General features: G+C 66.5%; 105 protein-coding genes (2 of these 105 cut by a window edge). 62 read left to right on the top strand and 43 right to left on the bottom strand.

Features of this window, described 5'->3' with window-relative positions:
• The 5 genes from ACOGJB_RS05915 to ACOGJB_RS05895 all read left to right on the top strand — a co-directional run.
• Positions 1–41 carry the 3' portion of a hypothetical protein gene (locus ACOGJB_RS05915; RefSeq protein WP_419839887.1) on the top strand. It extends 649 nt beyond the left edge of the window, so only the last 41 of its 690 coding nucleotides appear in the window; the start codon falls outside the window, past its left edge; its stop codon occupies positions 39–41.
• Positions 38–886: a phosphoadenosine phosphosulfate reductase family protein gene (locus ACOGJB_RS05910; RefSeq protein WP_419839886.1), complete on the top strand. Its 849-nt coding sequence runs from the start codon at positions 38–40 to the stop codon at positions 884–886. The genes ACOGJB_RS05915 and ACOGJB_RS05910 overlap by 4 nt, the downstream gene beginning before the upstream one ends.
• On the top strand, positions 883–2,538 hold the full coding sequence (locus ACOGJB_RS05905; RefSeq protein ID WP_419839885.1) for a hypothetical protein: 1,656 nt from the start codon (positions 883–885) through the stop codon (positions 2,536–2,538). Before ACOGJB_RS05910 ends, ACOGJB_RS05905 begins: the two co-directional genes overlap by 4 nt.
• Positions 2,539–3,082: 544 nt before the next feature.
• Complete coding sequence (locus ACOGJB_RS05900; protein ID WP_419839884.1) at positions 3,083–4,489, top strand: DGQHR domain-containing protein; 1,407 nt, start codon at positions 3,083–3,085, stop codon at positions 4,487–4,489.
• A 58-nt stretch (positions 4,490–4,547) separates the two neighbouring features.
• A complete protein-coding gene (locus tag ACOGJB_RS05895; RefSeq protein ID WP_419839883.1) occupies positions 4,548–6,170 on the top strand; it encodes a DEAD/DEAH box helicase in 1,623 nt (540 codons plus the stop codon).
• A 117-nt stretch (positions 6,171–6,287) separates the two neighbouring features.
• Here the strand turns inward: ACOGJB_RS05895 and ACOGJB_RS05890 are convergent, their stop codons facing one another.
• Both ACOGJB_RS05890 and ACOGJB_RS05885 read right to left on the bottom strand, forming a co-directional pair.
• A complete protein-coding gene (locus tag ACOGJB_RS05890) occupies positions 6,288–6,668 on the bottom strand; it encodes a PIN domain-containing protein (protein WP_419839882.1) in 381 nt (126 codons plus the stop codon).
• On the bottom strand, positions 6,665–6,949 hold the full coding sequence (locus tag ACOGJB_RS05885) for a hypothetical protein (protein ID WP_419839881.1): 285 nt from the start codon (positions 6,947–6,949) through the stop codon (positions 6,665–6,667). The genes ACOGJB_RS05890 and ACOGJB_RS05885 overlap by 4 nt, the downstream gene beginning before the upstream one ends.
• Positions 6,950–7,119: 170 nt before the next feature.
• Between ACOGJB_RS05885 and ACOGJB_RS05880 the strand changes: the two genes are divergently transcribed.
• Positions 7,120–8,058, top strand: coding sequence for a phosphorothioated DNA-binding restriction endonuclease (locus ACOGJB_RS05880; RefSeq protein WP_419839880.1), 939 nt, complete (start codon positions 7,120–7,122; stop codon positions 8,056–8,058).
• Positions 8,059–8,218: 160 nt separating this feature from the next.
• On the opposite strand, the gene ACOGJB_RS05875 is transcribed toward ACOGJB_RS05880, so the two are convergent.
• The 3 genes from ACOGJB_RS05875 to ACOGJB_RS05865 all read right to left on the bottom strand — a co-directional run bounded on the left by ACOGJB_RS05875 (position 8,219) and on the right by ACOGJB_RS05865 (position 11,193).
• Complete coding sequence (locus tag ACOGJB_RS05875; protein WP_419839879.1) at positions 8,219–8,788, bottom strand: hypothetical protein; 570 nt, start codon at positions 8,786–8,788, stop codon at positions 8,219–8,221.
• A 208-nt stretch (positions 8,789–8,996) separates the two neighbouring features.
• Entirely contained in the window at positions 8,997–10,301 is a 1,305-nt protein-coding gene (locus ACOGJB_RS05870) for an ATP-binding protein (RefSeq protein WP_419839878.1), read from the bottom strand.
• A gap of 205 nt (positions 10,302–10,506) precedes the next feature.
• Complete coding sequence (locus tag ACOGJB_RS05865) at positions 10,507–11,193, bottom strand: ion transporter (RefSeq protein WP_419839877.1); 687 nt, start codon at positions 11,191–11,193, stop codon at positions 10,507–10,509.
• A gap of 218 nt (positions 11,194–11,411) precedes the next feature.
• On the opposite strand from ACOGJB_RS05865, the gene ACOGJB_RS05860 reads away from it, so the two are divergent.
• The gene (locus tag ACOGJB_RS05860) at positions 11,412–11,771 is read left to right on the top strand and encodes an aspartyl protease family protein (RefSeq protein ID WP_419839876.1); all 360 of its coding nucleotides are present in this window, start codon (positions 11,412–11,414) and stop codon (positions 11,769–11,771) included.
• Here the strand turns inward: ACOGJB_RS05860 and ACOGJB_RS05855 are convergent.
• Both ACOGJB_RS05855 and ACOGJB_RS05850 read right to left on the bottom strand, forming a co-directional pair.
• On the bottom strand, positions 11,752–12,276 hold the full coding sequence (locus ACOGJB_RS05855; RefSeq protein ID WP_419839875.1) for a DUF4143 domain-containing protein: 525 nt from the start codon (positions 12,274–12,276) through the stop codon (positions 11,752–11,754). The genes ACOGJB_RS05860 and ACOGJB_RS05855 overlap by 20 nt on opposite strands.
• Before the next feature lie 137 nt (positions 12,277–12,413).
• Positions 12,414–13,001, bottom strand: a complete 588-nt coding sequence (locus ACOGJB_RS05850; protein WP_419839874.1) for a hypothetical protein — start codon at positions 12,999–13,001, stop codon at positions 12,414–12,416.
• Positions 13,002–13,235: 234 nt separating this feature from the next.
• On the opposite strand from ACOGJB_RS05850, the gene ACOGJB_RS05845 reads away from it, so the two are divergent.
• From ACOGJB_RS05845 to ACOGJB_RS05830, 4 genes are all read left to right on the top strand, one after another.
• Positions 13,236–13,877, top strand: a complete 642-nt coding sequence (locus ACOGJB_RS05845; protein WP_419839873.1) for a nitroreductase family protein — start codon at positions 13,236–13,238, stop codon at positions 13,875–13,877.
• Between the two features lie 261 nt (positions 13,878–14,138).
• Complete coding sequence (locus ACOGJB_RS05840) at positions 14,139–15,653, top strand: AAA family ATPase (protein WP_419839872.1); 1,515 nt, start codon at positions 14,139–14,141, stop codon at positions 15,651–15,653.
• On the top strand, positions 15,650–16,276 hold the full coding sequence (locus ACOGJB_RS05835) for a hypothetical protein (RefSeq protein ID WP_419839871.1): 627 nt from the start codon (positions 15,650–15,652) through the stop codon (positions 16,274–16,276). Before ACOGJB_RS05840 ends, ACOGJB_RS05835 begins: the two co-directional genes overlap by 4 nt.
• Positions 16,277–16,332: 56 nt before the next feature.
• Complete coding sequence (locus ACOGJB_RS05830) at positions 16,333–17,139, top strand: 2-keto-4-pentenoate hydratase (protein ID WP_419839870.1); 807 nt, start codon at positions 16,333–16,335, stop codon at positions 17,137–17,139.
• A gap of 47 nt (positions 17,140–17,186) precedes the next feature.
• Here the strand turns inward: ACOGJB_RS05830 and ACOGJB_RS05825 are convergent, their stop codons facing one another.
• The 3 genes from ACOGJB_RS05825 to ACOGJB_RS05815 form a co-directional block, all read right to left on the bottom strand.
• On the bottom strand, positions 17,187–17,573 hold the full coding sequence (locus tag ACOGJB_RS05825) for a RidA family protein (RefSeq protein ID WP_419839869.1): 387 nt from the start codon (positions 17,571–17,573) through the stop codon (positions 17,187–17,189).
• 107 nt (positions 17,574–17,680) lie between these two features.
• Positions 17,681–17,968 (bottom strand): DUF1330 domain-containing protein, encoded by a 288-nt coding sequence (locus tag ACOGJB_RS05820; RefSeq protein ID WP_419839868.1) that lies wholly within the window; start codon positions 17,966–17,968, stop codon positions 17,681–17,683.
• Positions 17,969–18,027: 59 nt separating this feature from the next.
• On the bottom strand, positions 18,028–18,951 hold the full coding sequence (locus tag ACOGJB_RS05815) for a TauD/TfdA dioxygenase family protein (protein WP_419839867.1): 924 nt from the start codon (positions 18,949–18,951) through the stop codon (positions 18,028–18,030).
• Between the two features lie 308 nt (positions 18,952–19,259).
• Here ACOGJB_RS05815 and ACOGJB_RS05810 point away from each other — a divergent pair, with 308 nt between their 5' ends.
• Positions 19,260–20,846, top strand: a complete 1,587-nt coding sequence (locus ACOGJB_RS05810) for an MFS transporter (protein WP_419839866.1) — start codon at positions 19,260–19,262, stop codon at positions 20,844–20,846.
• 30 nt (positions 20,847–20,876) lie between these two features.
• Here ACOGJB_RS05810 and ACOGJB_RS05805 read toward each other — a convergent pair whose 3' ends face one another.
• The 5 genes from ACOGJB_RS05805 to ACOGJB_RS05785 form a co-directional block, all read right to left on the bottom strand.
• Entirely contained in the window at positions 20,877–21,299 is a 423-nt protein-coding gene (locus ACOGJB_RS05805) for a DUF3237 domain-containing protein (RefSeq protein ID WP_419839865.1), read from the bottom strand.
• Positions 21,300–21,431: 132 nt separating this feature from the next.
• A complete protein-coding gene (locus tag ACOGJB_RS05800; protein WP_419839864.1) occupies positions 21,432–22,220 on the bottom strand; it encodes a maleylpyruvate isomerase family mycothiol-dependent enzyme in 789 nt (262 codons plus the stop codon).
• Between the two features lie 56 nt (positions 22,221–22,276).
• Entirely contained in the window at positions 22,277–23,188 is a 912-nt protein-coding gene (locus ACOGJB_RS05795) for an LLM class F420-dependent oxidoreductase (protein ID WP_419839863.1), read from the bottom strand.
• A gap of 31 nt (positions 23,189–23,219) precedes the next feature.
• A complete protein-coding gene (locus ACOGJB_RS05790; RefSeq protein ID WP_419839862.1) occupies positions 23,220–23,669 on the bottom strand; it encodes an acyl dehydratase in 450 nt (149 codons plus the stop codon).
• Positions 23,666–24,157, bottom strand: coding sequence for an FAS1-like dehydratase domain-containing protein (locus ACOGJB_RS05785; RefSeq protein ID WP_419839861.1), 492 nt, complete (start codon positions 24,155–24,157; stop codon positions 23,666–23,668). The genes ACOGJB_RS05790 and ACOGJB_RS05785 overlap by 4 nt, the downstream gene beginning before the upstream one ends.
• Positions 24,158–24,480: 323 nt before the next feature.
• On the opposite strand from ACOGJB_RS05785, the gene msrA reads away from it, so the two are divergent.
• Positions 24,481–25,065, top strand: coding sequence for a peptide-methionine (S)-S-oxide reductase MsrA (gene msrA / locus ACOGJB_RS05780; protein ID WP_419840688.1), 585 nt, complete (start codon positions 24,481–24,483; stop codon positions 25,063–25,065).
• On the opposite strand, the gene ACOGJB_RS05775 is transcribed toward msrA, so the two are convergent.
• On the bottom strand, positions 25,066–26,085 hold the full coding sequence (locus tag ACOGJB_RS05775; RefSeq protein WP_419839860.1) for an LLM class F420-dependent oxidoreductase: 1,020 nt from the start codon (positions 26,083–26,085) through the stop codon (positions 25,066–25,068).
• 292 nt (positions 26,086–26,377) lie between these two features.
• On the opposite strand from ACOGJB_RS05775, the gene ACOGJB_RS05770 reads away from it, so the two are divergent.
• Positions 26,378–26,602 (top strand): hypothetical protein, encoded by a 225-nt coding sequence (locus ACOGJB_RS05770; protein ID WP_419839859.1) that lies wholly within the window; start codon positions 26,378–26,380, stop codon positions 26,600–26,602.
• 71 nt (positions 26,603–26,673) lie between these two features.
• Here ACOGJB_RS05770 and ACOGJB_RS05765 read toward each other — a convergent pair whose 3' ends face one another.
• From ACOGJB_RS05765 to ACOGJB_RS05720, 10 genes are all read right to left on the bottom strand, one after another.
• Positions 26,674–27,312: a phosphatase PAP2 family protein gene (locus tag ACOGJB_RS05765; protein WP_419839858.1), complete on the bottom strand. Its 639-nt coding sequence runs from the start codon at positions 27,310–27,312 to the stop codon at positions 26,674–26,676.
• The gene (locus tag ACOGJB_RS05760; protein ID WP_419839857.1) at positions 27,312–27,755 is read right to left on the bottom strand and encodes a LysM peptidoglycan-binding domain-containing protein; all 444 of its coding nucleotides are present in this window, start codon (positions 27,753–27,755) and stop codon (positions 27,312–27,314) included. Before ACOGJB_RS05760 ends, ACOGJB_RS05765 begins: the two co-directional genes overlap by 1 nt.
• Complete coding sequence (locus ACOGJB_RS05755) at positions 27,752–28,054, bottom strand: LysM peptidoglycan-binding domain-containing protein (protein WP_419839856.1); 303 nt, start codon at positions 28,052–28,054, stop codon at positions 27,752–27,754. Before ACOGJB_RS05755 ends, ACOGJB_RS05760 begins: the two co-directional genes overlap by 4 nt.
• A gap of 90 nt (positions 28,055–28,144) precedes the next feature.
• Positions 28,145–29,110 (bottom strand): type I methionyl aminopeptidase, encoded by a 966-nt coding sequence (gene map / locus ACOGJB_RS05750; RefSeq protein WP_419839855.1) that lies wholly within the window; start codon positions 29,108–29,110, stop codon positions 28,145–28,147.
• A gap of 121 nt (positions 29,111–29,231) precedes the next feature.
• A complete protein-coding gene (locus ACOGJB_RS05745; protein ID WP_419839854.1) occupies positions 29,232–30,470 on the bottom strand; it encodes a CaiB/BaiF CoA transferase family protein in 1,239 nt (412 codons plus the stop codon).
• A 29-nt stretch (positions 30,471–30,499) separates the two neighbouring features.
• Entirely contained in the window at positions 30,500–31,297 is a 798-nt protein-coding gene (locus ACOGJB_RS05740) for an enoyl-CoA hydratase/isomerase family protein (protein WP_419839853.1), read from the bottom strand.
• Between the two features lie 85 nt (positions 31,298–31,382).
• Positions 31,383–31,868 carry an HIT family protein gene (locus ACOGJB_RS05735; protein WP_419839852.1) on the bottom strand — a complete coding sequence of 162 codons (486 nt, stop codon included), beginning with the start codon at positions 31,866–31,868 and terminating at the stop codon, positions 31,383–31,385.
• An 18-nt stretch (positions 31,869–31,886) separates the two neighbouring features.
• Positions 31,887–32,834 (bottom strand): type I pantothenate kinase, encoded by a 948-nt coding sequence (gene coaA, locus ACOGJB_RS05730; protein WP_419839851.1) that lies wholly within the window; start codon positions 32,832–32,834, stop codon positions 31,887–31,889.
• A 16-nt stretch (positions 32,835–32,850) separates the two neighbouring features.
• The gene (locus tag ACOGJB_RS05725; protein ID WP_419839850.1) at positions 32,851–34,128 is read right to left on the bottom strand and encodes a geranylgeranyl reductase family protein; all 1,278 of its coding nucleotides are present in this window, start codon (positions 34,126–34,128) and stop codon (positions 32,851–32,853) included.
• Between the two features lie 4 nt (positions 34,129–34,132).
• Complete coding sequence (locus tag ACOGJB_RS05720; protein WP_419839849.1) at positions 34,133–36,313, bottom strand: VanW family protein; 2,181 nt, start codon at positions 36,311–36,313, stop codon at positions 34,133–34,135.
• 144 nt (positions 36,314–36,457) lie between these two features.
• Here ACOGJB_RS05720 and ACOGJB_RS05715 point away from each other — a divergent pair, with 144 nt between their 5' ends.
• On the top strand, positions 36,458–37,375 hold the full coding sequence (locus ACOGJB_RS05715; protein WP_419839848.1) for an SDR family oxidoreductase: 918 nt from the start codon (positions 36,458–36,460) through the stop codon (positions 37,373–37,375).
• A 184-nt stretch (positions 37,376–37,559) separates the two neighbouring features.
• Entirely contained in the window at positions 37,560–38,441 is an 882-nt protein-coding gene (locus tag ACOGJB_RS05710; RefSeq protein ID WP_419839847.1) for a MaoC/PaaZ C-terminal domain-containing protein, read from the top strand.
• 117 nt (positions 38,442–38,558) lie between these two features.
• Here the strand turns inward: ACOGJB_RS05710 and nucS are convergent, their stop codons facing one another.
• Both nucS and ACOGJB_RS05700 read right to left on the bottom strand, forming a co-directional pair.
• Entirely contained in the window at positions 38,559–39,218 is a 660-nt protein-coding gene (gene nucS / locus ACOGJB_RS05705) for an endonuclease NucS (RefSeq protein WP_419839846.1), read from the bottom strand.
• Between the two features lie 3 nt (positions 39,219–39,221).
• Positions 39,222–40,241: an MBL fold metallo-hydrolase gene (locus tag ACOGJB_RS05700; protein WP_419839845.1), complete on the bottom strand. Its 1,020-nt coding sequence runs from the start codon at positions 40,239–40,241 to the stop codon at positions 39,222–39,224.
• Between the two features lie 136 nt (positions 40,242–40,377).
• On the opposite strand from ACOGJB_RS05700, the gene ACOGJB_RS05695 reads away from it, so the two are divergent.
• The gene (locus ACOGJB_RS05695; protein WP_419839844.1) at positions 40,378–42,177 is read left to right on the top strand and encodes a PEP-utilizing enzyme; all 1,800 of its coding nucleotides are present in this window, start codon (positions 40,378–40,380) and stop codon (positions 42,175–42,177) included.
• 33 nt (positions 42,178–42,210) lie between these two features.
• Here the strand turns inward: ACOGJB_RS05695 and ACOGJB_RS05690 are convergent, their stop codons facing one another.
• Together ACOGJB_RS05690 and ACOGJB_RS05685 are read right to left on the bottom strand one after the other, a co-directional pair.
• Positions 42,211–43,032 (bottom strand): enoyl-CoA hydratase-related protein, encoded by an 822-nt coding sequence (locus ACOGJB_RS05690; RefSeq protein ID WP_419839843.1) that lies wholly within the window; start codon positions 43,030–43,032, stop codon positions 42,211–42,213.
• A 20-nt stretch (positions 43,033–43,052) separates the two neighbouring features.
• Positions 43,053–43,817: a 3'(2'),5'-bisphosphate nucleotidase CysQ gene (locus tag ACOGJB_RS05685; RefSeq protein ID WP_419839842.1), complete on the bottom strand. Its 765-nt coding sequence runs from the start codon at positions 43,815–43,817 to the stop codon at positions 43,053–43,055.
• 240 nt (positions 43,818–44,057) lie between these two features.
• Here ACOGJB_RS05685 and ACOGJB_RS05680 point away from each other — a divergent pair, with 240 nt between their 5' ends.
• The 4 genes from ACOGJB_RS05680 to ACOGJB_RS05665 all read left to right on the top strand — a co-directional run bounded on the left by ACOGJB_RS05680 (position 44,058) and on the right by ACOGJB_RS05665 (position 49,707).
• On the top strand, positions 44,058–45,215 hold the full coding sequence (locus tag ACOGJB_RS05680; protein ID WP_419839841.1) for an amino acid ABC transporter substrate-binding protein: 1,158 nt from the start codon (positions 44,058–44,060) through the stop codon (positions 45,213–45,215).
• Between the two features lie 195 nt (positions 45,216–45,410).
• Positions 45,411–46,955, top strand: a complete 1,545-nt coding sequence (locus ACOGJB_RS05675) for an ABC transporter permease subunit (RefSeq protein WP_419839840.1) — start codon at positions 45,411–45,413, stop codon at positions 46,953–46,955.
• 1 nt (position 46,956) lies between these two features.
• On the top strand, positions 46,957–48,906 hold the full coding sequence (locus ACOGJB_RS05670) for an amino acid ABC transporter permease (protein WP_419839839.1): 1,950 nt from the start codon (positions 46,957–46,959) through the stop codon (positions 48,904–48,906).
• Between the two features lie 78 nt (positions 48,907–48,984).
• On the top strand, positions 48,985–49,707 hold the full coding sequence (locus ACOGJB_RS05665) for an amino acid ABC transporter ATP-binding protein (RefSeq protein ID WP_419840687.1): 723 nt from the start codon (positions 48,985–48,987) through the stop codon (positions 49,705–49,707).
• A gap of 139 nt (positions 49,708–49,846) precedes the next feature.
• Here the strand turns inward: ACOGJB_RS05665 and ACOGJB_RS05660 are convergent, their stop codons facing one another.
• Entirely contained in the window at positions 49,847–50,125 is a 279-nt protein-coding gene (locus tag ACOGJB_RS05660; RefSeq protein ID WP_419839838.1) for a hypothetical protein, read from the bottom strand.
• A gap of 225 nt (positions 50,126–50,350) precedes the next feature.
• On the opposite strand from ACOGJB_RS05660, the gene ACOGJB_RS05655 reads away from it, so the two are divergent.
• The 3 genes from ACOGJB_RS05655 to ACOGJB_RS05645 all read left to right on the top strand — a co-directional run bounded on the left by ACOGJB_RS05655 (position 50,351) and on the right by ACOGJB_RS05645 (position 53,646).
• Complete coding sequence (locus ACOGJB_RS05655; RefSeq protein ID WP_419839837.1) at positions 50,351–51,019, top strand: HAD-IA family hydrolase; 669 nt, start codon at positions 50,351–50,353, stop codon at positions 51,017–51,019.
• Positions 51,020–51,154: 135 nt separating this feature from the next.
• Positions 51,155–52,849, top strand: coding sequence for an energy-dependent translational throttle protein EttA (gene ettA / locus ACOGJB_RS05650; protein WP_419839836.1), 1,695 nt, complete (start codon positions 51,155–51,157; stop codon positions 52,847–52,849).
• Between the two features lie 23 nt (positions 52,850–52,872).
• On the top strand, positions 52,873–53,646 hold the full coding sequence (locus ACOGJB_RS05645) for an exodeoxyribonuclease III (RefSeq protein WP_419839835.1): 774 nt from the start codon (positions 52,873–52,875) through the stop codon (positions 53,644–53,646).
• A 23-nt stretch (positions 53,647–53,669) separates the two neighbouring features.
• Here the strand turns inward: ACOGJB_RS05645 and ACOGJB_RS05640 are convergent, their stop codons facing one another.
• A complete protein-coding gene (locus ACOGJB_RS05640) occupies positions 53,670–55,580 on the bottom strand; it encodes an ATP-dependent helicase (protein ID WP_419839834.1) in 1,911 nt (636 codons plus the stop codon).
• A 156-nt stretch (positions 55,581–55,736) separates the two neighbouring features.
• On the opposite strand from ACOGJB_RS05640, the gene ACOGJB_RS05635 reads away from it, so the two are divergent.
• Positions 55,737–56,495 carry a helical backbone metal receptor gene (locus ACOGJB_RS05635; protein ID WP_419839833.1) on the top strand — a complete coding sequence of 253 codons (759 nt, stop codon included), beginning with the start codon at positions 55,737–55,739 and terminating at the stop codon, positions 56,493–56,495.
• A 138-nt stretch (positions 56,496–56,633) separates the two neighbouring features.
• Here ACOGJB_RS05635 and ACOGJB_RS05630 read toward each other — a convergent pair whose 3' ends face one another.
• Complete coding sequence (locus ACOGJB_RS05630) at positions 56,634–57,701, bottom strand: IS110 family transposase (protein ID WP_419839832.1); 1,068 nt, start codon at positions 57,699–57,701, stop codon at positions 56,634–56,636.
• 808 nt (positions 57,702–58,509) lie between these two features.
• Positions 58,510–60,045, bottom strand: a complete 1,536-nt coding sequence (locus ACOGJB_RS05625) for an IS1182 family transposase (RefSeq protein ID WP_419839222.1) — start codon at positions 60,043–60,045, stop codon at positions 58,510–58,512.
• A gap of 303 nt (positions 60,046–60,348) precedes the next feature.
• Between ACOGJB_RS05625 and ACOGJB_RS05620 the strand changes: the two genes are divergently transcribed.
• A complete protein-coding gene (locus ACOGJB_RS05620; RefSeq protein WP_419839831.1) occupies positions 60,349–61,986 on the top strand; it encodes a beta-propeller domain-containing protein in 1,638 nt (545 codons plus the stop codon).
• A gap of 70 nt (positions 61,987–62,056) precedes the next feature.
• On the opposite strand, the gene ACOGJB_RS05615 is transcribed toward ACOGJB_RS05620, so the two are convergent.
• Both ACOGJB_RS05615 and ACOGJB_RS05610 read right to left on the bottom strand, forming a co-directional pair.
• On the bottom strand, positions 62,057–62,494 hold the full coding sequence (locus ACOGJB_RS05615) for a transposase (protein ID WP_419839830.1): 438 nt from the start codon (positions 62,492–62,494) through the stop codon (positions 62,057–62,059).
• 51 nt (positions 62,495–62,545) lie between these two features.
• Entirely contained in the window at positions 62,546–63,142 is a 597-nt protein-coding gene (locus ACOGJB_RS05610) for an IS110 family transposase (protein ID WP_419839829.1), read from the bottom strand.
• 285 nt (positions 63,143–63,427) lie between these two features.
• On the opposite strand from ACOGJB_RS05610, the gene ACOGJB_RS05605 reads away from it, so the two are divergent.
• The 7 genes from ACOGJB_RS05605 (at position 63,428) to ACOGJB_RS05575 (ending at position 75,047) form a co-directional block, all read left to right on the top strand.
• Entirely contained in the window at positions 63,428–64,195 is a 768-nt protein-coding gene (locus ACOGJB_RS05605) for a hypothetical protein (protein WP_419839828.1), read from the top strand.
• 161 nt (positions 64,196–64,356) lie between these two features.
• Positions 64,357–65,400, top strand: coding sequence for a hypothetical protein (locus tag ACOGJB_RS05600; protein WP_419839827.1), 1,044 nt, complete (start codon positions 64,357–64,359; stop codon positions 65,398–65,400).
• Positions 65,401–65,574: 174 nt separating this feature from the next.
• Positions 65,575–66,618 carry a hypothetical protein gene (locus ACOGJB_RS05595; RefSeq protein ID WP_419839826.1) on the top strand — a complete coding sequence of 348 codons (1,044 nt, stop codon included), beginning with the start codon at positions 65,575–65,577 and terminating at the stop codon, positions 66,616–66,618.
• A 220-nt stretch (positions 66,619–66,838) separates the two neighbouring features.
• A complete protein-coding gene (locus ACOGJB_RS05590) occupies positions 66,839–72,979 on the top strand; it encodes a leucine-rich repeat domain-containing protein (RefSeq protein ID WP_419839825.1) in 6,141 nt (2,046 codons plus the stop codon).
• A gap of 2 nt (positions 72,980–72,981) precedes the next feature.
• Positions 72,982–74,133, top strand: coding sequence for a CaiB/BaiF CoA transferase family protein (locus tag ACOGJB_RS05585; RefSeq protein ID WP_419839824.1), 1,152 nt, complete (start codon positions 72,982–72,984; stop codon positions 74,131–74,133).
• The gene (locus ACOGJB_RS05580) at positions 74,120–74,617 is read left to right on the top strand and encodes a hypothetical protein (RefSeq protein ID WP_419839823.1); all 498 of its coding nucleotides are present in this window, start codon (positions 74,120–74,122) and stop codon (positions 74,615–74,617) included. The genes ACOGJB_RS05585 and ACOGJB_RS05580 overlap by 14 nt, the downstream gene beginning before the upstream one ends.
• A gap of 58 nt (positions 74,618–74,675) precedes the next feature.
• Positions 74,676–75,047 carry a hypothetical protein gene (locus ACOGJB_RS05575; RefSeq protein ID WP_419839822.1) on the top strand — a complete coding sequence of 124 codons (372 nt, stop codon included), beginning with the start codon at positions 74,676–74,678 and terminating at the stop codon, positions 75,045–75,047.
• 78 nt (positions 75,048–75,125) lie between these two features.
• Here the strand turns inward: ACOGJB_RS05575 and ACOGJB_RS05570 are convergent, their stop codons facing one another.
• Together ACOGJB_RS05570 and ACOGJB_RS05565 are read right to left on the bottom strand one after the other, a co-directional pair.
• A complete protein-coding gene (locus ACOGJB_RS05570; protein ID WP_419839821.1) occupies positions 75,126–76,913 on the bottom strand; it encodes a phosphoenolpyruvate carboxykinase (GTP) in 1,788 nt (595 codons plus the stop codon).
• An 88-nt stretch (positions 76,914–77,001) separates the two neighbouring features.
• Positions 77,002–77,247 carry a hypothetical protein gene (locus ACOGJB_RS05565; RefSeq protein WP_419839820.1) on the bottom strand — a complete coding sequence of 82 codons (246 nt, stop codon included), beginning with the start codon at positions 77,245–77,247 and terminating at the stop codon, positions 77,002–77,004.
• Between the two features lie 175 nt (positions 77,248–77,422).
• Between ACOGJB_RS05565 and ACOGJB_RS05560 the strand changes: the two genes are divergently transcribed.
• Both ACOGJB_RS05560 and recG read left to right on the top strand, forming a co-directional pair.
• Positions 77,423–79,318: a DAK2 domain-containing protein gene (locus ACOGJB_RS05560; RefSeq protein WP_419839819.1), complete on the top strand. Its 1,896-nt coding sequence runs from the start codon at positions 77,423–77,425 to the stop codon at positions 79,316–79,318.
• On the top strand, positions 79,315–81,585 hold the full coding sequence (gene recG / locus ACOGJB_RS05555; RefSeq protein WP_419839818.1) for an ATP-dependent DNA helicase RecG: 2,271 nt from the start codon (positions 79,315–79,317) through the stop codon (positions 81,583–81,585). Before ACOGJB_RS05560 ends, recG begins: the two co-directional genes overlap by 4 nt.
• Positions 81,586–81,770: 185 nt before the next feature.
• Here recG and ACOGJB_RS05550 read toward each other — a convergent pair whose 3' ends face one another.
• The 3 genes from ACOGJB_RS05550 to ACOGJB_RS05540 form a co-directional block, all read right to left on the bottom strand.
• The gene (locus ACOGJB_RS05550) at positions 81,771–85,190 is read right to left on the bottom strand and encodes a helicase-related protein (protein ID WP_419839817.1); all 3,420 of its coding nucleotides are present in this window, start codon (positions 85,188–85,190) and stop codon (positions 81,771–81,773) included.
• Positions 85,183–85,935: a hypothetical protein gene (locus ACOGJB_RS05545; RefSeq protein WP_419839816.1), complete on the bottom strand. Its 753-nt coding sequence runs from the start codon at positions 85,933–85,935 to the stop codon at positions 85,183–85,185. The genes ACOGJB_RS05550 and ACOGJB_RS05545 overlap by 8 nt, the downstream gene beginning before the upstream one ends.
• A gap of 582 nt (positions 85,936–86,517) precedes the next feature.
• A complete protein-coding gene (locus tag ACOGJB_RS05540; RefSeq protein ID WP_419839815.1) occupies positions 86,518–89,799 on the bottom strand; it encodes an Eco57I restriction-modification methylase domain-containing protein in 3,282 nt (1,093 codons plus the stop codon).
• Between the two features lie 134 nt (positions 89,800–89,933).
• On the opposite strand from ACOGJB_RS05540, the gene ACOGJB_RS05535 reads away from it, so the two are divergent.
• The 3 genes from ACOGJB_RS05535 (at position 89,934) to ACOGJB_RS05525 (ending at position 93,404) form a co-directional block, all read left to right on the top strand.
• Positions 89,934–90,737, top strand: a complete 804-nt coding sequence (locus tag ACOGJB_RS05535; RefSeq protein ID WP_419839814.1) for a hypothetical protein — start codon at positions 89,934–89,936, stop codon at positions 90,735–90,737.
• A complete protein-coding gene (locus ACOGJB_RS05530) occupies positions 90,734–91,444 on the top strand; it encodes a nucleotidyl transferase AbiEii/AbiGii toxin family protein (RefSeq protein WP_419839813.1) in 711 nt (236 codons plus the stop codon). The genes ACOGJB_RS05535 and ACOGJB_RS05530 overlap by 4 nt, the downstream gene beginning before the upstream one ends.
• A gap of 256 nt (positions 91,445–91,700) precedes the next feature.
• Positions 91,701–93,404 (top strand): HNH endonuclease, encoded by a 1,704-nt coding sequence (locus ACOGJB_RS05525; protein WP_419839812.1) that lies wholly within the window; start codon positions 91,701–91,703, stop codon positions 93,402–93,404.
• Positions 93,405–93,646: 242 nt separating this feature from the next.
• On the opposite strand, the gene rsmD is transcribed toward ACOGJB_RS05525, so the two are convergent.
• Positions 93,647–94,171, bottom strand: coding sequence for a 16S rRNA (guanine(966)-N(2))-methyltransferase RsmD (gene rsmD / locus ACOGJB_RS05520; protein ID WP_419839811.1), 525 nt, complete (start codon positions 94,169–94,171; stop codon positions 93,647–93,649).
• An 89-nt stretch (positions 94,172–94,260) separates the two neighbouring features.
• On the bottom strand, positions 94,261–94,386 hold the full coding sequence (locus tag ACOGJB_RS05515) for a hypothetical protein (protein ID WP_419839810.1): 126 nt from the start codon (positions 94,384–94,386) through the stop codon (positions 94,261–94,263).
• A gap of 27 nt (positions 94,387–94,413) precedes the next feature.
• Between ACOGJB_RS05515 and ACOGJB_RS05510 the strand changes: the two genes are divergently transcribed.
• The 24 genes from ACOGJB_RS05510 to tsf form a co-directional block, all read left to right on the top strand.
• On the top strand, positions 94,414–94,617 hold the full coding sequence (locus ACOGJB_RS05510) for a hypothetical protein (RefSeq protein ID WP_419839809.1): 204 nt from the start codon (positions 94,414–94,416) through the stop codon (positions 94,615–94,617).
• 94 nt (positions 94,618–94,711) lie between these two features.
• Positions 94,712–95,197, top strand: a complete 486-nt coding sequence (gene coaD / locus ACOGJB_RS05505) for a pantetheine-phosphate adenylyltransferase (protein WP_419839808.1) — start codon at positions 94,712–94,714, stop codon at positions 95,195–95,197.
• Complete coding sequence (locus ACOGJB_RS05500; protein WP_419839807.1) at positions 95,194–95,961, top strand: hypothetical protein; 768 nt, start codon at positions 95,194–95,196, stop codon at positions 95,959–95,961. Before coaD ends, ACOGJB_RS05500 begins: the two co-directional genes overlap by 4 nt.
• 134 nt (positions 95,962–96,095) lie before the next feature.
• Complete coding sequence (locus ACOGJB_RS05495) at positions 96,096–96,518, top strand: YceD family protein (RefSeq protein WP_419839806.1); 423 nt, start codon at positions 96,096–96,098, stop codon at positions 96,516–96,518.
• 46 nt (positions 96,519–96,564) lie between these two features.
• Positions 96,565–96,786: a 50S ribosomal protein L32 gene (rpmF, locus tag ACOGJB_RS05490; RefSeq protein ID WP_419839805.1), complete on the top strand. Its 222-nt coding sequence runs from the start codon at positions 96,565–96,567 to the stop codon at positions 96,784–96,786.
• Positions 96,787–96,808: 22 nt separating this feature from the next.
• Positions 96,809–97,831, top strand: coding sequence for a phosphate acyltransferase PlsX (plsX, locus tag ACOGJB_RS05485; RefSeq protein WP_419839804.1), 1,023 nt, complete (start codon positions 96,809–96,811; stop codon positions 97,829–97,831).
• A 77-nt stretch (positions 97,832–97,908) separates the two neighbouring features.
• On the top strand, positions 97,909–98,199 hold the full coding sequence (locus ACOGJB_RS05480; RefSeq protein WP_419839803.1) for an acyl carrier protein: 291 nt from the start codon (positions 97,909–97,911) through the stop codon (positions 98,197–98,199).
• A gap of 1 nt (position 98,200) precedes the next feature.
• Positions 98,201–99,097, top strand: a complete 897-nt coding sequence (rnc, locus tag ACOGJB_RS05475; RefSeq protein WP_419839802.1) for a ribonuclease III — start codon at positions 98,201–98,203, stop codon at positions 99,095–99,097.
• A complete protein-coding gene (locus tag ACOGJB_RS05470) occupies positions 99,090–99,920 on the top strand; it encodes a DNA-formamidopyrimidine glycosylase family protein (RefSeq protein ID WP_419839801.1) in 831 nt (276 codons plus the stop codon). Before rnc ends, ACOGJB_RS05470 begins: the two co-directional genes overlap by 8 nt.
• Before the next feature lie 27 nt (positions 99,921–99,947).
• Positions 99,948–103,274: a chromosome segregation SMC family protein gene (locus tag ACOGJB_RS05465; RefSeq protein ID WP_419839800.1), complete on the top strand. Its 3,327-nt coding sequence runs from the start codon at positions 99,948–99,950 to the stop codon at positions 103,272–103,274.
• Between the two features lie 11 nt (positions 103,275–103,285).
• The gene (ftsY, locus tag ACOGJB_RS05460; RefSeq protein WP_419839799.1) at positions 103,286–104,500 is read left to right on the top strand and encodes a signal recognition particle-docking protein FtsY; all 1,215 of its coding nucleotides are present in this window, start codon (positions 103,286–103,288) and stop codon (positions 104,498–104,500) included.
• A gap of 3 nt (positions 104,501–104,503) precedes the next feature.
• Entirely contained in the window at positions 104,504–105,982 is a 1,479-nt protein-coding gene (gene ffh, locus ACOGJB_RS05455) for a signal recognition particle protein (RefSeq protein ID WP_419839798.1), read from the top strand.
• Between the two features lie 363 nt (positions 105,983–106,345).
• The gene (gene rpsP / locus ACOGJB_RS05450) at positions 106,346–106,807 is read left to right on the top strand and encodes a 30S ribosomal protein S16 (protein WP_419839797.1); all 462 of its coding nucleotides are present in this window, start codon (positions 106,346–106,348) and stop codon (positions 106,805–106,807) included.
• The gene (locus ACOGJB_RS05445; RefSeq protein WP_419839796.1) at positions 106,804–107,076 is read left to right on the top strand and encodes a KH domain-containing protein; all 273 of its coding nucleotides are present in this window, start codon (positions 106,804–106,806) and stop codon (positions 107,074–107,076) included. Before rpsP ends, ACOGJB_RS05445 begins: the two co-directional genes overlap by 4 nt.
• On the top strand, positions 107,042–107,563 hold the full coding sequence (rimM, locus tag ACOGJB_RS05440; protein WP_419839795.1) for a ribosome maturation factor RimM: 522 nt from the start codon (positions 107,042–107,044) through the stop codon (positions 107,561–107,563). Before ACOGJB_RS05445 ends, rimM begins: the two co-directional genes overlap by 35 nt.
• Before the next feature lie 37 nt (positions 107,564–107,600).
• Positions 107,601–108,350 carry a tRNA (guanosine(37)-N1)-methyltransferase TrmD gene (gene trmD / locus ACOGJB_RS05435; RefSeq protein WP_419840686.1) on the top strand — a complete coding sequence of 250 codons (750 nt, stop codon included), beginning with the start codon at positions 107,601–107,603 and terminating at the stop codon, positions 108,348–108,350.
• Between the two features lie 213 nt (positions 108,351–108,563).
• Positions 108,564–108,908 carry a 50S ribosomal protein L19 gene (gene rplS / locus ACOGJB_RS05430; protein WP_419839794.1) on the top strand — a complete coding sequence of 115 codons (345 nt, stop codon included), beginning with the start codon at positions 108,564–108,566 and terminating at the stop codon, positions 108,906–108,908.
• 38 nt (positions 108,909–108,946) lie between these two features.
• Complete coding sequence (locus ACOGJB_RS05425; RefSeq protein ID WP_419839793.1) at positions 108,947–109,291, top strand: YraN family protein; 345 nt, start codon at positions 108,947–108,949, stop codon at positions 109,289–109,291.
• 565 nt (positions 109,292–109,856) lie between these two features.
• Positions 109,857–111,380: a YifB family Mg chelatase-like AAA ATPase gene (locus ACOGJB_RS05420; RefSeq protein ID WP_419839792.1), complete on the top strand. Its 1,524-nt coding sequence runs from the start codon at positions 109,857–109,859 to the stop codon at positions 111,378–111,380.
• A gap of 36 nt (positions 111,381–111,416) precedes the next feature.
• A complete protein-coding gene (dprA, locus tag ACOGJB_RS05415; RefSeq protein ID WP_419839791.1) occupies positions 111,417–112,577 on the top strand; it encodes a DNA-processing protein DprA in 1,161 nt (386 codons plus the stop codon).
• Positions 112,578–112,640: 63 nt separating this feature from the next.
• Positions 112,641–113,543, top strand: coding sequence for a tyrosine recombinase XerC (locus ACOGJB_RS05410; protein ID WP_419839790.1), 903 nt, complete (start codon positions 112,641–112,643; stop codon positions 113,541–113,543).
• A gap of 29 nt (positions 113,544–113,572) precedes the next feature.
• Positions 113,573–114,106: a murein hydrolase activator EnvC family protein gene (locus ACOGJB_RS05405; protein WP_419839789.1), complete on the top strand. Its 534-nt coding sequence runs from the start codon at positions 113,573–113,575 to the stop codon at positions 114,104–114,106.
• Entirely contained in the window at positions 114,103–115,281 is a 1,179-nt protein-coding gene (rpsB, locus tag ACOGJB_RS05400) for a 30S ribosomal protein S2 (RefSeq protein ID WP_419839788.1), read from the top strand. The genes ACOGJB_RS05405 and rpsB overlap by 4 nt, the downstream gene beginning before the upstream one ends.
• A 1-nt stretch (position 115,282) precedes the next feature.
• Positions 115,283–115,343, top strand: partial view of a translation elongation factor Ts gene (tsf, locus tag ACOGJB_RS05395; RefSeq protein ID WP_419839787.1) — the 5' portion only. The gene runs 746 nt beyond the window's last position; 61 of the gene's 807 nt are visible here — the first part of the coding sequence; the start codon lies at positions 115,283–115,285; its stop codon lies off the right edge, out of view.

The raw sequence follows: 115,343 nt of genomic DNA, 5'->3' as shown, positions 1-115,343 counted from the left end.
CCGACCCGCCGTCGGCCAAGATCGCAGAGGGCGTGCTGTGACCGCGCCGGTTCGCCACATCTGCGGTATTTCCGGTGGCAAGGATTCGAGCGCACTGGCGCTCTATCTGCGCGAGCGGGTGCCGGAGATGGAGTACTTCTTTTGCGACACGGGCGCCGAGCTTCCCGAGACCTACGAATTCTTGACACGCCTCGAAGTCATCCTGGGCAAGCCGATCATCCGTCTGAACTCAGAGCGGGGGTTCGACCACTGGTTCGAGGTATTCCGCGGGGCGCTGCCGTCACCGCAGATGCGCTGGTGCACCAAGGTGATGAAGATCAAGCCGATCGAAGCGTGGATCGGCGATGAGCCCGCAATCTCCTACGTAGCCATCCGAGCAGACGAAGCGAACCGCAAGGGCTACATCTCAACGAAGCCGAACATTGAGAGCCGTTTCCCATTCGTCGACGACGGTATCGATCACGACGGCGTCATGCAGATCCTCGACGATGCCGGCATCGGCCTGCCCGCCTACTACGAATGGCGGACGCGCTCAGGTTGCTACTTCTGCTTCTACCAGCGAAAGGCCGAGTGGATCGGCCTCGCCGACCGCCATCCCGAACTCTTCGAGAGAGCCATCGCCATTGAACAGAAAATGTTGCTCGACGCTGGCGTCGACGGCAATGCCGACTTCGGCGATCGAGCCATGGCAGGCCGCCAATACACATGGAGCGGAGGCGAAACGCTCGTCCAGCTCCGCTCCCGCCGTACCGAGATCCTCGATCGCCACGCAGCCGCTCTAGCCCGCGCCAAGACTGCCCGACGCAATATCCCGCTGATCGAAGTCCTCGCAGACGCATTCGACGAAGAAGACTCAGACGAGCAATGCACGGTGTGCGCGCTGTGAGCAGTGGTCGGTCCCGGTACAGCAACGGTGACGCAGTTGGGAGGCGGGTAGAGCCGGCCAGCTCAACGCCACTGTCGGCACTTCGTCAGGACAACGACTCGGAAATTGCCGACATCATTCGCGATGCAACCAGCGCAGTAAGGCAGCTCATCGCCGAAGCCAATGACGTCGATGTAATCGTGCTCAAGAACCGCATCGCCGCTGCAGAGCCGGCAACCTTGGCCGAAATCGGCCGTTGGGTTCGTCGGACCGGAGAACGGGTCCGCGGCATCGAATCGAAACTGCGGTCACGGATCGACGAAGCGCTCGGGCCATTTCTTGGCCAAGTTATTTCGCCTCTGACGGACTGGTTGGGCGATTTCGCGGATGATGAACGCCTCCGAGGCGCCATCGCTGCGCTCACGGGAGGGGCTGACGACCTCGCGGGCCGCATCATCTCGCGACGACTCATGGTGGAACTCGGCTACCAAGATAATGGCGGAATCTGGACGAGTCGCAGAGCCGTTGCCGCAGCACGTCAACTTGCGGCGCTGGCGAGAGAGTTCAGCGATGATTTCGGATGCGTTGCCGAGGAACGACTGCGCCGCTCGGAGTTGGGCCAACGCTGGAGTGACGACTGGGCAGAGATGCTGTCGGTCGCCGGACTGACGAGGGTGTGTGGCGTGCTGGTCCTCGCGTCGACTCGCCGGGCACAGGTCGCGGCCGCACTGATGTCGATTGGCCGACCGGCGACGAAGGCGGAGATCGAGGATCGGCTGCGACCGGAGATCGAAGGGCCAATGTTTCGGGTGGATGCCGTGCTCGCGGGGATGGGGGGTGTAGTTCGGGCTTCCAAGACCACCTGGGGCTTCGACGATTGGGTTGACGACGTATACGAGGGGATCCCAGCCGAGATTCGCCAACGCATCAACGAGGACGGCGGTTCCACCAGGCTAAGCCGTTTGCTCGACGAGATCCCGCGGTTGTTCGGAGTCAAAGAGGCCAGCGTTCGGGCTTACGTGGAGACACCGGCCTTCGTCGTCGAGCATGAATGGGTCCGGGAGGCCACACACGCCCCCACTGTGCAGGGCGTCATCGATGACATCGCCGACGCTGTCACGGCCGCGGGCGAACCCGTGTGGACGTTCGCGGTAGAGGACAGATTCCTACACGGCTACAGCCTCACGAACGTTCCGCCTGAGGTATCGGTCGCGCTCGGCGCAGGCTTCGGACGGAAGGCGTCGGCTGCGGTCAAGTCGCCAGCGGGATGCCCTGCCGTGTCGGTGATTTGGCGCAAGACATCGATTCACGGACCCGAGATTGGCCGAATCGCGGCGGCGCTGAGGGGTCTGGGAGCGAGGGCAGGGACGAGCGTCGGGCTCGTGGTACACGGCTCAGCTGAAGTTTCCTTCCTCGGCCCGGAGCAATTCAAGCATCGAACTCGAGCAGCTCAAATCTCGGTTGCCGCGGGAGACGTTGAATTCACAGCGTCAGGTCAACGTTTCAGCGGAGTTCGAACAGCACGGCGGTTGCAGGCGCATGTTGCCGCGCCTGCGAAGCGGGATTCAACCCACCTCGAGGTGGCACCTGCCCCGAATCAATCAGTTGGGGCACACGCGATGGCTCGGCCTCATGAGCGTTCGCTACCTCCGCATAACGACGGAAGCCGGTGAGGGCATGCCTCTCGATGGTTGGTCCCTCGAACCGGCTGATTGGCGCCAATTGGCCGAGGTGCTTCGGGGCGCACAATGGAGGCGCAAGCCACTCAACAGCCTGTATCGGGACAGCATCCCGACTCGCCCGGGGGTCTACTTGCTGCTGACAGAACGAGAGCGTCTCGCGAGGAACTATCAGATTCCCGCAGACTTGGTCAATGCCATCTACGCGGGTCGTTCCGACAACCTGCGGCGCCGCTTTCTGCAGCATGCGAATCCGGAGTCACCGAACCCCCTGATCGTCCGTTGCCATACGATATTCGGCTATTTGAACTTCGCATTCACAGTGGTACCAGATGCTCACTCTGATGATTCTGCGACGTGGCTTCGTGATGCCGAGTCGGAGTTAGTTCGGGTGCTGTCGCCGCCCGCGAATCGCAGCATGCCGCGAGGGCGGCCCCTCATCGCTCGACTTGGCGAGCCTCAACGTGTGTGAGTGCTATTGGGTTCAGCCTCATGGCGAAGCCACAATCAGACCTAAACTAATCTAGGAGTAGGTGAAGTGACTCAGATATATCCGGCTATTCGGGCAAAGATGGGAAGCTGGGAATACTACATGGTGCGGATGTCCATGCGCGAGCTTGCCGAGAACGTCAAGTTCGCCGAAGAAATCCACGGACCCACCGAACTTTCGGCGGCAATCCAACGTCAACTCAAGCGTTCACGTTCCCATGGTGAGATCGCAAGCTATCTCGCAAAGCACAAGGACAGGTTCTTCAACTCGCTTGTCGTCGCCGCGTTTGACGGTGAACCTCAGTGGTATCCGGTCAGCATCGAAGATATTCCGGAGTTCCGGATCTTGCGTGGCGATCGGCGTTTGACAGAGGCGTTCGGGGTGCTGACGTTCGATGGCGGACAACAGTACTATGCCCTTGATGGTCAGCACCGGCTCGCAGCAATCCGTTCGCTTGTGGACGGCGAGAGTGATTGGTCGGCGCCACAGGGATTCCGTGACGAAGAGGCCTCGGTTGTCATTGTGACTCCTCGATACCACGAAGATCTTCAAGAGTTTATGGTCCGTTACCGTCGGCTCTTTGGACATCTCAATCGCTATGCGAAGAATATGTCCGAGTTTGAGAACATTGTAATGGACGAGGATGACTCATTGGCGATCATCACACGTCGCCTTGTAACAGAACATCCGTTCTTTCGCGCTGGAAGTGACCAGTTCACCTCTGATCGAATCAAAATGGAACCTGGAAAGAACGTACGACCAGGATCGAGCCACTGGACGAGTCTGGAGATGCTGTATCGACTCAATATTGAATGGTTGTATACACCGGATCGCCGTAATCTTGGCTGGGGCGCACACGGCGATAAATTCGGCGACTACAAGCGTTTTCGGCCAGACGACGACGAGATCGAAGCACTTGGTGCAGAATTGACGATTTGTTGGGATGGCTTGATAACCGCTTTGCCGGTCTTGTCTGAAGACCCGGCGCGCATGCGCGATCACGGGGCCGACCTTGAGGGCGACACGCGTGACAACGTTCTGTTTTGGCCGATCGTTCAGCTGCTCGTAGTGGGATTGGCGCGGGACATGCTGAACGAGGCGATTGCACGACAGCAGACATCAGGTGTGGCTGCGGAACTAGATGCCGTGGCGGCTGAGGATGCGCTCCGGCCGCTCGACCGGATCAATTGGGAGGCTCACTCAGCGCCGTGGAGGCACCTGCTCCTAGTTCGCGCCGAAGACGGGGCTTGGCGCATTACCAACGAAGACCGCAAGGCTCGCCTGCGGGTAGCCGAGCGGATCCTGCGATGGCAACTTGGGCTGGACCAGCATGCCGAAGACGACATTTCCGGCAGCACCGGGCTGCGCGCCGCGTGGGAGATGATGCTTCCGCTTGACGCCGGCGAGGAGGTCGAGTCGCTGTGGACAGAGATCGAGGCCGGGCTCCTCGTGTAGGAACGCCCGTGCCAGTCACTACCGAACGATGCTGTGAGCAGCCTGTTCCTGCAGGGATATGAGCGCGCTACGTCATGTTCCGGCCATGAAGCGCGCCTATGTGCGCCCGTGGCCAGATTCGGATGTCGTGCTCGCGCAACTAGAGCATCGGGGCGAATGGGGATTCCTCAATATTTGCTACGAGCAGCACACCGAGATTGCTGTTCCATCGGGCGATCGGCGACTCGTAGCGGCCGTTCTTGAGCTCATTGCGAATGACGCTGCAGTTGCCCGAAAGGTTCGCGGTTTGCGCGAGGGAACCTTGGAATGGACATTCAATTGCGCTCCGGGGCATGAGCGTGACTACGACCGCGCATTGCGGCGCGTAGTGCCATTGTTGTTACCGCGCAGAGTTCAAGACTCCCTGTATCCGTTCCAACGAAGCGGTACCGGTTTTCTTCTGCAACGCAACCGCGCCGTGCTTGCCGACGATATGGGCCTTGGCAAGACGGTACAGGTGATCGCCGCCATCCGGAGGCTGTACCGCGCTCGAAGATTGAGAACGTGTCTCGTGGCGGCGCCGCGAACACTGATCGCAAATTGGGATGCTGAGTTTCACCGATGGGCGCCCGAACTGACGGTCCTTGGGCTTGACCGGCTCGGCGGCGGTTTCGCGGACAGTGACTGGCACCGTGCCGCAGCCCGAGCACACGCAGTGCTCGCCAGCTACGAAGACGTACGCGATCTCTGGCGACACTTGGCGCGTCAACCTCCCAGTTTGATCGTGGCCGACGAAGCGCACCGACTACGCAAATCGGACTCTCAGTTGAGTCAGGCCATGCGCCGACTCGTCACTCCCCGCCTGTGGATGCTGACCGGCACGCCCGTTGAGCGGGACGCAGCTGACCTGGCCTGCCTGTTGTCGCTGTTGGAGCCTCGTCTGTATTCGATCGACGATGACCGGCTCGGACTAGAAACGATGCGTGCTCGCGCTCGTCCCTACTTGCTGCGACGCACGAAGGAATCTGTGCTTCCCGAGCTGCCGACTGCTGTCGAGCACACAGTCGAGTGCGAGATGCTCCCGGCGCAGCGCGCTGCTTACAACGAGGCGATTCGGAGCCTGTCGTCGAGCGGCCCGGGCGACTTCCTGGCATTGTTCGGCCGACTGAGAACCATCTGTGATTGGGAGCCGGTATCCGGCGACAGCGCGAAGCTGGATCGTGCGAGCGGTCTGGTGCAGGCCGCAGCTGCTCGCGGGCGCAAGACCGTGGTGTTCTCCTTCACCATCGATCCGCTGCGGCAGCTCAGCGAGCGACTGCGGCGTTCTGGAATCGGTTGCCAACTCCTGATTGGTGAGCAATCGCTGGCGGTGCGTGAACGCGCGATCGCGAAGTTCAAGAGCGATCCTGAGTGTTTCGCGCTCGCTGCCTCGATGCGCGTCGGTAGCGAAGGACTGACGCTGACCGAGGCGACTCAGGTCGTTTTCATCAACCGGTGGTGGAACCCGTCGGCCAATGCGCAAGCTGTTGATCGTGTCGTACGGATCGGGCAAACGCAGCCAGTGGACGTCCACTACCTCACTTGTGCCAACACCGTGGAGGATCGGCTTCAGCCGATGCTGGATCGCAAGTCGCTAACGTTCGACGAGCTGATCGACAGGCTGCGCCACGACCGGCAGTTGGTTGCCGATTTGCTTCACTGACGCGGCTGCGTTGGCTTGCTGCGGGACTCGTCATTTTCGTCGGGACGTCGCCTCCCAGAGCCCAGTGTGTCCTTGGGCACCCGGGCACACTCGATCTGGGTGACCGACTGGGGTACCTCAGGACCACTGCTTTGCGCGTGGTTCTGCTTCGCCGAGGTGCGCTGTGAGGCGGGTGAAGTCGTCGAGATCAGAGGTGATGATGGTGTCGTCCAGACGCATCGCGCATGCGACCAGGTGAGCGTCGACCACGTCGGACGCCCCCGAGCGGCGCAGCAGCGTTCCGACCAGCGAGACCTGCGCTGCGGTGAACGGGCGTACGTCCAGCCCAGCCACGAGCCGAGACAAGCGGGCTTGGCGCGAACCGTCCCGCCACACCTGAGCGACCGCCGGGGCTGTCGTGCGCAGCGTCTCGCCCGCATGACGTGCGGCCTCGATGAAACCCTTGGCAGCAGGCTCGTCTCGATCAATGGCGACGAGAATGCCGGCGTCGAATATCACCTTCGGCTGAAGTGGCGCTCACGCATCGCAGCCACGTCATCCGGATCGGGTGGTCCCGACTCAGCTGACCACTCTTCCATGAATGCGTCCAGGGCGCGGCGGCGACGGTGATCCTCGGCCAGCATCGCGATGGCCTGCTTGATCGCTGCCGACCTGCCGCCGAACTCGGGCGCAATCTCGTCGAGCAGCGTCCGATCAGCGACGTCGAGGCGCACTGTGGCTGTCGCAGCCGTCGTTTCGTCGGCACCCTCGGTCTCCATGTCTTCAACGATAGCCGCCATGATCGCTCCTGTTCCTGTCACTCTGCATGATGATTTGAAACTAGATGAAACATCACGATATATAAAGTTGTCGATTCTGCGCCGGGAGTCGACCTGCGGCGGCGCAGTCGTAGCTCAGGGAGCGAGGGACTCATCTGAGAGAGCTTCCGCAGAGTTCTACGATGGCCTGCGTGGGGCCGCAGGATGATCGCACGGAGAACTCAGAGGACTGGTTGGCACGTGTGGCCGACATCAGGCAATGGACGCAGCGAGGCAAGCGAGCTCCGCACAAGCCGCTCTTGCTGTTGCATGCCATCGCCCAGCTGCACAACGACCGCGTCTCGCGGTTGGTCTATGAACAGGTTGGGCCGAAGCTGCGCGCTTGGCTCGACGATTTCGGTCCTCAGCGTGCAATCCAGCATCCCGAGCAGCCGTTCTGGCGATTGCAGAACGATGCCGGCTTGTGGTCTGTGAGTCACACGGTGCCGATCCGGCCGGACCAGCTCAGCGACGGGGCACTCCGCAAGGCGCAGGCCGTCGGTTCCCTCTCGCCGCAATTCGCCTCGGCGTTGCTTGACGACCCTGCGCTGATGCTCACGGTGGCGCGGTCGCTGCTGCTGTCCAACTGGCCCGAGAGCCTGCACACCAGCATCTGCGAGAGCGTCGGCTTGGATCTCGACGGGATAGAGGCATCGCTTGCCCGACAGCGGACCCGCGAACTCCCGATCCCTGAACGTCGCCGGGACCCCGAATTCCGGATCAAGGTGCTACGGGCCTACGAGTATCGATGTGCCATGTGCGGCTTTGATGGCCGACTCGACAGCACCACCGTCGGCCTCGAAGCCGCACACATCCAATGGTGGGCCGTGAACGGCCCCGATGTCATCCCCAACGGATTGTGCCTGTGCGCCATGCATCACCAGCTCTTCGACCGCGGAGTGCTGGGCTTGACCAGCGACCGAGAGGTCATGGTTTCTGCTCAGTTTGTGGGCCGAGACCGCGCAGCCGAAGAAATGGTGTGGTCGCTGAGCGGCAAGGAGCTGCTGCGGCCCCGAGACCATCTGGACGCCGTAGCCGAGCCGCATCGGCGCTGGCACGAAGATCAGGTATTCCGTAGCCCGGCCCGCTGATAGCGCGGAGACTCCCAAGCGGGCCGGCGTTGGCTGATCTGCGACGAGGTCGATTGGGCCTGCTGCCGTGTCGCTGAGCTGCTGGGGCATGGGTCTGGCGAATACGCCTCACGCCCACAGGCTGCAGCCGAGGGCGTCGGCGATGCGGCCGGCGACCCCGCTATTGGGCCGGTGGGCCGAGTTGCAACGCGGATTCGATACTGGTGAGTTGCTCAGTGTGACGTTGCGAATCGGTCTCGAGGCGGGCAAGGCGGTCTGTGTGATCCAGCAAGGTTGCATTCACTTCGGCGCGAAAATCCTGGATCTCGGTGCCAAGGCGTGTATCGACTCCATTGATTTCAGCGCTCAGTCGTGCTTCGACCCCATCGATCTCCATGCGAAGGCGTGTTTCGATCCCGTCGATCTCGGCGCTCAGTCGTGCTTCGAGACCGCCCATCTCGGTTCGTAGGCCAGTCTCGCTCCCGCTGACTTCGGTACGCAGTGCGGTGATGTCGGCGCGCAGCGCTGTGTAGCCCGCTGCGGCCACGGCGATGAGACCCGCGAGAATGGTGGTTGCCAGCGCGGTCAGCAGCGTAGAACGCCACGGGCGGTTCTGGGCCGCGACCGCCTGCGCTACGAGCTGGGTGAGACTGTCGGCATCGAGTGCAGCGGCGCCCGGCACTTTCGGATCTGCCGACAGTTCGGACTCGGCACCTACAGCCTCCGGATCCATGCCGGTCACCATAGCCATGGCGGCTCCTTCGGTTGAGCGGTCGCAGCACCGGGTATAGCTGAGAGGCCTCGTCAATCCGCAGTGGTTTTCGAGCTCGCCTGCGGACGTCTGTGACCGCGGACCCGAGCGTTCGGCTTCGCAGTAGCCGAATTGCAGGACACCGACGTTGAAACGTCGCAAGACTGTTCTCCGCGGAACTCGTGCATCCGCTGTCTCGAGGCTCGGGTCATCGGGACCACAACGCGCTGATGGGCAGCGCGACGATGCGGTCGGCGAGCCGGTAGCTGATATCACCGGTGTACAGCACTATCCCCAGGGCGAACTCGGCGCCGATGGTGTCGCGCATCCACGCAAGGTTTCGATAGTGCCGAGAGTTGACTGAGCGGCCGGCCTTCACCTCGAAGCCGAACACGCGGCCATCCGCAGCTTCGGCAATCACGTCGATCTCGCGCCGGCCGTCGGTGCTGCGAAAGTGGCTCAAGGCAACGGGTTCGTCAGAGAACGACGACTGCTTCGCCAGTTCGTTGACTACGAAGGTCTCCAGCAGCGGCCCGCGCATCCGCTCAGCAGGATCGAGAAGTTCCTCCGAGCCGAGCGACAGCAATGACGCTGCAAGACCGGTATCGGCCAAGTAGATCTTGGGACGGCGCCGAGCGCGGGTCACGGCACTGGCGGCCCATCCGGGCAGCGTGCGCACCAGGTAGAGCATCCTCAGGTGGGCGAGGTAGTCGGCGGTGGTGTCCCTGCTTCCGAAGCCGAGATCGCGGCGCAGGTCTTCGACGACGAGTTCAGATGCCGTGCGCGCCGCCGCTGCTTCGAGCAGACGTGGCAGGTCGTCGATCTTGCGCGCACCGGTCAGTTCTCGCACATCGCGAGCGACGACCGCCCGTATGTAGTCATCGAACCATATGGAGCGCAGGCGTTCCGACATGTCGGTGAGCGCCGGGTAGCCGCCTCGGGCCACCCGTACTGCGTACTCGCGGGGTGTGTGGTCTGCGATCTGTCGGCCAGCGAGGATGCGGTCTTCGAGTCGCGTGCTCTCGACCGCGCCACCGGTGCGACCACGATGAGCGTTGCCCGAGAGAAGCTCCGCCAAGAGCCCGTCGGTGCGCTCGCGTTCAGTCTCGCTGAGCGGGCCGAGATCGACGAAAGAGGCCCGTCCGGCAAGCGATTCGCTCAGATGCGGAACTGTCAGGAAATTCGCAGACCCGGTGAGCAGAAAGGCGCCCGGCGCGGGGTCGGCGTCGACAGCGATTTTGATCTCACGGACCAACGCGTCGCCCCCACGTTGCACCTCGTCGATGATGACCGGGCGACTGCGGATCTCGATGAACGAGCGTGGGTCTTCGACGCTCGCATTTCGTTGCGCCTGATCATCGAGGCTGACGTAGCTGCCGTCATCGCCGAACAGACGTGCCAGCGTGGTCTTGCCGGTCTGCCGGGCACCGTGCAGAACGACCACCCGGAAAGCGGCAAGTCGTTCGCGCACCGTGCGCTCAATCTGGCGTGGAACGAGGGGATGCTCTGCCATGGGTGTCTCGCCTACGGTCGGCATGCGGACGAACCGGTGACATGTTAGCGCTTCTATCGGTCATTTCTTGCATTCGTTATTGGTTGTTTCTCGCGGTTCATACTGGGCGAAGTGCTCGCTCCCGACCGCCTCGGCTACACCGACCTGAGCACCCCTATGAGGTGAGGGTTCAATCGTTGTTTGCCGGCTCTGGTAGTCCCGGCCGTCATGGGGTCTGCGAGTCGTGCTTGTACAGCGCGGAGGCGAGCAGGCCTGATGGCACGGCAACTACGCCGAGGCCGATCAGCACGATGAAGATGCTGAGCAGTTTGCCGCCGAAGCTGGCCGGCTGGTAGCCCTCGGCGCCGGCGGTCAGCGACAGCACCGCCCAGTAGAAGCTGTCGAAGATGCTGGTGTACAGCGTTTCGGGCTGATCGTGTTCGAGTTCGTAGATGCCCACCGATGCGATGAACATCAGGATTCCCGAGGCCGACAGGTAGACCAGCAGCTCGTCGGCGATGTCGCGGAACGCTGCACGGAACCGGTCGATGGCCTCGCTGCCGCGCACCAGCTTGAGCACGCGGAACACGCGCAGCAGGCGCAACAGGCGCAGCGACGTGCCGGCCGGGACATTCGCGAAGCCGCCGAGCACTGCCAGCAAGTCCACGATGCCGTAGAAGGAGAAGACATACCGCCACGCCGACGGTGCGAGCACGATGCGCATCACGTACTCGACGCCGAACAGCACCCAGATGACGAGTTCCAGCGTCCACAGCCACCCCGGCAGACCGCCATCGGCCGCGGCGTAGTGCGTGTCGGCCACCAGGGTAGCCATCGACAGCACGATGGCTGCCGTGATGAACACGTTGACCCGGCGGCCGAGCCGGGTATCCAAATCGAAGATCTGACGCACGCATCGCTCCTCTCGCTGAGCTGCTGGGGCGTGAGTCTGGCGGCGTGCATCACGTCCGCAGCGTGCAGATGGGAGCGTTGCATTTGTCGACGTGACCATGACCACATGTCCAGCCGTCGAGCGCGGACGGGGCGGCAATAATGGAGGCAGGGATGCAGGGAGGGCGAAGTAGGTTCGGCGGGTCTGCCGCCGTAGGCAGCCGCAACTGCGGAGACATCATGGGTTTCACCTACACCGACGTCACGGTCTGCAGCCCCGCCGAGCCTGAGCGCTCTTGGGAGGGATGTTTTCTTGTAGACACCGGGTCCACCGACACGCTGGTGCCGCGAGACCGTCTGGAGGACCTGGGCTTGCGGCCCTACGGAAGCGCTACCTACGAACTCGCCGACGGCAGCAGCCAGATCGCCGAGTTCACCGGCGCGCGGCTCGAGTTCATGGACTCGGATGCCTTCGTGCGGGTGGTATTCGGACCGCCGGGCTGCGAGCCGCTGCTGGGCGTGCTGGCGCTTGAGTCGGCCCGTTTCGAGGTGGATCCCGTCAGCCAAGAGATCAGACGCGTCAAGCGGCTTCGCCTCTGAGCAGTCCGGTACTTCGTCGCTGCATCTGCAGACTGCACGTCGCTGCCCCGAGTGCCGCCGACGGTAGAACTGGCTTCTTGCCCGAATTTGACGGACGCTCCCTTATCAAGCGGCGAGCGCGAGGGGCCTGGTTTGGGGTCTGTTCGTCGCGCCATATTCGGCGGGTGACGCGGCCGGCCTTCACCTCGAAGCCGAACACGCGGCCGTCCGCAGTTTCGGCAATCACGTCGATCTCGCGCCGGCCGTCGGTGCTGCGAAAGTGGCTCAAGGCAACGGGTTCGTCAGAGAACGACGACTGCTTCGCCAGTTCGTTGACTACGAAGGTCTCCAGCAGCGGCCCGCGCATCCGCTCAGCAGGATCGAGAAGTTCCTCCGAGCCGAGCGACAGCAATGACGCTGCAAGACCGGTATCGGCCAGGTAGATCTTGGGACGGCGCCGAGCGCGGGTCTTCGATGCTCGCATTTCGTTGCGCCTGATCATCGAGGCTGACGAAGCTGCCGTCATGGGGTCTGCGAGTCGTGCTTGTACAGCGCGGAGGCAGCAGGCCTGGTGGCACGGCGACGACGCCGAGGCCGATCATCACGATGAAGATGCTGAGCAGCTTGCCGCCGAAGCTGGCGGCGATGCGGCCAGCGACCTCGCTATTGGGCCGGTTGGCCGAGTTGCAACGCGGATTCGATAGCGGCGAGTTGCTCAGTGTGACGTTGCGAGTCGGTCTCGAGGCGGGCCAAGCGGTCTGTGTGATGTTGCGAGTCGGTCTCGAGGCGGGCCAAGCGGTCTGTGTGATGTTGCGAGTCGGTCTCGAGGCGGGCAAGGCGGTCTGTGTGATCCAGCAGGGTTGCGTTCACTTCTGCGCGGAATTCCTGGATCTCGGTGCGAAGGCGTGTTTCGAGCCCGTCGATCTCAGCGCTCAGTCCTGCGTCGACATCGCCGATCTCGGCTCGCAGGCCAGCCTCGACGCCGCTGAGTTCGGCACGCATTGCGGTGATGTCGGCGCGCAGCGCTGTGTAGCCCGCTGCGGCCACGGCGATGAGGCCCGCGAGAATGGTGGTCGCCAACGCGGTCAGCAGCGCAGAACGCCACGGGCGGTTCTGGGCCGCGACCGCCTGCGCTACGAGCTTGGCGAGAAGATCGGCATCGACTGCTGCGGCGGCGGGTGTCGCTGCAGCCAGCGGCTGCTCGGCCTCGACATCCCCAGCCTCGGGATCCATGCCGGTCACCATAGCCATGGCGGCTCCTTCGGTTGAGCGGTCACAGCCCCGGGTAGAGCTGAGAGGCCTCGTCAATCCGCAATGGTTTTCGGGCCGGCCTGCGGGCGTCTGTGAGCGCCGATCCAAGCGGACGGACCGACGGCCGGTCGGTGGTTACTGTGGCCTCGTTGCCGGGTTCGCCCCGGCACTCGGACGCAGTTCACGCGCACGGACGAGCCTGCGGCGAACGACCCAAAGTGAGCGAGGGAATCCATGGAACTTGGCGAGGCAGCACTGACGTCGATGACGACGAGGTACTTCACGACCGACCCCGTGTCGGACGAGACGCTAGAGCAGGCGTTCGACTATGCGCGTCACGCACCCCAGGGCGGCAACCGCCAGCCGGTGCGCTTCATCGTCGTGCGTGACGGCGAGAAGAAGCGGCAGCTGCAGGAGTGGTACCTGGAGCCGTGGAAGGCCTACCTGGGCATGGCCCGCAGCGGCGACATCGAGATCGTCGGAGAGAAGGCGAAGCGTCTGCTCGACAGCGCTGACTACTTCGCCGAGCATTTCGCCGAGGTGCCGGTGATCGTGGTCGCGTGTGGCTACATCGACGGCGTCCATCCCACCGACACCGAGCTTGGACGCCTCAGCGTCGTGGGCGGCGGCTCGATCTACCCGGCCGTGCAGAACTTCCTGCTCGGCTGCCGCGAAGCCGGCCTCGGCACCGCGCTCACCACGCTGCTGTGCATGTACGAACCGCAGGTCGCGGAGATGCTGGACATCCCCGAGGGCGTGGCCACTGCGGCCCACATCGCCGTCGGCTACCGGTCCACGCCGTTCCCGCGCAAGCTCGACCGGCTGCCGCTGTCGGAGATCGTCTTCGACGAAGCCTGGGGCAACTCGACCTATTAGCCGCCTGCGCGCACTCCTGATGCCTTCGCCGCGGGACCAGAGCATCCCGGCGACCGTGTTCCTTGCTCGGCGCTGTGGTGCCGACGGCGTCCCTTCGAGGACATCGTGCGTTGGCAGACCGCCCACCTCGCCGCGTACGCCGCCTGCGCCGCAGTGATGTCGTGGCCTTCCCGCCGATCTTCGGCTTCGCGTGAGCCACATTGGCTTGCTTTCGAAACCGCTCAATCATCCGCCTAGCATGCTTGAGATGCGGATTGACCGATGCTGCTTGCCGAGTCGCATTCAGCGACGCAGTGCTCTGCGGCGCTGCGCGGAACGGCGAGACGCGCGGAAATGTTGACTCGTCTCGAGGTTGACGGCTTCAAGAATCTGCTCGACCTCAATGTCGAGTTCGGGCCATTCACCTGCATTGCCGGGGAGAATGGCGTTGGCAAGTCGAACGTATTCGACGCAATCGAGTTCCTTAGTCTGCTGTCGTCGAATCCGCTAATGGAAGCCGCCCACATGGTTCGCTCAGCAGGCGAGCGCGGGTCTGGCGACCCTCTTGACTTGTTCTGGCGGGGATCCGTACAAGAGCAGCGGCGGATGCGATTCGCCGCAGAGATGATCATTCCTGCCGAAGTACACGACGATTTCGGAAGGGAAGCTCGCGCCTCAATCACTTTCATCCGCTACGAAGTCGAAGTTGGCTACGAACGGCCAACTGGGCGGGACAAATCCGGCGGCCTCGTGTTGCTCCGCGAAGCGATGACTCCGATCAGAATCGGCCAAGCACATCGGCATCTCCGCTTCCCTCATTCGAAGAAGAACTTTCGGGACTCGGTGGTCTTCGGCCGCCGAGCAGCCGCGTTCATCTCCACTGAGGATCGTGATGGCGAGGCGGTGATCGAGATTCACCAGGACGGCGGCAGCCGCGGGCGTCCGAAGCCGGCGTTGGCGGCACATGCGCCTGCGACGGTCCTCAGCACTATCACCGGTGCCGACAATCCGACCATGCTTGCAGCCCGGCGCGAGATGCAGAGCTGGCGGCGCCTCGCCCTTGAACCGACGGCGTTGCGAGCAGCCGACCGCTACTCGGACCGTCGACGGCTCACTGCGGCAGGCAGGCACCTTCCTGGAACCCTGCATCGGGTTGCGAACCGCCATTGTCAAAATGCAGCAGACAATTCCGCAAGCGGCGAGGCCTACGCCCGCATTGCTGTGCGACTCGGTGCGCTCTCGGGCGTTGGGGCACGCCACGTGCGGGTAGACGAGAATGACACAAACGAGCTGTTCACTCTGATGGTGACCGAGCTCAATGGCATCGAGCTGCCAGCTCAGGCACTCTCTGAAGGAACGCTCAGATTCCTTGCGCTGGCTGTTCTCGAATCCGATCCCGACGAACGCGGCCTCATTTGCATGGAAGAACCGGAAAACGGTATCCACCCAGGCAACGTTTCTGAAATGGTGGATTTGCTGAGGGACCTGGCCGTCGATCCGGATCTACCGGTAGCTGACGACAACCCGGCCCGGCAGGTGATCGTCAATACGCATTCACCGGCGCTTGTTCAGCACATTGACCCCGACGAGCTTCTGGTCGCCATGTCGAGCGTTCGCGGCGAAGCAGGCGGCATGCCTGAGCGCGTCCTCCGGCTGGTGCCATTTGCAAATAGTTGGCGGGAGAAGCATTCCGAGTCCGGTGTCGCGACGCATCTGGACCTCTTGCCGTTCCTGACGATCGCCAGGGGTGCCCAGATCTCGCTCGACGATTACGGGCTCGAAACGCAGACCGCGTGATCCGACGCGCCATTCTGTTCACCGACGGCGTGTCAGATCGACCGCTAGCCGCGCACCTCGAGGCGATGTGTGTCGAGCGCGGTGTGCGTGTCCACGTGACCGCTCCCGAGTTCGAGCGCTTGCCAGACCCGCCGGGCCGGCGCATCAGCGACCGACTCGAGTTCTTGCTGCGAGGGGAACAATCACCGGATTTGCTGTTTGTTCATCGTGACGCTGAGAAGCTGAGTGTGGAGCATCGGCTGAATGAGATCGATGCGGCCGTACAGCAAGTGCTTGCGGGCCTTCCAACCGTGCCGGTCATCCCGGTACGCATGACCGAAGCTTGGCTGCTCGCCGACCAGCAGCTGATCCGTCGGGTAGCAGGCCGTCCCAACTCGACGGATGACCTTGAGATCCCTGGACTGCATCGACTTGAGAGCCTTCCGGACCCAAAGGGGGTACTGCAAAAGGCATTGGCCATCGCCTCCGGTACCAGCGGCTGTCACCGAAAGCAATTCGATAGGCGATTCAGTTCGCACCGCCGGCTGCTCGTAGAGCGGCTTGACCGATCAGGCCCGGTCAGCCATCTTCCGCGGTGGCAGGCGCTGGAGTCTGATCTCGGTCGCGTCCTAGGTGCCCTGTAGCTTGCGCACTGGCTGGCGATGAGGCGCGCCGGAGCGTCGGGGACGGGGAGCACGACATGGCGATGACCGACGAGCAGCGGCAACAAGCGGCTGCGGCACTGCTGCATGCCGAGAACACCCGCGAGTGGATCGACCCGATCACCGACACCTACCCGGGTGCCGACAACGAGGACGCCTACGCCATCGGCCAGTACGTCACCGACGCCAAGGTGGCGGCCGGTCGGATCGTCAAGGGCTACAAGGTCGGCCTCACCTCCAAGGCCATGCGCTCTACGTCGGGCGCCACCGAGCCCGACTACGGGACGCTGTTCGACAACTGGTTCCTCGACGAGGGCTCCATCGTGCCGGCGTCGATCCTGAACGTCCCGCTGGTGGAGATCGAGATCGTCTTCGTGCTGAAATCGGAACTAGGCGGCCCCGACACCAACGCCATCGACGTGATGCGGGCCACCGACTTTATCCTGCCCGGCATCGAGGTGGTGGACCGGCGCTACAACCGGCGCAGCACCCAGGCCGGGGTGGCCGACAGCATCGCCGACGCGGCATCGTGCGGGTTCATCATCGTGGGCGGCCGCCCCACCAAGCTCACCGACATCGACATCCGCCACATCGGCGGTGCGCTGTACCTCAACGGCGACCTAGAAGAGTCCGGCACCGCCGCAGCCGTCATGGGCAACCCGCTCAACTCGGTGGCCTGGCTAGCCCGCAAGCTCGACGAGTTCGGCGTCACCATGTCAGCGGGCCACGCGATCCTGTCGGGCTCATTCATACGCGCCCGCACGATTCGCCCCGGCGACGCCATCGTCGCCGACTTCGGCCCCCTCGGCCAGATCAGCTTCGGGGTCGGAGACGCCGAAGGTTGACACAGCGGCGTCGGGCTGTCCGAAGAGGGCGACTGAAGCTCGGCAGCTCAGTCTTCGACGTAGGCCTCGAAGGTGCAGGAGATCTGCACCGGCCCGCCGCCTTCCACCTTCATGTTGTGGCGCGACGGCCGCGACTCAGGGTCGGGGAAACGCTCCAGCCATGGCCCGTTCAGCGCTGGGCGTGACGCCGCAGGGTCGGTGACGTAAAACGTCATCTTGGCCATGTCGTCCCACGTGGCGCCGGCGCCCTCGAGCATCTGGCCGACGTGGGTGAACAGATTCTCGATCTGCTCCCCGAGCGAGTCGGGCACGTCGCGCGAGCCCGGATTCGTCGGCGGCGTGATGCTGGACACCACCAGCGGACCGATGCGCGTCGCAGCGGGAATCGGGTTCGCGTGCTGGAAGCTCTCGATCTCAATCGACTTGCGTGCCATGACGAGTTCTCCTCCGCGGCTGATGTTCAGCCCGCTGGTCGGGTCGTGCCCGCAAACCTACGCGAGGACGCGCACGGCACCGTCGAGTTCATCCATCAGCGAGTGGGCTAGGTGCCCTCGACCGCAACCATCTGGAATTCGGCGGCACCGGCTCGAACGTCACGAGCGTGGCGGTACTTCTCGGAGTCGTAGAACGCCCTTGCTGAGTCCATGTCGGGGAACTCCAGCACCACGAGGCGCCGGTTCTCCTCGGGACCTTCGAGGGTCTCCGACTCGCCGCCCCGCACGATGAACTTCCCGCCGCTCTCGGCGACGGCAGCCGGCGACAGCGCTTTGTACTTCTCGTACTGGTCTGGGTCGGTGACGTTGACCCGCGTGATCACATATGCAGCCACGGTGTTCCTTTCGGTGCAGGTACTGAGCCCGCTCGCCGACGACTTCGGTGCGCCGGCTGCTAGGAGACCGAATTCAGGATGGCTTCGCGTCCGTGCTTGAAGCCTGCTGACTCGGGGGTGTGATTGAGCGCCAGCTCGGACTCGACTTCGCCGGCGATGCGGGAGTGCCACATCTTGCGCGGCTGGGACATGTCGAACGGCACGCCTTGGTGCATGAGTCGGCGGTTGTCCCAGATCACGGCCTCGCCCGCAGTCCACGCGTGCTGGTAGATCCGCGGCGGCTGGCAGGCCTCGCGATTGAGCCGATCCAGCAGCGCCACCGACTCGTCGGGGTCCATGCCGACGATGTCGTGCGCGTGCCGGCCGATCAGCAGGTTGGGCCGGCCGGTGTCGGGGTGATACTTCACCAGCGGCCGGACCGAGATGTCCATGTCGTGGTAGCCGTACATGCCGTAGGTGCCGTCATCCTTCTTCTTCGGCAGCAGGCCCGCCCGACCCTGGCTGTAGTAGAGCGAGTGGTGCGCCTCCAGCGTGTGCACCAGCTCACGGTCTTCGTCGGAGAGCACCTCGTATGCAGCCCGCATGTCGGCCCACCCGGTGTCGGCACCGTCTTTGGGCACCAGCTCGGCGGTGAACACTGCGCCTTTGGCCTGCAGCGGCATGTAGGTGCTGTCGTGATGCCAGCCCCAGTTGCCCTTCAGCGACTTCACCAGATCGTCGGCGGGTTCGTAGTGGACCTTGCCGTCCTTGCCGACATTCGAGATGGCCGCGGCGTGGAACTCCAGGTCGCCGAAACGCAGGGCGAACGCGTCCTGCTCGTCGTTGGTCAAGAACTGACCCGAGAAGATCAGCAGCGCGTACTCCAGCCACACTTCGTGCAGGGCCTCGAAGGTGGCGTCGTCGATGGAACGGAGCTCGATGTCGTGCACCCACGCACCGAACGTGCGATCGAGCGGTTCGATATTCAGCGTGACAGCCGTCATGGCCGGATCGTAGCACCGCGCCCGAATTAGCTTCAGGGTGCCGCTTCTGCTGCTAGAAACCCGACGACGGCACACGGCCCACGGCAGCGCATCTGCAATCTGGCGAGCGCGCGGCGCGCAGGCAAGACTCACCCGGGGCCAAGCGCCCCCAAGCACGACAAGGAGCTGCGCAATGGTCGATGTCGGCTCGGCTCCGCGGAATGCGCGCTCGTCGGCCCCGGCGGGCGATGACTGAGGACCCGCCGTCAACGACTCGCAACGCGCCCCAGGTCTTCCGACTCCGGTTCGCTGACGGTGCGCCGCGGGCGATGCCGATGGACGGGGGCCGCCGTGCAGGCGACACTGTCGCGCCGCGCGTCGAGCACATTGCGCCAGTTCGCACGATGCCGACCGCGTCTCGTCCGCAGTTGCTGAGGCCGACCGCGACACCCACTGCGGCGCCGACCCAGATTCCGGCCTCGGCACCGCCCGCGACCCCGGCCCCGACTCCGACACAACACCCAGGGCAGCGAGGCCCTGCTGATGAACGCGTCTCGAGCCGGGCCCGCTTGGCGCTCGCCACCGGGTCGCTGGCATTCGTGCTCGGCACGGTCAACGTCACGGTGACGAACGTTGCATTCCCCGACATCGTGCGGGCGTTCCCCGGCGTGTCAGGGGCGGTGACGGGCTGGATCGTGAGCGGCTACGCGCTCGCGTTCTCCTCCACGATCATCATCGGCGGTCGGCTCGCGGATCGCTACGGCCGACTGGTGGTGTTCCGCCTCGGCGTGCTCGGCCTCTTCGCGTCATCGATCGCCGCAGGGCTGGCACCTGGCATCGAGCTGCTCCTCATAGCCCGCGTCGTGCAGGGGCTGTGCGGGGCGCTGACCGTGCCGTCCTCGCTCGCGCTCGTGCTGCCGCAGTTCCCCGCGGCGCGCCAAGCGAGCGTCATCGGCGTTTGGGCCTCCGCGGGGATGGCGGCGTCGGGCATCGCGCCCGGCATGGCCGCCGGCATCCTCGAGATCGCCAGCTGGCGCTGGGTGTACCTGACGATTGCTCCTATAGCGGCGCTCGCATTCCTCGGTTCGATCTGGTTCCTGCAGGAGACAGCCAAGCCGGATCGCAGCAGGCCCCTCGACTTGCTCGGCGTCGCCATGGGGACTGCTGCGGTGTTCTTCGTCGTGCTGGCAACCCTGCAGGGGCGATTCTGGGGATGGGGAACGATCGGAACGCTCTCGTGCTTCATCGGTGCCGCGGTGCTGCTGCCGCTGTTCCTGTGGCGCTCCGCCGGTCACGACGAGCCGCTCTTCGATCCGCGACTCTTTCGGGTTCGCAGCTTCGCCGTGGCCAACATGGCGGTGTCGTTGGCAATGATCGGCGCTTTCACGAGTTGGTTCCTGTGGCCGCAATATCTGGTAGGGGTCTGGGACTACAGCCTGTGGGCCGTCGGTCTGGCGTTCACCCCGGCCCCGATCATCTCGGCGGTCATGGCGGTGCTCGGCGGCCGCTGGGCCGACAAGCACGGGTTTCGGGGGATGATGGCCCTCGCATCGGCTGTCGCAACGGTCGGCCATCTGTGGCTGCTGTTCTTCTTGGACGAGAACGTGCGCTTCTGGTTTGCGTTCTTTCCTGCGACCGTGTTCTTCGGCCTGGGCATGGGCCTGCTCGCCAGCCACCTGAACTCCGCGGCACTCGTGGACATCAAGCCGGACGCGCTCGCGACTGCGAACGGGGTGCATCAGTCGCTGCGCTACAGCGTCGGTGGCATCGGTGTCGCTGTCGCCATCGCGGTGCTGGGCGGCGCCCACGAGGTGCATCTCTACAACTGGCTGTGGCTGCTGCTCGGCGGCCTGCAAGCGCTGTGCATTCCGCTGATGGGGCTCGCCTATCCCCGCAAGCGCCCAACCACTGCCTGACCGGCGCGGTCGCACTTGTGGCGGTGCCCGCTACAGCAGCTCGTAGACCTCGTAAGCGAGCTTGCCGTCGTCGAGCGAGCCGACGCCGACTGCCTGCACCTTGTTGAGCCAGGCGTAAGGGCCCTCCATCGACGTCTGGAATGTCGGAGCCGACCGGGGCGTGCCGTCGTCGAGGATCTTTCCCTGATACTCCATCAGGATGTCGACCTCGTCGTCGGTGCGGATCGAGATGCGCACGTCGAGGCTCATCGTGCCGTCGGCCGAGCGGTACAGCCAGTCGCCTGACGGGCCCAAAATGGTGCCGTTGATGCGCTCGCCGGTGACCGTGCCGCTGTCGACCGAGGCGACCATCCGGGTACCAGCGGGCCCGCCGCGGATGCGGGTCGCATTCGATAGGTCGGCCTCAATGTCCATTCTGAACAGGTGTCGTACTGGCAGGGATGTCTCTGACATCTGGGTGCTCCTTGTTTATGGGGATTGGGGCTTATGGGGATGGGGGCTTATGGGGATGGGGGCTTGGCGAGATTCTGGTTGCGGGGAACGAGTCGGCGGGCCAGCAGCGGCCGCCGCCACTCGCGCCGGGAGCTACATGGTGAAACGCAGATTGCGTGCGGCGTGGGCGCCGAGTTCGGCATCGCCCGACCACGTGACCAGGCCCGCCGCAATAGGCACCTCAGGGTCGATCCGCCCGCAGGTGAGATCCATGAACGCCATCGAGTCGCAGTGCAGCGTGACGGTCGGGTTCTCCACGTGGTCGACCTCACGGGCCCGGCCCTCCACTTGGACGTAGATGTCGCGCTCCACAGCGCCGGTGATGTCGAAGCGCATGGAGGCGCCATCGGGAAGCCCCACCTTCTTGCCGGCGATGTAGCCGACCGACAGGTGCACCTCGTTCAGGGCCATCTCGGCGGCGGGACCGCCGTTGTCGGTCGGCATCCCCAGCGGGGTGCGGCAGTCACGCTCGTGCATCCAATGGTCGAATTCCCGGATCGCCATGAAGCGGCCGTAGGTTCCGGGCCCGACCGGGGTGATCGACCCGCGGTCGAAGACCTCGTCGTCGAGTGCCTCGAGTTGTGCAGCGCGCCCATCCCACACTTCGGCGGCAAACGCTGTCAGCTCCGCTCCGCTCATGGCCGTCGCTGCAGAGACGTAGCCGGCGATATCGCCGAACGGAGGCGGCGTCTCGACCGACTCAGGCAGCCAGCCCGACAGGGCCTGCTCCACGGACACCTGATGGGCGAGCACGCCGTGGACGGTCCAATCCGGGCAGTGCGACTGCACCTGCCACTGATCGCCTTCCAGCGAGCCGTAGAACTCCTTGCAGCTTGCCCAGCAGGCCTTGAGGTTGTCGATGATGAGTTGCGGCTGACTCATGGTGTTGGTCCCGTCGTTTGTCGTGCTTGTGGTGATCGAGAGAGGTGCTTCAGTGCTCAGGCGGTCTCGGCCCGGATGCGTTCGATGATCTCGCCCAGCCGGTCAATCATGGCCTCGACCGAGCGGGCACCGGCCTGGAAGATGGCGGTCACGTTCACGGAGGCCCAGTCGAAGCCGAGCGCATTGAGCACGGCGGCGCGCTCGCCGATCGCGTCCAGGTCCTTGTAGAAGCCCTTGTCGGCGTCGGTACGTGGCGGCGGGGCCAGCATCAGCTGCATGCCGATCGACGCCGGATCTCGGCCGAAGTCCTCCTCGGCTCGTCGGCGGATCTCCGTCATGCACTCGAGCGCCCGCTCATCGCTGACGCCTGACGCCATCCACCCGTCGCCCTTCTGGGCGGTGCGGCGCAGTGCAGCAGGGCTGTCGCCGCCGATCCACAAGGGAATCGCGGCACCCTGCGGCGACACGGGCTCCATGCCCATGTCGTGGCTGTTGTAGTGCTCGCCGGCGTAGGAGATCCGGCCGCCTGCCCAGTAGGCCCGCATGAGGTCGATGGCCTCGTCCATGCGCTTGCCGCGGGTGTGGAAGTCCTCTTCGAGCGCGTCGTACTCCGAGTCCTGCCAGCCCACGCCGATGCCGAGGCGCACACGGCCGTTCGACAGTGTGTCCAGCGTCGAGATCTGCTTGGCCACCAGCACCGGTTGTCGCTGCGGCAGCACCAGCACTTCCGTCGACAGCGACACTCGCTCGGTCACTGCCGCCACGTTTGCCAGCAGCATCAGCGCTTCGAGGATCGGCATGTTGGCGGGGTAGATGGTGAAGCGGCCCTCGCCGGGGTGGCCCATCACGACATGGTCGAATGCGGCAATCTCGTCGTAGCCCAAGTCCTCGATGGCCTTCGCCAGGTCGAGCACTCGCTGGGGTCCTTCCCGGAACGCAATGGACGGGAAGTCGACGGCGATCTTCATGCGCTGCTCTCCTCCATCTCGGTCCCGGTGACTACTCGGGACTCAAGGGCAGGCGGACCCTAGCTGTCGCCGGCATGAGCAGTCTCCCGTCGGAGGTGTGCTCAGCGATCTCGAGTTCGACGATCCCCGTCTCGGCATCCACCGACGTCACGGTGCCTGAGAACACGAGCTCTTCGCCGGTCAGACCGCTGGCGCGGTTTTGCCAGGTGACGCCCAGCAAGCGGGCGGCAGGGCCCGCCCAGTCGGTGACGAATTGCGTCAGCCACGCGCCCTGCAGCGGACCGTGCACGACGATGTCTTCGTGCCCCTCGAAGCGGGCGTACTCACGGTTGTAGTGAATGCGATGCGGGTTGTGGCTGGCCGCGCTGTACAAGAAGAGCTGTGCCTCGTCGGGGAATTTATGCATCGTGGGCAGTTCCTGCCCGGCCTCGAGGGTCGCCAGGTTCGGTGCCGCGGCGGTCACGTCAGTGGAGGTGCTCATCGTGCAATGCCGATCATGCGGGAACGGGCGACTTCGTCGCCGAATTGATTGACGAACGTCGTCTCGCGCACTTGCCGGACGAAGGGCCCCTTGCGGCCCTCCTTCTGGTCGACCGCGGCTAGCCGGACGGTAGCGGTGATCTCGTCGCCGACGCAGACCGGTTCGAGGAAGTCCCATTCCTCGCCGCCGAACATCACCCGGTCGACCAACAGCGGTATCCGGGTGCCTTCGCGGTACAGACCGTCGGTGCGCAGCTCGGACGCCGTTCTTGGCTGCACCACAGCGTGGGTGACGTAGGTGGGCGGCGCCACCAGCGTCCGGTACCCGGCCGCCTGGGCGGCGACCTCGTCGAAATAGATCGGGTTCTCGTCGCCGACTGCATAGGCGTAGCGCTGTGCTTCGCGCCGGTCGACGACCACGGTGACCGGCCCCGACAGCACCTCGCCGACGCGTTCCAACGTCTCGGCTGGGATCAGCGACTCGCTCATGTGCGCGACATTAGAGGCTGAGCCGGTAGGCGCAGCCGTGGCCCGAGCGGCCCGTGAGCCCAATCGCATCAGAGCTGGGAACAAGAGCGGGAGACACCTGGCGGCGCGACGGAGGGTCCACCTGCAGAAGCGTTCTGTGAGGAGGCAGTGCGCTCAGGCGCAGGAGTCGGTGCTGCCGCAGCGCGCTCCGCCTCCCCGCGCCGCCCGGTCGCCCCGTCGCCAGTAGCGTTTCCCTCAGAGCAGGAGGAAGAGCCGTGGCGTTGTGGTCGAGGAAGCTGGAGGTGCCCGACGCCGAGGGCGCGCTGCCCGGACGAAGCCAGGCGATGCCCGTGGCCCCGGCGCACGCCGTGCTCGGAACGCCGATGACGCCGCCGTTCCCCGATGGCTTCAAGCACATCGTGGTCGGGATGGGCTGCTTCTGGGGTGCCGAGCGCATCTTCTGGCAGTTGCCCGGCGTGTACACCACCGCCGTGGGCTACGCCGGCGGGATCACCCCCAATCCCAGCTATGAGGAAGTGTGCTCCGGCATGACCGGTCACACCGAGGCCGTGCTCGCCGTGTTCGACCCGGCGCAGACCAGCCTCGAGGTGCTGCTGAAGGCGTTCTGGGAGGGCCACGACCCAACCCAAGGCATGCGGCAGGGCAACGACATCGGCACGCAATACCGATCGGGCATCTACGCAGCCGACAAGGCCGAGCTGGAGTTCGTCATCTCGTCTCGGGACATGTTCCAAGCGGTGCTCGACGGCGCCGGGCTCGGGGGCATCACCACCGAGATCTGTCTGGCCGGCCCGTTCTTCTATGCCGAGGACTACCACCAGCAGTACCTGCACAAGATCCCGTGGGGCTACTGCGGACTCGGCAGCACCGGCCAGACCTGCCCGGTGGGTGTCGTCACCGCCGACTGACTAGCTGAACGAGCTGGCGAACGCAGCCATCGTCTCACCGGTCACGGCGCGCCGGTCCTCGCCCCACGGCAGCGGCATCAGCACCGGGTACTCCACGCCTGCGTCCACATACGCCTGCGTGAACTCGACGATTTCGGCTGGCGTGCCGATGAAGTCAATTGCCTGGATCATCTCGTTCGAGATCGCAGCGATCGCGCCCTCGCGATCGCGCTCGGATTGGCGGGCGCGGGCTTCGTCCACCTCGTCGCCGAAGCCCGCCGCACGGAAGGCGTTGGCGTAGCCGTCGGCCAGCGCGTAGTTCAGCAAGTCGCGCTGGGCCGACCGTGCCGAGCGCTCCAAGTCGCCCGCGGCGGCATGGACGTAGCAGATGATCTGCGCCTCGCCGCCCTTGCGAACCTCGGCGACGACACTCGGCACGTGGGAGGCGGGCAGGTAGTTGAGCAGCACGCCGTCGGCCACCTCTCCCGCCAGCCGCAGCATCTGCGGATTGAGCGCCGCCAGCACGATCTTCGGGCGCCGCTCGCCCAGCCGCATGGCCAAGCGGAACCGGCGAACCTGCCAGAAGTCGCCCTCGAACGTCACCGATTCGCCGCTCAGGCACTCACGCAGCAGCGCCACGTATTCGCGCATCATCGCGATGGGGCGATCCGGCGGCTGCTCGCCGTGCTGGCGCAGGATGCCTGGCGCCGACACACCGAGTCCCACCAGCACATCACGGTCGGCCTTCAGCGATTGCAACGTGGAAGCCGTCATGGCGACCAGCGTGGGTGCACGCAGCTGGATCGGAATGATGCCGGTCGCCAGATCGATGCCAGGCGCCGCGTGGGCGACTGCACCCAGCAGCGAGAACGCATCCGTCCCCGTCGCCTCGACCGTCCAGATCGACGAGTATCCCTGCGCCTCAGCGGAGCGGGCGATGTCGGTGACAGCAGCGGGGCCCAGCACTCCCAAGCTGCCGACGGTCACACCGTACGGCTGGGCTCGGGCCCCCTTGGTCTTGGTCGAACCAGTCGTGCTCATGGCGGCGCACCGTACCCGCCGACCGCGCGGTCCGCCGAAGCCCCTGCGGCCGAATGCGGGCGGCCCGTGAGGCTGAGCCGCGGGCCCAAGCGGCCCGTGAGCGCCGAGTCGATGGAAATTGGGAACGAGAGCGCGAGACAACTGCTGCGACAGCCGGAGGGCTCGCCTGTCCGTGCGGCCTCTTGTGACGTTTTGGGAAACTGACGGTGACGGGCGCTAGGTGCGAGATAGGGTGAGGTTCACAGCCAGCAACGCCGTCTGCGCAGACGGCGGGAGCGGGGAGGGCACAGAGATGACCGAGACAACGGAACCGACTCGGACCGCTGAGCCCCGGATCATCTCCGACGCTCTCGAAGTCATCGACAGCGCGCTGGGCGACTTTTTCAGCCGCGAGCTCCTCTCCTCGGTCGAGGTCACCGATGTGCTCCTCGACGTGCGGACGCTGCTGCGCCGCGGCGACGACGCTGCCGATCTGGCAGCGGGCACTAAGGCCGATCAGGACGTCGCCCGGGCCTGAGCGGCAGTCACAGCAGATTGCCCCGCAAGCCGGCCCCGTACCTGATTTATTTTGCGGGCGCCGACGCCCGCTCAGCGCCGCATGAGCCGGGCGGCAACGCGCCCGATGATCTCGCCGATAACCGCTCCAGCAATGACGTCGCTCGCATGGTGCAGGCGCACATGGATGCGTGAGGTGGACACGATGACGGCTGCCAGCCGGTAGAGCAGACCGAGACGGGACCGCTGCGACAGCACGACCGAAGCGCAGAACGCAGCCGACGCATGCCCTGAAGGGAAGCTGGAGCTGATGGGCTGGCGCAACCGGTGTCGAGTCGGGTTGTCAGCCGCGGTGGCAGGCCTGCTGCGGGCGAAGAGCCGCTTGATGCCTTGGTTGACGACCAGCGATTCGAGCGCCATGAGTGCGCTGAACCGAAACGCATCGGAGGCTTCCCGACGCGGCCCCAAAGCGCGAATGGCGCCCAGCACATGCCACAGCTGGCTGAACTCCCCGATATCGGAGGCGCCGTACATGACGCGGTCGACCAGCTTGCGACCCCGCAAGCCCTCCCACCACCGGTCTACAGCATTGTCGAAGCGGGCGATCTGCCGTGCCGCTGAGCTGAGGACATCGGGCGGCGCCCCGTTGCCCGGCGCATCGAGCGCTTGCCCGTTCACCACCGCATCATGGTCGAACGGCGTGGCCGCGTCCGGCCCCGACGGCGCCGACATCACCCCGGTCCTGGAAGGGTGATCGGCGCAGCAGTGGTGGTCGGCAGGAGCGGCGGGAGAATGGGGTCGGTGGCAGGCGCAATGGTGAGCGCCGGACCTGCGCTCGGATCGGGTGGCGGCGGGATCAGCAGGATCTGGCCGACGAAGATCTTGGTGGGGTCGGCAATGTTGTTCACCCGCACGAGATCGTTCAGGTGAATGCCGTGATCGTCGGCGATCTTGATCAGAAATTCGCCCGGCTTCACGGTGTACTCCGTCAGTACTGGCGGCTCAGTGGTGGTCGACGGCACCACTGGTGCGGGAACGGTCGTGGCCGCGCTTTCGGTGCGGGATTCGCCCGGCAGCAGGGAGCACCCAGGTGCCAAGGCGACCGCGGCAAGCGCGATCGCCGCCGTCATGACACCCCAGCGCCTCGAGCAGTAGAAGTCACCGGCCGCTGTCACTGCGAACTGTTTGCGCCGACCACAGTCGCCGGAATGACGAGCTGCTCTCCAATGAGGATCACCGTGTCTACTTTGCCGTTCTCTTCCATGATCGCCTGCACGGATACGCCGTATTGGTTGGCGATCTTGCCGAGCGTGTCGTTCTCCTGAACCGTGTAGAACCGAGGCTCAGGAAGGGGCGGGGCCATGGTCGTCGTCGTGAGCGGCGGGTGCAGTGTCGTCAGTACGGGGAGCGTCGTCGGGATCGGTTCGGCGTCTGGCTCGGAGCCGCAGGCTCCCCCGAGCGTCGCTGCTGCCATCAGCAACGCTGCGATCCTTGCGGCGAACGCGGGGGTGGATGACTTGGGGACGCACGCAGCACTCGCCGCAGTACGCACTCGAGGCATGGCTCAACGGGCCTGAACGGCCGCAGTATTTAGCTGCCGGGGCCAGTTGTCGGGGCTGAGCCTGTTGGCCGTATCTGCCGACAGGAAAGGCTGCGGCTCGTCGGGGGTCACGGTGAGCAGTTCGGCACCGTCGTCGGTGACCACCACGGTGTGCTCGAACTGCGCGGTTCGACTGCGGTCGGCGGTCATTGCGGTCCAGCCGTCAGGCCAGAGCTGAGCACGAGGTGTGCCCGCCGTGATCATCGGCTCCACCGTGAAGGTCATGCCCTTCACCAGCTCGGTACGCGCAGCGGGGTCGAAGTAGTGCGGGATGTTTGGCAGCCGGTGGAAGATCTGCCCGATGCCATGGCCGACGAACTCGCGCACGACGCCGTAACCCTCCGCTTCGGCCCGAGCCTGGATAGCACGGCCGATGTCGCACACCTGAGCTCCCGGCCGGACCGCCGCGATGCCGTGATACATCGACTCGCGGGTGACTGCGACGAGCCGCCGGGAGGTCTCGTCCACATCGCCCACCAGGAATGTCTCGGAGTGGTCACCGTGCACGCCGCCGACGTAGATCGTCACATCGCAATTCACGATGTCGCCGTCGCGCAGCTGCCGGTCGTCTGGGATGCCGTGGCAGATGATCTCGTTGGCCGAGGTGCACAGCGATTTCGGGAATCCGTTGTAGTTGAGCGGGCTCGGGTAGCCGCCCTCGGCGATGCACGTCTCGTGGCAGACCTCGTCGAGATGATCGCTGGTCACGCCCGGTGCGATTTCCGCTGCCACAGCACTCAGCACTCGCCGCGCGGCTGAACCCGCCAGCCGCATCGCCTCGATGGTGGTGCTGTCCGACGGCGCCACGCCGCTCGGGGCCGTGCCGGACTTGCCGCTGATCGCGTAGGGCGGCAATGCAATATGCGGGGGAACAGCTCGGCGGGGCGAGATCATGCCAGCGACCACCGGCTCGAAGCCAGGAGGCCTCATGCGCGCTGCTGGCACCCGACGCTTGCGCCTGCCCATTGTGGTCACGCTACCCGTGGGTCACAGGCGCCCCGTCGTCGAGCGTTGAGAGCCGCGGATCCTGCCTCCGCTCCAGCGGGTGCGATCAGTCGCCGAGTTCGCCGAGCACCTCATCATTGTGCTCGCCGAGCTTGGGAGCACGGCGGTAGATGCCGGGCGGTGTGGCGCTCATGCGGATGGGCGGCGCGATCTGCACAATCGGCCGGCCCACCGGCTGCTCCACCGCCACCAGCATGTCGCGGGCCGCAACATGGGGATCGGTGAACAGGTCGCGGGGGTGATTCACCGGGCCGCACGGCACTTTGCCGCCGACTGCCTCGAGCACCTCGGCGTTGGTGTGCGATGCAGCCCATTCTGTGATGGCGCTGATGATCATGTCACGGTGATGAAACCTCGCACGAAGCGTCCGGGTCTCGTCTGCAGTGGCCCACTCCGGCCGACCGATGGCAACTGCCAGCTCTCGCCAGTGGTTGTCGGTGGGCGCACCGATGGCAACTGCCCCATCGGACGTATCAAAGATGTCGAACGGCACGATGTACTGGTTCTTGTTGCCGCTGGGCGGGGTGTCGGGCTGGCCCATCACGCTGTAGCGGGTGACCCCGACTTCGCTCAAGGCCATCACAGCGTCGACCATCGACACGTCCACGAATTGGCCCTCGCCCGTTCGCTGCGCGTGAAACAGCGCCGCCAGCACGCCCATGGCGCCGATCGTGCCCGGGTAGGTGTCGCCGATGTAGGGGCCGACGACGTGACGGTCGGCAGGGCCGCTCCCAGTGGCCGAGACCATGCCGGACATGGCCTGGGCGACCACGTCGTAGGCGGGCCAGTCCACGTAGGGGCTCTCGCCCGAACGCGGGTCGCCGAAGCCGCGGATGGCGCCATAGACGAGCCTCGGGTTGCGCTCATGGAGCACCTCCCAGCCCACTCCGAGCGCGTCCATGACCCCTGCGCGCATGTTCTCGACGAGTGCGTCCGCAGTTTCGACGAGCTGCAGGAATTGCTCACGCTGGTCGTCGTCGGTGAGATCGAGTTTGATGCCCCGCTTGTTGCGGTTGTAGTTGGCGAACCCGGCGCCGAAGTTGCGCTCGGTGTCCTCCCGAGTGAACGGCGCCATCTTGCGGGCCAGCTCGCCCCGCGGCGGCTCAACCTTGATGACATCAGCGCCCAAGTCGGCCAGCATCATCGTCGACCACGGCCCCGCCAACGCATGGGTGCAGTCGATGATGCGAACGCCTTGCAGCGGCCCCGAGTTCTGGGCGGCCATCGGGGCTACACGCTCGTGTGCGGTCAGGTGCGCCTCATCGGGCGGATCCAGCATTGCCATGTCGTCGTCTCTCTGATTCGGCGCTGAGCTCAGGCGAAGTTCGGACGGCGCTTCTCGACGATGGCGGCGTGACCCTCCCGCACATCAGCACCGGTGAAGCCCAGCATCTCCAAGGCAGCAGAGGTGTCGAAGATCGGCCCTGCCATCCGCATCCAGTTGTTGAGGCTGTACTTCGTCCAGCGGATCGCACTCTGGCTGCCCTTGGCGAGCTTGCGAGCGACGGCGAAGGCCTCATCGATCACGGCGTCATCATCGACCACCTTGCTGACCAGACCCATGTCGTCGGCCTCGGCACCGGTGATCGTGTCGCAGGTGAGCAGGTAGTACTTCGATTTCGCCATGCCGCACAGGATCGGCCACACGATCGCGGCATGGTCGCCGGCGGCGACGCCGAGCTTGGTGTGCCCGTCCACGATGCGTGCGTTTCGTCCAGCGATGGAGATGTCCGCCATGAGTGCGGCCGCCAATCCGGCCCCGACCGCCACACCTTCGATCGCCGACACGATGATCTTGGAGCAGTTGATCATGTTGTAGACGATGTCGCGGGCCTCGCGAAGGGCCCGCTGGCGCGTCTCGAAGTCGTCCATGATCTCTTGGATCATGTCCAGGTCGCCGCCGGCGGAAAACGTGCCGTTGGCCCCCCGGATCACCGCTACCCGGGTGTCAGGATCGTCGTCGACCGCCCGCCACACATCAGCGAGCGCCAAGTGCTTCGGCGCGTCGACCGAGTTCAGCCGGCCCGGCGTGTCGATCACGATCTCGAGCACGCCGTCGTCGTCAGGACCCGTGATCGCAAGCGCGGAGAATGGGGCGTAGCGGTCGTTCATGGCGCTTGAAGCTAGTTCTTTGGGGCGGCAGTCGCCCGGGTCTGCGACCAGTTGTGAAGCGGCCCCGTAGCAGTGATGCGCTGCGTTAGTTGCGTGGGGTGGCAGCCGCCCGGGCCTGCGGGTCCGCTGCACTGAGCAACCGGTATGCCGATTCGATCTCGCCGGCGGGCGCAAAGATCCGTTCCCACGGGTGCAGCAGCCGGTCCCGTCCGTAGCGCGGAATCACGTGGACATGGAAGTGAAACTGCGTCTGGTCCGCGGCCGCACCATTGTTGTTGAGCAGGTTCACTCCTGCGGGCTGCAGCCGATCGCGCACCAGGCCAGCCACCCGCCGCGCTGCTTGCATCACGTGTGCCGCATCGTCGTCAGTGAGGTCCCAGACGTCGGTCACATGCCGGCGCGGAATGACGAGGCTGTGACCAACAGTCATCGGCAAGCGGTCCATGAAGGCCACGGCGTGCTCATCTTCATAGAAGCGCAATGCTGCAATATCGCCTGCGACGATCGAACAGAACGTGCAGCCCGGCATCCGGTCCGCAGCCGGCGCGTCATCGTCAGAAGGGTTCAGCACGAGTCGAGAAACCGGGGCTTAGTGGTACCGGAGCTCGACGTGGTCGACGACGTGATCGTGGCCTTTCGCGAGCACGAGGTCGGCTCGAGCCCGTGTCGGAAGGATGTTCTCCTGCAGGTTCACAAGGTTGATCGAGCGCCAGATCGTACGAGCGACGGCGTCCGCAGCGGACGCGGGAAGATCGGCGAACTGGGCGAAGTAGGCGGACTGCTCCCGGAACACCGTCTTGCGCAGCTGCTGGAAGCGTTCGACGTACCACCTTTCGAGGTCTTTGGCCTCGGCGTCGACATAAATGGTGAAGTCGAAGAAATCCGACACGAACGGCGTGCTCGACGGAGGCCCGGTCTGCAGCACGTTCAGTCCCTCGACGATGAGGATGTCCGGCTGGTTGATGAGCTGGACTTCGTCGGTCACGTCGTACAGGCTGTGCGAGTAGACGGGCGCAGCGACATCGGGCTCGCCGCTCGAAATCCGTTGGAGGAAATCGCGCAAGTCGCCGCGTCGGTACGACTCCGGGAATCCCTTGCGTCCGAGAATGCCGCGCGCGGTGAGCTCGGCGTTCGGCAACAGGAATCCGTCCGTCGTGACCAAGTCCACCTCGGGATGATCAGGCCAGGACGCGAGCACGGCTCGCAGGATGCGTGCCGTCGTGCTCTTGCCTGCGGAGACGCTCCCGCCGATGCCGATCAGATAGGGCCGCGGCGGCAGCACCCTGCCGAAGAAGCCCTCGGTGGTGGCCCGCAGCTGGCGTTTAGCTGCGACACGCAGGTTCAACAGGCGTGAGAGCGGCAGGTAGATGTCGCGCACCATGTCGAGCGTCACTGGCTCGACGAGGCCCGCCAGCGTCTCGAGTTCGGCTTCTGTCAATGACAGCGGTGTGGCGTCTCGCAGCTTCGCCCACTGCTCGCGGGTGAACCTGCAATGCCGGTCATCGATGCCCAGATCGAGCGTTCTGTCGAACGTCATGGGGTCCGTCACCCGCCTAGCTTGGCGAACGCATGGCCTCGACCGCAACTGGTCCCGACCCTGGGTCGTATGCACCCCGTGCTGTCGTGATGCCCCGGTGCCAACGACGGGGCGTCGCGAGGGCCGCTCGCGGGTAGTCCTCGAACATCCAGCGTGCAAACTGCCGGCGTGTCCAACCGGACCAGTCGACCGCTGCGAGCGAGAGCTCGGCCAGACGTTCGTGGGCCAGGACGCGGCTGAGGCCTCGCGCCAGCCGGTGGTCCAGGGTGAACTCGGCCCGGGCCTCGCGTACATAGCGAGCAGTCACGCTGTGAGGCGGGCCGCCACGCGCGATCGCGGCCGCTGCCATGCGTCCCATCTGCAGGGCCTGGCCGATTCCTTCGCCGGTCAGCGGGTCGGCGGCCGCCGCCGCATCGCCGCACAGCAGCGTGCGCCCGCGCGCGAGTTCCAATTCCTCCAACCGCGCCGGTATCGGCCAGGCGCGAGTTGATCCGTCGGGTACGTGGTGCCCGAGCACGCCGGCGATGTGAGGGCGCTCGGTAAGGCTCGCCCAGACAGCTGCGATCCCGCTTCCCGACAGAGTGCCCGTGTCGTGGGGACCGCCGTCGCTGGAGCGTCGGGGCACGCCGAAGCCGACATTGACGTGCCCGTCGCCCAGCGGGAACGACCAAGCGTATCCCGGCAGCAGGTCAGGCTCGAACCACACCCACATGTCGCGAGCTGCAGCGCCGTGGGCCCGGAGGTAGCCGCGGAATGCATGCCAGTCGCCCCGGTAGCGATGGGGACCGATGCCGAGCGCCTTGCGAACAGTGGAATAGACACCGTCGGCGGCCACGACGAATCTGGCACGCACCACGCTGCCGTCGCTGAGCCGGACCCCGGCCGTGCTCGCTGACGCTCCCGGATCATCGAAGCCTTCGAAGGCGACGCCAAGGCGAACGTCGGCCTGAGCACGCACCGCAAGGTCGACAAGACCTGCATCGAGTTCGGCTCGCCGGCAGACGCTTGCGAACTGCCCGCATCCCATCGGCAGCGGCAGGCGCATGACACGCCCGCGAGGCGTGCGAACCCACGCAGCGGCCACACCCATCCACGAGCTCATCTGTTCGGGCAGCAGGCCCAGCGAGTCGAGCTCGCGCAGCGCGAGCGCAGTGAGGCCGTCGCCGCAGCACTTGTCACGCCCTGACGCCGCGCGGTCCACGAGCATGACCTCGAGCCCTGCACGCCGGGCCCACACGGCGGTGGATGCGCCTGCGGGTCCGGCGCCCACGATCAGGACATCAACGCCAGTCATCGACTCAGGACGCGCCCGGTTCGACGGTCTCGGTGACTTCGTCGGCATCGTCGGGCTGTTCGGGCTGTTCGGGCTCGTCCTCGGATTCTGCTGGGTCGCCCTCGCCGTCCTGGTCGGGCTCGCTCTCAGATTCTGTGGGCTCGCCCTCGTCGCCCTCGTCGGGCCCGCCCTCGCCCTCGCCGTCGCCGTCGTCGCCGGTCTCGTCGCCGGGGACCAACGTGGCGAGGTCGACGCCGAGGCAGGGATCATCCGGATAGCGCGGCAGTTCTGATTCGCGTTCGCCGGGCTGTTCAACGCATTCGAGCGGTGGGCATTCCACGACCGACCCGTCTGCGCGCTCGCTGCCGTCGTCGACCAAGTCTTGTTCAGCCTCTTCGGCGGCGCCTCCTGCGTCCTCGGCCGCCTCGCCGTCGGGCGCAGACCCGTTGCTTCGCGAGTCCGAGGTCGCCAGCAGGGGATCCACGCACTGTCTCGGCACCGAACGCGTGCCGTCGCAGTCCCGCCCCTCCTCGGGGCGGTACCGAGCATGGAACGTGTCTGTGTCCGCGGTGCCGTCGGAGAACACTCGTGTTCGCTCCGTGCGGACTCGTCGACAGAATTCCCGCATTTCCTCTTCGGGCTCACCGATGGTGACCTCGACGTTGCGGGTGGAGTACAGCTCGACGGTGATGGAAGTGTCGGTGTATGTCGGCCAGATGAGCAAGCCGTATGGCGTCGGATTGGCGAACCTGAGATCGGGCTTGGGATAGGAGATAGTGGGGTCGAGCCCGAACGGGTAGCGGCTGAGGTACAGCGAGTGCGTCTGGTACTCCTCGATAGTCATTCCCGCCCGGATCAGGGCATTGAAGATTGTGGTGGCGAATTGCGACACCCCGCCGCCGATGTCGTCGACGACCACGCCCTTCTCGATGAAGCCGCCTTCCACGAAGCCCTTCGCCTCAGTCCGTCTGCCGACGTGCCCGTTCAGCGAGAGGCTCTGGCCGGACTCGACGATTGCGCCCCGCATGAGGTCGGCGAAGCGTTGGATGTTCTCGACGCGGCCCTGGCAGCACGCGTGCTTTGTCGTGAACGTGGCGACGAGCTCGACGATGCCCAGCGATTCCAGATACGCCTGCTCCTCCCGGCTTACTGCAGGGCGCGACGGCAGCGCGAGCGGGCCTTCGACGCGCGCCAGCAGTGCTTCGGAGATCAACGCGCCCACATCGTCGGCGCAGCATGTGACGCTGCCGTCGCTCGCCACCACCGTCGGCACACCACTGAAGACGGCCATGGCGGCAGTGGTGAGAGGCGCCGAGGCTGCGGCAAACACCTCGTCGAGGTACGGCCCGATCTGCGCGTCGTCGAACTTGATCAGGGGAGGTGTCGCGTTCGCGTCGAGGTGGAGCCAGCCGGCGATTGTCTCGATGGTGAGTTCGTGGGTCGCATCCCCGTACGCGACGATGAGGCTGCGCCCATAGTTCTGGTGCGCCGTATTGACGGCCTCCTGCATTTCCGGCGTGTAGGCCAGCGGCTCGCTCTCGGTCAGCTCTGCGGCGATCTCGATACGCGTGAAGGAGCGCGCGATGCCAGCAAGCACCTGGTCCACGATGGCATCTGCGTCGACAACTTGACCGGGACCGCCGAGATCGACAGCGAGCGTGCCATTGACGACGACAACGGATGGGGGAGTCGCGGTCACGCCGAGGTCGGTGGCGTTGGCCAGCGTGGCGTGGGCCCTCGACCGGTCGACGCGGTAGCGGCGTTCGGTGAACTGAGGGTCAGTGGACCACGCAACCCACGACTCTTCGGCTCCGTCGGCGACTTCGGTGCCGCCTGTCCGCAGTTCCCGCACTGCGTTGTAGGTGGCGTCGCCTTCCAGCGCAATGCCAAGGTCGGCAACCGTGATCTGCACCTCGCCGGTATCGGTGCGCACCACCACAGGCGTGCTCGCCAGTTCAGTTGCGAGTGCGGCAATTCGCAGATGGACCGTGTCGGGGCTGACCTCGGTCGGCGCTCCGGGCGCCGCCGTGGGAACGACGGCCGCGGCGCTCGTCGTTGTGGGTGCGGCAGATGTTGGGGGCGCCGTCTCGGGAGGAGCATCTGCGGGGTCTCGCAGCGCCAGTACGGCCGTTCCAAGGATCGACGCAACCAGGATTGCGGCCGCAGTGATGATCGACCAGCGAGGGGCCCACGTCGGCCAGTGCACGAGGGTTGATCGTACGGGTCACTCGCGGCCTGCGGGCGGCGCGGCAGGCGTGCGATACTCCGGGCCGTCGGCACCGCCTTGCAGGCTGCGCGAGGGTGCCGCTTCGTTCCGGCAGCGGTATCAAGGGAAAGGACTCACCACACCATGAGCAAGCTGTGCGAAGGTCGGATTGTCATCGTGACCGGAGGTGCCCGGGGCATCGGGCGTGAACACTGCCTGATGCTGGCCGAGCACGGGGCGAAGGTGGTCTGCAACGATTTGGGCGGTGCCCGCGACGGCACCGGCGCCGACCTGGGTCCCGCCGATGAAGTCGTCAGCGAGATCCAGGCGCTAGGCGGCGAAGCGGTTGCCAACGGCGACGACGTCTCGGACTGGGAGGGCGCCCAGCGGCTGGTGAATCAGGCCATCGAGACCTTCGGCGATCTGCACGGTGTTGTGAACAACGCCGGCATCCTGCGTGACCGGATGCTCGTGAACATGACCGAAGCCGAGTGGGATGCGGTGATCAAGGTTCACCTCAAGGGCACGTTTGCGCCCGCTCGCTGGGCCAGCTCGTACTGGCGGGAGAAGGCGAAGGCAGGCGAGCAGGTCAACGCGTCGATCGTGAACACGACCTCGGTCTCGGGCATCTACGGCAATCCGGGACAGACCAACTACGGCGCAGCCAAGATGGGCATTGCAGCCTTCACGATCATCGCTGCGCGTGAATTGGCGCGCTATGGCGTTCGGGTCAACGCAGTTGCACCTGGTGCACTCACGCGCATGACCGAGGACTTGGGCATGGGCGAGGCCTCCGAGGAAGACCAAGCCATGATGCACCCGCGGTACATCGCACCGATCGTGACGTGGCTGTGCTCAGCGGAGGCGGCCGGCGTCTCGGGTCGAGTCTTCGAGGCCTCCGGCCGGATGCTGGCGATCGCCGAAGGATGGGAGCGGGGCCCGACCATCGATGCCATCGACGACCCGACCAAGATCGGCGACGCGGCCCGGCAGCTGGTGCGCGACGCTCGGCTCAACAGCGGCATGAACGGCGCACCCGCCGATGGCGGGGTGGCGGACTGAGCCACTTGGTTCCGCTGGCGCAACAGCCTGAGAGGGCGCGCGGATAGGTGAACCTTCCGGTCGTCACACCAGCTGGTTCTCCGCTCTTGTTCGCTGTCGCTCACGGGCCGCTCGGGCCACGGCTTCGCTTATCAGCTCAGCCTCTGAGAAACTGACGTCAATATCTCTGGAAAGGACATCGAAAATGGGACTCAATCCGGATGCGGTCGGTGCCACGGGCACGCCGACGAAGCGGTCGTGGACATTCCGCGACTCGTTGCTGTATGCCGTCGGCATCGGTGCCGGCGCGGAGGATCCCTTCGGATCCGAGCTGGAGTTCACCACCCATAACTCCAAGGACATCACCCACCAGGCGTTCCCGACCCAGGGCGTCGTCATCGGATTTGGCGCCGGCGGCGCCATGGCCAACGCCGGTGATCTGGACTGGGGCAAGCTGCTTCACGGCAGTCAGGGGATCACCGTCCATAAGCCGATTCCCACCGAGGGTTCCGTCGAGATCACCGACCGCATCGCTGGAATGTGGGACAAGGGTGAGGGCCGGAACGCCATCATTGACACCGAGGCATCAGCAGTCGATCCGGACAGCGGCGATGTCATCTTCGAGCTGCGCAGCTCGGTCGTGATCCGCGGTTCAGGCGGATTCGGCGGCGAGGCGGGCAGCACGACTCCGCTGGTGAGCGCGCCCGACCGCGATCCTGACTACGAGATCTCGTACCGGACCCGTTCCGATCAAGCGCTCACGTACCGGCTCAGCGGCGACTACAACCCGTTGCACAGCGATCCGTGGTTCGCCACCGAGCTCGCAGGCTTCCCCAAGCCGATTCTGCACGGTCTGTGCACCTATGGCTTCACCGGCCGGGCGCTGCTGCACACCTTGTGCGAGGGTGATCCATCGCGATTCCGGTCGATGGATTCGCGTTTCTCCGCACCGGTGTTTCCTGGCGACGAGCTGACCATCGGGGTGTGGGACGACGGCGAAGGCCGCGCGATCTACCGCACGGTCGCCCAGAAGGGCACCGACGAACAGCGCGTCGTCATTGACAACGGTTTGTGCACCTACGCCTGAGAACAGATGCCCAAGCTGTGGAGGCGGCGGGAGACTCTGCGACGTTGCGACCGGCCGGATCGCGGGAGCAGAGGGTTCCGCCGCCTCCACAGCGGGCGCGCGTATCGGCGTGACCGCTCAGAACAGCTTCAGAGCGTCGCTGGTGATGCCGCGTAGCTCGTCGTAGTCGAGCACGACGCAGCGGATGCCCCGATCGGCCGCAAGAACCCGCGCTTGGGGCTTGATCTCCTGTGCAGCGAAGACGCCGTTGACAGGCGCCAAGCGAGCATCCCGGTTCAGGTATTCGAGATAGCGGCACAGCTGCTCGACCCCGTCGATCTCGCCGCGCCGCTTGATCTCCACCGCCAGCGTCGCGCCGTCGCGGTCCCGGCACAGCAGGTCCACCGGACCGATGCCGGTCGGGTACTCGCGCCGTACCAGCATCGCGCCCTCGGCCAGCGTCTCGGGATGGGCGGCCACCAGTTCCTGCAGGTGGGCTTCCACCCCGTCGCGCTCGAGGCCGGGATCGATGCCCATGTCATGCGCAGTGTCGCTGAGCACCTCGGCGAGACGGATCTCGAGACGCTCCCCCTTGTCGTTCGTAACGCGCCACATTTCGGGCTCGCACACGAGCCGGTTGGGCGCGTTCATCCAGTTCAGCGGCTTGTATGCGCCCCCGTCGGCATGGATGGCCACGCAGCCGTCGGCTTTCACCATGATCAACCGAACTGCTTCAGGCAGGTGCGCGTCGAGCCGGCCCGAGTAGTCGACGGTGCAGCGAGCGATGACCAGCCGCACTATCTATGCGGCCGCGGTCAGCTCGTAGACCGACGTGAGCTTGGGCTCGCCCCCATCGCGGCCTTCAGCGTCGAGCACACGCGCCCGACCGGTCTCGGTGAGATGCAGCATGTGCGCGTAGACCGAGCTCGCAGCGGGATACCACAGCCGCTTGTCGTAGGCCTCGTACATCTTCGGCACGAAGTCCGCGATGCGGCACGGCCCCGCCCGGAGGTGCTCGATGATCTGGCGCTCGCGTTCGCTGCGGTGGGCGATGAACGAGCGCACGTATGCCGTCGGCTCAGTGATGGGCGGGCCATGAGTCGGCCAGTAGCGCTCGTGGTCGAACTCCAGCAGCTTCGCCAGCGAATCGAGATAGTCCTGCATCGAGCCGTCCGGCGGTCCGACGACGCTCGTCGCCCAGCCCATCACGTGGTCGCCCGAGAAGAGTGCATTCTCCTGCGCCAGCTCGTAGCAGAGGTGGTTCGAGCAGTGGCCGGGGGTGTGCACTGCGCGCAGCGTCCAGTCGCCACCGGCGACGATGTCGCCGTCGACCAGCGCGACATCGGGGACGAATTCGGTGTCGGCGCCTTCCCGTTTCAGCTCCTCGGGCAGCTCGTCGAATTCGGCCTGATACTTCTCCTGTTCTTCGGCGCTGATGTAGCCGGAGAAGTCGACGCGATCGTCAGGATCGAGTTTCCAGGCGCTGGCATGGGGCCCGTAGCCGTAGCTCAGTGCGCCCGTTGCCGCGACGAGATCGCCCGTCAGGGGCGAGTGATCGCTGTGGGTGTGCGTCACCAGGGCGGCGCTCACCGTTTCGCCCGGCTCGAGCGCCGCGAGGACATCGTCGAGGTGGCTCGCGAGCGGCGGGCCGGCGTCGATCACCGCTACCTCGCCGCGCCCGACGATGTAGGTACCGGTGCCTCGATAGGTGAACGGCGTCGGGTTCTTGCAGATGACCCGACGGATCATCGGTGACACCTGGTCAGCGACGCCATAGTCGAACTCGCCCAGATCCCGGTAGTGCTCAATGGTCACCGGCATCAGCCGCCTCCCCGTTGGTCGCAACGCGTGCGTGACGGTCTAGCATCACATCACGGCCTGGTCGGGTAGCCGCCATGAGGGGGAGGCGGCTGCCCGACCCGCTGTGCTTAGGGGTTCGGCACCGTCGGGAGGGAACATGGCGGATCTGACAGATCGAAGCGGCGGCTACTTCGTGGGCACGAAGCCCTCTGGGCGCTACCCCATCTGGACTCGCGCCAACGTGGGCGAGGTCTTCCCTGATCCGGTGAGGATGAGCACCTTCGACTTCGCAATCCAGAACGACGACGGCATACGCATGTCCGAGCTGGGGTTCCGCGATGCCTACGTGGAGATGGGCGCGTTCGACTACGACGAGTTCGATCCGGACGACTGCGTGTTCTTGGGCGTCTTCGGCGGCTACACCTACCTCAACGCCGCGGTAGGGCGCGTGTTCGGCGCCCGCGCACCTGGCATCGACGTGGACACGGTCGATCGGACCTTCTTCGGCGAGCAACCGGGCATCCCGCCGTACGAACCGCATCCCGATGACGCCAGCGCCGAGGCGTCCCAGCGCATCGGCGAGACCTTCCTGATGCTGTTCACGGCACCGGCGCTGCCCGAAGTGCTTGCCGACGAGGCCAATATCGCCGAGTTGCGCGCGCAGCGACCCGACTTCGCCCAGATGGGCGACCACGAGATCATCGATTGGATGAGCGACTTCCTCGAATCGGGCTACGGCGACGGTGCCGGATTCCGGCTGCTGTTCGCGCGCCACCTGAAGGTGTCGTTTCTGGCGGCGGTGCCTCTCGGCGCGATCGAGCAGGTCTGCGACGCGATGGGCAGGCCCGAAGACACGCTCAAGCTGGTAGCCGGGTACGGAGACGTTGCTTCGGCCGCGCCATCGGATGCCATGTGGGCGTTGGGACGGCAGGTTGCGGCGTCGAGTGCATTGGGTGCGTTGTTCGACGCCGGACCGGCGGGCCTGGCCGACCGCTTGACTGCGGACGGCACCGAGGACCCGTCCGGAGAGATCGCGGCGTTCAACGAGGCATTCGACTCGTTCGTCTATGAGTTTGGCTCGCGAGGACCGAACGAGTGGGAGATGAGCTGCCCGACCTGGGAGACCGACCCCGACCTCGCTTTGGCGGCCATCGACCGCATGCGACTGGCGCCCGCTGACGCCGAGCCCGCGCTGCGGCGCTCTGCGCTGACCGCGCAGCGTGAGGCGCTGGCTGCAGAGATCTCCGCAGCGCTGGAGGCCGATCCCGAGACGCAGATGCAGTTCAACCTCGCGCTCGGGGCAGCGGCTGTGTATCTGCCGGGGCGTGAGCGCACCAAGACGAACTGCGTGCGTTACGTGAACGAGTGCCGCATCGCTTCACGGGTGCTGGGCCGGCGACTTGTCGAGCGGGGGCAATTCAACTCGGTGACCGAGTTCGGCATGCTGCGGCTGTCTGAGGTTCACGAGATGCTCGATGATCCGACCGGCTGGGCAGAGGTCATCGCCGAGCGTCAGGCGAAGTGGGACGACGCCGTGTCGCGCCAGGAACCGTTCGTCATCGTCGGCGACCCGCCGCCGATGGCTGAGTGGCCCAGACGGGGTGCTGCCCAATTGCCGCTGCTCTCGGCGGGGGAGAGGCTCGCCGGCCTGCCCGGTTGTCCCGGGGTGGCGCGTGGGCGTGCCCGTGTGGTGCTCGACAGCAGTGACCCGACGGCGCTGGCGCCCGGCGATGTGCTCGTCGCACCGCTGACCGATCCGTCGTGGACACCGTTGTTCGTCAGTGCGGGCGCCGTGGTCGTGGACGTCGGCGCGGCACTCAGTCACTCCGTCATCGTCAGCCGCGAACTGGGTCTGCCTTGCGTCATCTCCGCGACCGGCGCGACGGGACGCATTCCCGATGGTGCGCTCATCGAAGTGAACGGCGACACCGGCACGATCACTGTGCTGGAGGTGTGACGCGAGGCGTCACTGTGGTGGAGGTGTCTCCCGTCAGCGGGCAGGCCACTGCGGCAGGCGGCGCTCGGTGAGCGCGCGTACGCCCTCGCGATAGTCAGGGCTGGGGATCATCTCGTCGAGCAGCCTGTCCGACTCTGCCACTGCAGTCCCGACGTCTCGATGCTGGTCCAGGTAGATCTGCCGTTTCGTCGTGGCGAGCGAGCTGGGCGCGACCCGCGCCGCCATGTCGTACGCGTATGCGTACACGTGGTCCATGAGCTCGGACGCCTCCACGATCTCGTTGAACAAGCCCCAGCCTTCGGTTTCCGACGCCAGGATCTTGCGGCTCGACAGCAGCAGATCATTCGATCGTGTGATGCCGACGAGGCGAGGCAGCACCCACGACAGGCCGAACTCGGCGGGCAGACCCAAGGGTCCGTGCGCTGTTGTGAGCTTGGCGTCGGCTGCAGCGAAACGCAGGTCGCAATAGCAGGCGAGCACGAGTCCGGCACCTGCCGCCGCGCCGTTCACAGCGGCGACGGTCACCGTCTCCATCGCCATCATGAACGCGAAGTTCTGATCGAATTCGGGTGCAACGCCATAGCCCGGCATCGCCAGGTCGGGGGCCGTGCCGGGGTCGTAGCCACCCTTGTCCTCGTGGCCTTCCAGCGCCTGCGTGTCGGCACCGACGCAGAAGTCGCGTCCCTCGCCGGTGACAACGACCACGCGTACTTGCGGGTCTCGCTCGGCCTGTTCCAGCACCCAACGCATTTCGGTGTGCATCCGGCCCGTCCAGGCGTTGCGTCGATGCGGGCGCGAGAGCGTCAGCGTCGCAACTGGCCCCTCCACGGAGTACTTCGTCGCCTTCAGTTCCATGTGTCCCTCCCCGGCCGGCCTCAGCCGCCCTCGATCACCCTTCGCAGTGCTGCCAGGGAATCTTCGGCGAATTCGGGCCGGCAGATCAGCACATCGGGAAGCCATGGGTCGGCAAAGTTGTACTCCAGCTCTGAGCCGTCGCATCGGCTGGCATGCAGTCCTGCAGCCCGCGCCACAGCGACAGGCGCACAGTTGTCCCACTCGAATTGGCCTCCTGAATGGGCGTAGATATCCGCCATTCCCAGCACCACGGCCATGGCCTTGGCGCCTGCAGAGCCGAGCGTCATCAGCTCTGCATCGAGGGCCTCGGCGATGATGACGGCGGCCGCAGGCGGGCGCGATCTGCTGACGACGAGGCGGGGCTGCCCGTTGTGCGGCTCGGGCAGCGAGGGTTCTGGGTCGGTGCAAAGTGTCTGGCCTACCGCCGGCAGCGCAACAGCCCCAGCGGTCGGCACGCCGTCCTCGACGAGGGCGATATGCACCGCCCAGTCCGAGCGGCCAGGTTCGGAATACTCGCGTGTTCCATCCAGGGGGTCCACGATCCAGACCCGGTCCGCAGACAGCCGGGCGAGGTCGTCCCGCCCTTCCTCGGAAAGAATGGCGTCATCGGGCCGCGCCTCGGCCAGCAGTTTCACGATGTGCCGGTGGGCTTCCAGATCGCCCGCGTCGCGGACCTCCCATGTGCCTGCCCCTGAACTGAAGAGCCGATCGCGGACTTCCACCAGCAATGCCCCCGTCTCGGTGGCCACGCTCGCGGCGAGGGCGTGGTCGTCGGGCTGGGCCATCGGCCAAGTGTGCCGCGTCGATGCACTCTCTCCACAGCGGGCGCCGACCGCATCGATCCACGCAATGCGCCCGCCCGATGCCTGAGTGACAACCGTGTGACGATCTCCGATTCGGACCCGCCAGAGGTCAAAGGGGAGGGCGAGACAGCTAGCCTTCGAGCTGCAAGACGTGACGGGGCGTCTCGTTCATTTCGCCCCTCGCGTCGATGTCTCAAACATTCGACAGGAGGAATGTTCTCCATGAAGAAACCAACTGCGCTGTTGTCGCGACGATCTGCGCTGCGCCTCGGGGGCGTGCTGGCGGCTTTGGCGCTGCTGGGTGCCGCCTGCGGAAGCGACTCCGACGACGAGGTGGCTGACGAACCCGCTGCCACGACCGAAGCGGCGGCAGCCACCGATGCCACACAAGTCGAACTGGTGCAGAGCGAGGACGATCTGCTCGACACAGTCATCGCCCGCGGCGAGCTGAAGTGCGGCGTGTCCGGTGCAGCGGTGGCGTTTTCCGAGACGCAGCCCGACGGCTCGCAGACCGGCTTCGATGCCGACTTCTGCCGTGTCGTCGCAGCCGCCATCTTCGGCGACGCCGAAGCTGTGGAGTTCACGCCGCTGACTGCCGCGGAGCGGTTCACTGCCGTGCAGACCGGGGCTATCGACGTGCTGATGCGCAACACCACGTGGACCCAGGGCCGTGACACCGAAGTCGGCATGGACTTCGGGCCCACCACCTACTACGACGGACAGCAGCTGATGGCTCGCGCAAGCGACGGCTTCACCGGCGCTTCGACGGTCGCCGACATCGGCGGCGCGGTGGTGTGCACGAATGCTGGCACCACGACCGAGCAGAACATCGCCGACGCAGCCGACGCTGCAGGCGTGGCGATCCAGCTGAACACCTTCGAAGACTTCGACATCGTCACCACCAACTTCGTCGAAGGCGCGTGCGACATCGTGACGACCGACGGATCGGCCCTCGTAGGCCGCAAGGCCAACCAGCAGCCCGACGATCAGGAATGGGTGATCTTCCCGCCCACGCCGATCTCCAAGGAGCCGCTCGGCCCGACCTACGGCCAGAACCAGTCGCGCTTCGCCGACGTGGTCAACTGGGCCGTCTACGCCACGATCCTTGCTGACGAGAAGGGCATCACCTCCCAGAACATCGACTCGAGGATGGGCGACGGCTCGCTCGATGCTGAGGCGGTCCGCCTGCTGGGCGGCGAAGGCGAGCTGCAAACGGCCATGGGACTGTCGGCCGACGCCTTCTACAGCGTCATCAGCCAGGTTGGGAACTACGACGAGATCTACTCCCGTCACCTGAACCCGGTCGGCCTGAGCCGCGCCGGGTCCGCCAACGCAGGCTGGCTCGACGGCGGTCTGATCTACGCGCCGCCGGCTCGCTGAGCCAGCAACGGTGAGGGGGCATCGCCCCGCAGCCACAGCTGAACGCACGGCCCCCGATCCGGCAGGATCGGGGGCCGTTGCGCGCCCGGGCCGCCTCCGACGCCGGGCCGTGTGACGTGCCGCTGCAAGACTGCGAGGGGCACAGCAGCCGTTGAGCCGCAGCGCGGTGCTGCGCATGGCATACGGTGGCGGGCAGTGAGCGATGAGCAGGCGATGGGGGACAGCGCACCGCTGAGCAATCTGAGCGCGCGCCCGCCGTTCTACCGGGACGCCACGGTGGTCAAGTGGCTCTCGCAGGTGGTGGGTCTCGTCTTGGTGCTGCTGGGCCTGTTCTTCCTGGCCTCCCAGGCGCAGAACAATCTTGCCGAGCGGGACATCGCCACCGGCTACGACTTCTTGGGCACCGCGCTCGGCAGCGACCTCGGCTCGGGCATCGACACCAACCCGGCCACCAGCGGACGAGCCCTGTGGGCAGGCATGGTCAACACCATCCGCCTGGCGATCGCCGGCATCGCGCTGGCGACGATCCTGGGGGTGCTGGTCGGGGTCGGGCGGCTGTCTCGCAACTGGATCGTGAGCCGCACCAGCAGCATCTTCGTGGAGACGCTGCGCAACATCCCGCTGCTCGTTCAGATCATCCTGATCTTCGTCGTGATCGCGAGCCTGCCTCGGGTCACGATCGACCAAGGACCGATTCACGGCTGGCTCCACGTGTCCAACAAGGGCGTGTCGATCCCTCGCGTGACGATCGGCGACGGCTTCTATCAGTGGATCATCTTCGTGATCGTCGGAGCGGCGCTGGGCTGGTCGGTGCTGCGCCGCCAAGAACGCCGCCACGACCTGACGGGCCAGCAGACCTATCCGTGGCTGAGCTTCACCGCCGTGGTGGCAGTGTTCGGTGCGGTGGGCTGGTTCGCGCATCCTGCGCTGGGGTGGGTGGGCGCCATCTTCGACGCACTCGCCTCGGGCATCGACGCGCTGAGCCCGGGCATCGTGCAGGCGGTCATCTCGCTGTTGGCAGTTGTCGCGGCGGTGCAGTGGATCAGGCGATTCCTCGCCGGCCATCGCACGCCGGCGGGGCTGACCAAGCTCGTCGACGACGACTGGTTCCGCATCATCTTCGCCGGAGCAGGCGCGCTGCTGGTGATCGCGTTCGTGACGCTGGTCTGGCCCGGGCTGGCGAGCTGGGTCGTCAACTCCGGACGCGACTTTTTCGAGGTGATCGCCGACAAGTTCGGCGACGGCCGCACCGGGAGCCCGATCACCGCCTTCCGGCCCGACATCGAGCAGCTCGGCAACTTCCCGAACTACGGCCCGGCGGGCCTGAACCTGATACAGGCGCTGGCGGCGGTGTACTTCGGCGTGGTGCTCTACACGGCGGCGTTCATCGCCGAGGTGGTGCGCGGCGGCATCCTCGCCGTGCCGAAGGGCCAGAGCGAGGCTGCGGGGGCGCTGGGCCTGCGGCGTACCACCATGCTGCGGCGGGTGATCCTGCCCCAAGCGTTCCGGGTGATCCTGCCGCCGCTGGGCAACCAATACCTCAACTTGACCAAGAACACCTCGCTGGCCATCGCCATCGGCTACAGCGATGTGGTCCAGGTGGGACAGACGGTCTACAACCAGACGGGCAAGACGCTCGAGGTGGTCTCCATCTGGATGCTGTTCTACTTGGCCTGCTCGCTGACGATCTCGGTGGTCGTCAACTTCTTCAACGTCCGCATGCGGATCGTGGAGCGCTGATATGGAACAGGGCGACGGCGTGCCGGCTGGGGGGGACCTGTCCGTGGTAGGTGACAGGTCCGTCGTCACGCCTGCAGCAGCCCGTCCCGTCGTCGAGGCGTATCGCTCGCCGGGAGAGTGGATCCGCAAGAACCTCTTCCCCAACCCGTTCAACTCGTTCCTGACCGTCGCCTTCGGCCTGTTTGCGCTGTTCGCTGTGCGGGGGCTGCTGAACTTCGTGTTCAGCGAGGAGCGGGGCTGGGATGCCGTCCGCACGAACCTGCGGCTGATCTTCACCCACGCCTATCCCGAAGAGCAGTACGTGCGGGTGTGGGTGTGCGTCGGCGTGGTGGTGACGCTGGCGGGCCTGTCCTTGGGCGTGTTCGCGGGCCGCGGCGACGGCGTCGAGCTGCGGAGGATCTCCAACGCGCTGACGACTGCGGCCGCCGCCATCGCCGTGGGTGTCGTGCTGCGCGAGCCATCGGTGCTGGTCGGCGCCGACGGCGCGGTCGTGCGCGACGGCGACGACGTGGTCCGGCAGTCGTTCGCCGAGGCGATGGCGGACCGCTGGGCCTGGTGGCTCGCAGCCGCGATCCTCATCGCTGCGGCGCAGGTCATGCGTCGCATGCCGAAACGGCACGACGGATCGCCGCCCACGGTGCAGGCGATCAACTTCGCCGTCGCCGCGCTGGCCGTTCCCGTCCTGTCGGCGTGGATCTATCCATGGGGTCACTACGCCTTCGCCGAGGGGGAGTTCATCGCCGAGCCCGGCCGCACCGTGGCCATGTCCACCAAGCTGCCGTGGACTGTCATGTGGATGCTGACGGTCGCCGCGCTGCTGTTGGGCCGTTGGGTGCGCTCGCACCTCAGCGAGCGGGCGCTGTCGAGCGTGCGCATCACAGTGACCTTGGCCTGGCTGATGGTGCCGTTCGTCCTGTACTGGGTGGTGCTGCGCGACCCCGACCTCGACTGGGCGCGGGTGGGCTCGGTGGACCTGCCGCTGGCGCTGGCATTCGGCATCGCCGGCGGGGCGGTGCTGTGGTGGCTCACCTCCGAAGGCATCGGCGAGCTCGGCCGCATCGCCGGAATCGCTCTGCTTGGGCTCGCGGGGTTCAACTGGCTCGCGGCCTTCATGGGCTGGTACCCGATGCTGCAAAAAGTGCGCATCAGCTTCCTCCTGCTGGCAGTGGTGGCGCTGCTGGCGCACAACTTCTCCGGGGAGAGCCAGAAGCGGCGACGCCTCGTCGCGGCGTGGCTGGCGATCACCGCCGTGTTCCACTACTTCGCCACCATCATGAACACGCCGTCGACGGTGGAGACGCCGACCGAAGCGCTGATCGGCGGGTTCGCCGTCACGCTGGTGGTGGCGGTGTTCACCCTCATGCTCTCGTTCCCGCTGGGGGTGCTGCTGGCGCTGGCCCGCACTTCGCGGCTGCCGATCTTCCGGGTCATGGCGACCTCGTACATCGAGGTGGTGCGGGGCGTCCCCCTCATCACCATCCTCATCTTCTTCGTGGTGATCCTGCCGCTGTTCCTGCCGTCGAACATGGAGATCAGCCTGTTCGCCTCCGCCACGCTGGGCTACACGCTGTTCTCGGCGGCCTATCTGGCCGAGAACGTGCGCGGTGGCTTGCAGTCGATTCGCCGAGGGCAGTACGAGGCGTCCGACGCGGTCGGCTTGAGCACGGTGCAGCGAACGACCTTCATCGTCTTGCCCCAGTCGCTGCGGGCGTCGATTCCGCCGCTGGTGGGCCAGGTGATCGCCACGTTCAAGGAAACCTCGCTTCTGGCCATCATCGGCGTGTTCGACATCTTGCGCATGGCCAACAGCGTCATTCCGGCCCAGACGCAATTCCTGGGCATCAAGCGAGAGGGCCTGCTGTTCGTCTCGCTCGTCTATTGGGTGTTCGCATACACGCTGTCGAAGTGGAGCCAGCGGCTCGAGCGACGGCTCGGCGTGGGCGAACGGTAAGCACGACAAGGAGAGCACGACGTGAGCATCAGCGACGCCACCGTCGCAGTGTCCGAGGAGTTGGCGGCCAGAGACGACATGATCGTGTGCCGCGGTGTCGACAAGTGGTTCGGCGACTTCCAGGCCCTCAGCGGCATCAGCGCGACCATCAAGGAGCAGGAGATCGTCGTGGTGCTCGGACCCTCGGGCTCGGGCAAGAGCACGTGGATTCGCTGCATCAACCGGCTCGAAGCCCACCAGAGCGGACAGATCATCGTGGACGGCATCGAGCTGACCAACGATGTGCGCAACATCGAGAAGATCCGCTCCGAGGTGGGCATGGTCTTCCAGCAGTTCAATCTGTTCCCGCACCTGACGGTGATGGACAACATCACGCTGGCGCCCATCTGGGTGCGCCGAAAGTCGCGGCCCGAGGCCGAGGAGCAGGCCTCGGCGCTGCTCGAGCGTGTGGGCATTCCCGAGCAGGCGCAGAAGTTCCCCGGTCAGCTGTCAGGCGGGCAGCAGCAGCGCGTGGCGATTGCTCGGGCGCTGGCGATGGAGCCCCGGGTGATGCTGTTCGACGAGCCCACCTCGGCGCTCGACCCCGAGATGATCAAGGAAGTGCTCGACGTGATGGAGGGTCTGGCGCGCTCGGGCATGACCATGATGGTGGTGACCCACGAGATGGGCTTCGCACGCGAGGTGGCCGACCGCATCATCTTCATGGAGGACGGCGAGATCGTGGAAGTCGGCACCCCGCATCACTTCTTCACCGAGCCCGCCGAAGAGCGCACCAAGCTGTTCTTGAGCCAGGTGCTGTAGCGCTGTTCTTGAGCCAGGTGCTGTAGCCGACGACCGAAGCAGCGCGCCCGCTGCGCAGACGGCGGGGCCCGCTGGTCCAGCTTGTCGCAAGGTCGCTGAGTCTGCTGCCTCCACAGCTACCGCATCTGTGCCAATCGGCTCAGTCCTTGGGCTCGCCGTACGGGGTGCCGGCTTCCGTATAGCACTCCGGGTGGTAGTGCTCGACGCGATCCCAGCGGTTCTTCACGTACACATTGCAGATGATCTGTTCGGCGCGGATGCGCGCCCGGAACTTGATGAGTTCGTCGCAGACGGCGCAATAGGCCGAGTTGCCGGCATCGACCGTCCGGCACACCGCCCTGCTCTTCCACCTCTTGTCGGTGGATGCCGGGGCGTGCGCTGAGGTCGCGGATGACGAGGCCGAGGTGTCCGTAGCCATGGCGGGACTTTAGCGAACGCTCGCGCGCTTGCGGTGGATATTCGCGCGTTGCGTATGATTCTTACTACGAAACGCGCGATTTTGAGGGACTTCGACCGCGCGATTCGCGCGAAATCGTGATGTCCCGTCATGGCGTCTGCTGTGCGGCGGTGAGAACGGCTACATAGTCGGCGCGATTCGCGCGGGTCGTGATGATCGGCTGTACCTCAGCTAGCGTGCCGGGCCGTGCCTGAGAGTTCACCTGCGTCGGCGGTCGTCGACGCCGTGCTGTTCGACTTCGGCGGCGTCATCACCGAGAGCCCGTTTGAGTCCTTCAACCGCTACGAAGACCGCATCGGCGCGCCGCGCGACACCATCCGGCAGATCAACGCCACCAACCCCGACACCAACGCATGGGCACGGCTGGAGCGCAGCGAGGTCAATGTCGGCACCTTCACTGAGCTCTTCGAAGCAGAGGCCGCTGACCGGGGATTCGAAATGTCCGGCTCAGCGGTGCTGGCGTGCCTGAGCGGCGGGTTGCGTCCGCAGATGGTCCGTGCGCTGGAGATTCTCGCGGCCCGCTTGCCGGTCGGCTGCATCACGAACAACGTGAGAACCGGTCACGGTGCGGGCATGGCACGGGATGCGAACAGCGCCGCCGCGATCGCCGAGGTGATGCAGCTGTTCGGCGTGGTGATCGAGTCGTCCGTTGTGGGCCTGCGCAAGCCCGATCCGCGAATCTACGAGCTGGCCTGTGCACAGCTCGGCATTGACCCGACCCGCACGGCCTATCTCGATGACCTCGGCATCAACTGCAAGCCCGCGGCAGCAATGGGCATGACGGCCATCAAAGTGACCGATCCGGGCGAGGCCCTGCGCGAGCTGGAAGCACTCGTCGGCTTTGAGCTGCGGTGATCGGCAGTCCGCAAGAGGCTGAGCCGAATGGCGAAGCCGTGGCCCGAGCGGCCCGTGAGCGGAGCTCACAAGAGCGGGAAACATCAGGTGACGCAATGGAACAATTCGCCCATCTGACCATTCTCTAGGGGACTGATGGCATCGGAGTTCATCTGCACGCTGCACAAGCTCGGGCGCTTCTACCCGCCCGATCGGGAGGTTCTGCGCGACGTCACCCTGGCGTTCCTGCCGGGAGCGAAGATCGGCGTGATCGGCCACAACGGCTCGGGCAAATCCACCCTGCTGAGGATCATGGCCGGCCTCGACGACGGTTACACCGGCGAAGCGCGCGTGACGCCGGACGCAACAGTCGGGCTGCTGCCCCAAGAACCCGAGCTCGACCCGGCGCTCGACGTCGAAGGCAACGTGATGGCGGGCGTTGCCGAGACCGCCGCTTTGCTCACGGCATATGAGCAGTTGATGGCCCGCTGGGCCGACCCCGACGCCGACTTCGACGCGCTGGGCACACGCCAAGCAGAGTTGGAGGACCGGATCGCGGCAGCCAACGCCTGGGATCTGGACCGCCACGTCGCCATCGCCATGGATGCGCTGCGGCTGCCGCCGCCCGATGCCGACGTGACGACGCTGTCGGGCGGGGAGCGACGTCGCGTGGCGCTGTGCCGCCTGCTGCTGTCACATCCGGATCTGCTGCTGCTCGACGAGCCGACCAACCACCTCGATGCGGAATCGGTGGCGTGGCTGGAGCGCTTCCTGGCCGACTACTCCGGGACAGTGGTGGCCATCACCCACGACCGGTACTTCCTGGACAATGTGGCGGGCTGGATTCTCGAGATCGACCACGGTCGTACCCATCCCTTCGAAGGCAACTACAGCGCATGGCTCGAGCATCGCAACGACCGCCTCCTCTCCGAGCAGCGCCAGTCAGACGTTCGAGCCCGCACGCTGGCCCGCGAGCTGGAGTGGGTGCGCATGTCGCCACGGGCACGACAGGCGAAGAGCAAGGCACGCGTCAGCGCGTATGAGGAACTGCTGGCGGAGCATCGCAGGGCCGCTGTCGAGCAGCATCGAGCCGGCGCGCTGCAGATCACCATCCCGATGTCGCGGCGCTTGGGTTCTCAGGTCATCGAGGCCGATGGACTCGTCAAGGCCTACGGCGACACGCTGCTGTTCGACGATCTCTCGTTCCGCCTGCCGCCGGGCGGGATCGTCGGAGTGATCGGTGCGAACGGCGCCGGCAAGACGACGCTGTTCCGGCTGCTGGCCGGCGACGAGCAGCCCGATGCGGGCAGCATCACGATCGGCGAGACCGTCGACATCGCATATGTCGATCAGTCGCGCGCGGTGCTGGACGACGGCCGCACCGTCTATGAAGAGATCACGAGCGGGCACGACACGCTGCGCATCACGGGCCTCGACGGCGCACGTGAAATCAACGGCAGAGCGTTCGTCGCATCATTCAACTTCACCGGCTCGGATCAGCAAAAGCGTGTCGGAGATCTTGCGGGCGGCGAGCGCAACCGGGTGCACCTCGCCCGGACGCTCACCTCGGGATGCAACGTGCTGTTGCTCGACGAGCCCACCAATGATCTCGACGTGGACACGTTGCGCTCGCTCGAAGCCGCGTTGGAGTCCTTCGGGGGCTGTGCCGTGGTCATCAGCCACGACCGCTGGTTCCTGGACCGGATCGCCACCCATGTGCTGGCCTTCGAGGGCAACAGCGCGGTGCGGTGGTTCGAAGGCAACTTCACCGAGTACGAGGCCTTCCGCAAGCGCGAGATGGGCGTTGACGACGCCCCTGCTCGCATCACGTACAGGCCGCTCGCACGCTGAGTTCGGCAGTTAGCGTCGTACCGGTGCGGATCGCCACGTGGAACGTCAACAGTCTCAATGCCCGGCTGGAACGAGTCGACGAGTGGTTGGACTATGCCGAGCCCGATGTGCTGCTGCTGCAGGAAACCAAGATGGCCGACGAGCAATTCCCCCATGTCCACTTCGAGGCCCGGGGATACGACTCGGTACATCACGGCGAGGGGCGCTGGAACGGGGTGGCCATCGTGTCGAGCGTGGGCATCGACAACCCGGTCGCTGGATTCGCCGACGGCCGCGAGCCCGATCCCGATGCGCGAATCATCTCAGCGTGCTGTGGGGGCGTCACCTTGAGTTCGGTGTACGTGCCCAACGGCCGAGCCGTCGACCACGAGCACTACCGCTACAAGCTGGACTGGCTGGGGCGCCTGCGGGCTCACCTCGAGGCCACCTGCGACCCTTCCGAGCCGGTGCTGGTGGGCGGCGACTTCAACGTGTGCCCTGACGACCGCGATGTGTGGGACCCCGAGAACCCTGAGCCGCGCACGCACGTCACCGAGCCTGAGCGCGATGCCATCGCTCATGTCTGCGACTGGGGCGTGGCGGACATCTTCCGCGAGCACTACGACGCAGCGGGTCTGTACAGCTGGTGGGACTATCGGGACGGCGCGTTCTACAAGCGCCACGGCCTGCGCATCGACCTGCTGCTGGGCACCGAGCCGGTGGCGGCAGCAACGGAGTTCTGCCTCATCGACCGCAACGCTCGCAAGGGCACCAAGCCCTCAGATCACACCCCGGTATTCGCCGATCTCGCGCTCTGAGCTGCCGCGGCGGCAAGGCTCGACTATCGGCGCTGCCGAACGGCGTCGAGGGCGGCGCGGGCGGCGGCAACGTGCGACGCCGCGTTGTCGGGCGACAGCGGCGGCGGCTCGGCGGTGGCCGCGGCGATGAGCGCCAGCCAAGGTGACGGGTCGCGGGTCTCGCCCGTCGCGCCGCGCCCGGCACGGCGCCGCGCCCAGGTGAAATGCAGCAGGTGGGTAGCTCGCGACACGGCCACGTAGAACAGCCGTCGTTCCTCAGGGTCATCGCGGCGCAAGGGCACGAGTCCGTCTTCGACGCCGGCAATCACCACATGACGCCACTGCAGACCCTTGGCGGCGTGAAAGGTTGCGAGGGCAACGGCGCCATCACGCGGGTCGAAATGGGCGCCCGAATGGTCGCTGTCGATCACCTCGGCAGTGAGCTCGCGGTCGGTGGCCGACAGCAGTCCCAGCCAAGTTGCGAAGCCCTCTCCCGTGGGGCCGCTGTGGGCGAATCGGCGCCCGGACGCACGAGACATCTCCGCGAGGTAGGCGTCGGCGAGGTCGAGCACACGCGCGTGCACCGGTTCGAGCCGGTCTTCGGGAGCAGCGTCCATCGCGTCGGCGCGCAGATCGTCGACCGCCGTGGACAGGCTCGTGCTCGCCGTGCGAAGTCGCTCCAGCAGCGACCGTACGGCGGGAAGCTGCAAGAACGGGCTCCGCTGCCCGCTGACCCGGGCAGGAATGCCGCGAGACTCCAGCGCCGCAGCGATGTCGCCGAGTTGTGCGTTGGTGCGGGCGAGCACGCCGAACGAATCCCAGCGGACGCGGCCGATGTGACGGTCCGCGATCCACTGGGCGATGCCAGCGGCCTCAGCGGAGGCGTCGTCGAACGCTGTCACCGTCGGCACCGGACCCGTCTCGTGCGGGCGTGCTGGGGTTTGGGCCGCGCCGCTGACCGCTGAGGCGTCAGCATTTTCGTCGGGTGCGATGACTGCCTGCGCTGCGGCGACCAGCGACGGGTGGCTGCGGTAGTTGAGCGCGAGCCGGATCACGGCTGCACCCTCGAAGTGTCGGTCGAACTCGGCGGTGTAGCGGCTGTCGGCGCCGTTCCACCCGTAGATCGCCTGGTCGATGTCTCCGACGGCGCAGATGTCAGCGGTCCCGTTGTGCACAGCGGCCGGGCCGCCGATCCATTCGAGCAGCAGTTCCCATTGCAACCGGTTGAGGTCTTGGAATTCGTCGACGAAGAAGTGCCGGTGGAGCCAGCGCCGTGCTGCAGCGAAGTGCTCATCTGAGCGCATCAGGCGCGTGCATTCGGCGAGCAGGTCGTCGAAGTCGAGCAGCCGGCGCCGCGACTTGACGCGTTCGAAGTGCCCGAAGAGCTCCGCAGATGCTTGCCCGGCAGCCGGCCCGAGCCGACGCAGCGCCGGCCCTTCCCGATACTCGGCCACCGACAGGTCAGCGGCCTTTGCCCAGTCGATCTCGCGCAGCGCCGTGGCGACGGTGATCGGCGGCCTCGGGCTGAACGTGCGCTGGAGGTGCTCTGACAGCTCGCTGCTGAGCGCAGCCCGGTTCGGCAGGATCTTCCGCTCGGCCCGGCCGTGGTCGATGTCGTATTGGCGCACCTGCGCGAGTGCAATGGAGTGGAATGTGCCCACCGGCCCCATGTCGTCGACGTCGAGCTGCTGCAGCCGAGCACGGAGTTCCCTCGCAGCCCGGCGGGTGAAGGTCACGGCCATGGCGCGCCGTGCTTGCATCGACTCGGTGGCGGCTCGCCAGGCGATCCGGTGCGTGAGCACGCGGGTCTTGCCGCTTCCCGGCCCGGCTACCACCAGCAGCGCCGCGGCGCCAGAACGCACCGCTGCACGCTGGGCGGCATCGAGGCCGTCGTCGGGCGGTAGCGCCTCGCCCGGGCCCGCCACCGAGGCCGCACTGTCGCCTGAGCTATGCATCGGAGGCATCGTTCATTGCGGCGAACCTAGACCTCAGTCACTGCGCGGATCGCACGCGCGGCCAGCCGCGATAGGCGAGGCATGTGCGGCTGGTCTATGCGATTCGCACGCGCAAGCCGCTCCCACGCGTCGCTGCTATGCCCTTCGTGGTCGATCGTGAGCGTCAATACGCTGCGAGTGGTGCGCATCGTCAGTCTCGTTCCGAGCGTCACTGAGACACTGGCGGCCTGGGGTGCCGACCCGGTCGCCTGCACCCGCTACTGCGAGCGGCCCGATCTGGAACACATCGGCGGCACCAAGAACCCCGATGTCGATGCCATCGCTGAGATGCAGCCTGATCTGGTTGTGGCAGACCGCGAGGAGAACCGCAAGGAAGACTACGACGCGCTGGTCGCTGCCGGCATCGAGGTCGAAGCGCTGCACATAGCGTCGCTGCGAGATGTCGAGCCTGAGTTGAGCCGCCTGGCAGCACGTATCGGCGTCTCGTGGACTGCCGAACCGCTCCCGCCTCGGCGTGACGCGTTTCGGCTCGCGTCGGGCGGCGCCCTGCGGGCATTCGTCCCGATCTGGCGCCGGCCGTACATGACGATCGGCGCGCAGACCTACGGCGCCTCGCTGCTGGCGTGGTGCGGAGTCGACGTGGCGTTCTCCGACCGGGGCGCCTATCCGACACTCGACGCCGATGATCTGTCGCCGGAGCGTTTCGACATCGTGCTTGCGCCGACAGAGCCCTATCGGTGGCGCCAGCGTCACCTCGACGAGCTGTCGGAGCTCGCGCCGACTCATGTCATCGACGGCCAGGATCTGTTCTGGTGGGGCACACGCACGCCCGCCGCAATCGCACGGGTGGCAGCGGCAACCACGCGGGCGCTGTGCCAGCTAAACGCTCCGCCGGCCCCGCTTCTGTGTCCGTAGATCCCATGCTCGCTCCAATCCTTGGAGCCTGCGCGAAACAGTTAAGATGTGGGCAGGGAGCGGTGCGAGACAATGTAGCGATGCCGGTGAGCGGGCGATGTGGGCGGATTGATTCGCACTGGGACGTTCCTATAGATGTCAAGTGCGGGTTTTGAGGGTGGCGAGGTCGGCTCGAAGGGTGCGGTAGATCTCTCGTGCGACGAATCGTTTGAGGCAGCGGATGGCTTCTTTTTTGGTTTTGCCTTCGCTCACGCGGCGGTTGAGGTAGCTGCGGGTTCGTTCGCAGTAGCGGAGCCGGACGATGACGATCATGTGCAGTGCCCGGTTGGCGTCGCGGTTGCCGGCGAAGTTGAGCCGGTGACGGCTGGTGCGTCCGCTCGAGGCAGGGACCGGCGCGACGCCGCACAGGTGAGCGAACGACGCTTCGGAGCTGAGCCGGTCGATGTTCTGGCCGGCGGCGACGAGCAGCGTGGCGGTGTGGTGGGTGCCGCATCCCAGACGCGACAGGGTCGTGGGCGCTGCTGCGGCGACGAGCCGGTCGAGTTCGTCTTCGAGCTCGTCGGCTTCGGCGCCGAGCTGGGCGATGCGGCGCCCCAGGCTGGCAAGCGCTGTCTTGGCTGCTTGGGCGGGGTCGGCGAGCAGGCCGGGGTGGGGCCGCAGCCGTGCGCACACAGCAGCCTTGCCCCCGAGGGTGCGGCGGCAGTCGAGCTGGGCGCGCAAATCGGCGGGGGCGGTGACGAGCAGGCCGCCGAGCTGGCACAGCGCAGCAGAGCGGGCCTTGACTGCGCTGTTGCGGGCGACGCTGAGCTGACGGATCGCCTCGACGACCCCGGTGGTGTCGGTCGCGGCTGCGGCCGCTTCGCCCGAGAGCACCTTGCGGGCAGCGGCCTCGGCGTCGATGGCGTCGTTCTTGCCGCGGCGGGCGCGAAGATGGCGATGGGGCTGGTCGGCCTCGATGACCGCGCAGCCCTGCTCGCTCAGCGACCGGGCCAGGGCCGCTCCGCAGGACCCGGTGGACTCCACGCCGACCGCGGCGATCGGCCCGAACGACGCGAGCCATCGTCGAGTCGAGCAATAGCCGGCAGCAGTCGCGGGGAACGACTCGGTGCCCAGCATCCGACCCAACGGGTCGAGCGCTGCGGCGACGTGGAAGTCGGTGCGGCAGCCGATCCCGCCGATCACCGCCCGTGGCGGTTCTGGCATCATGTTGTCCTTCATCTCGGAGCGGCTCGCGTGCCGGGACGGGACGGACATAACAGTGATGAGGCATCAGCCAGCACACGTTCCTATGAGGTCACGTCGCTCGTTGCGGACCGGCCGCAGCTGACAAGTCCAAGAAGCGAGCCGCCGACGCCGACGAGTCCCACCCAAGGCACCCACAACACGGGGCCAGTTCGACAGCAGGTCAGACGCCGACGGCCCGCTCCCCGCCCACATCTTCACTGTCTGATGGAGGCTCTGATCCTTGGGAAGGATGGAGCTATGGCAAACAATGGGAGGTATCCCGCTGAGCTGCGTGAGCGGGCGGTGAGGATGGTGCACAGAGTGCTAGCCGGAACATTTCTTCGGTTCGCCGGGAATGCGCTGTGACTACGGTCATCGGCCATGGCGCACAACCAGGCCGACACGCTCTCTGCGGGCAGTAGGCTTAGCGCTGCGGGTGATGTGAGGCGTCGCGTCGATTCGGCACGATGGAAGAGTCAGGCCGACTGACGTGGCGGACCGAGTGATGGAGCCGGTGATCCGGTCGGGTTGTGTGCAGCGGCGGCGACTTGTCCGTGTGGCCGTGTTGATATTCGTTGCGTTGTTGACGATGGCGTGCAGCAGCGATGCCTCATCGGATGCCGGTCTAGAACAGAACGGCGATCTGTCAGGCTCCGTTTACGATCCCACTGTTGATGGCGAACCGGCTGCTCCTAGGAGCTTGGTCGGTTATTGGGGTTTGCGGCGTGTGGGGCAGGGTTGAGGTGTGAGGTCGGGTTGGGGTGGCGGGCTGGGTGCGGACGCGGGTGTGTCACCCGATGATGCCGAGGCGGCCGATGCGGTCGAGGTTGATGGCGGCGGTTCGCCATTCGAGCCAGTGGCCGGCTTTGGCGAGGCCGCGCCACGGCAGGCGTTTGGTGCGGGCTTTGAGGTGGGCGATTTTTCGTTCGGCTTGGGAGCGCTGTCGGTATCTGGCGAGGAATTCGGGTTCGCGGCGTTGGGCTCTGGCGGGGGCGAGGAGCTCTTCGTGGGGGTTGATCTGCACGATGCGGCCGCCGGTGCGTGTGGTGCATCGAGTCTTGAGCGCGCACGCGTTGCAGTCGGCTGCGCTGAAGCGGGCCTGGCGGCGCTTTTGGCCCCGCGGCGGCGGGATCGCGACGGCGACGCCGGCGGGGCAGGTGATCGTCGCTGTTTCGGTGTCGATGCCGAAGTCGGCTTTGGTGAACATGTCGGGGTCTTTGCGGGCCGATATCGGCGGGGCGGGAGCGACCAGGTCGATGCCGCGGCCCGCCGTCGTGTGACGCGTGGGTCCCGACCCGTAGTGGGTGTCGGCGATGATCTCCGCGACCGGGACCGGGTCGGCGTCGATGAGGTCCTCGACCACTGCGGCGTCATGGACGGTCGCGAGCGTCGCTTTCGCCGAGGTGATCAGGTCGGAGTCCGCGTCGGCTGCTATGTGCAGCTTGTAGCCGTCGTAGCGGTCGCTGCGGGAGCGGTGCCCGTGGCGGGCGTCGGGATCGACGGTCGAGATCACCCGATCGGTCGCGGTGCCTTGGCGTATCCGCGCCACCGCCGCGCCGTCGGCGCCGTCGGCGATCTCGACGTCCTGGCCGGCGACGACGCGCAGCAGCTCCGCCGCCGCGGCCACATCGGCGTCGTCGAAGCGGGAACAGAACCCCACGACAGCGTCGGCGTCGCAGAACAGCTCCGCCACCAAAGCCGCCCGGGCTGCGGGGTCGGACCAGTTGATCTGCGGCTTGGCCGCCTCCCCGTAGTCGTCACGCGCCAGCATCGCGGCCAGCTCGCCAGCCGCTTCGGCGTCGATCCCCGACACAGCGTCAACACAGCGGCGGGTCTGAGAACGGATCAGCGTGACAGTGTCCTGAGTCAGCACGCTGTCCTCGATGCCGGTGGAGTCCACGCTGCGGCGATGGCCGATCACCCCGGCGCGCTTGGCTGCGATCTTGACCCGATCCCCCAAGAAGCTCTCCATCCCCGCGCGCACCAGCCGCGCCCGGAACTCCACCAGCACCACATGAGGGATCCCGCGATGATCCAGCGGCAGCCCCAACGCCGCTTTCCACGACATGTCGAACCGCGACCGCCGCTCGGCCTCACGATCGGACACCCCATAGAACAACTGGCACAACAACAACGACGCCACCACCGACGGCGGATGCGACGGACGGCCCCGACCAGACACATACAGCGCATCGAAATCGGCATCGCAGAACAGCTCGCCGCGAGCCCGCCCCAGCGTCGCCAAGAACCCCTCCGATTCCAGCAGACCGCCCACCATCACATCCACATCGAAGAACGAACCCTGATCGTCAGCCGAACCGCGCACCCCTGCATTGTCCCGCGCGCCCCCACACCGAACGCGGAAATCCACCGACTTTCCGACCACCCTCCTAGGCGATCTTTCACTCGACGGGAGCCGGGTTCGGTCATCGACTCGGCAGGTCTGACTCGGTTCGAGTCCTGTCAGGACATGGAGGCATATCTCCAGCAGGAGACCGCCGCGACGGTCACTGCGTTCGGGTATGGGGCCGACGTTGACTATGGCCAGTTCGGCGATGCGACTCACAGAACCAGGAAGTCGACGTATCGGAGCGGTAGTCGGCCTAATTGGATCAATCCGTTTTGGTATGTGCCCGATCAGGTTGTATTCACATCGATCACCGGCGGCGATCGGATGGTAATCGTCTATGGCGACAGTATCCGTGTGGTGGACGTCTCGGGTCGGTCCCCGGTTATTGTCGCAAAGCTGCGTCTTGAGATCGGCTATCCCGAGGCGATCCTGCAGGACCTGCTTCTTCTTGACGACCGTCTGCTGTTGATATTCCAGGGAGGTGCGACCAGCCTTCCCTTGGACACCGCAGCTCCTGACATCGACCGATTCGCCGGCAGCGTGAACCGGGAGGACTTGAGATGGACCACTGTGATCGCGGAGATCGGCCTCGGCGATCCTGAACCGAGAGCCACTCGCTATCTGCGTCTTCGGGGACAATTCGTGGATACCGAGATCAGCGAGGACGGGAAGCTGCGTCTTGTCACCGGTTATGAGCAGCGGAGACTGCCCGGGGAGACTCATCCCGGCGACAACTACGGGATGTCCGCGCAGGAATCGCTGCAGCACAATCGGGAACTCGCTGCGGCGACGCCGCTGGAGAGCTGGATGCCCGAGTACCGGCTTACCGACGGCGACGGCGCAGTGGTCGCGTCGGGAATGCTGGGCGATTGCTCTCGCGCGTACCGTCTGGGGGAGTTCGCTGGACCCGGGGTGCTGAGCATCGTCATGCTCGACATGGCTGATGCCGGCATGGAGCCGCCGAGCGATGTGGTGTCGGTGATGGCGTCCGCGGCGAGCGTGACCTCCTCGCCCGGCAGTGTGTTCGTGACCACGAGCCCGTACCGCTACGAGCTTGGGGCAACAGACGTGCGCAAGGTCCAGACGGACGACCCACATGGGGACGTCCACCGCTACGAGTTCTCAGAGCACGGCTCGCCGCAGTACTCGGCGTCGGTCGGGATCGCCGGATGGGTGGGCGGAGCGCGCGGTGCGCGGGTCGTCGGCGACACTCTCAGGCTGCCCTATTTCTGGTTCGACCATCCCGACGACTCGCACGACGGCAACGAAGGACTCCTCGTCTTCGACATCGCCGACGGCGACCTGAAGCTCAAGCAACGAGGCGAGGTGCTCGCCGGCTCCAGCGCACTCACCTCTGTGGCCCACACATCGAAAGCCGCCGTCTGGACCGAACTGCGTGGCGCAGGCGAAGACGACCACGCGCACGTGGTCGACGTGTCCAACCCGTCAGGAGAAGTGAACGTCAGCAAGATCATTGCGATCCCTAGTGCTTGGGATGGCTTCACAGAGATCGGCGACGACCTGCTGCTCTATGTCGGGGACAAATCCGGTCCCGCCGTCGAAGTCCACAAGCGCACCGTGCTCCTGCTCGACGTCTCGAACCCCGCCAGTCCCCGAATCGCAGGCCAAGCAGCGGACGGTTTCGCAATCGGCCACCACTGGTCAGCGCACCCGACCGACGAAGGCGCCGTCACGGTCGTGCCCCTCGAACCTTGCGATCGCGACAATTGCACCGTCGCCGTCATCACCGCCACTGCTGACGGACTAGCGCAACGAGGCACCGTCGCGCACCGCAATTTCGTCATCACCAGCGAACTCGTCGGAGACATCCTCTACACGATCACCCCCACGGACATGATCGCCACCGACCTCACGACGATGGAAGAGACAGGCCGTCTGACGTGGCGGACCGAGTGACGCAGCCGGTGACCCGGCCGGGCGTTCGGCACCGCTGTCGGTCAGCCGGGGCCTGTCGGACGCTCCCTTGTCAAGCGGCGAGCGCGAAGGGTTGCTTTCGGGCGGTTTCGTCGCGCCACGTTCGGCGGATGACGCGGTTGGCGAGTTGGCGTTTGTGGGCTCGTCTGGCTTCGCGTCGGGTTTTGCCTTCGCCGGCTTTTCTGGCGAGGTAGGCGACGGCTTCGGGCTGGGTGCGCTGCTGGGTGACCGACGCGATGTGCAGGACAGAGTTGATGTGCCGGTTGCCTGTGAAGTCGAGCCGGTGCTTGACGGGATCACCGGCGCCTTTGCCCGATGACAGGGCGACGACGCCGGTGCCGCACCAGCGTGCGAATTTCGATTCGCGGTCGAATCGGGTGGGGTCGCCGACCTCGCACAGCAGGATGGCTGCGGCGATGGGGCCGATGCCTGGCTCGTCGCGCAGGTTGGTGCCGTGACGGTCGAGCAGCTCGTCGATGAGACGCTCCAATCGGCGGATCTCGCTGCGCGCAGCGCGGTCTTGGTCGATGAAGTTCTGGAGTCATTCGAGCCGGTGCCAGCCGGCTGGGGTCGTGGCAGTGTCGGGGTCGATGTGCTCGAGGCGGCGCAGCCGACTCTCGATCTTGCCGGTCGCGGTGAGCTGGTCGCGCACCTCGGTGGGCAGCTTGGAGATCTGGTCGCCGACGTGGTGAAGCATCAAAGTGCGAGCAGCCACAAGGGTTCTGCGATGCTCGAGCACCGCCTCGATCTCGGCGACGAGCGGGTCGTAGGCCTCCAGAGCCTGCACCGGGCCCAGGGTGGGCTCGGCCAGCAGTGCCCTCGCTGAGGCGACCGCGTCGACGGCGTCGGTCTTGTCCAGCTGCCGCGAGCGGCGCTGCGCCGCCGAACGCGACGCAGGGACCTCTCGGGCGTCGAACCTGGCTGCGGCGAGCGCGACCGCGACGTGCGCGCCCCACTTGGCTGATCCCTCGACGCCGACCTGACGGACACTGTGAGCGTCGAGCAGGTCGATCGCGGCGCCGTAGCCGGCGGCGGTGTTGTCGAAGGTGTCGTGAGTGATCTCGACGCCGTGGGCGTCGACGATTCCCACGGTGAAGGTGTCCTGGTGGGGGTCGATTCCCCCGACTGCAGATGTCATGCTGTGCTCCTGCTGGAAGTGAAACTCCGGTGGGTCCGGGATCGGCAGGGGCGCTTCGTCACAACCGAGTCGCCACAGTCGGGCTCCCTACTGGACAGGAGCGCTCCTGCCGGCCCCACGCTCCACGCGACAGGTCAGACAACAGGCACAAGGCCAAAAAATTTTGTGGAGTCATCGCCGAGCGCCGGACCGGCTGTGTTGCGTCTGACTTCGCGCGACAGGTTCTGAGTTTTTTCAAGCAGCATCGGGCAGGGTTGGCGGTCTCAGCGTGTTCATGAGGAATGGATGCTCGATTCTCGCAATGTCGATTACTTGAGGTATTTCGACTCGGATCCGTTCATCGTCGCCGTCAAGTATCTTGGCGGCGCGTTTATCCCGGAGTCCTCGCCGAGTTCGTACATGGTGCTGGTGGAGGCGGACGAGTACCGATGCCATCGCGAGGTCCGCACCCGCATCTCTCCTCTTGAGAGCAGGTGGGACACGCTTGAGGCTTTGTACCGGAGGCCTGAGGTGGTCGAGTCGCCCGGTTTCGCGTGGTTCCCGTGGCACGAGGACGCACCGGAGTGCCCGCTGTGGGTGTCGCTGGCGCCGGACCGTTCGCGATGGGGGGTGCTGACCTATGCTCAGGTGGCACGCGCCCGGGGGCTGCAGGCGCAGTTCGTGGGCCGGCCGCCTGATGAGTGGCCGCCGCTGCCCGAGGCGCCGGGGATGTGCCCGTCACCGCGATGGGAGCATCTCGGCAGATTCCCAGGGGTGCCTCACGATCTAGGCGATCTGACGGTGTACCGGCATCGCGGGGGCTGTCTGATCGCCGAGCGAGGACCGGCCGTTGCGGGGTTCCGTCCCGGGGTTGACGGGCCGTGGGACGTTTATGACTACGAGTCGGACCCGTGGGCGATCTGGGCCTGCGCCACATCCAGCACCACGAGTCCCAGCAGTGATCTTGCGAGCGTCTGGTGCGACAGCGATCTTGCCCACAACGCGCGCATCGCTGAGCTTCACGCAGCTCATTCGCCCGACACCCACCGCATCGATCCCACAGCAAACCGGTAGCAGACGCCAGCGGGCATCGGTGAAGCGCAGCGAGGGGTGCGAGGCGTCTGTCGGCGGCGGGCGGAGCCACTTCTGGGCGGGGTTGCCGGTGCGGCCGCCGACGATGCATCGATTCGATGTGGTAGGCGATGTGGTTGATGCGGTGGCGTACGTGGGTTCCGATGACGGCTGCGGTTGTCGTGGCGGTGGTGTTGGCGTTTGGGTGCAGCGATGAGGGTGCGGACGATGTGGTGGGCGGCTTGTCGGGTCATAATCTTTGGGGTCCGCCGAGCGATGCTGAGGTTGCGGCGGCTCGCGAGCTGCAGTTGGCCTATGTGGGCGGCAGCACTGATGTGTTTCCGCCGATCGATCCTGACGCGCCGTGCCCGAACGGGGTGCCCGACGGCGAGTCGCTGGCGGTGGTGTTCCGGGTTCGGCGGGGCTGTTTGTGGTCCCAGCGCGCCCATGAGGAATGGTTGCTCACTTCTCGCAGTATCGATCACGGGAAGTATTTTGATTCGGACCCGTTCATCGTCGCCGTCAAGTACGTCGAGGAAACTTTCGAGCAGTTCATGCCGACTTGGTACATGGTGCTGGTGGAGACGGACGAGTACCGGTGCCATCGCGAGATCCCCAGCTACATCGAGGTTCTCGTAAGCAGGTGGGACATGCTCGAGATTTTGTACCGGAATCCCGCAGTCGTGGAGTCGCCCGGGTTTGCGCGGTACCCGTGGCACGAGGACGCACCGGAGTGCCCGCTGTGGGTGTCGCTGGCGCCGGGCTATTTCCAATGGGGGCTGCCCACGCGTGTTCAGGCAGCAGACGCCCGGGAGCTGCAGGCGCAGTTCGTGGGCCGGCCGCCTGGTGAGTGGCCGCCGCTGCCCGAGGCTCCGGGGGTGTGCCCGTTACCGCAGTGGTGGGAATTCCAACCCAGCACTGGAATGAGGTTCGACCTCGGTGAATTGACGGTGTTCAGGCATCGCGGGGGCTGTCTGATTGCCGAGCGAGGACCGGCCGTTGTGCGGTTCCGTCCCGGGGTTGATGGGCCGTGGGACGTTTATGACTACGAGTCGGACCCGTGGGCGATCTGGGCCTGTACCAGGTCCAGCAGTGATCTTGCGAGCGTCGGGTGCGACAGCGGTCTTGCCCACAACGCGCACATCGCTGAGCTTCACGCAGCTCATTCGCCCGACACCCACCGCATCGATCCCACAGCAAACCGGTAGCAGACGCCAACGGACATCTGAGAAGTGCTGCGAGGGGTGCGAGGCATCTGTCGGCGGCGGGCGGAGCCACTTCTGGGCGGGGTTGCCGGGGCGAACTGCCGGTGCAGCTGCCGACGATGCGTCGATTCGATGTGGTAGGTGATGTGGTTGATGCGGTGGCAGGTGTGGGTTCCGATGACGGCTGCGGTTGTCGTGGCGGTCGTGTTGGCGGTTGGGTGCAGCGCTGAGGGTGCGGATGATGTGGTGGGCGGCTCGTCGGGTCATGAGTTGTGGGGTCCGCCGAGCGAGGCTGAGGTTGCGGCGGCTCGGGAGCTGCAGTTGGCCTATGTAGGCGGGGCCGGTGTGTTTCCGCCGATCGATCCTGATGCTCCGTGCCCAAAGGGGGTGCCCGACGGCGAGTCGTGGGTGGTGGTGTTCCGGGTTCGGCGGGGCTGTTTGTGGTCTCAGCGTGCCCATGAGGACTGGATGCTCGACTCGGCCACTGTCGAATATTGGAGGTACTTCGACTCGGATCCGTTCATCGTCGCCATCAAATATCTTGGCAGAGGTTCTATTCCGGAGTCCCGGCTGAGTTCGTACAAGGTGCTGGCGGAGACGGACGAGTACCGGTGCCAGAGCGAGGTCCCCGACGTCAGCCCTCCTCTCGAGAGCAGGTGGGACAGGCTTGAGGCTTTGTATCGCGCTGCGAGAGTCGTTGAGGTGCCCGGCTTCGCGCGGTTCCCGTGGCACCAGGACGCACCCGAGTGCCCGCTGTGGGTGTCGTCGGCGCCGGGCCATTTACGATGGGGGCCGCCCACTCATGCCCAGGCGGCACGCGCCCGGGAGATGCAGGCGCAGTTCGTGGGCAAACCGCCCGATGAGTGGCCGCCGCTGCCCGACGCGCCGGAGACGTGCCCCCCACCGCGATGGAAGCAAGTCGCGCGCAGCCCAGGGGTGTATCACGATTTCGGCGATCTGACGGTGTTCAGGCATCGCGGGGGCTGTCTGATTGCCGAGCGAGGACCGGCCGTCGGGGGGTTCCGCCCCGGGGTTGACGGGCCGTGGGACGTCTATGACTACGAGTCGGACCCGTGGGCGATCTGGGCCTGCACCAGGTCCAGCAGCGATGCGGCGAGCGTCGGGTGCGACAGCGATCTTGCCCACAACGCGCACATCGCTGAGCTTCACGCAGCTCATTCGCCCGACACCCACCGCATCGATCCCACAGCAAACCGGTAGCAGACGCCAGCGGACATGGGAGAAGTGCTGCGACGAGCGCCAATCATCAGTCCGCGGCGGGCCGAGCCACTCCCGGGCGGGGTTGTCGAGGCAATACAAGTCAGATCGGTGTGCCACACATATCCGACACTCAATCCATAGGAATGTGACATGAATTCGCTAGGTTCTGACGGCCGAGGCGCCGCCGGCAGCTCGACGCGGCCTCGCGAGGAGGCCTGTCGTGTTCAGGAATCGGTGCCTGCGGGCGTTGGCGTGTGTCGTCGCGTTGGTGGCGTTGCTGCCCGCACCCGCAGCAGCGGTGGATCCGCCGATCGACGGTCTGCCGAGTACTGAAGTCTCGGCTCCTGCCGACTCCGCGGGGGCTTCCACCGGTCAGGCCGCATTGCAGCCGACTGGCGGCAATGCCGTTCCGGCTCAGCGGACCATCGAACCGTTGCCCACGCTGGCGGCGGTGACAAACCTCGAAGGCGAGTGGCGCGCACCCGGTGTCGTGTCCGTCGACTGGAGTGACGTGCCCGACGCTGACGGCTATGAGATCACCGTGCTGGCGAGCGGCGAGTGGCTGCTGCTCGACCCCCGAAGCGATATCGCCGGTGTGGTGATCGAGTTTGACGGTTCGTCTGCCCAGGTCGCCGGGCTGCCAACGGACGCCTCGTCTCATTGGCTCGCCGTGAGGGCGCGCAACGCTCAGGGCTTGGCGCCGTGGTCCCACAGCGTCGAGGTCGACGTTCCGGCGTCGACCGCATCGGGCGCGAGCGAGCTGGCGAGCTTCGACCCGTTCACCACGCCGACGCGTTCGGGGATCGATCTCGAGAGGCTGCGCGAAGGCGCAGCGACCATCACACCTGAGGAGGCGGACTGCGACTCGGTGCCCGCGCTCGATGTCGCAGGCGTCACCGTCGTGGACCCTCCGGCGGATCTCGGCGACTCCGACGCCGCGCCGACGGTCCTTGAGGTGGTGCGCATCGCCGGTGCCTGTTTGGTGGTGGAATACGTCGAGCTGGACGGGCGCACTGCTGCGCAGGTGCGCGAATTGCTCGCGGGCGATGACAGTGTCTTCGCTGCGGGAGTTCCGCCGCGGGACGTGCGCGTAGCTCACGACGACGGCGCGCACGCACCCCACACCGGCGGTCATCACAACGACGGTGCGGGGGAGCAGTGGCATCTGCCGCAGCCGGAGATGGATCGCTTGTGGGCCGGCTGGAAGGATGAGAACCCGGTCACGGTCGCGGTCCTCGACACTGGCGTCGACGAGGATCACCCCGACCTCGAGGATCAGATTGTCACTGGCGGTCTCGACGCCTGCCATCGGGAAGGCTCAACTTCCCACGGCACGCTCATGGCGGGCATCATCGCCGCCAAACTCGACCGCGGCACTACCCCGGATACCTATGTTGCCGGAGTCGCGCCCGACGCGAAGCTCTTGCCGATTCACGTGGCGCCCCCGATGGGTACGCCTACGGCAGAAGGCTGCACCTCTCTCGGGCCCTACACGGCCGCCGTCGCCACAGCGGTAAACAGCGGCGCACGTGTCATCAACTTGTCTCTCAGCGTGGACATCGGGATAGATGGCGACAATACCCAGAACGTAGGTGGCGTTGAGATCAGTTCCAAAGTCACCGACGACACGTTCGAGCTTGCATCGCGTGCAGCGGCGATGCTCGGGGTGGTGGTTGTCACAAGTGCCGGCAATTGCGGTGATCCCAGATTTGTGAGCAACAAAGAAACCGGAGAGCTCGTCCCCCACTACCAGGAACGCGGGAATTGCACCGAACTCAACGAGGACAAAGCGCCAGCGGTGTACAGCTTGCAGGGCGATGTGATTACGGTTGCCGCTATCGATGAGAGCGGCGAGCGGGCTGCGTTCAGCACAGTGAGCGATTCGGTCGACATCGCAGCGCCTGGCACCCACACAGATGACGAGAATGGCATATTGACGACAGCGAAGTGCGTCTCACCTACGGAGTGCGGCACTGGTTACGCCGATGGCACCTCGCCGGCGGCGGCGTATGTCTCGGGTGTGGTGGCTCACATGTTGAACCGTCATCCGGGGGCGACGGTGGGCCAGGTCCGAGCGGCGTTGGAGCATTCCGCGATCGAGCCTCGTGTTCCGGACCCGACTTCGTTGCCGGTTCCATTTCGGACGCCGCGTGGCCGTGACGGCGATTTCAGCATCGTTCCTCAGCCGACGCGGGAGTTCGGACGCGGGATCGTGGATCCTGCGGGGGCGGTGACGCAGTTGGGCCGTTTGCTGTTGGGGGGTGTGACGCCGAAGGGTCCGCATGGCGGGTTCGTGCAGGTGTCGGCGGGCAGCGGACATTCGTGCGGGTTGCGGGCGAGCGGGCAGGTCTTGTGCTGGGGTGACAGCGATGTGGTCGCCGAGACGCCGGTGTTCGCGTTCACGTCGCTGTCGTCGCCGCCGACGGCCGGTTACGTGTGCGGTGTCCGCATCGACGGGGCGGTGCAGTGCTGGGGCGATGTTCCGGCGGTGCTGGCGACTGCGGTTGCAGGTTCCGATATGGCCGATGCGCCCGACGGCAGGTTCACCGAGGTCGCTGTCGGAGACGCGCATGTCTGCGGATTGCGGCCTGCGGGGGGTGTGGTGTGCTGGGGCGACAGCTCGAATGACCGAACCGCGGTGCCGTTCGACAGGTTCGGCAGCGAAGCTGATGACCGTGCGACGGCGATCGTTGCCGGTGCTGCGCACACGTGCGCCATCACCGATTCGTCCGATTTGGTGTGCTGGGGTGATGACTCCGAGGGCCAGTTGCCGCCGTCCACATTGCCGTGGGCAGTGAGGGAGGTTGCAGCCGGTGCCTCGCACACGTGCGTCGTCAATGTGAATTCGAAAGTCTCGTGCTGGGGAGACAACGATCACGGTCAGCGGGGAGCTCCCGGCGGCCAGTTGGAGGGCATCTCCGCGGGCGCGGATCACACCTGCGCACGCGACGCCGAAACCGATTCTGCCGTGTGCTGGGGGCTCAACTCGCTGGGTCAAAGCGATGCACCAGCCGGGCGTGTTGCCCACGTGTCGGCCGGTGGGCGCCATACATGCGCGCTGGACCCGTTCGCGAGCTTGACCTGCTGGGGCGACAACCAATTTGGGCAGTCGAATCCGGCGGTGCTGGCGTCGCTGACGCTGACGGACACCGACAGCGGGCTTGATCTGCTGGCCGGCGATTTCGATTCGGGGACGTTCGAGTACACGGTGGATGCGGTCGCGGACGCGGTGAGAGTGGGCTGGACGCTCAGCGATGGAGCGCGGCTGGGACTGGTGGTGAAGGCGTTCGATGCCGACGGCGACGAGGTGGCGGAGGGCGGTTCGGTGCGGCTCACGCCGGGCGCGGTGCTGAGGATTCGGGTGTCGTCGCTGTGGGGTTTCGGCCCCGAGCGGGTGTACAAGGTGACGGCGGAGGATCCGCCGCGTCTGTTGTCGTTGAGTATGCGCAATGTGATCGGCGGGTTCGACTGCCCGGGTGCGGGCTGCAGGCGGCTATATCTGAATCCGGAGTTCGATCCTGACTTCTTGTGGTACCGGACGTCCGTGCGGCCCTATGTGAGCCTGTTGACGGTGGAGTTCACCGCTGCGGGCGGCACCGTGACGGTGATGCCTGCTGATGCTGATACCGCTGTAGAAGGCCATCAGGTGGCGTTGACCTCCACTACCGGGTTTGCCTCGGTGGATGCAGGCAACTTCCATACATGCGGGCTGCGCAGCGGCGGGTCGCTGCGCTGCTGGGGCGCTAGCTACCCGACAGTGACGGACGTGCCCTCGGGGCGGTACTCGCAGGTCTCAACGGGTTGGGGTCATGCGTGCGCCGTCACGACGGGTGGAAGCGTGCGCTGCTGGGGTGACGACGAATTTGGTCAGTCTCAGCCGCCGTCGGGACGATTCTCTTCGGTGTCGGCAGGCTGGGGCCATACGTGCGGCCTGAAGACCGACAAGACCGTGGCGTGCTGGGGCTACAACTTCAGCGGCCAGTCGCGGCCGCCGGACGGCATGTTCTCGGCGGTTGCTGCTGGGGGCAATCACTCGTGCGGGATTCTCACCAGCGGGTCGCTGCGCTGCTGGGGGCTGAACAGCAGCCGTCAGGCGAGCCCGCCGGGCGGAACGTTCATGTCGGTGTCGGCAGGCTGGCGGCACACCTGCGCTGTCAAGGATGATGCGACCGTGGCGTGCTGGGGCAACAACGGTTCGGGCCAGACAGCCGCGCCGGCGGGCTCGTTCGCGGCGGTGTCGGCAGGGCAGAACCATTCGTGCGGGCTGAAGACCGATAAGACCGTGGCGTGCTGGGGCGCGAACGACAGTGGTCAAGCGCGCGTTCCCGCGGGTGCGTTCGTGTCGGTGTCCGCGGGGCAGCACCATTCGTGCTCGCTGAACGCCGCTGGCACAGTGGTCTGCCGAGGTTCGACCAGCGCCGCGCGGGCGGCACTGGACCATCGCTTGGTGATCACGGTGTCGAGCAGCGTCGAACCGGCCCGCACAACGGTGTACACGGTGCTGATTGACCGCGTCTTCTTTGTGCTCTCACCTGAGGCACAGGGGGGCGCCGACGCGGTTGACGCGGCTCGCAACGCCATCATCGAAGCTGCGGACCCGTCAGCGAAGACCCGCGCTGCTCCTGCGAGCGACAGCGCTGCAGCGTGCACTCCGACCGTGATCCGGTTTGCCGACGCCGAACTGCGCTCGGGCGTGGAGGCCGCTTTGGGAAAGAACGCGGGCGAGCCGATCAGCCCCTCTGAGCTGGCCGGCCTGACCGAGCTGCGGCTGCCGCGCAACGGCGACAATGCGGACGCGCCGGCGATTGTCGACCTGTCGGGCCTAGGAGGGGCGACCGGATTGCGGGTGCTGGATCTGGCCGGGCACAGCGTCTCCGATGTGTCCGCCTTGTCGTGTCTCGGGCGCCTGGAGACGCTGGTGCTGTCAGCCAACCCGATAGCGGACACAGCGCCCTTGTCGGCGCTGACGACGCTGACGACCCTGTGGCTCGACCGCACCGGCATTGATGATCTGTCCGACCTCGCGTCGCTCACCGGCCTGCGGCGCCTGTTTCTGTACGGCAACAGCATCGACGACATCTCAGACATCTCGGCTCTGAGCTCGCTGACCGATCTGTACCTGGACCACAACGCCATCGACGACATCGCAGCCGTGTCAAGCCTGACCGGCCTCGCACGGCTCGGGCTCGGCGGCAACGACATCACCAGCCTCGACGCCGTGCGGGCGCTGCACGGGCTCGAGCATCTCTACGCATACGACAACGAACTCACCGACATCGGCGTTGTGTCGGGACTGTCGGGTCTGGACTCGCTGTGGGCGTCAGGCAACACGCTCACTGAGGTGTCCGCTGTCGGGAAGCTGGTCGGCCTGGACTACGCGGATGTGCGCCGGAACCGCATCAGCGACATATCGCCGCTCGACGCGCTCACCGGGGTGGTGCATGCGGTGCCTCAGCAGGACGGCGTGGTGGCATTCGCCGACGGGGTGCTGGCCGCGGTCGTGCGAGCCGCGCTGGGCCAGGCCAGCGACGAGACGGTCACCGAGGCGCAGCTGGGCAAGCTGAAGACGCTGAGCCATTTCGGCAGCGACTCAGCAGGCCGCATTCGCGACCTGAGCGGCCTCGAGCACGCTGTGTCGCTGACCGAGCTGAAACTGCGCGACCATCGTGTCCGCGACGTCTCGCCGCTCGCGGGCCTGAGATCGCTGGTAGCGCTCGACCTGCAGCAGAACGGCTTCACCGACCTCGCGCAGCTCGCGTCGCTCACACGCCTGAAACTGCTGGGCCTGATCGGCAACGGCATCGCCAGCCTCGACGCGTTGCCGGTGATGGCGGGGCTGGAGAAGCTGTACTTGGACATCAACCGGATCAGCGACGTGTCGAGGCTCGCGGGCTTCACCGGCCTGGACCGGCTCGGTCTTGCCTCGAATGGCATCTCGGACATCGCGCCTCTCGCGCATCTCACTCGCGTGGACACGCTGACACTCTCAGACAACCCCCTCATGGACATCGACGCGTTGGCCGGTCTGACCGACCTGGCATATCTGGAAATGAACTGGACCGGCGTCGCCGACCTCACGCCGCTGGAGAGCCTGAGCAATCTGGTGGTGCTGGACGCCGCTGGCAACGGCATCACGAGCATCGATGCGCTGCGCGGACATGCCGCGCTGGTAGGCCTCTATCTTGACGACAACCAGATCAGCGACATCGCACCGCTGGCCGGCTTGGGACATCTGCGCACGCTGTACATCGCCCGCAACCGCATCACCGACTTCACCTCCCTCGACACCCACGAACAACTCACCGTCCACGGACACGACCAGCAAGCCCCTCCACCGGGAACGCAACCAGACAAGGAATGAGCATGAGCACAGGACCGCTGGCAGGAGTACGAGTGATCGAGTTGCAGGGGATCGGCCCGGGGCCCTTCTGCGGGATGATGCTCTCCGACATGGGTGCGGAAGTCATCCGCGTCGATCGCTCGGCCAGAGTGCGAGATCACGATGCTGACAACCCGCCCATCGATGTGCTGGCGCGCGGCCGTGCCTCGATCGGGCTCGATCTGAAGAACCCTGACGGCGTCGAGGCGTTGCTGCGCCTCGTGGAGCATTCCGACGCTCTCATCGAAGGCTTCCGCCCCGGCGTGATGGAACGGCTCGGCATCGGGCCTGACGAGTGCCTGGCTCGCAACCCGCGGCTGGTGTACGGCCGGATGACTGGCTGGGGCCAAGAGGGCCCGTACCACCTCGGTGCCGGACACGACATCAACTACATCGCGCTCGCCGGGGCTCTCGACCCGATCGGCCGCAAGGGAGAGCCGCCGATCGCGCCGCTGAACCTGGTGGGCGACTTCGGCGGGGGCGGCATGCTGCTGGCGTTCGGCGTGGCGTGCGCTCTGTTCGAGTCCCAGCGATCGGGCCAGGGCCAGGTCGTCGACGCGGCAATGGTCGATGGCGCTGCGACGCTCATGGCCATGTTCCACTCGATGCGGGCACTGGGGGTCTGGAACGACGAGCGCGGCACGAACATGCTTGACACGGGCAGCCACTTCTACGACGTGTACGAGTGCGCCGACGGCAACTACATCTCGATCGGATCGATCGAACCCCAGTTCTATGCCGAGCTGCTGCGCCTGACCGGTCTCGAGGCAGACCCCGAGTTCGCCAAGCAGAATTCGCGCAGCGGCTGGCCCGAGCTCAAGGAACGGATCGCGGCGGTCTTCAAGTCGAAGACCCGTGACGAGTGGTGCGAGATCATGGACGCCACCGATGTGTGCTTTGCCCCGGTGCTGACCTTGGCAGAAGCCCCGCAGCACCCGCACAACGTCCACCGTGACGTGTTCTGCGAAGTGGCCGGAGTGGTCCAGCCGAGCCCGTCGCCGCGCTTCAGTCGCACCGTTCAAACGGTGCAAGGACCCCCGGCGCATCCCGGCCAGCACACCGACGAAGTGCTGGCGATCGCCGGTTACGACACAGACGACATCGCGAAGTTGCGCGACACCGGTGCCGTTGCCTGAGACCCCCGACGGCGCACCCGGCGAGGCGGGCGCCGGCGAGCCCGGGCATCGGGAGCCGACCAGCGCGCCGCTGGGCCTCGACCGCAAGCTGGTGCCGCTGTACACCGAGGCAGCGGCAGTTGCCGAGATCTCGCCGGCCAGTGCCTGCGCCTTGGCGCGGCTGCTGCTGCGCAACCTCATTCGAGCCCAAGGGCTGCGCGGCCGTCACCTGGTACGCGACATCAGTGAGTTGGTGTCCGCCGGCGCACCGGTCGGTCTGCTGCGGGCGCTCGACGTCATCAAGCTCAGCGACGTCGAGGCGCGGCGCCCCGGCGAGCTCAATCTCGCCAATGGCCACGGCGACGCACAGAACCTGCTGATGTTCATCCACCTCTTCACGCAGCACATGTCGCTGCCACCCACGCCGCCGCAGCAGACAGAGCCGCATGCCTCGTTGCCACCGCAGCAGCCGAACGACGCTGCTGGTCCCGCGTCCTCCCGGTGAGCACTCAGCCGATTGTGCCGCAGCGGCGCAGCGCTCCCCGGGCACTGCCGCTTCCGCAGTGAGCACCGACGTCTGGGCGGCGTTGCACACTGTTGTGGGCTGGGTGCTGGTGCTGTCGAACGGGGTCGCGGGACTGTGGGCGCTCGGGGCGATCCGCTGGGGGGCGCTTCGACATCGCAGCCTGTGGTGGCTTCTGGGAGCTGCGTGGGTCCTCGTGTTCGTTCAGCTCACGGCGGGCGTCATCCTCATGCGAGTCGCCGCCGTCGATGCCCCTGCTTTCCACGTGTTCTACGGAGCGTGCTGCGCGGTCGCGGTCTTCTTCGTCTACGCGTACCGCCAGCAACTGGCGCACCGGCGCTACGAACTGTTCGGCCTCGGCGCGCTGTTCATCATGGGACTTGCCATCCGGGCCATGTTCCTCGGCGGCTGACCGTCTCTCGGGCCGAACGCATGAGCGGTGGGGTACAGGGTTCTTGCCGCGCCGACAGCGGGCGCGCTGCGCAGCCCTTCAGAGGCCGAGTCGCGCCTCGAGGAGGTCGAGCTGGTGGCGCATCTGGGGCGGCAGGCGTTCGCCCAGGTTCCGGTAGTGCGCTTCGATCATGTCGATCTCGGCTCGCCAATCGTCCTCGTCGACCCCGAGCAATGTCTCGAGCTCCGTGGGGGTCAGGTCGAGGCCGCGGGTGTCGAGCGCCTCGGGCGGGGGTACCAGGCCGATCGCGGTCGGCACGGCCTCACCGTGGCCGGCAACGCGTTCCAGCACCCACTTGAGCACGCGCGAGTTGTCGCCGAAACCCGGCCAGATGAACTTGCCATCGGCGTCCTTGCGGAACCAGTTCACGTAGTAGAGCTTCGGCAGCTGGGTTCCCGGCCGTGCGCCGATGTCCAGCCAGTGACCGAAGTAGTCGCCGAAGTTGTATCCGCAGAACGGCAGCATGGCGAAGGGATCCCGTCGCACTTCACCGATAGTCCCCGCCGCAGCTGCGGTCTTCTCTGACGACATCTGGGATCCCAGGAACACGCCGTGCTCCCAGTCGAACGCTTCGGCCACGAGCGGAACCGTGGTCGCTCGCCGGCCGCCGAACAGGATTGCCGAGATCGGCACGCCCGCAGGATCCTCCCACTCGGGCGCGATGGTCGGGCATTGCTGCGCGGGGGCCGTGAAGCGAGCGTTGGGGTGCGCTGCGGGGGTACCGGCGTCGGGCGTCCAATGATCGCCGCGCCAATCGATGAGACCTTCCGGCGGTTCTGGGGTCAGTCCTTCCCACCAGACATCGCCCTCGGGGGTCTGGGCCACATTGGTGAACACGCAATTGCCCCAGACCGTCGCCAACGCACTCGGGTTGGTGGCGTCGCCTGTGCCCGGTGCGACGCCGAAGATGCCGGCCTCGGGGTTGATGGCGTGCAGCCGCCCGTCATCGCCGAATTTCATCCAGGCAATGTCATCGCCGATGGTCTCGATCTTCCAGCCCGGAAGCGTGGGGATCATCATGGCCATGTTCGTCTTGCCGCAGGCGGAGGGGAACGCAGCGGCCACATAGACCGTCTCGCCTTCAGGGGGCGTCACGCCCACGATGAGCATGTGCTCGGCGAGCCAGCCTTGGTCCCGAGCCATGGTCGATGCGATCCGCAGGGCGAAGCACTTCTTGCCGAGCAGCGCGTTGCCGCCGTAACCGGATCCGTACGACCAGATCTCACGAGTCTCGGGGAAGTGGACGATGTATTTGCGGTCGGCGTCACACGGCCACGGCACATCGGCCTGGCCCGATTCCAGTGGCGCGCCGAGCGAGTGAACGCATGGCACAAACGGACCGTCGCCGAGCACGTCGAGCGCGGCCTGGCCCATGCGGGTCATGATCCTCATGGAGGCCGCCACGTAGGGCGAGTCGGTGAGCTGGACCCCGATGTGAGCGATGTGCGAGCCGAGCGGGCCCATGGAGAACGGCACTACGTACATCGTCCGCCCGCGCATCGAGCCGTCGAACAGCTTCAGCAGTTCGTCGCGCATGTCGTCGGGGGCCCGCCAGTTGTTGTTGGGGCCGGCGTCGAGCTCGTCGGTGGTGCAGATGAACGTGCGATCCTCGACGCGAGCGACATCGCCCGGATCGGAGCGTGCGAGGTAGCTGTTGGGACGGGTATCGGGGTCAAGCGGGATGAGCGTGCCGGTGTTCACCATCTGGCCGCAGAACTGCTCGTACTCCGCCTCAGAGCCGTCGCACCAGTGGACTGCATCGGGCCGCAGCACGCCGGCCCAATGATCGACCCAATCGATCAGCTGGCGGTTGGTAGTCGCAGGCAAGATGTCCTCCGGGTCCGAGTCTTGCGCTTTCGCGCAATGTGAGACTGGTAACTCGCTCTTCGGCCGGTGCGTCCGCCCCGGCCTCAGATCACGCTGTCTCCCCCCGGGCGGTGATCCAATCAGGTGTCCCCAGATCCACCTCCGAGCCCAGACGCAGCCGTGTGGCGAGCCCCCGTTCGTCCAAGTCGTAGATCACTCGCTGGCCTTGACGCACCATCCGGAAGATGGATCCCTCCAGGGCGTTCGGGGCCAGTTCGTGCTCGGCGCGCGTGACGTCATCGGCGACGATTCCGACTCCCGATGCCGGGTCGTACGACTTGATGACGCCTTGCACATGCGCCTCCAGTGGCTGGGATTCTGCGAGGCCGCCAGAACGGCCTGCGCAATCGAGGGAACGCTACCAACCGGCTACCGCGGGCGCGTTGTAGCTTCGGGGCCGAGAGGCGAAGCCGTGGCCCGAGCGGCCCGTGAGCGACAGCGAACAAGAGCGGGAAGCAAGAGGTGAGACGATGAACGGCTTGTCGGCCCATGCGTCCTCTGGCAGCGACAGCGATCTCCGATCGGCCACCGGACCGGGGAACGCTCTGGATTCTGACGCACTGGCCGAGGCGATGCGGGCGTACTGCACGGCGCTGCAGCAGCACCGCGTCACGATCGACCGGCTCAACGTCTACCCGGTGCCCGACGGCGACACCGGCACCAACATGGCCATGACGCTCGCGGCGGTCACTGAGGAATTGCTGCGTACGGGCACAGGCAGGGCGGAGATCTGCAGCGCCATTTCTCACGGCGCACTCATGGGCGCGCGCGGAAACAGCGGCGTCATCGTGAGTCAGTTGCTGCGAGGGCTCGCCTCCACCCTGACCCCGTCCGACGACCAATCCGACGGTGAGCCGCCGATTGACGCAGCAATGTTGGCCAAGGGCTTGGTCGCTGCGAGTGAGGCTGCTGACAGTGCCGTCATGAGACCCGTCGAGGGGACGATTCTGAGTGTGGCGCGTGCTTCGGCTCACGCCGCGCAGCGCACGCTGGAGGCTCTCGAGAGCGGGGACACCGACGACGGCCACGGGATGGCAACCGTGCTGGAGAACGCCAAGCGAGCCGGTCAGGCGGCGCTGGAGGCCACACCACAACAGCTGCCGGTGCTGGCCGACGCCGGGGTGGTGGATGCCGGCGCCGCGGGGTACCTGCTGCTGCTCGACGCGTTGCTGAGCGTCACCGACGGGCGCCCGCTGCCCGACGAGGTGGAGCTGCCCGCTGAGGTGGCAGCGGTGATCGCTCACGGGAATGCGGGCGCGAGCTTGCGAGCCAGTGGCACCGACGCAGTGGCGTCCCAGCGCGAGGAGCTGCATCGCCATCTTGACCCCAGTGAGAGTGGACACGAGATCGGCGACCCCTCCGGCACCCGCTATGAGGTGATGTTCCTGCTCGCCGCACCCGACGAGAACATCGATCACTTCAAGGTCGCCTGGGATTCCCTTGGCGACTCGATCGTGATGGTGGGCGGCGACGGGCTGTGGAACTGCCACATCCACACCGACGACATCGGCCCCGTCATCGAAGCGGGCATCGATGCAGGACGGCCGCATCGCATCCAGATCACGGACCTGCACGAACAGGTTGCAGGTCTCGGAGGCCACGGTGCGCATGGGGCGCGTGCGGGCGATGGTGCGCACGGTGCGCATGCGGGTGATGGCACGCAGGTCGCGAACAGCGCTCACCGCACTTCGACGACGGACCGAACGCAGGTCGACTGCGCTGTCGTGGCGGTGTCGCCGGCGGCTGGGCTCGACGAACTCTTCGCAGCGCTGGGCGCCACCGAGATCGTGACTGGGGGCCAGACGATGAACCCCTCGACGGCTGAGCTCCTCGCGGCAGTCGAAGCGGCGCCTTCGGGGCATGTCGTCGTGCTGCCGAACAACTCCAACATCGTCCCGGTCGCACGCCAGATCGACGAGCACACCGCCAAGCATGTGGAGGTCGTGGCCACGACCTCGGTGCCGGCGGGGCTTGCTGCCCTCATCGGCTATGACCCCGGTGCCAACGTTGCTGACAACGCTGCATCGATGCTTGATGCAGCAACCGCCGTCGCCGCGGGCGAGGTGACCCAAGCCGTGCGCGACGTGAAGTCTCCGATCGGCCACGTCACGGCCGGCCAATGGATAGGCCTCGACGACTCGGGAATCGCGGCGACCGGCGAGACAGCCGGCGCAGCCGCAATCGGGCTGCTGGCGCACATGCTGCAGCCCACCCATGAGATCCTCACGCTGATCGAGGGAGCGGGCACCGAGCCTGCCCAGACCGACGACATCGCCTCGTGGCTGTCCCAGCACTGGCCTGGTGTCGAAGTGGAGCGCCACTTCGGCGGCCAGGACCACTACCCATACCTCTTCGGCATCGAATGAGCCCACCTCGCAGCAGCCGGCCCGCTGCGCGCAGATCCCCAGGAGCGGCTGCATCGGATCCTGCCGCAGCGCAGGCCCGTGGCGCCTCCGACGAGCCGGCTGCCGCGGACTCGGCGGCCAAGGGCCCGCTGACGTTGCGGCAGCTCGACGCGATCGACGTCGGGCGCCTCAACGGAGTGGGTTCGCAACGCCGCAAGGCCTTGGCCGAGGTGGGCGTTGCGTCCGTGTTCGACTTGCTGACCTACTACCCGCGCCGTTACGTGGATCGCACAGCCCAGGCGCCGATCAGCGAGGCGGAGATCGGATCGGAGATCACTGTGGTGGCAGATGTGCTGTCGGTGTCGGCCCGTCGGCTGCGCGGAGGCCGACGAATGGTGAGCGCTGAGGTGGGCGATGACACCGGCGTGCTGAGTGCCGTGTTCTTCAATCAGGCATGGCGTGAGCGCCAGCTCACGCAGGGCCGCACCGTGGCGCTGTTCGCAAAGGTGGAGAACTACCGAGGCCGCAAGCAGATGACCAATCCCGTGGTCGATGTGCTGGGCGACGATTCGACCGCGGACCGCACCGGCAAGATCGTGGCGATCTACCCGCAGTCCGAGACGGCCGGCATCGTCACGTGGGATGTCGCGAACTGGGTCGCGGAGGCGCAGCGGCGCTGCTCGGTCCGCGGCATCGCTGATCCGCTGCCCCGGCGCTTGCGCTCACAGCTGGGTCTCATCAGCCGCAGCCGGGCTTTGGCCGAGATTCATGAGCCGCCGTCGATGTCGGATCGATGGGCGGCCCGCAACCGGCTGGTGTTCGACGAGTTCTTGCGGGTGCAGCTGATGCTGCGAAGCCAGCGCCTGGCGCGTGAGGCCCACGAGCTCGGCATCGCTCATGATGTCGGAGGGGGTCTCATCGAAGCCTTCCACCGGCGCCTGCCCTATGCACTGACGGGGGCACAGCAGCGCGCGATGGCCGACATCGACGCCGACGTGAGCACACAGCGCCCGATGCACCGCCTGTTGCAGGGCGATGTCGGCTCGGGAAAGACGCTCGTGGCTCTGCATGCGTTGCTCGTGGCAGTCCGCAACGGCCATCAGGGTGCGCTCATGGCGCCGACCGAAGTGCTGGCCGAACAGCACTTCTATGCGCTGCGCGTCCTGCTTGACGGGTTCGAGGTGCCCGACGATTCACGGCTCAGCGGCAAGCGGCCCCTGCGCCTGCGCCTGCTCAGCGGGTCGAGTTCGGCAACGCGGCGCCGCGAGGTGCTGGTGGAGATCGGCACAGGCACCGCGGACATCGTGGTCGGCACGCATGCTCTCTTGGAGGAGTCGGTCAAGTTCGACTCGCTCAGTGTCGTGGTCGTGGACGAACAGCACCGCTTCGGCGTGTCGCAACGGGCGCGGCTGCGCGAGAGCGGTCGTGATGACCGCCGCATTCCGCACCTGCTGGTGATGACCGCGACGCCGATTCCGCGAACGGCTGCGATGACCGTGTACGGCGATCTCGATGTCTCGGTGCTCGACGAGCTGCCGCCGGGCAGGACGCCGATCACCACGCAATGGGTCCAGGGGCCGCTCGCTGCTGAATCCATGTGGGCCGAGGTGCGCAGCGAGATCGAAGCCGGTCGTCAGGCCTTCGTGGTGTGCCCGCTCATCACCGAGAGCGAGAGCCTCGATGCGCGTTCGGCCGAGCAGATGCATGCGGAACTCGTGGCCGGCTCTCTGGCGGGCCTGCGGGTCGGGCTGTTGCACGGGCGACTTCCGTCAGCCGACAAAGAAGCCACGATGGCCGGATTCCGATCTGGCCGACTCGACGCGCTGGTCGCGACGACCGTCATCGAAGTCGGCATCGACGTGCCGAATGCGACGGTGATGGTGGTGCTGTCGGCCGACCGGTTCGGCATCGCCCAACTGCACCAGCTGCGAGGCCGGGTGGGCCGCGGCAGCCATCGCTCGACGTGCTACCTCGTGAGCGACGAAGACCCGACGCCCATCGCCGTCGAGCGGCTGAGCGCGCTGGCTGCGACAAACGACGGCTTCGAACTGGCCGAGCGAGATCTGGAGTTGCGGGGCGAAGGCACGCTGTTTGACGAGCGGCAGTCGGGGCGCAGCGATCTGAAGCTGGCGTCGCTGGCCCGCGATCTGAATTGGGTGCAGGCAGCTCGCGACGCTGCCGCCGAGCTCATTGCAACCGACGGCGATCTCGATGCGCATCCGGCGCTCGCCGACGAGGTCGAATGGTTTGCCGGCCGCCGCGACCCCGACTACCTCCAGCGCAGCTGAGGCGCTGCGCGGATCGCCTCAATGTTGCCGTTGCCAGCTGGTGTATGCGACGGATGCGCATGCCCGCGCTGGTCGTAGTGCCACCTGCCACCGAGCGCGTCGACACAGATCGTCTTCCGCCTGTCCAGCGAGGCTGTGGACGGCACGGCGGCGGGCCGGCACCGGCGTCGCCATCAGGTCGCAGTTCAAACGAGCATAAGCCAGGTGACGCAGTAGACGTCGTCGGGTGTGATCTCTGGCAGCGGCTCGGGCGGGACGTATGGCCGCAGGCCCAGCACGTCGATGACCCCGACGATCTCGACTGCCTGTTCGGCGGGGCTTGTCGAGCTCTTCAGTGCTGCGGTGAGCGTTCGGATGGTCCGTTCCGGGTAGGGCGCCGTGATCGTGTCGACGGTTCGGTCGATCTCGTCCTGCGTCATGCCCGGGGGCGGGTGCCTGCGCACGACTTCGGCGGCCCGGGCCAGTCGCGGCGCGATCCGCGGCTCGAGGTTCGCTTTGTCGGACATCACGTTCCACTTGCTGACGATGTCGTCCTGAGCGATCTCCCACGCCGCGAACGCGCCTTTGACGTCTTCGTCGGCCAGCGTGCGCGGCGTCTCGAAACCGCCGGGCGGGCGAGCGAGATGGAGGCACGCCAGTGATTCGTCCACCGGGGCGCCGCCAGCGTGCTCGCCTGTGCCGACGAATCGGAACACCGGCGCGGGATGGTCGCCCACGCGGGCACAGAACACGTAGCCCGTGCGGCCATCTGACGATGCTGTCTCCATGCCCGAGCCTGAGCCCCACGGCAGGGTGGCAATCTGCTCCGCGAGGTTGGTGTCTTCCATCGCATGGCGCAGTTCCTGGCGGAATTCCTCGCCTGACAGCACCCCCTTCGATGTTCCGCCTCGCTCGAACATCGAGGCGTCCTCGCGGCGGATGCGCTCGATCTCCTCACGGGTCTCGGTGAAGTTGATGTCGTGATGGTCGCCTTGGTCGGGCAGGATCTCGCCGACTCCCACACTGGCCGCAGCCTGAGCGATCTTGCGGTGGAGGCGCTCTTCGAGCCCGAGCAGATCGTCCAGACGGCTGTCGGGGAAGACGCAGCGCAGGTACACCTGCGAGTGGCGCGAGCCGATGCGGTCGATGCGTCCGTGGCGTTGCACCAGGCGCATCGGGTTCCAAGGCAGGTCGTAGTTGACGATGTGGCACGCCTGCTGCAGGTTCACGCCTTCGGCCAGCACGTCAGTGGCCACCACGATGTCGTACAGGTCGCTGTCGTGCCCGATTGGCGCGTCGGTGGTGCGCGGAGCGAAGCCCCACAGCACCGAGTCCTTGTCGCTGGCGCTGCTGCCTCCGGCGACTGATGCGATGCGCCCCCGGTAAGCGGCGAGGCGGTCGTCGGTGTGCGCAACGGCCTCGAGGTGCTCGACGATCCAGTCGACGGTGTCGGCGTAGTAGCTGAAGATCAGCACTTTGCGACGGTCTCTGGTGTCGTCGGCGCCGATGCCTTCGGCTTCTGCTGCTGCGGCGACAGCGGCCAGTTCGTCGACCAGGGCAGCCAGGTTCGGGTCGGCGGCACGCGTCACGGTTCGGGCTTCGGCGGCCAGTGAACGCAAGAGGTCGCGGTCATGCGCGGCGTCTTCGCGCAGCCGTTCGGCGTCGAAGTCGGCGGCGACGTCGCTGACGCCGACCAGGTGGTCCATGAAGGCGTCGCTTTGCTTGTCGTCGAAGTCGTCGGCGTCGGCGGCAATCCAGTCGGCGAGCACGTCGCCGCTGCCGACATGTCCTTGCTCGAGCAGCGACAGGAACGCGTCATGGCTGCGCGCCATCCGCTCGCATGTCTCCGCGAATGCGTGGGGCGAGGATTCGAACCGTTTGAGCAGGCCCGAGCGCAGCAGGCCGGCGAGCTGCAGCTCATAAGTGTCGATGTCGTGGTCCCACCGATATCGCGACGGCGCGTAGCGGGCCAGCGTCAGTGCCCCGGCGTCATCGCGGTCGCCGGTGTCGTGCGCGCGGTCGTCCGCCGGTTCGTCCCCGGCGAGGTCCTCGGCGTCTTCTGTCCGGTCGTGTGCCGGTCCGTTCCCGGCATCGGCGTCGAGGGCTGCGGCGAAGCGGTCGAAGAACCCGGGCAGCACCGCGTCGAGGTCGTAGCTGACTTTGCGGACTCTGGGCGTCGGGAAGACGATCTGCGTCTCAGTGCCGCCGATGCGCACCGTGTCGTTGGGGTAGAAGCGCTTCACGAATGAGCGTGTGCGACGCACCGCGACGGCGTCGAGCACGTCGAAGAGATGCTCCGGCGTCAGATCGTCTGGGTTGAGCGCAACCGCGTTGGCGAAGTGGTCGCGCAGCGAAGCGATGCCCGAGTCGGCAAATGCGGCGTCGTTGTGCAGGAAGTAGCCCAGCAGGTGATACAGGTCCCACAGGCTGTTGTTCACCGGCGTCGCGGTCAGCATCACGAGCTGCTTCGGCGGCGAGCCTGCGAGCAGGCGGCGCAGTGCCTGTGCCCGCTGGGTGGACGGGTTGCGCAGATTGTGGGCCTCGTCGATCACCACCATCGCGTAGTCGTTGATGTCGCGTTGCTCGAGCTTGAAGCCGGTGGCGTGCTCGGGGTTGAGACGCTGATCGGCCATCAGCTCCTCAAACGACACGAGTTCCATCGCAAGGTTGTGCTCGGCTCGGAATGCGCGCCACGGACCGTCACGCAGCGTGGCGGGGGTGATCACCAGCACCTTCTGCCGCCGTTCGGCAGCGGCTTCGCGGATCAGCTCACCGGCCAGGAACGTCTTACCGAGCCCCACTTCGTCCGCGACCAGAACGCCATGGCGTTCGTTGAGGATGCGGCGCGCCCGCCACAGCCCGTCCGACTGGAACGACGTGAGGTGGATCTGCGGTGCGCCCTCGGCATCGGCCTCGGCTTGGAGTTCGGCGCCGTATCGCTCCCAGAGCATCCGCAGGTAGACGAGCTGCGGCGAGTGGGGTTCGAATCGGGCCTCGAAGAGGGCGGCGAGATCGTAGGGATCGGCCTCGTCCCACAGCTCGTCGAACCATGTCTGCACCCCGCTTACCACATGGGGCGCATAGTTCCCCAAGTTCAGTTCCAGGTTGGTGGCCAAGCCGGCGTAGGTGAAGTTGGACGAGCCGGCTACAACGCCGTGCGAGCGGTCGCCGATCAGGAACGCCTTGCCGTGCAGGAATCGGTCGCCGAGGCGGCGCACCTCGACGCCGGGCGTGTTGAGCCACGCCACCAGCCGACGAGCAGAGGCATCGGCAGCGAGAGTGAAGCCGAGATGGTCGCGCTCGAATCGCAGCAGCTGTTCTTGTTCGTCGAGTGCGCTGCGCATGCGTGCGCGGGCGGCCCGGCGCGGCTGTGCCGGCTCGCTCCGCAGCGCCCGCCGACGGTTCTCGGGCGGCTGTGGCTCCGCGCCGAGCAGCAGCCGGACTCCGCTGGTTGCGTCAAGCGCGTCCGCCAGCAGCGAGTAGCCGCCCACATTGAAGTACGCGGTGGCGATGTCCACCGATGCGCCGCCCACGAACCCGGTTGCCGCATGTTCGATGAACCCGTTCAGCGCCTCCGCGACGGTCTGGCCGTCTCGATTGAGCGCCAGTTCCGGCTTCTCAACCACTGTTCGGCAGGCCCCTGAAGTGGTCGAGGACTGCCGCGAGTCGGTCCCGGTAGCGGTCAGGCCGCTTCTCGTCGAACGTCGTGTAGATGACTTCGAGGTCGTATTCGTCGAGCCCGTAGAGATGGGCCACGCAGGCGTCGAGCTCGTGAATCAGGTCTGTCTTGGTCGCCTCATCGTTGGCGGAGCCGACTGGCACACCGACTTCGGCCGCCCACTGCTCGAACCGCTCGTCCACGGCCGCGAGCCGCCCCGCAATCTCCACCACCCGGTCCCGCACCGGGTGGCCCGACCCGGGATCGGCTATCGACGTTCCCATGAGATCCGTGAAGCTGAGGGTCAGTTCCATGACGCGGCGAAGCTGCCAGTCGAAAATCATCGAGGACAGGATTCCCAAGACGTATGCCTCGTCGCGGATTTCGCCACGGATCTGCTCGAAGTATGACGCTGCCTCGGTCGCGATCCGTCGGGGCGGAATCAGCGAGCAAACGAAAGTCCGAGTATCCGTCGTCCGCGCCACTCGACGAAAGGCGATTCTTGCTCGGAGGCAAGCGAGTGTGCCCGGGTCGGCCAAGTGGTCTTGATCAAAGTGGGCGAACGCCGAAGACTTGACTTTGTTCTGCCGCTTTCGTTTTTCCTGCAGATGGCCGGTGATGGCTTCAGCATCGACGCTGTCGTAATAGTCCCCAGTGTCCGGCCGCCACAGATTGAAGCTCTTGCCCGCATAGACCGGCCAAATCGAACTCATTGGGTGTACGCCGCCTCTCCATCGTCCTTCATGAACCGGAATCTGTCGTTGGTTGAATCGACCTCTCGCGCGGCGCGGAATTGCCATCGTCGTTCATGAAGCGATGCCTGTCGTGCGTGGAATGGAGTTCGGAGACCGGACGGACGCTCCACGCCCGTCGTCTCTGACGAATCTCTTCCGGTCGATTGTGGAATTGACGTCTCCTTGGACTGGTCGGAATCTCCAACGAGAGATTGGGGGGGGGGGGGGGGGGGGGGGTGGTCGCCGCATCGACGCTGTCGAATCGCGGGTGCAGTTTCATGCGGCGCCATACGCGAAACGCTTCGCGGGTGGGAATCTGCGGGAATGCTGCGGTGTTGGACCAGCCGAGGAATTCGAAGACCCCGATCAGCTCGGGCTTGCCGTCTACCAGCTCTCGGAAGTGGGCCAGCGAACGGGCCGGCCCGGGATAGATCGCTACGTGCGCTTGGCCGAGGTCGGCTTCAGGGCTGCTGCCGGACGTATCAACTTGGGCTGTCGCTCGTTCCGTCTCTGATGTTGCTGCTGTGGGTACTGCGGCGGTGTTAAAGCCACCCCCGTGGGCTAGTTCGCGGGTTCGGCTTGCGGGCGGCGACCACTGCGATGGTGTATCGGCCGTCGACGTCGTCGAATGCCCACTGTCTGGTATTGAGGCAGCTGACGACCGTGAGGAGCGGGCGGCCGTGGCCAGCACCACCGTGTATGAGTTGTGTACTCCCTCGAACACCCAGCCCCTGTGGTTGATAAGGGTTGAGATCGAGATTTGAGGGTGTCCCCCCCCCCCCCGTCGATGCTGACGATCTCGCGCCGCCAGTTCGCCATGCCCGCATCGGACACCGCGGTGCGCGGCAGGACGACGCCGAGCATGCCGTCCGCGCGGCACAGGTTCAGGTTCGCCCACGCGAAGGCCTTGTAGAGATCGGTCTGACCCGTTCCGAGTCGGGGAAAGGCGGCGCGCAGGATCAGCTTGAGAAACTCGGCTCGCTCGCGCTCCCGTTCGAACTCAACGGCCAGATCTGGCCGATCCGCCTCCAGCTTGTCGATCTGCTCGCGTCGCTGTGCGACCGGCAACGAGCGGACGCCGGGAAGGTGCATTCCGTACCAGACCTCGCGATCGACCACCACCTTTTCCCACGGTGGGTTGCCCACGAGGCAGTCGAAGCCGCTGCGGGCGCCGCGCGAGAACACCTCCGGCCATGTTGTCGGGTAGTGCACAGGTTGCAGGCGCTCGATGGCGTCGCGCACACGCGGGTCGTGCGCGAGCGCAGCGATCGTGCCGGGGGCGAAGTCGAAATCGCGCTGAATCTCGATCATCCCAGCCCGCACCGCAGTCGCCACGTCGAACACGTCGTCAATCGTCCGGACCGCTGCGCGGGCGGCGACGTGTGCCTCTCGTGCTGCTGCCACCTCCGCCTTATCGGCATCGTTCAGTCGGGCGAGCCGCTCCAGCGGCCCCACCACGGCGTCAATCATGTTCTCGAGTTGATGCACGAACAGCGACGGCTGTGACTTGTCGCCCTTGGGCCGCACGGCCAGCGCTCCGTCTTCGGTCGATGCCACGCCGGTGAGGCTGTCGCCGTGGACGAAGTTGTGGTCGAGGAATGACAGCGGGAGACCGGGCACGAAGGTGTGGACCCAGATTGCCAAGCGCGCGAGTTCGACGGCGACGCGGTTCTTGTCTACGCCGTAGATGCAGTGGCGGGCGATCTGGCGGCGCAGCAGCGAGCCGGTCTCAATCTCGACTCCGTCGCCGAGGTCGCCGAGCTGACTCATGGCGGTGTTTCGCAGCCGGTTCAGCTCAGCGGTGACGGCAGGCACGGGATGCAGCGACAGCCACGCCGACAAGCGCGCTTCGATCCGGTCCACTGCTGCCACCAGGAAATGCGCCGAGCCCATGGCGATGTCGGCGCAGCGGAAATCGAAGAACGCTGCTGCGACGCCAGCGTCGTCGCCAGAATCTCGCAATACATCGAGGCGGGCAAGGTGGTCGTCGAGCGCCGGCTCGAGCGCATGGTCGAGCAGGTGCTCGACCGCGAACGGCTTGGTGAAGTACGAACCGGTCGCCTTGCGGGCGCCGGAGAGATTGTGGAAGTACACCTCGCCAGCGAGCACCTCCACCTCGTCGTTCGCGCCCGCCGGGACGTACTGCTCGGCGCCCTTCGCCTGCTTGACGGCCAGGTCGTCGGTTGCCACCGACAGCTTCGACTCCAGCAGTCCCTCATAGATCGTGCCGAACTCGCGCACTGACAGCGAGCGGAAGTCCACTGGGCCTGGCCCCTGCGCGCCGTGGTCGACCAGCGCGGCGGCGAGTGCCGGGCCGAACTCGGCGTTTGTGAGCCGCAGCGCCGCAATCGCAGCACCAGTCGGGCTGACTGCCGGGTCGTCGGAGAACAGCCCGCCGTTGTAGGCCGGAACGCCCCAGTCATCGTTGCCCCAGTTGACCGCATCCCACAGAGCCCGCACGTCGTCCCACAGGTCGGTGGCGCGCTCGTCGAAATGCGCTTCGGCGCAGGCTTCCTCGGCTGTGTCGGCGGTTGTGTCGTTCCGCGTTGGCCCCGGGTCTGCCCCGGTGCTGCGGCCGCTGCCAAGACGGCTGCCCGGGCCGGCGTGGACGCTGTGCTCGGTCTGAGCGAGCCGTTGCGCGAGGCGCGTCAAGGAGTGATCGGCGTAGCGGCCGTTGCTGCGGTAGGGGAGCAGGTCCTTGTCCTCGGCGTACGCCACGAACAGCAGACGGAACAGGATGACCATCACCTGCTCATAGGCGCTGTCGAGGTCGGCCTCGCTCACTTCGCCCGCGGACATGTCGCCGTGTCGCTCGACGCCCAGGCGTGACGCGACTGCACGCGCGAGCGCGGGCACGGTCTCGAAGTAGATGCGCTTGCGCAGCCGGACCGCCAGATCGGCGGCAAAACGCTCGGACGCTGCGAGAACTTCATGCAGCGAACCGTTCGCCGAAATCGCCTCCGCCGAGAACAGCAGGGCCAGATAGCCGGCCTGCTCGGCTGCCAGGAGCGACAGGTTCAGCTCGACGAACGTCTCGGCCCGCCCCTTGCGCCCAACCCCCACGCCGGGTCGGGCTGAATACAGGCGGATTTCCGAGGCGCGGGTGAGGAGCACCCAGTCGATGTTCTCGCGGTCTGCCAGCGCCAGCGCCCGCGACACCGGCGACATGCCGTCGAACCGGTCAGACGGCGCCTCGAAGGGCTCGCTGTCGTCGCAGAACACGGCGATGGCCTCTCGGCGACCGGCAATCGTCAGCACCGATGCGTTCGTCGCCAGTGTCGCGATCTCATAGCCCAGGCCTTCGACCAGCCGACGGCCTCGGTGGGCGAGCAACCCCTTGGAATCGGTGCTCGCAGATGCCCAGTCAGAACGCATCGGCACACCGGCGGTCAATTCCTGGGTCGCGAGCAGTCCCGAGTTTCGCAAGCCGGGAAAAGGCGAGTCCAGTTCGGGCAACGCGGCCAGCAGCAGTCGGGTGGCGGCATGGTGGCTCGGCTCGCGCAGGGCGACTTCGGCCAACCGCTCAGCCTGAGAGACCTCCACGCCGAAATGGCACACCGGCTGTTCGCCCGCCGGCCCGCACAGGGCAACCTGCTCGCCGCCCGGTGCCTCGGGCGATGGATAGAAGGCGACCAGCAGCACGGGGGTTGCCCGCTTCTGCCGTCTGGCTGCCCAAGCCGAGCGCAAGTCGCCGACGGTCGGCTTGCGAGCGGCCGTGGCGACCGCGACTTCGAGGCCATTCGGTGCCGCCTGCACGAACAAATGCGCGGGGACAAGCGAGCTCGGGTGACCTGACGCAGCAGACCATGACTGGGGGTCGCGGTCGATGAGAAAGTCGTCCATGCCGCAGCGGATCGTAGTTTGCGCCGCCCGCCATCTCAGTCGAAGGTGGCTCAACCACTGAGTCCGTCGTGAGCATTGCTCGCGAATACATATACAAACGCGAGCTATGATGTGCGCAGGGTTAGGATCAGCCCGTGTCTGGCTCGGAGTCGGAATCGACGGAGGCTCGCTCCCGAACGGCTCAGCTGTCGCTGAGGATGCGAACGTCCGAGCTCGAGCGAGTCCGCACGGCGGCGCTCGTCTCGGGTGAAACCGTCGCACAGTTCGTGCGCGAAGCGGTGCGCGAAAGGTGCTTGGCAACGCAAGAACGTGTACCCGGCAACGCCGTGATCCCCGCTGGTGAGGCGGCTGCACGCCTGCGTCGGGCCGAGCGTCTCGTGCTGGCCGCCGTGGCCTCCCGTCACGGCATCCGCAGCGTTGCTGCTGCCGCCGCGGCAGCTGGCGTCTCGTGGTCGGCGGCGCGTGGAGCGTTGGACGCGCTCGTTGCGCGCGATGCGGTGCGGCACCGCAGATGGAAGCAGAGCTGGCGGGGCGGAGTGCGTGAAGTGGGCGCATGGGAACTCAACGTCGCCTCGGCAGATTTCGAGGATCTGGTTGCTCAGACCGCGCAGGTGAGGCTGCCGCCGCAATCGCCGCCCGCTGAGCACTCAGGTCCGCTGCCGCCTCAGTTCTGGCCGCTGTTCTGGAATCATCCGGCACCGTCCCAGCTGCGCTTGCCAGACGACGCCGACTACGTGGCGAACCGGCTGGTCAACGGCCCGTCGCCGGTTGCTGCGCTGTGGGCATCAGTGCATCTGCCGACCGACGCGTTGCAAGGCTGCCTGCGGCTGCGATCCACACGGGCGAGACGGCGCCATCTCATCGAGAACCAACTTGCAGCGCGCGTCCGCGAGACACTGCGCCCCGCGGCGGCCTCGTCCGCCGCCACGACACCATGAACGGCGGCGGCGACGACGCAGACGCACCAGATGCGCAGCTGCCAGCCGTGGATCACTGGTCCGACGTGCTTGACGCGCCGACTCGTGCCTGCTGGCCGATCGTTGCCGCTGTCTCGCCACCGTCGGGTGTGCTCATGGGTGGCACGGCGTTGGCGATTCATCTGAGGCATCGCCGCAGCCGTGACCTCGACATCTTCGTTCATGAACGATTCGAGCCCGAAGCCGCTCTAGCCCGGCTGCAGGCAGCAGCGGAAGTGGCCGTCACTGACATCGCGGAGGGAACGCTCGACTGTTGGGTCGATGGGGTCAGGGTTCAGTTCCTGCACGCACGGGGGCAGCGGCAGATCGACCGGCCACACGTCATCGAAGGGCTCGCTGTCGGATCGGCGCGCGACGTCGCGGCCACCAAGTACAAGGTCATCGGAGACCGTGGCGAACTGCGCGACTACTTCGACCTGATGCGCATCGACATCGACGCCGGTCTCAGCCCCGAGACCGGTCTGCGTCTGTACGCAGACCGGTACCAGGTCGGACTCGATCATCCGAGTGTCGGGCACATCGTGCTCGCGCTGGGCTCATTCGCAGACGTGGCTGACGACCCTTGGCTCGCCGAGGCTGCTCCCGATGCACGCTTCGCGGAGATCTCGGCCTACTGGCAACAGCGTCAGCCGCGAGTCGCGGCTTGGCTGGCTCAGACTGTCGGTTGACGAGGCTGCCCGCGACGCGGCGGCTGATCTCATCGCGTCCGACGGCGACCTCGACGCGCATCCGGCGCTCGTCGAGGTCGACCGATCTTGCCACAGTCGCTCAAACATGGGTACGGCGGTTCGCGGATGCGGACGGCAATGGAATGAACCCAAGAGAAAACCAGGTGGATACTGGTTCGAATGCTGTCATCAAATTGCAACAATTGAAGGCGTCCGCCAGCGCATTGTTGTGGCACCGGGTGCATAGAATGAACGTATGTTCACGCAGGTGCAGCAGGCGCTTGAATGCATCGATACGGCGCTCCGGGGTGTTGACACGACAGCCACTGACGAACTGCGTGAGGTGCTGGGCGTTGCCAAGTCGCTCCGCACCAAGGTCGAAGTGCTCGAAACCAAGGTCGCATCGACGGTTGCGCGACGCGAGCGGCATGGCGACGGCGGTGCCGGTCTGCTCAATCAGATCAGCGGTCTGACCCGCGCTGAATCAGCGCGCAACGCACGGGTGGATGCCGAGTTGGCCGAATTGCCTGAGGCGCGCGCCGCGGTAATCGAGGGCGAAGTCAGCCTCGCGAACGCAGCGAAGCTGGCCCAGTCCGCGCGCAAGACCAGCGCCGAGGCGGTACAAGACGACGCGGACCTGCTCCAGATGGCGAAAGAGCTTCCAGCCGACGAGTTCGCCCAAGCGGCCCAACGCTGGACCATCGAGCGCCAGAGCGCCGAAGACCTCGCCGCGCAGCATCGCCGCAACCGGCGCAACCGCAGCGTCCGTTTCTGGAACGGAGAAGACGGCACTGTGCAGCTGCGCGGTGCATTCGACTCCGAAATGGGAGCACGCATCCAAGCGCGCCTTCGGCGTGAAGCGGAACTGCTGCGCCAAGCAGACCGTCGCCGTCAGCGCCAAAGAGAGCCGCAGCACGTCCCGCTCGCCGTGCGCACGCGAGACCAACGCATGGCCGACGCGCTCGACAACCTCGTCGCAACAGCCAATCCGGTGCCATTCGGGCCATGCGACGCCGACGGCGCGCGCAGCGCGGCGACGTCGGCCCAGGCGACAGCCAATCCGGTGCCATTCGAGCCATGCGACGGTCCAGACGCAGTGCCCCACGACGCTGCACCCGGACGTCAAGGCGCAGCATCCAACGATCCGCCCGAACTTCACGACGCAGCATCCGACGCTGCGCCCTCGGCTTCCGCCGACCCGCGGACAGCCCAGATGTGGGAGACCGGTAGCGCTTCGTCGGCCGAGAGAGGCGAATGTCCCGAAGAAGGCCGACCGCACGAAAGCCCGGCTGAGCCTGCGCAGTCGAATTCCCTGCACCCGGCGACACGCACGGAGATCGTCGTGCGCGCCGACCTTCGGTCACTGCTGGGTCAGGCTGGGGGCATTGCCGAGATTGCTGGGTCCGGCCCGATCCCGCCCAATGCTGTCGAACGGCTCATCTGCAACTCCGACCTTTCGATTGTGCTCTGCGCAGACCAGCTCACTCCGCTCTACGAGGCTGTGGCGAGTCGAGCGCCAACCGCAGCCCAGCGTCGCGCGTTGATCGCCCGCGACGGCTCATGCGTCGGCTGCGGAGCACCGCCGGGCGAATGTGAAGCGCACCACATCTTCCCGTGGAAATCGGGCGGCAAGACGCGCATCGACAACCTGGTACTGGTGTGCTGGTCGTGCCACGATCGTATCCACGACAACAACTGGCGGGTCGTCGTCCGAGACGGCCAATATCGGCTCGTCCCGCCCGATTCCGAACATCCCCACAACCCTGCGCCATCGCGCAAGCCGCAACGACGCACGCCAGCGAACGGCCTTGCCGGGGCAGCAGCGGGCACCGGGCGTCTTGACAGCAGCGCAGCGTCAGGTACCGAATCGCGGCAGCGAGACAGGGGCGGCGGCGACAATGCGCCAGCACTCAGTTTCGCAGGCGACGACGGCGGAGGCGACCGGTTCGCTGCCGCGTGACCTCAAGGCAACGTCGGTGGCCCGCCTTGGGTCACGCGCACAACGTCATGCACACCTACATTCAGCGGGGACTGCCGGACACGAGGACTTGCGGTGATGAGATCTGCCGTCTGGCTTGCCGGTCTGGGGTCAAGCGGCGTTTCGCCAATGCGGGGGCAGGGCCGGCCAGTCGGGACTGCTGGATTCCCGCGAATATGAGACTGGTTCTTCGTCATGCGTCTGCCGTATCGAGGGCGAGGGCGTCACGACGGAACCAAGATTGTGACGACTGGTGTGCCATAGCGACGCACCCGGTGTGTGCGCCATCCGTGTTCGGGGCGGGGCTCGATCTCGTGGTCCGACTCGCATACCAGCACTTCGGCATTCACTGCGTCGAGGAGATCGCGCCAGCCCTCGAATCGATAGGGCGGATCGGCGAATGCAAGATCCACCGGGTCGCCTTCGGCGGCCAGGTGCCTCTGAGTGTCGGATCGAACCACCGTCGCTCGCTCGGCGATGCCCAGTGCTGTCAGGTTCGTCGTGATCGTGCGGCAAGCCGCTGCGTCGCAGTCCACGAATGTGACATGCGCGGCGCCACGCGACAGTGCCTCGATGCCGAGCGCTCCCGAGCCTGCGAACAGGTCCAGCACTGTCGCGCCTTCGAGCACTTCCAAGCTCATGAGCATGTTGAAGATGGCCTCGCGCGCCCGGTCCGACGTCGGCCGGACAGCATCGGGGCGGGGGTTCTCCAAGCGACGGCCGCCCAACGATCCGCCGACGACGCGCATGCGCTCACGGTAGAGGCTCAGTTCCAATGCGCAGCCGTGGCCCGGGCGGCCAGTCGGTCACGGTGAACAAGAGCGCTCAGCAATGGGTGCTACAGCAGGTGATTCCACGTGCGGATGGCCTCGATGAACTCCGGGACGAACGTCTCGCGCTCAGCGATGGGTGCTACAGCGGGTGATTCCACGGCTGCGCGCATCGGCTCGGCTGCGTGCGACACTGCGGGAGTGTCGATGACCAAGAGTCGATGACTCCCCAGGCCCACGGGGGCAGCGGCCCCCTCGGCGTGCCCGCAGAGATCACCTGTGTCGATTGCGGTGGGCGCTGCGGCCTGCTGAGCGTGCCTGAGCCGGACTGGGGCTTCCAGCCGGGAGACGTCGTCGCCTACCGATGTGCCGACTGCGGCGACCGTTGGGACCTCATCGTCGAGGACAGCGACATTCCCAGCTGACCCTCGTCGCGAGGGTCCCTCGATTCGCGATTGCGGCGCGGTACGGTCGCCCAACTGGACACGGATCGATCCGGAGGAGCCGTTCTCGGTGGTCATGGCAATGTATCCAGGCTCGTTCGATCCTGTGCACAACGGGCATCTCGACGTGATTTCAGCAGCTTCGGGGCTCTTCGATTTCGTCACGGTGGCCGCCATGCGGAACCCGTCCAAGGCGACGCCGCTGTTCTCCGATGACGACCGCGTCGCGATGATCGTCGAGTCGACCAGCCACCTCGCCAACGTCTCGGTCGTGCAGTTCGGCGAGCTGGTCGTTGACCTCGCTGAACGCCTCGGCGCCGATGTGATCGTCAAGGGTCTTCGCAGCCAGAGCGACTTCGAATCCGAGTTGCGCATGGCGCACATGAATCACTCAGTGTCCGGTGTCGAGACCGTGTTCGTCCCGCCGCGGACCGAGCATCTCTTTATTGCTTCCAACTACATCCGGGAAATCACCAGATTCGGCGGCGATTGCTCGCATCTCGTCCCGCCCGCAGTCGCCGAGCGGCTCGGGCACCGAACGGCGCAGGAGGCAGCCACATGAGCATGTCCGAGGGCGGCGTCGAGGCACCACAGCAGCCAGCCATACACCACGGCATGCTGCAACCGCAGTCTCCGTTCGGCCGGCCTTCGTCCGAGACGGCGGCGCCCACTGAGGAGACGCTGCAGACGCCGGCCGAATCGCAGGCGCGCAACCCCGGGACGCTGGCACCGCGCCCCCCATCGGTCACGGCCGAGCAGTTCATCCGCGAGGCCGTGGAGATCATCAACGCGGCGCGCCCCATGCCGCTGTCCACCTCGGTCATGATCAATCGCGACGAGGTGATGATGTTGCTCGAGTCGGCGCTGGCGGCCGTGCCTGACGAGACGCGCCAGGCTCGCTGGCTGCTGCGCGAGCGCGACGAGGTGCTGGCCCAAGCACGTGTCGATGCCAACCTGGTCATCGACGAGGCACGCAGCCGCGTCGCCCAGATGGTCCAGCGAACCGAAGTCGTGCGCACGGCTGAGCGGCGTGCTCGCCAACTGCTCGACGACGCTCAGATCCAGACCCGTCGCCGACGCCATGAAGTCGACGAGTACTGCGAGCGGCAGCTCACGCAGTTTGCTGGCGCCGTCGACCAGATCCAGATTTCGGTCCAGGCAGCGCGACGCAAGCTCGGCAATCGCGTTTCCGCGCCGGTGACGCCCACGCCGCCGAGCGCCCAGCGAGCGCGCAACGGCGGAGATGCCACTGCCACCGAAGCACCGAGGCCGTCGGGCCGCAGCCCCGAAACGCAACCGGTGGTCTTCGACCAGGACCAGATGTGAGCCCCAGGGACCGCGAGCGGTCCCTGTCCGTGCCCCTGCGCTTGGTTGCTGACGGGCGATTGGAGTGGTCCACAACGGTGCCGGCGTCGGCGCTCGCAGATGCAGGATCCTCAGACGGCGGGTCCACTGACGCCGTGAGCATCGCTGATGTCGAGGTGCCGCTCGACAGCGATGTCAGCGTGGAGCTGGCGTTGGAGCTCATCAGCGGCGGTCTCAGCGTTGCCGGCGAGGTCTCGGCGACTTGGAAGGGTCCGTGCGCTCGCTGCTGGCTGCCCGTCGCCGGGACCCTACGCACGAAGATTCGTGAGGTGTTCACCGCCGAGCCCCGTGAAGGCGAGCAATACCGGCTCGGTCCAGAGTTCGCGGATCTCGTTCCCATGGTGCGGGAGGCAGTACTGCTGGAATTGCCGATCGAGGCGATTCGGTGCCCGCAAGCCGAGGGGTGCCCGAACCTCCCGCCCGAACTCGCAGATCCCCCCGACGACGCAGCGCCTCCGGCCGATCCGCGCTGGGCCGCGCTGGAAGCACTGCGGGCGCGCCAGGAAGAGTCGTCCTGAGATCGGCCGCTCGGAGTCGGCTGGGGAGTGCCGATGGGTAGGCTTCATGCTCCGCTCGAGGAGTCGATCCCATCGAGGAGCCCGAACAGTGGCAGTCCCCAAGAAGAAGACATCCAAGAGCAAGACGCGCTCGCGTCGCGCGGCGGCATGGCGCCTGAAAGAGGCACCTCGAAGCCTGTGCCCACGCTGCGGCGCGGCGAAGCTGCCTCACCGGGTCTGCGGCCAGTGCGGCTGGTACGCCGGCCGTCAAGCCCTCGACATCGCCTGAACATCGATCGGCGTCCGGGCTGATGACGCTGCCGGTCGCTGTCGACGCAATGGGCGGCGACGATGCCCCCAGCGTGGTCGTGGAAGGCGCGCTGGAAGCCGTGCGCGAGGGCCTCGATGTCGTCCTGGTAGGCCGGCGCGATGCCATCGTCGCGGCTGGAGGCGAATCGCTCGACACCATCGAGGCCTCAGAGGTCATCGAGATGTCCGAGGAGCCGAGCCGCGCGGTGCGGACCAAGCGCGACTCCTCGATCAGCCTCGCCGTCAACGCTGTGCGCGACGGCGCCGCCTCAGCAATCGTCAGTGCCGGTAACACGGGGGCGGTGGCGGCAGCGGCTCTCCTGAGGCTGAGACGCCTGCCCGGAGTCGCCCGTCCGGCCATCGCGACTGCGTTTCCCGTACCCGGCGGCGGCACGGCGCGTGTCCTGCTCGACTCGGGCGCCATGGCCGACTGCAACGCCCAATGGCTGCACCAATTTGCCCGCCTCGGCTCGGCCTACAGCCGCATCCGCTTCGGCGTGGCGGCGCCGAGCGTCGGGCTGCTCTCGATCGGCGAAGAACCCGAGAAGGGCAACCTGCTCGTCAAGGAAACCCACAAGCTGCTCGCCGCAGACGACGAGATCGATTTCTTCGGCAACATCGAGGGGCGCGACGTTCTCGACGGTCCTGTCGATGTCGTGGTCACCGACGGTTTCACCGGCAATGTTGTGCTGAAGTCGCTCGAGGGCACCGCCTCGTTCTTCGTCCGCCTGATTCTCGAGCGACTCTCCGAAGGGGGACCGGCTGGTGCACAAGCGCTTCGCCTGCTGGCGCCGCTCGCCGAGGAACTGAGCCCCGACAACGTCGGAGGGGCGATGCTGCTGGGTGTGCGCGGAGTCTGCGTGATCGCGCACGGTTCGTCGAGCCCCACAGCGGTGACCAACGCCATCCGAGTCGCCCATCACATGGTGGAAGCCGACCTGCTGGGCGAGCTGGCCGCCGTCAGCCTCCCGTCCGGTGACCAACTGAGCCCTGAGCCCGAGAGGCCCGCGGGCACTACCGCATGATGACACTGAGCTAGAGCGGGAAGCACACGGCGAAGCCGCGGCCTGAGCGATCGACCCCCGGTAGGCTGGCCGACGCCATGCCCGCAGAAACTCACGTGCGCCAGAGTCCGCCAGAGCGTGACGAGGTCTTCGATCTCATTCGCAATCAGCTCGCCGACATCTTGGAGCTGGATCCATCCCAAGTGGCCGAGTCGTCCTCCTTTGTGGACGATCTCGGCGCAGACTCGCTGGCGTTGATCGAGCTGGTCGAAGCGCTGGAAGAGGAGCTTTCCGACCGCACGGTGGGCTTTCGAATCGAAGACGAAGATCTCGAAGATCTCAAGACTGTGCGCGATGCCATCGACTATGTGATGGAGCGCGTCGGCTGACGTGGAGATTGCTGTCGCCGAACTCGCTGAACTCGACAGCTTCGCGGAGCGTGTCGGACATCGCTTCGCCGACGCCAGTCTTTTGACCGAAGCTCTCTCGCACCGAAGCTGGTGCAATGAGCACAACAGCGATGTGCCGCGTGATCGTCATGTCGCATCCAACGAGCGCCTCGAATTCCTCGGTGACGCCGTGCTCGGGCTCTGCGTTTGCGAGCTCGCCGTAACCCAGTGGCCCGAACTCGGGCCTGGCGAGCTCAGTGTCGTTCGCTCGGCGGTGGTGAGCGCGGTCGCGCTGGCCGGCGCAGCACGAGACTGCGACCTGGGGTCTGCGCTTCTGCTCGGACGCGGCGAGGCAGCAACCGGAGGCGCCGACAAGGAGTCGATATTGGCCGACGCGCTCGAAGCGGTGCTCGGCGCGGTGTTCTTGGACGGCGGTCTGGGTGCGGCTCGCGATGTCGTGAGGCACCTCTTGGGTGAGCGCATCGCCGCAGCAGCCAGCGAACCGGGAGCGCGCCAGGCCAAGAACCGCTTCCAGGAGCTGGTGGCTCGGCGCTTCGGTGCCGAACCCACCTACGAAGTGTCGAGTTCAGGGCCCGCACACCGTCTGCGATTCGAGGCCGAAGCGCGCATCGAAACCGAAGTCTGGGGCCGCGGAGAAGGCTCCACCAAGCGAGCGGCGGAACTTCGAGCGGCCGAAGCTGCCTGCCTGCGGCTCCGGGGGGCTGAGCCGAAAGGCGAAGCCGTGGCCCGAGCGGCCCGTGAGCGCGTATCTGATGAGCACAGCGAACAAGAGCGGGAAACAGCAGGCGCTGCGCCGCGCGAGTTCGGCTCGCAGCGCCTCCGCCTGGACAACCGCGGTGACCGATCCATTGTTGCGGAGGAGCCCGCCCATGGCTGAACTGCCGGAGATCGAGATCGCCAAGCGCGATCTGGAGAAGGAGGTCGCGACCCGCAAGATCAAGTCCGTCGAGGTTCCGGGCACCAAGAAAGCACTGCCGGCGATGCGCTCGAAACAGCAGTTCGCCGACTTGCTCGAGGGCAAGAAGATCACGGCGGTGACTCGGCACGGATCGTTGCTTCACTTCGTGCTCGACACCGACGAGATCATGGTGGCGCGTCTGGGCGCAACCGGTTCTTTCAGGAGGGCCACCTCCCGAACGCCCCAAGACCCCGATACCAAGGTGGTGATGACGTTCACCAAGGGCGGGCAGCTGCGACTGCTCGACTCGGGCAATGAGGCAACATTGCGGGTGCTCACTTGGCCTCGCTACCACAAGGTCCATCCAGAACAGGTAGATCTTGGCTTCGATCCGGTCGACATGCCGATGCCGTGGACCGACTTCGCGCTCATGCTGCGGGGCCGCTCCGATGCCGTCCGCGACCTGCTGCTGGACCAGACGTTTGTCGTAGGCCTCGGACCGATGTACTCCGACGAAGTGCTGCATGCAGCCCGTCTCGGATATGGGCGCATTGCCAGCGAACTGAACACCCAGGAGGTACGCCGCCTCTACCGCGCCATCGTCGAGACGGTTCACAATTCCATCAAGTACCGGGGAACCTCCATCGGCGGCCATCTCGACATCTTCGGCAAGTCAGGTGGCTTCGATCCCTACTTCGAAGTCTTCGGTCGGGCCGGCGAGCGATGCCGCAACGGCCGAGGTGACGTCCTGACGACGGTCATCCGGGGTGTGACCCACCACTACTGCGATTATCAGGTGTAGACGTCGACCTCCACGCTTCGAGCTGCCGTGTTCCTTCGCTCCCTGACACTGTCCGGTTTCAAGTCGTTTGCAGACACCACAACGCTCGCCTTCGAACCGGGCGTCACGGTGGTGGTGGGTCCCAACGGCAGCGGCAAGTCGAACGTCGTCGACGCCATCGCATGGGTGCTCGGCGCGCAAGGTCCCCGCACGCTGCGAGGCCAGCGGATGGACGACGTCGTCTTCGCGGGAACTGATCGCCGGACGGCTTTGGGCCGCGCACTGGTCACCCTGGTCATCGACAACGAGTCGCAGACCTTGCCCATCCAGACCGCCGAGGTGGCGATCACTCGCACCTTGTTCCGCTCGGGCGAATCGGAGTACGCGCTCAACGGGACGCCGTGCCGGCTGCTCGACCTGCAAGAACTGCTGAACGATGCCGGGGTCGGACGCCAGCAGCACATCATCGTGGCGCAAGGCCAGATCACCGGGGTCCTCGCTGCCCGTCCCGAAGAACGACGCGCGCTGATCGAGGAGGCGGCGGGCGTGCTGAAGTTCCGTCGCCGCAAGGAACGTGCCGAGCGGCGCCTGGAAGGCACCGAGGCAAACGTGACGCGCCTCGTCGACTTGCAGCGCGAACTTCGCCGCCAGCTGCGGCCGCTCGAGCGGCAGGCCACCGCCGCCCGCCGCCACCGCGAGATCAGCGCAGAGCTGGCTGGGCTGCAGCTCTACAACGCGGGGCGTCAGCTGGCCGCGAGTTACCAAGCGCAGAGCGCCTCCGATGCTCGACAGGTCGATCTTGCAGCGCAACAGGACGCGGTGGCATCGTCGATTGACGACATCGACCGGGCGATCGACGATGCGCAATCACAGCTTGCCGAGCTGACCGAAGAACCTGCTGATCGGCTGCCGCGAGTGGCATCGCTGTCGGAACGGGCACGCGGTCTCATCGGTCAGACCTATGAACGGATGCGTTCGGTTGAACGTGAGCGCAACGCCTTGCTCGACTCCGATGTGGTGGCGACGCTGACCGATGAACATGCACGGGTGTCAGCTGAGCTGACCGCCCTTGACGCATCTGGAGTGTCGGCTGCGGGGTCGGTGGCGCTGGCGGTCGGGACGAAATCGGGAGCCGGCGACGCCGCAGAGTTCGACGAGTCCGCTGCCAGTGCGGCCACCGAAGCCCACCGGGAGGCCGCAGCGCGCCTCGAAACAGCCGCTGCAACGTTGTCGCGGGCAGATGAGCAGCAGCGAAATGCGGCCGAGGAGCGGCAGCACTGGATCGGAAGATTCGAGGCGTTGGCGTCCGCTGTCGCCGCCGCGCGTACCGACTCCGGCATTGCGGCGCTCGATGGTGTGGCTGGGGTCGTCGGTGTGCTTGGCGACCTGGTGATCATCGACGACGGTTGGGAGGCTGCTGCGGAGGCTGCTGCGGATGGCGCGTTGTCGGCTGTCATCGTGCGCGATGACAGCGCGGCGTCGGCGGCGCTCGCTGCGCTCGCCGACGGCGAAACGAACGGCTCGGTGATCTCGCTCGCCGAGCCGGGGGGCGCTCGCGACCCGAGCCGCCGCAACGGCAAGCCGGCGTCACCAGCTGAGCCGGCAGGAGAAGCCGTAGTCCGAGCCGCCCGTGAGCCTGGTGCCCGTGAGCACGGTGCTCAACAACGTGCAGCAGCAGGCGCCGGATCAGCCGTTTCGCATCTCGCCTCTTGGACTGGGCCGGCAGGCGAGTTCGTGCGTCCACACGTCCAGGTGGCCCCCGACGCTCCCCAAGAGCACCGCGCCGAGCTTGAGGCATTGCTGGACGCTGTTGTCGGCGCAGCGATCTGTGTTCCGGGTGATTGGTCGCGCGCGTATGACCGTGCGTTGGCGGCTCGCGACGCGGGCGTCATGGGCGTCGCGGCTGATGCAGCTTTTGTCACATCCAGCGGCGACCGGTTCGGACCCCACCGCTGGCGGATCGGCAGCACGGGGCCGGCGGCGGCCACGGCGGCACTCGACGTCGCACGCGCACGCATCGACGAGCTGACGCTCCACCAGCAGGCAGCGGCCGCGGCGTGGACCTCGGCGCGCCAAGCGCACCAGGCGGCCTTCGATGCATCCCGAGAGGCACAACGCACCGCCGAGAACCTTCGACGCCGGGCCGCCACAGCAGCAGCCCAGCACGCCGAGCGGATTCAGGCGTTCGAGGACCGAGCTGCCGCACAGGAGCAACGCCGATCAGCGCTGAGCGAACGGCTCAGGACCATTGAGGGGCGTCTGAGGGGCCATGAGAGCTCCCGTGCGGCCGCGTCCGCCCGGCTGGAGCGGGCAGAAGCCATCGTGTCGGGGCTGGATCGTCTGGCGCTGTTGCTCTCGGAGCGCCGCCAGCGCCTCGATGCCGAAGCAAAGCGGCTGCGCTCACGCAACGAGGCCCGCATTGAGTTGGCGCGCCAGCTGACGGAGCGCCTTGATGCGCTCCGGCGCGAGCGTGACGCGGCTTTGTCGCGCCAGGAGCACTTGCGCACGGAACTAGCAGCGTTGGATGTCGCCGATGCCGAACGTCGTACCAAGCGCGACGCCCTCGTTGAGATGCTGCGAACGGAGTTATCCGCAGACCCCGCAGCGGCACTCGCTGCACCGCCGCCGCCGCTGCCTGACGGGGTCACGGCCATCGTTCACGAGCGAACGCTGCGCGCAGACCTGCATCGACTGGGGCCGGTCAACCCCCTGGCGCTCTCGGAGTACGAGGCAGCCTCAGAGCGCTTCGAGTTCGTAGCCACCCAGCTCGCGGACGTGCGCAACAGCCGCAGGGAACTGCACAAGGTGATCCGAGCCATCGACGCCGAGATCGTCGCAACGTTTGCGGCAGCATTCGAAGATGTCGCCCGGAACTTTGCCCGCCTGTTCGGCACGCTGTTCCCAGGCGGCGCCGGCAAGCTCTCGTTGACGGATCCGCAGGAGCTCTTGACGTCGGGGGTCGAACTCGACGTTCGACCCGCCGGCAAGCACATCGGTCGCCTGTCATTGCTGTCCGGCGGTGAGCGCTCGCTGGTGGCGCTCGCGTACCTCTTTGCGGTGTTCCGCAGTCGGCCGTCGCCTTTCTACGTTCTCGACGAGGTGGAGGCGGCGCTCGACGACGTCAATCTGCAGCGCTTCCTGGACCTCGTGGCGGAATTCCGGCGGGAATCGCAGTTGATCATCGTGAGCCATCAACGTCGCACGATGGAGTCCGCCGACGTCCTGTACGGCGTGTCCATGCCACCCGGGGGCTCCAGCGTGGTCGTGTCGGAGCGACCCGAGCATGCTGCGGCCCTGGTCGCCGCGGATGGACCATTGGGGTTCGGCGAGTCCGGATCGAGCCAGCTCGCAGAGCCCGCGACGACCCTTGGGTAGCCTGCCCACTGGTGAGCACCGAGGTCGTTCTTATTGTCATCGGCGCCGTCGCGATGGTGCTTCTCGCATCGGTTCCCTTCGTGCAACGCAGGATGCAGCGCCGCTCGGGGCCGGCATCGTCGCATGATCCCGTCGCGGTGCCGCGGCCTGAGTCGGGGCCTGCGGGGTACCCCACTGCAACGGAGGCTGCGCCCGACGGTTCGGCTGATCGTGTGGCTGAGAAGGCTGAGACTGGGCCGGCTGAGACTGGGCCCCTCAGGCCCGCCGCCACGTTTGCGTCGGGATTGGCGTCGTCGCGCCGGACGCTGCGCGACCGACTGGCTGCCATCCGCGGACGGCGACCTGACGGCGCAACGTGGGAGAGTCTCGAAGAGGCGCTGCTCGGCGCCGACGTCGGCGTCGCAACGACGATGGCCACGCTGGAACGCCTGCGCAGCACCGCCGCCGACCGAGACATTGCCGACGCAGACGAACTCGTGCACGAACTCGCTGCGCAGATGCGCGCATCGCTCGATGCTGATCGTTCGCTGGGTGTGACCGTGCCGGACCGCCCCGATGCCACGCCGGTGTGGCTCTTCGTGGGAGTCAACGGTGTGGGCAAGACCACCACGATCGGCAAGGTGGGAGCACGGCTGTCGGCGCAAGGCCGACACGTGGTGATGGCCGCCGGCGACACATTCCGCGCTGCTGCGACCTCCCAGCTGCAGACGTGGGCCGATCGATGCGGTGCGGAAATGATCTCGGGCAGCGCGGGAGCGGACCCCAGCTCGGTCGTGCATGACGCCGTCAGCGCAGCGGCGGCCCGCGGCGCCGACGTGGTTCTCGCAGATACTGCCGGAAGGCTCCAGAATCGCAAGAACTTGATGGATGAGCTCGCCAAGGTCCGCCGAGTCGCCGATCGCGAGCCCGGCGCCGTCGCCGAGACGCTGCTGGTCATCGATGCGACCACCGGGCAGAACGGCTTGAGCCAGGCGCGAGCCTTCGCCGAGGCCACCGATGTCACCGGAGTCGTGCTCACCAAGCTGGACGGCTCGGCGAAGGGCGGGATCGTGTTTGCCATCGAGGCCGAGCTGGGGCTCCGTGTGAAACTCGTGGGCCTCGGCGAGGGCGCCGACGATCTTGTCGACTTCGACCCCGACGGCTACGTCGACGCGTTGCTCGGCGCCGATCGGGACACCCCGATGCCCACCTCTCACAGCCCGGAACAAGACCGACCAGGGGACTGAGCGATGTTTGACACCCTGACCGACCGCTTGTCGGGCACCCTGCGGGGCCTGCGGGGCCGCGGACGAATGCGGCCCGCCGACGTCGACGAGGCGTTGGCCGAAATCCGCCTGGCGCTGCTCGAAGCCGACGTCAACGTCGGGGTTGTACGCCGCTTTGTAGACCGGGTCCGCGAGCGCAGCATCGGTGGCGAGGTCACGGCCAGCCTGACGCCCGGCCAGCAGGTCACCAAGATCGTCAACGACGAGCTTGTCGACATCCTGGGCGGAAGCCCGCTCGACTTCCAGTTCGCGTCGAAGCCGCCCACGGTGGTGATGCTGGCCGGCCTCCAGGGCTCTGGCAAGACGACTGCCGCAGCCAAGTTGGCCCAGTGGTGCAAGTCACAGGGCCGCAATCCGCTGCTGGTCGGCGCCGACCTGCAGCGACCCGCAGCCGTTGAGCAGTTGCGGACGCTCGCCCGTGGCATCGACGTCGAGGTATGGAGCGAGCCCGGAGACCCTGTGGCCTGCGCCGCGGGGGGACTCGCCCACGCCCGCCAGACCGGCCGCGATGTGCTCATCGTGGACACCGCGGGGCGGCTGGCAATCGACGTCGAGCTGATGGGAGAAGTGGCCCGAATCTCGGACGCGGTCGAACCCCATTACACCCTGCTCATCGTCGACTCGATGGTGGGCCAGGACGCCGTCGCGACCGCCGAGGCCTTTCACGCAACACTCGAAGTGGACGGAATCATCCTGACCAAGCTCGACGGCGATGCTCGCGGCGGCGCGGCTCTCTCCGTTGCCGAGGTCGTCGGTCGTCCGGTGGCCTTTGCATCGGTCGGCGAGAAGGTCGACGACTTCGAGCAGTTCCATCCCGACCGCATGGCGAGCCGGATCCTCGGCATGGGCGACGTGATGACGCTCATCGAGAAGGCGGAGGCCGTCTACGAACAGGACGAGGCAGAGGCGGCGGCCCAGCGGCTGGTCGAGGGCACCTTCACGCTCGACGACTTCGTCGACCAGCTTCGTCAGCTTCGCAAGATGGGCAACCTGCAAAGCATCGTGCAGATGATGCCCGGCATCTCCGATCAAGTCCGCAATGCCGAGATCGACGACGACCGGATCGCGACAGCAGAGGCCATCGTGCTGTCGATGACCCCGGCTGAGCGCGTGTCGCCGGAGATCATCGACGCCTCCCGCCGCGCCCGCATTGCCGCCGGCAGCGGTACGTCATCGGCACAGGTCGCCAACCTGCTGAAGCAATTCACACAGATGCGCAAGATGATGGGCGGCATGATGGGCCTGGGCTCGAAAAGACGGCCGGCCAACCGCAAGGCCGGCCGCAAGCGGGGGAAGGGTCCGACCCGATCGGGCGGCAGCTCTCGCACCGGCGGCGGACGCGCATCGCCCAAGGGCGGGCCGTCGTCAGGCAAGCACGGCATCAAGCTCGATGCTGGGGGAATCGACTGGGAATCGTTGGACCTGAAGCTGCCAGGCCGCTGAGATGGGCAGCCATGGGGTTGCTGGGCATTCGCCCGTCAGAGGCTGAGCCGGTAGGCGAAGCCGTGGCCCGAGCGGCCCGTGAGCGCAGCGAACAAGAGCGGGCAGCAAGTGGATGGGCAGCCATGGGGTTGCTGGGCATTTGCCCGTCAGAGGCTGAGCCGGTAGGCGAAGCCGTGGCCCGAGCGGCCCGTGAGCGCAGCGAACAAGAGCGGGCAGCAAGTGGATGGGCAGCCATGGGGTTGCTGGGCATTTGCCCGTTAGGCTCATCGGTCGGCGCGGCGGCCCATCGGTGCGCCACACCCCGTGTGCCGGCTCGCCGATCCGCAACGAGCCACCACTCGAATTCATCCAACCGGGAGCAACATGGCCGTTCGTCTGCGCCTCAAGCGCACAGGCAAGAAGAAGCAGCCCAGCTATCGCGTCGTCGCGGTCGACAGTCGCAAGCCCCGCGACGGCCGCGTGCTCGAGATCATCGGCACCTACGATCCGCGACAGGAGCCCTCTGCGATTTCGATCGTCAATGAGCGCGCAGTCCACTGGCTCAGCCATGGGGCTCAGCCGAGCGACACTGTCGCCAAGCTGCTGACGATTTCCGGTGCGTGGGACGAGTTCCGTTCTCAAGGATCATCTGGATCGGCCGACGGCGCAACGGCCGCTGCCCCCGCCGAGCCTGCCCCCGCACCGACGCCCGATCTGGTGATCGACACCGAAGAGCCGGGCGCAGACGACTCCCCGGCAGCGTCCGAACAGGCGCCCGCCGATGAGCCGGTGCCTCGCAACGGGGCATCCGAACCGAAAGCAACAGAACTTGGGGAGGCCCAGTGACCGAGGGTCACACCGGCGCAGACACCGAAACCACTTCTGCGGAAGAGGTGCTGCTGTACCTCATCGCCCAGCTGGTCGAACATCCCGATCAGGTCGAGGTCGAGATTGCTGAGTCGGGATCGAAGCTGAGCCTGACGGCAACCGTGAGTTCGGACGACATCGGCCGGGTCATCGGCAAGCGAGGTCGCGTTGCGAACGCCATCCGCACGCTGGTGCGCGCCGCAGCCCATCGAGATGGCGTCCAGGTCGAAGTCGACTTCCGGGACTGACCTGAGTCTGGGCGTCGAGCCGCCAGGCCTGCTGGAGATCGCGACGGTCGGGCGCGCACACGGCCTTCGCGGCGATGTCGTCGTGCACCCGGTCACCAACCGGCTCGAACGATTCGATGTCGGTTCGGCGCTCATCACCGCCCTCGGCAAGCGAGCGGTGTCGCGATCCCGCTTCGACGGCAGCCGGTGGCTCGTGCGCTTTGAAGGCATCGACGACCGCGATGCAGCGGCGGCCCTGACGGGCACGACGGTTCTTGCCGAGCCGCTCTCCGATCCCGATGAGCTGTGGGTGCACGAGCTGTGCGGCCGCTCGGTCATCGATCAGCATGGATTCGACGCCGGCGTCATCACGAGCGTCGTGGCGAACCCGGCCGCGGACCTGCTTGAGCTCGACACCGGACACCTCGTGCCGCTGACGTTCGTCGTGCGCTGCGAGCCCGGTGCCGTGTACGTGGAGGTGCCCGATGGGCTCTTCGAGCTCGGCTAGCCCCCAGCGAGTGTCCGCGCGCCGTTCGGGGGCGAGGCTGCGTATCGACGTGTTCTCGATCTTTCCTGCCGAGCTCGATGCCATGTGCGAATTGAGCATCTTGGGCCGCGCCCGAGCACAGGGCGTGCTCGACATCCGCTGCAGGGATTTGCGGCTTGCGACCACCGACGCTCACCGCACCGTCGACGATGCTCCCTTCGGCGGCGGACCGGGAATGATCCTCATGGCTGAGCCTGTGTTCGTAGCCGTCGAAGAGGTCGCCCCACCACGGCCGTTGTTGCTGCTCGACGCCGCCGGCCGGCGATTCGACCAAGCCATGGCCGCTGAGTTGGCAGCGCTGGGGTCGGCTGCCTCAGGGGGTTTCAGCCTGCTGTGCGGCCGCTACGAAGGAGTGGACGAGCGCATTCGCACCGAGCTCGTCGACGGATCGGTTTCCATAGGCGATGTTGTACTGGCCGGCGGCGAATTCGCCGCCATGGTCGTTGTGGAGGCCGTTGGCCGGTTGGTGCCCGGTGTGCTCGGCAACGCAGGCTCCACTGCTGAGGAGAGCTTTGCGGAGGGGCTGCTGGAATACCCTCAATGGACGCGTCCAGCGACGTTCCGTGGGCTCACCGCACCCGAGGTATTGCGCAGCGGTGACCATGCCCGCGTCGCTCGCTGGCGCGGGGCAATGGCGCTTGTGCGCACTGCCGCCGAGCGCCCTGACCTCCTGGCGGCGCGAGGCGTCAGCGACGCGGATCGGGAGCTTCTCGCAGAGTTCGGCCTCAGGCTCGAAGCGGGCTGCTGAGGAGAGGCTGAGCCGATCGGCGAAGCCGTGGCCCGAGCGGCCCGTGAGCGATAGCGAACAAGAGCGGGAAATGACTGGTGTGACAGCGTGGGGGTTCACCCATCCGCGCGGCCTGTGGGCACTGGTCCGGCCGGAATGTCGTTGCGGCAATTCGCGGGCAGACCACTAGCCTGCGTTGTTCGTCGTCACGCCGATCACGGGAGTCGGATCGCTATGGGCAGCACCGATCTTGTCGAGAGGGGTCGTCTTCGTGACGATCATCCCGAATTCGGCCCCGGCGACACGGTGCGCGTTCACGTGCGCGTCGTCGAGGGCAACCGCCAGCGAACCCAGGTGTTCGAGGGCTACGTGATCGCACGGCATTCGTCGGGTATCAGCGAGACGTTCACGGTTCGCAAGCTCAGCTTCGGTGTGGGTGTCGAGCGGACATTTCCGTTGCACGCACCCACCATCGCGCAGATCGAGCGCGTAGCCGTCGGAGATGTGCGCAGAGCGAAGCTGTACTACCTGCGCGATCGTGTCGGCAAGGCAGCGCGGATTCGCGAAAAGCGCTTCTAGCAGGGCAGCAGCGGTCGCGGGCCGGACGCGGGGCGCGGATGACCGCTCGGCGTCAAGCACTCGGCCGCTACGGCGAAGATCTCGTTGAGCGCTGGTATGCCGAGCGCGGCTACCGCGTCCTCGCGCGCAATTGGCGCTGTGAGGCAGGCGAACTGGACCTCGTGGTCACCGACGGCTCGCAGCTGGTGTTCTGCGAGGTGAAGACCAGATCCAGTGATCGCTACGGCACCGGCTTTGAGGCGATCACGCCTCGCAAGCAGCAGCAGGTTCGGCGTCTCGCAGCCCAGTATGTGCGCCAGCGCGGCGGCTGGGCGGGACCACTGCGCTGCGACGCGGCGTCCGTCATGGGTGGCAAGGTCGAAGTGCTGACGGCTGCCTTCTAGCCGAGCGGATGCCGCCGGTTCCGCGCCGACCAGCAGCCCCAGTGCCAGTGACGCCGCAGGTCGACCGCGTCGAGGGGGACAGCCACGACATGGCCCACGCCGGGTTTGATCGCGTTGCCACAACCGCCACAGACGTACTGCTTGGTCGCCTCATACGGCTGCACCCGACGTACATCGAACCCCGGTTCCGGTTCGAGCCTGCGCACTGGCGGCCTCAACCCACCAGCGCCCACACGACGAGGCCGGCTGCCACGGCCAGGGCGGCGGCCATGAGCACGTAGTCGAGCCGGGTCGTGGAGTGCTTGCGATACGGGTCGTAGCCCATAGGAGCAGTATCGCCCAGCGTCGCGTCCTCGCCGCAGCAGTGCTCCGCGGAAATGCGTTGGGGCGGTCACGCCTGCATGGTCTACGGTCCGTGTCAAGGTCGGCAGGGCAACGAGCACGAGCGGGCATCACCGCATCGGTGCGCAACTGCGGACTGACCTGATCGTGGCCCCGAGCGGGCTTCCCCGTCGAAGCCGGACTGCGCCAGCGAGGCGCTGCGTCCGGCCCGAGTTGCCGGAGGATGCCCATGCTGGCTACCGCAACGGCCGCGACGCTGATCGGCGTCGACGGCCACGTCATCACCGTCGAAGTGCACACTTCCAGCGGCCTGCCGTCGTTCACCATCGTCGGGCTGCCCGACGCTGCCTGCCGCGAAGCGCGCGACCGCGTCCGTGCCGCGGTGCTGTCCTCAGGGCTCAAGTGGCCGCCCGGGCGCGTCACGGTCAACTTGGCGCCGTCGGGCCTGCGCAAGGGCGGCGCAGTGCTGGACCTGGCGATAGCGGTGGCGTACTTGGCCGTCACCGAGCAGCTGCCTGCGGCATCGCTGCGGGATAAGGCCTTTCTCGGCGAACTGGGCCTCGACGGTGCCGTGCGGAGTGTCGTGGGCGTGCTGCCGCTCGCTGACGCGCTCCGCGACCGGGCAGTGGTGGTGGCACCAGAGGCCTACCACGTGGCCCGCGCCGCCGAACCGCGCGAGGTGTACGCCGTCGGCACGCTCGCGCAGCTCGCCGATGTGTTGTCGAATCGCGTGCCGTGGCCCGACCCGCCGCCCGATCCGCCTGCGCCGCCCCCTGTCCCGGTGCCTGATCTCAGCGACGTGGTCGGGCAGCCCTCTGCCCGGCGAGCGGTCGAAGTTGCTGCGGCCGGCGGTCACCACCTGCTGATGCTGGGGCCGCCGGGGGCGGGCAAGACCATGCTCGCTCGCCGGCTGGTTGGCCTGCTGCCCGAACTCAGCCGCCAGTGCGCGATGGAAGCCACGCGGGTCCAGTCGGCCGCCGGATTGCCACTGCCCGCCGGCTTGGCGACGAGGCCGATTCTTCGCATGCCCCACCACACCGCCACCATGGCCGCGCTAGTAGGCGGGGGCAGCGCCGCAATTCGTCCCGGCGAGATCTCGCTAGCGCACCGCGGCGTGCTGTTCCTCGACGAACTCGGCGAATTCCCACCCACCGTGCTCGACGCCATGCGACAGCCGCTCGAGGAGGGCGTCGTGCGGGTGAGCCGATCGTCGGGAGCGTGTTCGTTTCCGGCTCGCTTCTTGCTGGTGGCGGCCATGAATCCGTGCCCGTGCGGGCAGGCCGGCCGGCCGAACTCGTGCCGTTGTTCCGATGTCGCCCGCCAGCGCTACCTCCGCCGCCTCTCGGGGCCGCTGCTTGATCGCTTCGACTTGCGCATCCAAGTGCAGCCGCCCGATCCCGACCAGTTGCTCGATGGCATCCGAGGCGAGCCGACCGCCGTCGTCGCCGGCCGTGTGGCAGCGGCGCGTGAGCGAGCGGCGTCTCGAGGTGTCGAGGCCAATGTCGAGCTGACCGGCACGCAGCTCGAGCAGTTCGCGCCGCTCACGCCCGCCGCTCACGCCGCGCTGCGCGAGCGCCTGCGCGGCGGGTTGCTGAGCGGTCGCGGGCTGCATCGCGTTCGCTGCGTGGCACTGACGCTGTGCGACCTCGCCGGGCACGAGCCGCTCATCGATGCTGAACGGCTCGACGAAGCGCTTGCGCTGCGCGCCAGTGTCGGCAAGCTGCACGTGCCTGCGGCCGCGGCGTGAGCCTCCCACGATGATGTCCGCGCCGGGGTCTGGGCAGTGAACGCGGGCGGCGCTGCCGATGACGAGCGAGCCGAGCTCGGTGCGCTTGTCGAGCTGTGCTCGCTGCCGCACATGGGCCCGGCACGGCTGCGCGCCGTGCTGAACGGTCGCGACGCGCTCGAGGCCATCGATGAGCTGCGCGCCGGTCGAGCTGCGCTGCTGAATGCACTGCGGGCCTGCCGTGGCGTCGACGATTCGCTGATCGCGACATGGCGGCGGCAGGCCGCATCAGCGTTCGACCAGTCGGCGACCAGCGGGCACCCGCCCGGCGCCGGCTTGCTCGATGCCCATGCACGGGCGGGCATCTGGCTGTTGGTGCCGATTCGCAGCGATGCGGCCGAGGCCTGGAAGACGGACCCCGAGCCGCCGGCGCTGCTGTTCGGCCAGGGTGCCGCCATCGATCTGGCGGTCCGGCGCGTCGGTGTAGTGGGCACGCGACGGTGTACGGCCTACGGGCGCACGGTGGCGCGCCAACTCGGTGCTGGCCTCGCCGCAGCAGGGGTGGCGGTGGTCTCGGGGTTGGCGACCGGAATCGACGGCATCGCCCAGCGCGCAGCACTCGAGGAGGGCGGCCCGGTGATCGGCGTCGTCGGCAGCGGGCTGGATCAGGTGTACCCGGCCGCCAACCGGTCCCTGTGGGGCGATGTGGCTCAGCACGGGACGTTGCTCAGCGAGTATCCGTTGGGCCGGCGCGCGGCACCGTGGCAGTTTCCGGCCCGCAATCGGATTGTGGCGGCGCTGTGCGAAGTACTGGTGGTGGTCGAGTCGGGTCCCCAGGGCGGCTCGATGTACACCGTCGATGCCGCAGCCGAGCGAGACCGGCCGGTCATGGCCGTGCCGGGGGCGATCACCAGCGCCGCATCGGCTGGCACCAATCGGCTCTTGGCAGAGGGGTGCGCGCCAGTCTGCGATGTCGACGACATCCTGACGGCGCTGGGCGAGCCCGCCGGTGCGCAGGCGGTGGCGGCAGGCCCCGCTGCACCCGTCCACCCGCTCGATCGCCAAATCCTCGACGAACTCACTGCGGCGCCGCGCACGCTCGACGAACTGGCGCTGCGATCCGGCGCCCCGCTCGGCGAACTGGCCTCCGCACTCGGACGGCTGCAGCTGTCGGGCTGGGTGAGCGAGACGGGTGGATGGTGGGAACGGGCCCGATGAGCGCCCGTTGTTGCTGCGACGGAGTGTGCGAACCGGTGGGGGCCGCCCGGTACCGTGGCGGTGGTGGCTGTGGTGCCGCCGGTGTGGCGAGTCGGCGAATTCGTTCTGTCGCTCACGGCGGCATCGGAGGCCACCAGGCGTGCGTATCGGTCCGACGTGGGCCAATTCGCCGAGTGGGCCGCTCGGGCGGGGATCGACGCGCCGGGCGACGTCGACCGGCGCCGGCTGCGGCGATACGTCTCGTTCTTGTCGGTGCGCGGGCTGTCTGGTCGCTCGGTGGCTCGCAAGGCGTCTGCGTTGCGCCGTTACTTCGGGTGGCTGGTGCGCTGCGGCGCCATCGACGTCGATCCGGCACTCGGACTCGCCGCTCCGGCCGGCTCAGGACGCTTGCCACGCGTGCTCGGTGCGGCGGAAATGTGCGAGATGCTCGGCGACGGCACGGTGCCCGAAAACCCGAGCGAGATGCGCGACCGCCTCGTGCTGGAGCTGCTCTACGGCAGTGGACTGCGAGTGGCCGAGCTCTGCGGGCTCGATCGCGACGGCGTGCGGCCTCACAGCGCGCATGTCGAGGTGATCGGCAAGGGCGGCAAGCATCGTCGGGTACCGCTGAGCGAGCCGAGCGTGGCACTTCTCGCAGCTTGGCGGGACGGCGGCAGCGAGGGGTTCGATGCGCAGCGGCTGCGCGGCCGGGCCGGCCGCGACCCCGCCGCGCTGTTCGTGAACCTGCGCGGCAAGCGCCTCGGAACCCGAGACGTGCAGCGGATCTTGGATCGTCACGCAGTCACGCCGACCCATCCCCATGCCCTGCGGCACACCTACGCCACGCATCTGCTCGACGGCGGCGCCGACCTGCGCGTGGTGCAGGAGCTGCTGGGCCACGAGCGGCTCGCAACGACGCAGATCTATACGCGGGTCAGCAGGGAGCGTCTCAGAGAGGTGTACGAGTCTGCACACCCGCGCGCTTAGCTGGGGCGTTACTCGTCGCAGCGGCCGCCGTGTTCGCTGTGGACGACGCGTCGGCGTCAGCGCAGACGGAGCCGACGCCAGCCCGGCCGACCGGCGCGTACATCTGGCCGGTGCAGGGCACGGTCATCGATCCCTTCCGGCCGCCGGCGCATCGGTACGGACCGGGCAATCGCGGCCTCGAGATCGCGACGCAGCCCGGAGCATCGTTCTGGGCGGCCGCACCGGGAGTCGTGAGCTTTGCAGGGCAGGTAGGGGGGAGGCTCCACGTCACGGTGAGCCATCCCGACGGCCTTCGGGTGTCGTACTCCGGAGTGGCGACCATCGCCGTGCGTCGAGGCGAGCGGGTGCATCAGGGACAACCGCTGGGCACTGCCGGTGACACGCTGCACGTCGGCGTGCGCCGAGGGGAGACCTACCTCGACCCGGCCCCGATCTTCGACGGGGGCGCCATGATCGGCGAGCGCCCCCGGATCGGCCGTGTGCGGCTCGTTGCCGCACCGGTACCGGTGTATCGGCTGCAACTGCGCTGGTTACACTCCGGCGCTGGCAATGCAGTGCTGTGAGGTCAATTCTGCGGCAAGCCCAGGCTTGCGAAGGCCCGGTCTCGCCGGTGCAGCAGCGCCACATCCATGAGCTGACCAGCCGAGGCGACCCCACGGTCGCCGCTGCCCAAGCGGCGTCGTCCTCGGTGCAGATTTTCGAACCGTGGGGAGGAGCATTCATGTCTGCTGTCGTGACCATGTCCGACCTGCTCGCCGCCGGCGTTCATTTCGGCCACCAGACCCGTCGCTGGAATCCGAAGATGGAGCGATTCCTGTGGGGCGAGCGCAACGGCATCTACATCATCGACCTTCGCCAAACGCTCGAACTCCTCGAGAACGCCTACGCCTATGTGCGCGACACCGTGGCTCGCGGCGGAACGATTCTCTTCGTCGGCACCAAGCGCCAAGCGCAGTACCCGATCGAGCGTCACGCCAATGCCTGCGGCATGCCCTATGTGAACCAGCGCTGGCTGGGCGGGATGCTGACCAACTTCCGCACCATTCGCGGACGGGTCGACAAGATGCTCGAGTTCGAGCGGATGCGGTCCGCCGGCGACTTCGACAACATGCCGAAGAAGGAGGCACTGCTGCACACCCGTGAGCTGATCAAGCTGCAGCGCAACTTGAACGGCATCCGGAACATGGCCAAGCTGCCAGATGCCGTCTTCGTGCTCGACACCCCCAAAGAGCACATCGCCGTGGCGGAAGCGGTGCGGCTGAAGCTGCCGGTGGTCGCGGTGGCCGACTCCAATTCCGATCCTGATCCGATCACCTACGTCATTCCGGGTAACGACGACGCCATCCGCTCGACCCAATTGCTGTGCCGGGTGATTGCCGATGCCGCCCTCGAAGGTCGATACATGGCCGAGCGCAGCGGCGTGGCGGTAACCCCTGCCGGTGAGCGCTCGCCCGAGGAAGCAGCCCGCATTGCCGCGCAGCAGGCCGAGGCGCAGCGAGCTGCCATGGCGGAGGCTGCGGAGCGAGAGGCCCGCATCGCCGCCGATCAGGCCCGCAAAGCCGCCGAGGCTGCTGCGGTGCCCGACATGCGCGTTGGCGACGCTCCAGGCGCGTCCGCCGAGGTCAGCGACACAAGTCCCGAAGATGCCGCCGAGTCGCCGGCGCCGGCCTCGCCTGGGGGCGAGGGCGACGGCTCCGAAGACGGCGGTCCGTCATCTGAGACGCAAGGAGCCGCCTGACATGGCAGCGTTCACCGCCAAGGACGTCCAGGCCCTGCGCCGCGCCACGGGTGCGGGAATGA

This window comes from Candidatus Poriferisodalis sp. (assembly GCF_965208895.1).
Taxonomy (GTDB): domain Bacteria; phylum Actinomycetota; class Acidimicrobiia; order Acidimicrobiales; family Poriferisodalaceae; genus Poriferisodalis.
This window is presented reverse-complemented; position numbering and strand designations above follow the sequence as displayed.

Coding starts and splice junctions, on each gene's coding strand:
- ACOGJB_RS05795 (WP_419839863.1), bottom strand. CDS start 23,188: ATGAAGATCGCCGTCGACTTCCCGTCCATTGCGTTCCGGGAAGGACCC.
- ACOGJB_RS05670 (WP_419839839.1), top strand. CDS start 46,957: ATGGAACAGGGCGACGGCGTGCCGGCTGGGGGGGACCTGTCCGTGGTA.
- ACOGJB_RS05660 (WP_419839838.1), bottom strand. CDS start 50,125: ATGGCTACGGACACCTCGGCCTCGTCATCCGCGACCTCAGCGCACGCC.
- ACOGJB_RS05745 (WP_419839854.1), bottom strand. CDS start 30,470: ATGGCAATGCTGGATCCGCCCGATGAGGCGCACCTGACCGCACACGAG.
- ACOGJB_RS05825 (WP_419839869.1), bottom strand. CDS start 17,573: ATGGCACGCAAGTCGATTGAGATCGAGAGCTTCCAGCACGCGAACCCG.
- ffh (WP_419839798.1), top strand. CDS start 104,504: ATGTTTGACACCCTGACCGACCGCTTGTCGGGCACCCTGCGGGGCCTG.
- ACOGJB_RS05870 (WP_419839878.1), bottom strand. CDS start 10,301: ATGGCAGAGCATCCCCTCGTTCCACGCCAGATTGAGCGCACGGTGCGC.
- ACOGJB_RS05560 (WP_419839819.1), top strand. CDS start 77,423: ATGAACGGCTTGTCGGCCCATGCGTCCTCTGGCAGCGACAGCGATCTC.
- ACOGJB_RS05500 (WP_419839807.1), top strand. CDS start 95,194: ATGAGCATGTCCGAGGGCGGCGTCGAGGCACCACAGCAGCCAGCCATA.
- ACOGJB_RS05600 (WP_419839827.1), top strand. CDS start 64,357: ATGACGGCTGCGGTTGTCGTGGCGGTGGTGTTGGCGTTTGGGTGCAGC.
- rpmF (WP_419839805.1), top strand. CDS start 96,565: ATGCTCCGCTCGAGGAGTCGATCCCATCGAGGAGCCCGAACAGTGGCA.
- rplS (WP_419839794.1), top strand. CDS start 108,564: ATGGGCAGCACCGATCTTGTCGAGAGGGGTCGTCTTCGTGACGATCAT.
- ACOGJB_RS05885 (WP_419839881.1), bottom strand. CDS start 6,949: ATGGCGGCTATCGTTGAAGACATGGAGACCGAGGGTGCCGACGAAACG.
- ACOGJB_RS05810 (WP_419839866.1), top strand. CDS start 19,260: ATGCCGATGGACGGGGGCCGCCGTGCAGGCGACACTGTCGCGCCGCGC.
- ACOGJB_RS05895 (WP_419839883.1), top strand. CDS start 4,548: ATGAGCGCGCTACGTCATGTTCCGGCCATGAAGCGCGCCTATGTGCGC.
- ACOGJB_RS05850 (WP_419839874.1), bottom strand. CDS start 13,001: ATGGCTATGGTGACCGGCATGGATCCCGAGGCTGGGGATGTCGAGGCC.
- ACOGJB_RS05805 (WP_419839865.1), bottom strand. CDS start 21,299: ATGTCAGAGACATCCCTGCCAGTACGACACCTGTTCAGAATGGACATT.
- ACOGJB_RS05710 (WP_419839847.1), top strand. CDS start 37,560: ATGGGACTCAATCCGGATGCGGTCGGTGCCACGGGCACGCCGACGAAG.
- ACOGJB_RS05595 (WP_419839826.1), top strand. CDS start 65,575: ATGACGGCTGCGGTTGTCGTGGCGGTCGTGTTGGCGGTTGGGTGCAGC.
- coaA (WP_419839851.1), bottom strand. CDS start 32,834: ATGACGTTCGACAGAACGCTCGATCTGGGCATCGATGACCGGCATTGC.
- recG (WP_419839818.1), top strand. CDS start 79,315: ATGAGCCCACCTCGCAGCAGCCGGCCCGCTGCGCGCAGATCCCCAGGA.
- ACOGJB_RS05755 (WP_419839856.1), bottom strand. CDS start 28,054: ATGGCAGCAGCGACGCTCGGGGGAGCCTGCGGCTCCGAGCCAGACGCC.
- ACOGJB_RS05790 (WP_419839862.1), bottom strand. CDS start 23,669: ATGAGCACCTCCACTGACGTGACCGCCGCGGCACCGAACCTGGCGACC.
- ACOGJB_RS05715 (WP_419839848.1), top strand. CDS start 36,458: ATGAGCAAGCTGTGCGAAGGTCGGATTGTCATCGTGACCGGAGGTGCC.
- rimM (WP_419839795.1), top strand. CDS start 107,042: ATGGCGTCCAGGTCGAAGTCGACTTCCGGGACTGACCTGAGTCTGGGC.
- ACOGJB_RS05845 (WP_419839873.1), top strand. CDS start 13,236: ATGGAACTTGGCGAGGCAGCACTGACGTCGATGACGACGAGGTACTTC.
- ACOGJB_RS05770 (WP_419839859.1), top strand. CDS start 26,378: ATGACCGAGACAACGGAACCGACTCGGACCGCTGAGCCCCGGATCATC.
- ACOGJB_RS05425 (WP_419839793.1), top strand. CDS start 108,947: ATGACCGCTCGGCGTCAAGCACTCGGCCGCTACGGCGAAGATCTCGTT.
- ACOGJB_RS05855 (WP_419839875.1), bottom strand. CDS start 12,276: ATGACGGCAGCTTCGTCAGCCTCGATGATCAGGCGCAACGAAATGCGA.
- ACOGJB_RS05815 (WP_419839867.1), bottom strand. CDS start 18,951: ATGACGGCTGTCACGCTGAATATCGAACCGCTCGATCGCACGTTCGGT.
- ettA (WP_419839836.1), top strand. CDS start 51,155: ATGGCATCGGAGTTCATCTGCACGCTGCACAAGCTCGGGCGCTTCTAC.
- ACOGJB_RS05665 (WP_419840687.1), top strand. CDS start 48,985: ATGATCGTGTGCCGCGGTGTCGACAAGTGGTTCGGCGACTTCCAGGCC.
- ACOGJB_RS05470 (WP_419839801.1), top strand. CDS start 99,090: ATGGCTGAACTGCCGGAGATCGAGATCGCCAAGCGCGATCTGGAGAAG.
- msrA (WP_419840688.1), top strand. CDS start 24,481: ATGCCCGTGGCCCCGGCGCACGCCGTGCTCGGAACGCCGATGACGCCG.
- rpsP (WP_419839797.1), top strand. CDS start 106,346: ATGGCCGTTCGTCTGCGCCTCAAGCGCACAGGCAAGAAGAAGCAGCCC.
- ACOGJB_RS05480 (WP_419839803.1), top strand. CDS start 97,909: ATGCCCGCAGAAACTCACGTGCGCCAGAGTCCGCCAGAGCGTGACGAG.
- rsmD (WP_419839811.1), bottom strand. CDS start 94,171: ATGCGCGTCGTCGGCGGATCGTTGGGCGGCCGTCGCTTGGAGAACCCC.
- ACOGJB_RS05830 (WP_419839870.1), top strand. CDS start 16,333: ATGGCGATGACCGACGAGCAGCGGCAACAAGCGGCTGCGGCACTGCTG.
- ACOGJB_RS05800 (WP_419839864.1), bottom strand. CDS start 22,220: ATGAGTCAGCCGCAACTCATCATCGACAACCTCAAGGCCTGCTGGGCA.
- ACOGJB_RS05630 (WP_419839832.1), bottom strand. CDS start 57,701: ATGATGCCAGAACCGCCACGGGCGGTGATCGGCGGGATCGGCTGCCGC.
- ACOGJB_RS05725 (WP_419839850.1), bottom strand. CDS start 34,128: ATGACTGGCGTTGATGTCCTGATCGTGGGCGCCGGACCCGCAGGCGCA.
- ACOGJB_RS05690 (WP_419839843.1), bottom strand. CDS start 43,032: ATGGAACTGAAGGCGACGAAGTACTCCGTGGAGGGGCCAGTTGCGACG.
- ACOGJB_RS05700 (WP_419839845.1), bottom strand. CDS start 40,241: ATGCCGGTGACCATTGAGCACTACCGGGATCTGGGCGAGTTCGACTAT.
- ACOGJB_RS05875 (WP_419839879.1), bottom strand. CDS start 8,788: ATGGCTATGGTGACCGGCATGGATCCGGAGGCTGTAGGTGCCGAGTCC.
- ACOGJB_RS05640 (WP_419839834.1), bottom strand. CDS start 55,580: ATGCATAGCTCAGGCGACAGTGCGGCCTCGGTGGCGGGCCCGGGCGAG.
- ACOGJB_RS05840 (WP_419839872.1), top strand. CDS start 14,139: ATGCTGCTTGCCGAGTCGCATTCAGCGACGCAGTGCTCTGCGGCGCTG.
- ACOGJB_RS05545 (WP_419839816.1), bottom strand. CDS start 85,935: ATGAGTTCGATTTGGCCGGTCTATGCGGGCAAGAGCTTCAATCTGTGG.
- ACOGJB_RS05695 (WP_419839844.1), top strand. CDS start 40,378: ATGGCGGATCTGACAGATCGAAGCGGCGGCTACTTCGTGGGCACGAAG.
- ACOGJB_RS05420 (WP_419839792.1), top strand. CDS start 109,857: ATGCCCATGCTGGCTACCGCAACGGCCGCGACGCTGATCGGCGTCGAC.
- ACOGJB_RS05510 (WP_419839809.1), top strand. CDS start 94,414: ATGACTCCCCAGGCCCACGGGGGCAGCGGCCCCCTCGGCGTGCCCGCA.
- ACOGJB_RS05605 (WP_419839828.1), top strand. CDS start 63,428: ATGCTCGATTCTCGCAATGTCGATTACTTGAGGTATTTCGACTCGGAT.
- ACOGJB_RS05680 (WP_419839841.1), top strand. CDS start 44,058: ATGAAGAAACCAACTGCGCTGTTGTCGCGACGATCTGCGCTGCGCCTC.
- ACOGJB_RS05765 (WP_419839858.1), bottom strand. CDS start 27,312: ATGTCGGCGCCGTCGGGGCCGGACGCGGCCACGCCGTTCGACCATGAT.
- ACOGJB_RS05540 (WP_419839815.1), bottom strand. CDS start 89,799: ATGGACGACTTTCTCATCGACCGCGACCCCCAGTCATGGTCTGCTGCG.
- ACOGJB_RS05785 (WP_419839861.1), bottom strand. CDS start 24,157: ATGAGCGAGTCGCTGATCCCAGCCGAGACGTTGGAACGCGTCGGCGAG.
- map (WP_419839855.1), bottom strand. CDS start 29,110: ATGAGGCCTCCTGGCTTCGAGCCGGTGGTCGCTGGCATGATCTCGCCC.
- ACOGJB_RS05610 (WP_419839829.1), bottom strand. CDS start 63,142: ATGACATCTGCAGTCGGGGGAATCGACCCCCACCAGGACACCTTCACC.
- ACOGJB_RS05530 (WP_419839813.1), top strand. CDS start 90,734: ATGAACGGCGGCGGCGACGACGCAGACGCACCAGATGCGCAGCTGCCA.
- ACOGJB_RS05585 (WP_419839824.1), top strand. CDS start 72,982: ATGAGCACAGGACCGCTGGCAGGAGTACGAGTGATCGAGTTGCAGGGG.
- plsX (WP_419839804.1), top strand. CDS start 96,809: ATGACGCTGCCGGTCGCTGTCGACGCAATGGGCGGCGACGATGCCCCC.
- ACOGJB_RS05860 (WP_419839876.1), top strand. CDS start 11,412: ATGGGTTTCACCTACACCGACGTCACGGTCTGCAGCCCCGCCGAGCCT.
- ACOGJB_RS05740 (WP_419839853.1), bottom strand. CDS start 31,297: ATGAACGACCGCTACGCCCCATTCTCCGCGCTTGCGATCACGGGTCCT.
- coaD (WP_419839808.1), top strand. CDS start 94,712: ATGGCAATGTATCCAGGCTCGTTCGATCCTGTGCACAACGGGCATCTC.
- ACOGJB_RS05775 (WP_419839860.1), bottom strand. CDS start 26,085: ATGAGCACGACTGGTTCGACCAAGACCAAGGGGGCCCGAGCCCAGCCG.
- ACOGJB_RS05685 (WP_419839842.1), bottom strand. CDS start 43,817: ATGGCCCAGCCCGACGACCACGCCCTCGCCGCGAGCGTGGCCACCGAG.
- ACOGJB_RS05525 (WP_419839812.1), top strand. CDS start 91,701: ATGTTCACGCAGGTGCAGCAGGCGCTTGAATGCATCGATACGGCGCTC.